115 protein-coding genes (2 of these 115 only partly in view) are annotated in these 108,692 nt (G+C 62.0%); 44 read left to right on the forward strand and 71 right to left on the reverse strand.

Annotated features, from left to right (window positions below):
* A protein-coding gene (locus AC1D2N_RS10685) for a hypothetical protein (RefSeq protein ID WP_018244396.1) crosses the window boundary here: on the reverse strand, positions 1-13 show its 5' end (the start). The gene continues 233 nt to the left of window position 1, outside the view; 13 of the gene's 246 nt are visible here — the first part of the coding sequence; its start codon is at positions 11-13; its stop codon lies off the left edge, out of view.
* A gap of 340 nt (positions 14-353) precedes the next feature.
* Between AC1D2N_RS10685 and xseA the strand changes: the two genes are divergently transcribed.
* Both xseA and AC1D2N_RS10695 read left to right on the forward strand, forming a co-directional pair.
* Entirely contained in the window at positions 354-1,934 is a 1,581-nt protein-coding gene (gene xseA / locus AC1D2N_RS10690) for an exodeoxyribonuclease VII large subunit (protein ID WP_130653444.1), read from the forward strand.
* Positions 1,935-1,936: 2 nt separating this feature from the next.
* Positions 1,937-2,530 (forward strand): NAD(P)H-dependent oxidoreductase, encoded by a 594-nt coding sequence (locus AC1D2N_RS10695; RefSeq protein WP_130653445.1) that lies wholly within the window; start codon positions 1,937-1,939, stop codon positions 2,528-2,530.
* A gap of 207 nt (positions 2,531-2,737) precedes the next feature.
* On the opposite strand, the gene AC1D2N_RS10700 is transcribed toward AC1D2N_RS10695, so the two are convergent.
* Both AC1D2N_RS10700 and AC1D2N_RS10705 read right to left on the reverse strand, forming a co-directional pair.
* The gene (locus AC1D2N_RS10700; RefSeq protein WP_130653446.1) at positions 2,738-3,991 is read right to left on the reverse strand and encodes an aminopeptidase; all 1,254 of its coding nucleotides are present in this window, start codon (positions 3,989-3,991) and stop codon (positions 2,738-2,740) included.
* A 126-nt stretch (positions 3,992-4,117) separates the two neighbouring features.
* Positions 4,118-4,801 (reverse strand): glutathione S-transferase family protein, encoded by a 684-nt coding sequence (locus AC1D2N_RS10705; protein WP_130653447.1) that lies wholly within the window; start codon positions 4,799-4,801, stop codon positions 4,118-4,120.
* A gap of 82 nt (positions 4,802-4,883) precedes the next feature.
* Here AC1D2N_RS10705 and AC1D2N_RS10710 point away from each other — a divergent pair, with 82 nt between their 5' ends.
* Positions 4,884-5,327, forward strand: a complete 444-nt coding sequence (locus AC1D2N_RS10710; protein WP_128408674.1) for a MarR family winged helix-turn-helix transcriptional regulator — start codon at positions 4,884-4,886, stop codon at positions 5,325-5,327.
* A 68-nt stretch (positions 5,328-5,395) separates the two neighbouring features.
* Here the strand turns inward: AC1D2N_RS10710 and ybaK are convergent, their stop codons facing one another.
* The 3 genes from ybaK to AC1D2N_RS10725 all read right to left on the reverse strand — a co-directional run bounded on the left by ybaK (position 5,396) and on the right by AC1D2N_RS10725 (position 7,432).
* A complete protein-coding gene (gene ybaK, locus AC1D2N_RS10715; protein ID WP_128408673.1) occupies positions 5,396-5,869 on the reverse strand; it encodes a Cys-tRNA(Pro) deacylase in 474 nt (157 codons plus the stop codon).
* 32 nt (positions 5,870-5,901) lie between these two features.
* A complete protein-coding gene (locus AC1D2N_RS10720; protein WP_018244403.1) occupies positions 5,902-6,252 on the reverse strand; it encodes an ArsC family reductase in 351 nt (116 codons plus the stop codon).
* 118 nt (positions 6,253-6,370) lie between these two features.
* Complete coding sequence (locus AC1D2N_RS10725; RefSeq protein ID WP_130653448.1) at positions 6,371-7,432, reverse strand: succinylglutamate desuccinylase/aspartoacylase family protein; 1,062 nt, start codon at positions 7,430-7,432, stop codon at positions 6,371-6,373.
* A gap of 246 nt (positions 7,433-7,678) precedes the next feature.
* Here AC1D2N_RS10725 and AC1D2N_RS10730 point away from each other — a divergent pair, with 246 nt between their 5' ends.
* Positions 7,679-8,242 (forward strand): methylated-DNA--[protein]-cysteine S-methyltransferase, encoded by a 564-nt coding sequence (locus tag AC1D2N_RS10730; RefSeq protein ID WP_026230907.1) that lies wholly within the window; start codon positions 7,679-7,681, stop codon positions 8,240-8,242.
* 61 nt (positions 8,243-8,303) lie between these two features.
* Here AC1D2N_RS10730 and AC1D2N_RS10735 read toward each other — a convergent pair whose 3' ends face one another.
* The 3 genes from AC1D2N_RS10735 to AC1D2N_RS10745 are packed head-to-tail and all read right to left on the reverse strand — an operon-like array spanning position 8,304 to position 10,378.
* Positions 8,304-9,038, reverse strand: a complete 735-nt coding sequence (locus AC1D2N_RS10735) for an SDR family oxidoreductase (protein WP_026230906.1) — start codon at positions 9,036-9,038, stop codon at positions 8,304-8,306.
* A gap of 58 nt (positions 9,039-9,096) precedes the next feature.
* On the reverse strand, positions 9,097-9,948 hold the full coding sequence (locus tag AC1D2N_RS10740; RefSeq protein ID WP_196251383.1) for an oxidoreductase: 852 nt from the start codon (positions 9,946-9,948) through the stop codon (positions 9,097-9,099).
* Between the two features lie 58 nt (positions 9,949-10,006).
* Complete coding sequence (locus AC1D2N_RS10745) at positions 10,007-10,378, reverse strand: Atu4866 domain-containing protein (RefSeq protein WP_018244408.1); 372 nt, start codon at positions 10,376-10,378, stop codon at positions 10,007-10,009.
* A gap of 128 nt (positions 10,379-10,506) precedes the next feature.
* On the opposite strand from AC1D2N_RS10745, the gene AC1D2N_RS10750 reads away from it, so the two are divergent.
* Positions 10,507-11,403, forward strand: coding sequence for a LysR family transcriptional regulator (locus AC1D2N_RS10750; protein ID WP_018447907.1), 897 nt, complete (start codon positions 10,507-10,509; stop codon positions 11,401-11,403).
* A 76-nt stretch (positions 11,404-11,479) separates the two neighbouring features.
* Here the strand turns inward: AC1D2N_RS10750 and AC1D2N_RS10755 are convergent, their stop codons facing one another.
* A complete protein-coding gene (locus tag AC1D2N_RS10755) occupies positions 11,480-11,974 on the reverse strand; it encodes a hypothetical protein (RefSeq protein WP_130653449.1) in 495 nt (164 codons plus the stop codon).
* Between the two features lie 78 nt (positions 11,975-12,052).
* On the opposite strand from AC1D2N_RS10755, the gene AC1D2N_RS10760 reads away from it, so the two are divergent.
* From AC1D2N_RS10760 to AC1D2N_RS10770, 3 genes are all read left to right on the forward strand, one after another.
* Complete coding sequence (locus AC1D2N_RS10760) at positions 12,053-13,024, forward strand: LysR family transcriptional regulator (RefSeq protein ID WP_130653450.1); 972 nt, start codon at positions 12,053-12,055, stop codon at positions 13,022-13,024.
* A gap of 205 nt (positions 13,025-13,229) precedes the next feature.
* Entirely contained in the window at positions 13,230-14,084 is an 855-nt protein-coding gene (locus AC1D2N_RS10765; protein WP_130653586.1) for a helix-turn-helix domain-containing protein, read from the forward strand.
* A gap of 38 nt (positions 14,085-14,122) precedes the next feature.
* Positions 14,123-14,668, forward strand: coding sequence for a YbhB/YbcL family Raf kinase inhibitor-like protein (locus AC1D2N_RS10770; protein WP_130653451.1), 546 nt, complete (start codon positions 14,123-14,125; stop codon positions 14,666-14,668).
* A gap of 104 nt (positions 14,669-14,772) precedes the next feature.
* On the opposite strand, the gene AC1D2N_RS10775 is transcribed toward AC1D2N_RS10770, so the two are convergent.
* Positions 14,773-15,243 carry a GNAT family N-acetyltransferase gene (locus tag AC1D2N_RS10775; protein WP_130653452.1) on the reverse strand — a complete coding sequence of 157 codons (471 nt, stop codon included), beginning with the start codon at positions 15,241-15,243 and terminating at the stop codon, positions 14,773-14,775.
* A gap of 306 nt (positions 15,244-15,549) precedes the next feature.
* Between AC1D2N_RS10775 and AC1D2N_RS10780 the strand changes: the two genes are divergently transcribed.
* Both AC1D2N_RS10780 and AC1D2N_RS10785 read left to right on the forward strand, forming a co-directional pair.
* Positions 15,550-16,431 carry an AraC family transcriptional regulator gene (locus AC1D2N_RS10780; protein WP_130653453.1) on the forward strand — a complete coding sequence of 294 codons (882 nt, stop codon included), beginning with the start codon at positions 15,550-15,552 and terminating at the stop codon, positions 16,429-16,431.
* A gap of 228 nt (positions 16,432-16,659) precedes the next feature.
* Positions 16,660-17,190, forward strand: a complete 531-nt coding sequence (locus tag AC1D2N_RS10785) for a dihydrofolate reductase family protein (RefSeq protein WP_018244416.1) — start codon at positions 16,660-16,662, stop codon at positions 17,188-17,190.
* 79 nt (positions 17,191-17,269) lie between these two features.
* Here AC1D2N_RS10785 and AC1D2N_RS10790 read toward each other — a convergent pair whose 3' ends face one another.
* Entirely contained in the window at positions 17,270-18,166 is an 897-nt protein-coding gene (locus AC1D2N_RS10790) for a LysR family transcriptional regulator (RefSeq protein ID WP_130653454.1), read from the reverse strand.
* Positions 18,167-18,440: 274 nt separating this feature from the next.
* Here AC1D2N_RS10790 and AC1D2N_RS10795 point away from each other — a divergent pair, with 274 nt between their 5' ends.
* Together AC1D2N_RS10795 and AC1D2N_RS10800 are read left to right on the forward strand one after the other, a co-directional pair.
* Positions 18,441-19,175 carry an SDR family NAD(P)-dependent oxidoreductase gene (locus tag AC1D2N_RS10795; protein ID WP_130653455.1) on the forward strand — a complete coding sequence of 245 codons (735 nt, stop codon included), beginning with the start codon at positions 18,441-18,443 and terminating at the stop codon, positions 19,173-19,175.
* Between the two features lie 155 nt (positions 19,176-19,330).
* Positions 19,331-19,930, forward strand: coding sequence for an NADPH-dependent F420 reductase (locus AC1D2N_RS10800; RefSeq protein ID WP_130653456.1), 600 nt, complete (start codon positions 19,331-19,333; stop codon positions 19,928-19,930).
* 97 nt (positions 19,931-20,027) lie between these two features.
* Here the strand turns inward: AC1D2N_RS10800 and guaA are convergent, their stop codons facing one another.
* From guaA to AC1D2N_RS10815, 3 genes are all read right to left on the reverse strand, one after another.
* Positions 20,028-21,590 carry a glutamine-hydrolyzing GMP synthase gene (gene guaA / locus AC1D2N_RS10805; protein ID WP_047617382.1) on the reverse strand — a complete coding sequence of 521 codons (1,563 nt, stop codon included), beginning with the start codon at positions 21,588-21,590 and terminating at the stop codon, positions 20,028-20,030.
* A 92-nt stretch (positions 21,591-21,682) separates the two neighbouring features.
* The gene (locus AC1D2N_RS10810; protein ID WP_018244421.1) at positions 21,683-22,321 is read right to left on the reverse strand and encodes a 5'-methylthioadenosine/S-adenosylhomocysteine nucleosidase; all 639 of its coding nucleotides are present in this window, start codon (positions 22,319-22,321) and stop codon (positions 21,683-21,685) included.
* Complete coding sequence (locus AC1D2N_RS10815; protein ID WP_003544704.1) at positions 22,318-22,767, reverse strand: PaaI family thioesterase; 450 nt, start codon at positions 22,765-22,767, stop codon at positions 22,318-22,320. The genes AC1D2N_RS10810 and AC1D2N_RS10815 overlap by 4 nt, the downstream gene beginning before the upstream one ends.
* Positions 22,768-23,021: 254 nt before the next feature.
* Here AC1D2N_RS10815 and AC1D2N_RS10820 point away from each other — a divergent pair, with 254 nt between their 5' ends.
* The gene (locus tag AC1D2N_RS10820; protein ID WP_130653457.1) at positions 23,022-24,098 is read left to right on the forward strand and encodes a DUF2252 family protein; all 1,077 of its coding nucleotides are present in this window, start codon (positions 23,022-23,024) and stop codon (positions 24,096-24,098) included.
* Positions 24,099-24,219: 121 nt separating this feature from the next.
* Here the strand turns inward: AC1D2N_RS10820 and AC1D2N_RS10825 are convergent, their stop codons facing one another.
* The 9 genes from AC1D2N_RS10825 to AC1D2N_RS10865 form a co-directional block, all read right to left on the reverse strand.
* The gene (locus tag AC1D2N_RS10825) at positions 24,220-25,299 is read right to left on the reverse strand and encodes a DUF1513 domain-containing protein (RefSeq protein WP_018447894.1); all 1,080 of its coding nucleotides are present in this window, start codon (positions 25,297-25,299) and stop codon (positions 24,220-24,222) included.
* 4 nt (positions 25,300-25,303) lie between these two features.
* Entirely contained in the window at positions 25,304-26,404 is a 1,101-nt protein-coding gene (locus tag AC1D2N_RS10830) for an imelysin family protein (protein WP_130653458.1), read from the reverse strand.
* Positions 26,404-27,942, reverse strand: coding sequence for a di-heme oxidoreductase family protein (locus tag AC1D2N_RS10835; RefSeq protein ID WP_130653459.1), 1,539 nt, complete (start codon positions 27,940-27,942; stop codon positions 26,404-26,406). Before AC1D2N_RS10835 ends, AC1D2N_RS10830 begins: the two co-directional genes overlap by 1 nt.
* Positions 27,943-27,989: 47 nt before the next feature.
* Entirely contained in the window at positions 27,990-29,267 is a 1,278-nt protein-coding gene (locus AC1D2N_RS10840) for an imelysin family protein (protein ID WP_130653460.1), read from the reverse strand.
* Between the two features lie 214 nt (positions 29,268-29,481).
* Positions 29,482-30,771 (reverse strand): RsmB/NOP family class I SAM-dependent RNA methyltransferase, encoded by a 1,290-nt coding sequence (locus AC1D2N_RS10845; protein WP_130653461.1) that lies wholly within the window; start codon positions 30,769-30,771, stop codon positions 29,482-29,484.
* 131 nt (positions 30,772-30,902) lie between these two features.
* A complete protein-coding gene (locus tag AC1D2N_RS10850) occupies positions 30,903-31,265 on the reverse strand; it encodes a septal ring lytic transglycosylase RlpA family protein (protein WP_130653462.1) in 363 nt (120 codons plus the stop codon).
* A gap of 407 nt (positions 31,266-31,672) precedes the next feature.
* The gene (locus tag AC1D2N_RS10855) at positions 31,673-32,542 is read right to left on the reverse strand and encodes an SDR family oxidoreductase (protein WP_130718674.1); all 870 of its coding nucleotides are present in this window, start codon (positions 32,540-32,542) and stop codon (positions 31,673-31,675) included.
* Entirely contained in the window at positions 32,542-33,699 is a 1,158-nt protein-coding gene (gene queG, locus AC1D2N_RS10860; RefSeq protein WP_130653464.1) for a tRNA epoxyqueuosine(34) reductase QueG, read from the reverse strand. Before queG ends, AC1D2N_RS10855 begins: the two co-directional genes overlap by 1 nt.
* Positions 33,700-33,711: 12 nt before the next feature.
* Positions 33,712-34,404 (reverse strand): glutathione S-transferase family protein, encoded by a 693-nt coding sequence (locus AC1D2N_RS10865; RefSeq protein WP_003544722.1) that lies wholly within the window; start codon positions 34,402-34,404, stop codon positions 33,712-33,714.
* A gap of 232 nt (positions 34,405-34,636) precedes the next feature.
* Here AC1D2N_RS10865 and AC1D2N_RS10870 point away from each other — a divergent pair, with 232 nt between their 5' ends.
* Entirely contained in the window at positions 34,637-35,434 is a 798-nt protein-coding gene (locus AC1D2N_RS10870; protein WP_130653465.1) for an undecaprenyl-diphosphate phosphatase, read from the forward strand.
* 251 nt (positions 35,435-35,685) lie between these two features.
* Here AC1D2N_RS10870 and AC1D2N_RS10875 read toward each other — a convergent pair whose 3' ends face one another.
* Both AC1D2N_RS10875 and AC1D2N_RS10880 read right to left on the reverse strand, forming a co-directional pair.
* The gene (locus AC1D2N_RS10875; RefSeq protein WP_003544729.1) at positions 35,686-35,838 is read right to left on the reverse strand and encodes a hypothetical protein; all 153 of its coding nucleotides are present in this window, start codon (positions 35,836-35,838) and stop codon (positions 35,686-35,688) included.
* 263 nt (positions 35,839-36,101) lie between these two features.
* Positions 36,102-37,481: a phytanoyl-CoA dioxygenase family protein gene (locus tag AC1D2N_RS10880; RefSeq protein ID WP_047617365.1), complete on the reverse strand. Its 1,380-nt coding sequence runs from the start codon at positions 37,479-37,481 to the stop codon at positions 36,102-36,104.
* Between the two features lie 192 nt (positions 37,482-37,673).
* Here AC1D2N_RS10880 and AC1D2N_RS10885 point away from each other — a divergent pair, with 192 nt between their 5' ends.
* On the forward strand, positions 37,674-37,865 hold the full coding sequence (locus tag AC1D2N_RS10885) for a transposase (RefSeq protein WP_376774783.1): 192 nt from the start codon (positions 37,674-37,676) through the stop codon (positions 37,863-37,865).
* Between the two features lie 298 nt (positions 37,866-38,163).
* Here the strand turns inward: AC1D2N_RS10885 and AC1D2N_RS10890 are convergent, their stop codons facing one another.
* The 7 genes from AC1D2N_RS10890 to dnaN all read right to left on the reverse strand — a co-directional run bounded on the left by AC1D2N_RS10890 (position 38,164) and on the right by dnaN (position 43,649).
* Positions 38,164-39,144, reverse strand: a complete 981-nt coding sequence (locus tag AC1D2N_RS10890; protein ID WP_130653466.1) for a complex I NDUFA9 subunit family protein — start codon at positions 39,142-39,144, stop codon at positions 38,164-38,166.
* Between the two features lie 112 nt (positions 39,145-39,256).
* On the reverse strand, positions 39,257-39,544 hold the full coding sequence (locus AC1D2N_RS10895) for a DUF1330 domain-containing protein (RefSeq protein ID WP_003544731.1): 288 nt from the start codon (positions 39,542-39,544) through the stop codon (positions 39,257-39,259).
* A 29-nt stretch (positions 39,545-39,573) separates the two neighbouring features.
* Positions 39,574-40,281 carry an orotidine-5'-phosphate decarboxylase gene (gene pyrF, locus AC1D2N_RS10900; RefSeq protein WP_113541801.1) on the reverse strand — a complete coding sequence of 236 codons (708 nt, stop codon included), beginning with the start codon at positions 40,279-40,281 and terminating at the stop codon, positions 39,574-39,576.
* 6 nt (positions 40,282-40,287) lie between these two features.
* A complete protein-coding gene (locus tag AC1D2N_RS10905) occupies positions 40,288-40,869 on the reverse strand; it encodes a histidine phosphatase family protein (RefSeq protein ID WP_130653467.1) in 582 nt (193 codons plus the stop codon).
* 1 nt (position 40,870) lies between these two features.
* Positions 40,871-41,470 (reverse strand): phospholipid N-methyltransferase PmtA, encoded by a 600-nt coding sequence (gene pmtA, locus AC1D2N_RS10910; protein WP_028731727.1) that lies wholly within the window; start codon positions 41,468-41,470, stop codon positions 40,871-40,873.
* 95 nt (positions 41,471-41,565) lie between these two features.
* The gene (locus AC1D2N_RS10915; protein ID WP_130653468.1) at positions 41,566-42,477 is read right to left on the reverse strand and encodes a DUF72 domain-containing protein; all 912 of its coding nucleotides are present in this window, start codon (positions 42,475-42,477) and stop codon (positions 41,566-41,568) included.
* Between the two features lie 53 nt (positions 42,478-42,530).
* Positions 42,531-43,649 carry a DNA polymerase III subunit beta gene (gene dnaN, locus AC1D2N_RS10920; protein ID WP_018244437.1) on the reverse strand — a complete coding sequence of 373 codons (1,119 nt, stop codon included), beginning with the start codon at positions 43,647-43,649 and terminating at the stop codon, positions 42,531-42,533.
* Positions 43,650-43,742: 93 nt separating this feature from the next.
* On the opposite strand from dnaN, the gene AC1D2N_RS10925 reads away from it, so the two are divergent.
* The 4 genes from AC1D2N_RS10925 (at position 43,743) to AC1D2N_RS10940 (ending at position 45,807) form a co-directional block, all read left to right on the forward strand.
* A complete protein-coding gene (locus AC1D2N_RS10925) occupies positions 43,743-43,913 on the forward strand; it encodes a hypothetical protein (RefSeq protein WP_165403106.1) in 171 nt (56 codons plus the stop codon).
* Entirely contained in the window at positions 43,910-44,827 is a 918-nt protein-coding gene (rsmI, locus tag AC1D2N_RS10930; RefSeq protein ID WP_130653469.1) for a 16S rRNA (cytidine(1402)-2'-O)-methyltransferase, read from the forward strand. The genes AC1D2N_RS10925 and rsmI overlap by 4 nt, the downstream gene beginning before the upstream one ends.
* Positions 44,817-45,185 carry a YraN family protein gene (locus tag AC1D2N_RS10935; RefSeq protein ID WP_018447878.1) on the forward strand — a complete coding sequence of 123 codons (369 nt, stop codon included), beginning with the start codon at positions 44,817-44,819 and terminating at the stop codon, positions 45,183-45,185. The genes rsmI and AC1D2N_RS10935 overlap by 11 nt, the downstream gene beginning before the upstream one ends.
* A gap of 118 nt (positions 45,186-45,303) precedes the next feature.
* Positions 45,304-45,807, forward strand: coding sequence for a cupin domain-containing protein (locus AC1D2N_RS10940; RefSeq protein ID WP_130653470.1), 504 nt, complete (start codon positions 45,304-45,306; stop codon positions 45,805-45,807).
* 29 nt (positions 45,808-45,836) lie between these two features.
* Here the strand turns inward: AC1D2N_RS10940 and AC1D2N_RS10945 are convergent, their stop codons facing one another.
* Positions 45,837-46,856: a LacI family DNA-binding transcriptional regulator gene (locus AC1D2N_RS10945; protein WP_130653471.1), complete on the reverse strand. Its 1,020-nt coding sequence runs from the start codon at positions 46,854-46,856 to the stop codon at positions 45,837-45,839.
* A 334-nt stretch (positions 46,857-47,190) separates the two neighbouring features.
* On the opposite strand from AC1D2N_RS10945, the gene AC1D2N_RS10950 reads away from it, so the two are divergent.
* From AC1D2N_RS10950 to AC1D2N_RS10975, 6 genes are all read left to right on the forward strand, one after another.
* Positions 47,191-48,177 (forward strand): sugar ABC transporter substrate-binding protein, encoded by a 987-nt coding sequence (locus AC1D2N_RS10950; RefSeq protein ID WP_130653472.1) that lies wholly within the window; start codon positions 47,191-47,193, stop codon positions 48,175-48,177.
* A gap of 91 nt (positions 48,178-48,268) precedes the next feature.
* Positions 48,269-49,789: a sugar ABC transporter ATP-binding protein gene (locus AC1D2N_RS10955; protein WP_130653473.1), complete on the forward strand. Its 1,521-nt coding sequence runs from the start codon at positions 48,269-48,271 to the stop codon at positions 49,787-49,789.
* Positions 49,773-50,795 carry an ABC transporter permease gene (locus AC1D2N_RS10960; RefSeq protein ID WP_130653474.1) on the forward strand — a complete coding sequence of 341 codons (1,023 nt, stop codon included), beginning with the start codon at positions 49,773-49,775 and terminating at the stop codon, positions 50,793-50,795. Before AC1D2N_RS10955 ends, AC1D2N_RS10960 begins: the two co-directional genes overlap by 17 nt.
* Positions 50,796-50,941: 146 nt before the next feature.
* Positions 50,942-51,889 carry a glutathione synthase gene (gene gshB / locus AC1D2N_RS10965; protein ID WP_018447873.1) on the forward strand — a complete coding sequence of 316 codons (948 nt, stop codon included), beginning with the start codon at positions 50,942-50,944 and terminating at the stop codon, positions 51,887-51,889.
* Between the two features lie 230 nt (positions 51,890-52,119).
* Positions 52,120-53,652, forward strand: coding sequence for a YifB family Mg chelatase-like AAA ATPase (locus AC1D2N_RS10970; protein WP_130653475.1), 1,533 nt, complete (start codon positions 52,120-52,122; stop codon positions 53,650-53,652).
* 421 nt (positions 53,653-54,073) lie between these two features.
* Positions 54,074-54,661 carry a hypothetical protein gene (locus AC1D2N_RS10975; protein ID WP_130653476.1) on the forward strand — a complete coding sequence of 196 codons (588 nt, stop codon included), beginning with the start codon at positions 54,074-54,076 and terminating at the stop codon, positions 54,659-54,661.
* On the opposite strand, the gene cysK is transcribed toward AC1D2N_RS10975, so the two are convergent.
* Complete coding sequence (gene cysK, locus AC1D2N_RS10980) at positions 54,658-55,620, reverse strand: cysteine synthase A (RefSeq protein WP_018244449.1); 963 nt, start codon at positions 55,618-55,620, stop codon at positions 54,658-54,660. The two genes, AC1D2N_RS10975 and cysK, sit on opposite strands and share 4 nt — an antisense overlap.
* 145 nt (positions 55,621-55,765) lie before the next feature.
* Positions 55,766-56,383, reverse strand: coding sequence for a LysE family translocator (locus AC1D2N_RS10985; protein ID WP_128408388.1), 618 nt, complete (start codon positions 56,381-56,383; stop codon positions 55,766-55,768).
* A gap of 233 nt (positions 56,384-56,616) precedes the next feature.
* On the opposite strand from AC1D2N_RS10985, the gene AC1D2N_RS10990 reads away from it, so the two are divergent.
* A complete protein-coding gene (locus AC1D2N_RS10990) occupies positions 56,617-57,135 on the forward strand; it encodes a Dps family protein (protein ID WP_018447826.1) in 519 nt (172 codons plus the stop codon).
* Between the two features lie 44 nt (positions 57,136-57,179).
* On the opposite strand, the gene AC1D2N_RS10995 is transcribed toward AC1D2N_RS10990, so the two are convergent.
* The gene (locus tag AC1D2N_RS10995) at positions 57,180-58,094 is read right to left on the reverse strand and encodes a DMT family transporter (RefSeq protein WP_197728282.1); all 915 of its coding nucleotides are present in this window, start codon (positions 58,092-58,094) and stop codon (positions 57,180-57,182) included.
* 99 nt (positions 58,095-58,193) lie between these two features.
* Here AC1D2N_RS10995 and AC1D2N_RS11000 point away from each other — a divergent pair, with 99 nt between their 5' ends.
* Positions 58,194-58,658: an Lrp/AsnC family transcriptional regulator gene (locus AC1D2N_RS11000; protein ID WP_018244453.1), complete on the forward strand. Its 465-nt coding sequence runs from the start codon at positions 58,194-58,196 to the stop codon at positions 58,656-58,658.
* Between the two features lie 73 nt (positions 58,659-58,731).
* On the opposite strand, the gene AC1D2N_RS11005 is transcribed toward AC1D2N_RS11000, so the two are convergent.
* Both AC1D2N_RS11005 and dut read right to left on the reverse strand, forming a co-directional pair.
* Positions 58,732-59,211 carry a hypothetical protein gene (locus tag AC1D2N_RS11005; protein ID WP_130653478.1) on the reverse strand — a complete coding sequence of 160 codons (480 nt, stop codon included), beginning with the start codon at positions 59,209-59,211 and terminating at the stop codon, positions 58,732-58,734.
* The gene (gene dut / locus AC1D2N_RS11010) at positions 59,211-59,681 is read right to left on the reverse strand and encodes a dUTP diphosphatase (RefSeq protein WP_018244455.1); all 471 of its coding nucleotides are present in this window, start codon (positions 59,679-59,681) and stop codon (positions 59,211-59,213) included. The genes AC1D2N_RS11005 and dut overlap by 1 nt, the downstream gene beginning before the upstream one ends.
* Before the next feature lie 91 nt (positions 59,682-59,772).
* Here dut and AC1D2N_RS11015 point away from each other — a divergent pair, with 91 nt between their 5' ends.
* Complete coding sequence (locus tag AC1D2N_RS11015) at positions 59,773-61,356, forward strand: peptide chain release factor 3 (RefSeq protein WP_028731713.1); 1,584 nt, start codon at positions 59,773-59,775, stop codon at positions 61,354-61,356.
* 76 nt (positions 61,357-61,432) lie between these two features.
* Here AC1D2N_RS11015 and AC1D2N_RS11020 read toward each other — a convergent pair whose 3' ends face one another.
* Positions 61,433-62,350, reverse strand: coding sequence for a LysR substrate-binding domain-containing protein (locus tag AC1D2N_RS11020; RefSeq protein WP_065276925.1), 918 nt, complete (start codon positions 62,348-62,350; stop codon positions 61,433-61,435).
* Between the two features lie 114 nt (positions 62,351-62,464).
* Between AC1D2N_RS11020 and AC1D2N_RS11025 the strand changes: the two genes are divergently transcribed.
* Positions 62,465-63,172, forward strand: coding sequence for a glutathione S-transferase family protein (locus AC1D2N_RS11025; protein ID WP_130653479.1), 708 nt, complete (start codon positions 62,465-62,467; stop codon positions 63,170-63,172).
* Between the two features lie 44 nt (positions 63,173-63,216).
* Here the strand turns inward: AC1D2N_RS11025 and AC1D2N_RS11030 are convergent, their stop codons facing one another.
* Positions 63,217-63,603, reverse strand: a complete 387-nt coding sequence (locus AC1D2N_RS11030) for a RidA family protein (RefSeq protein ID WP_130653480.1) — start codon at positions 63,601-63,603, stop codon at positions 63,217-63,219.
* Between the two features lie 24 nt (positions 63,604-63,627).
* Between AC1D2N_RS11030 and AC1D2N_RS11035 the strand changes: the two genes are divergently transcribed.
* Positions 63,628-64,209 carry an Lrp/AsnC family transcriptional regulator gene (locus AC1D2N_RS11035; RefSeq protein ID WP_130653481.1) on the forward strand — a complete coding sequence of 194 codons (582 nt, stop codon included), beginning with the start codon at positions 63,628-63,630 and terminating at the stop codon, positions 64,207-64,209.
* A gap of 40 nt (positions 64,210-64,249) precedes the next feature.
* On the opposite strand, the gene AC1D2N_RS11040 is transcribed toward AC1D2N_RS11035, so the two are convergent.
* The 4 genes from AC1D2N_RS11040 to AC1D2N_RS11055 all read right to left on the reverse strand — a co-directional run bounded on the left by AC1D2N_RS11040 (position 64,250) and on the right by AC1D2N_RS11055 (position 68,361).
* On the reverse strand, positions 64,250-64,651 hold the full coding sequence (locus AC1D2N_RS11040; RefSeq protein WP_028731706.1) for a GFA family protein: 402 nt from the start codon (positions 64,649-64,651) through the stop codon (positions 64,250-64,252).
* Between the two features lie 114 nt (positions 64,652-64,765).
* Positions 64,766-66,295 (reverse strand): S10 family peptidase, encoded by a 1,530-nt coding sequence (locus tag AC1D2N_RS11045; RefSeq protein ID WP_130653482.1) that lies wholly within the window; start codon positions 66,293-66,295, stop codon positions 64,766-64,768.
* 99 nt (positions 66,296-66,394) lie between these two features.
* The gene (locus tag AC1D2N_RS11050; RefSeq protein ID WP_130653483.1) at positions 66,395-67,687 is read right to left on the reverse strand and encodes a CynX/NimT family MFS transporter; all 1,293 of its coding nucleotides are present in this window, start codon (positions 67,685-67,687) and stop codon (positions 66,395-66,397) included.
* The gene (locus AC1D2N_RS11055) at positions 67,684-68,361 is read right to left on the reverse strand and encodes a FadR/GntR family transcriptional regulator (protein WP_130653484.1); all 678 of its coding nucleotides are present in this window, start codon (positions 68,359-68,361) and stop codon (positions 67,684-67,686) included. Before AC1D2N_RS11055 ends, AC1D2N_RS11050 begins: the two co-directional genes overlap by 4 nt.
* Before the next feature lie 527 nt (positions 68,362-68,888).
* Between AC1D2N_RS11055 and AC1D2N_RS11060 the strand changes: the two genes are divergently transcribed.
* Entirely contained in the window at positions 68,889-69,701 is an 813-nt protein-coding gene (locus AC1D2N_RS11060; protein ID WP_028731702.1) for a class II glutamine amidotransferase, read from the forward strand.
* A gap of 11 nt (positions 69,702-69,712) precedes the next feature.
* On the opposite strand, the gene coaBC is transcribed toward AC1D2N_RS11060, so the two are convergent.
* From coaBC to AC1D2N_RS11075, 3 genes are all read right to left on the reverse strand, one after another.
* Positions 69,713-70,918, reverse strand: coding sequence for a bifunctional phosphopantothenoylcysteine decarboxylase/phosphopantothenate--cysteine ligase CoaBC (gene coaBC, locus AC1D2N_RS11065; protein WP_130653485.1), 1,206 nt, complete (start codon positions 70,916-70,918; stop codon positions 69,713-69,715).
* 177 nt (positions 70,919-71,095) lie between these two features.
* Positions 71,096-71,845, reverse strand: a complete 750-nt coding sequence (locus tag AC1D2N_RS11070) for an SDR family oxidoreductase (RefSeq protein WP_130653486.1) — start codon at positions 71,843-71,845, stop codon at positions 71,096-71,098.
* 135 nt (positions 71,846-71,980) lie between these two features.
* Positions 71,981-72,745 carry an SDR family oxidoreductase gene (locus tag AC1D2N_RS11075; RefSeq protein ID WP_130653487.1) on the reverse strand — a complete coding sequence of 255 codons (765 nt, stop codon included), beginning with the start codon at positions 72,743-72,745 and terminating at the stop codon, positions 71,981-71,983.
* A gap of 125 nt (positions 72,746-72,870) precedes the next feature.
* Between AC1D2N_RS11075 and AC1D2N_RS11080 the strand changes: the two genes are divergently transcribed.
* Entirely contained in the window at positions 72,871-73,776 is a 906-nt protein-coding gene (locus AC1D2N_RS11080) for a LysR family transcriptional regulator (RefSeq protein ID WP_130653488.1), read from the forward strand.
* A gap of 100 nt (positions 73,777-73,876) precedes the next feature.
* On the opposite strand, the gene AC1D2N_RS11085 is transcribed toward AC1D2N_RS11080, so the two are convergent.
* Entirely contained in the window at positions 73,877-74,752 is an 876-nt protein-coding gene (locus AC1D2N_RS11085; protein ID WP_130653489.1) for a LysR family transcriptional regulator, read from the reverse strand.
* A 91-nt stretch (positions 74,753-74,843) separates the two neighbouring features.
* On the opposite strand from AC1D2N_RS11085, the gene AC1D2N_RS11090 reads away from it, so the two are divergent.
* Positions 74,844-76,094 carry an MFS transporter gene (locus AC1D2N_RS11090; protein WP_130653490.1) on the forward strand — a complete coding sequence of 417 codons (1,251 nt, stop codon included), beginning with the start codon at positions 74,844-74,846 and terminating at the stop codon, positions 76,092-76,094.
* Positions 76,091-76,477 carry a VOC family protein gene (locus AC1D2N_RS11095; RefSeq protein ID WP_130653491.1) on the forward strand — a complete coding sequence of 129 codons (387 nt, stop codon included), beginning with the start codon at positions 76,091-76,093 and terminating at the stop codon, positions 76,475-76,477. Before AC1D2N_RS11090 ends, AC1D2N_RS11095 begins: the two co-directional genes overlap by 4 nt.
* Before the next feature lie 17 nt (positions 76,478-76,494).
* Here the strand turns inward: AC1D2N_RS11095 and AC1D2N_RS11100 are convergent, their stop codons facing one another.
* From AC1D2N_RS11100 to ubiE, 8 genes are all read right to left on the reverse strand, one after another.
* Entirely contained in the window at positions 76,495-78,156 is a 1,662-nt protein-coding gene (locus tag AC1D2N_RS11100) for a urocanate hydratase (RefSeq protein ID WP_130653492.1), read from the reverse strand.
* A 33-nt stretch (positions 78,157-78,189) separates the two neighbouring features.
* Positions 78,190-78,519: a TfoX/Sxy family protein gene (locus AC1D2N_RS11105; protein ID WP_097624631.1), complete on the reverse strand. Its 330-nt coding sequence runs from the start codon at positions 78,517-78,519 to the stop codon at positions 78,190-78,192.
* Positions 78,520-78,522: 3 nt separating this feature from the next.
* Positions 78,523-79,620: a DUF917 domain-containing protein gene (locus AC1D2N_RS11110; RefSeq protein ID WP_112905796.1), complete on the reverse strand. Its 1,098-nt coding sequence runs from the start codon at positions 79,618-79,620 to the stop codon at positions 78,523-78,525.
* Positions 79,601-80,881: a Zn-dependent hydrolase gene (locus AC1D2N_RS11115; RefSeq protein WP_130653493.1), complete on the reverse strand. Its 1,281-nt coding sequence runs from the start codon at positions 80,879-80,881 to the stop codon at positions 79,601-79,603. The genes AC1D2N_RS11110 and AC1D2N_RS11115 overlap by 20 nt, the downstream gene beginning before the upstream one ends.
* Complete coding sequence (locus tag AC1D2N_RS11120) at positions 80,878-82,257, reverse strand: dihydroorotase (protein WP_047617311.1); 1,380 nt, start codon at positions 82,255-82,257, stop codon at positions 80,878-80,880. Before AC1D2N_RS11120 ends, AC1D2N_RS11115 begins: the two co-directional genes overlap by 4 nt.
* A 123-nt stretch (positions 82,258-82,380) precedes the next feature.
* Positions 82,381-83,967: an aromatic amino acid lyase gene (locus AC1D2N_RS11125; RefSeq protein WP_018244478.1), complete on the reverse strand. Its 1,587-nt coding sequence runs from the start codon at positions 83,965-83,967 to the stop codon at positions 82,381-82,383.
* A 202-nt stretch (positions 83,968-84,169) separates the two neighbouring features.
* The gene (gene ubiB, locus AC1D2N_RS11130) at positions 84,170-85,744 is read right to left on the reverse strand and encodes a 2-polyprenylphenol 6-hydroxylase (protein ID WP_130653494.1); all 1,575 of its coding nucleotides are present in this window, start codon (positions 85,742-85,744) and stop codon (positions 84,170-84,172) included.
* 62 nt (positions 85,745-85,806) lie between these two features.
* A complete protein-coding gene (gene ubiE / locus AC1D2N_RS11135; RefSeq protein WP_130653495.1) occupies positions 85,807-86,583 on the reverse strand; it encodes a bifunctional demethylmenaquinone methyltransferase/2-methoxy-6-polyprenyl-1,4-benzoquinol methylase UbiE in 777 nt (258 codons plus the stop codon).
* A 149-nt stretch (positions 86,584-86,732) separates the two neighbouring features.
* On the opposite strand from ubiE, the gene mutM reads away from it, so the two are divergent.
* The 5 genes from mutM to AC1D2N_RS11160 all read left to right on the forward strand — a co-directional run bounded on the left by mutM (position 86,733) and on the right by AC1D2N_RS11160 (position 92,532).
* Positions 86,733-87,638: a bifunctional DNA-formamidopyrimidine glycosylase/DNA-(apurinic or apyrimidinic site) lyase gene (gene mutM, locus AC1D2N_RS11140; RefSeq protein ID WP_018447800.1), complete on the forward strand. Its 906-nt coding sequence runs from the start codon at positions 86,733-86,735 to the stop codon at positions 87,636-87,638.
* Between the two features lie 23 nt (positions 87,639-87,661).
* Positions 87,662-88,435 carry an enoyl-CoA hydratase gene (locus AC1D2N_RS11145; protein WP_017966711.1) on the forward strand — a complete coding sequence of 258 codons (774 nt, stop codon included), beginning with the start codon at positions 87,662-87,664 and terminating at the stop codon, positions 88,433-88,435.
* 192 nt (positions 88,436-88,627) lie between these two features.
* Positions 88,628-88,906 carry a 30S ribosomal protein S20 gene (rpsT, locus tag AC1D2N_RS11150; protein WP_003556028.1) on the forward strand — a complete coding sequence of 93 codons (279 nt, stop codon included), beginning with the start codon at positions 88,628-88,630 and terminating at the stop codon, positions 88,904-88,906.
* 855 nt (positions 88,907-89,761) lie between these two features.
* Positions 89,762-91,312, forward strand: a complete 1,551-nt coding sequence (dnaA, locus tag AC1D2N_RS11155) for a chromosomal replication initiator protein DnaA (RefSeq protein ID WP_028731687.1) — start codon at positions 89,762-89,764, stop codon at positions 91,310-91,312.
* A gap of 137 nt (positions 91,313-91,449) precedes the next feature.
* Positions 91,450-92,532 carry a saccharopine dehydrogenase family protein gene (locus AC1D2N_RS11160; protein ID WP_065276911.1) on the forward strand — a complete coding sequence of 361 codons (1,083 nt, stop codon included), beginning with the start codon at positions 91,450-91,452 and terminating at the stop codon, positions 92,530-92,532.
* A 67-nt stretch (positions 92,533-92,599) separates the two neighbouring features.
* Here the strand turns inward: AC1D2N_RS11160 and hemW are convergent, their stop codons facing one another.
* The 4 genes from hemW to rph are packed head-to-tail and all read right to left on the reverse strand — an operon-like array spanning position 92,600 to position 95,598.
* Positions 92,600-93,802 (reverse strand): radical SAM family heme chaperone HemW, encoded by a 1,203-nt coding sequence (hemW, locus tag AC1D2N_RS11165; RefSeq protein WP_018244484.1) that lies wholly within the window; start codon positions 93,800-93,802, stop codon positions 92,600-92,602.
* 9 nt (positions 93,803-93,811) lie between these two features.
* Positions 93,812-94,456, reverse strand: a complete 645-nt coding sequence (gene rdgB / locus AC1D2N_RS11170) for an RdgB/HAM1 family non-canonical purine NTP pyrophosphatase (RefSeq protein ID WP_018447798.1) — start codon at positions 94,454-94,456, stop codon at positions 93,812-93,814.
* Complete coding sequence (locus tag AC1D2N_RS11175; protein ID WP_130651588.1) at positions 94,457-94,882, reverse strand: VOC family protein; 426 nt, start codon at positions 94,880-94,882, stop codon at positions 94,457-94,459.
* Positions 94,879-95,598: a ribonuclease PH gene (rph, locus tag AC1D2N_RS11180; protein ID WP_011650181.1), complete on the reverse strand. Its 720-nt coding sequence runs from the start codon at positions 95,596-95,598 to the stop codon at positions 94,879-94,881. The genes AC1D2N_RS11175 and rph overlap by 4 nt, the downstream gene beginning before the upstream one ends.
* 128 nt (positions 95,599-95,726) lie before the next feature.
* On the opposite strand from rph, the gene hrcA reads away from it, so the two are divergent.
* Together hrcA and grpE are read left to right on the forward strand one after the other, a co-directional pair.
* Positions 95,727-96,815, forward strand: coding sequence for a heat-inducible transcriptional repressor HrcA (hrcA, locus tag AC1D2N_RS11185; protein WP_018244487.1), 1,089 nt, complete (start codon positions 95,727-95,729; stop codon positions 96,813-96,815).
* Between the two features lie 111 nt (positions 96,816-96,926).
* A complete protein-coding gene (grpE, locus tag AC1D2N_RS11190) occupies positions 96,927-97,559 on the forward strand; it encodes a nucleotide exchange factor GrpE (RefSeq protein ID WP_018244488.1) in 633 nt (210 codons plus the stop codon).
* Between the two features lie 41 nt (positions 97,560-97,600).
* Here grpE and AC1D2N_RS11195 read toward each other — a convergent pair whose 3' ends face one another.
* Entirely contained in the window at positions 97,601-98,545 is a 945-nt protein-coding gene (locus AC1D2N_RS11195) for a nucleoside hydrolase (RefSeq protein ID WP_130651589.1), read from the reverse strand.
* Positions 98,546-98,823: 278 nt separating this feature from the next.
* On the opposite strand from AC1D2N_RS11195, the gene AC1D2N_RS11200 reads away from it, so the two are divergent.
* Positions 98,824-99,249, forward strand: a complete 426-nt coding sequence (locus AC1D2N_RS11200; RefSeq protein WP_003583826.1) for an Hsp20 family protein — start codon at positions 98,824-98,826, stop codon at positions 99,247-99,249.
* Positions 99,250-99,296: 47 nt separating this feature from the next.
* The gene (locus tag AC1D2N_RS11205) at positions 99,297-99,554 is read left to right on the forward strand and encodes a BQ00720 family protein (RefSeq protein WP_003556039.1); all 258 of its coding nucleotides are present in this window, start codon (positions 99,297-99,299) and stop codon (positions 99,552-99,554) included.
* A gap of 275 nt (positions 99,555-99,829) precedes the next feature.
* Here AC1D2N_RS11205 and AC1D2N_RS11210 read toward each other — a convergent pair whose 3' ends face one another.
* The gene (locus AC1D2N_RS11210; RefSeq protein WP_028731685.1) at positions 99,830-100,228 is read right to left on the reverse strand and encodes a VOC family protein; all 399 of its coding nucleotides are present in this window, start codon (positions 100,226-100,228) and stop codon (positions 99,830-99,832) included.
* An 89-nt stretch (positions 100,229-100,317) separates the two neighbouring features.
* Between AC1D2N_RS11210 and AC1D2N_RS11215 the strand changes: the two genes are divergently transcribed.
* Positions 100,318-101,025: a helix-turn-helix transcriptional regulator gene (locus tag AC1D2N_RS11215; RefSeq protein WP_130651590.1), complete on the forward strand. Its 708-nt coding sequence runs from the start codon at positions 100,318-100,320 to the stop codon at positions 101,023-101,025.
* Positions 101,026-101,154: 129 nt separating this feature from the next.
* On the opposite strand, the gene trmB is transcribed toward AC1D2N_RS11215, so the two are convergent.
* The 8 genes from trmB to miaB form a co-directional block, all read right to left on the reverse strand.
* Complete coding sequence (gene trmB / locus AC1D2N_RS11220) at positions 101,155-101,856, reverse strand: tRNA (guanine(46)-N(7))-methyltransferase TrmB (RefSeq protein ID WP_028731683.1); 702 nt, start codon at positions 101,854-101,856, stop codon at positions 101,155-101,157.
* An 8-nt stretch (positions 101,857-101,864) separates the two neighbouring features.
* Positions 101,865-103,103 carry a methionine adenosyltransferase gene (gene metK, locus AC1D2N_RS11225; protein WP_018244493.1) on the reverse strand — a complete coding sequence of 413 codons (1,239 nt, stop codon included), beginning with the start codon at positions 103,101-103,103 and terminating at the stop codon, positions 101,865-101,867.
* Between the two features lie 178 nt (positions 103,104-103,281).
* Complete coding sequence (locus tag AC1D2N_RS11230; RefSeq protein WP_018244494.1) at positions 103,282-103,698, reverse strand: helix-turn-helix domain-containing protein; 417 nt, start codon at positions 103,696-103,698, stop codon at positions 103,282-103,284.
* A gap of 152 nt (positions 103,699-103,850) precedes the next feature.
* Positions 103,851-105,455 (reverse strand): apolipoprotein N-acyltransferase, encoded by a 1,605-nt coding sequence (gene lnt, locus AC1D2N_RS11235; RefSeq protein WP_065276905.1) that lies wholly within the window; start codon positions 105,453-105,455, stop codon positions 103,851-103,853.
* Between the two features lie 80 nt (positions 105,456-105,535).
* Positions 105,536-106,681, reverse strand: a complete 1,146-nt coding sequence (locus AC1D2N_RS11240; RefSeq protein ID WP_018244496.1) for a hemolysin family protein — start codon at positions 106,679-106,681, stop codon at positions 105,536-105,538.
* Complete coding sequence (ybeY, locus tag AC1D2N_RS11245) at positions 106,678-107,193, reverse strand: rRNA maturation RNase YbeY (protein WP_018244497.1); 516 nt, start codon at positions 107,191-107,193, stop codon at positions 106,678-106,680. Before ybeY ends, AC1D2N_RS11240 begins: the two co-directional genes overlap by 4 nt.
* Positions 107,193-108,245 carry a PhoH family protein gene (locus tag AC1D2N_RS11250; RefSeq protein WP_018244498.1) on the reverse strand — a complete coding sequence of 351 codons (1,053 nt, stop codon included), beginning with the start codon at positions 108,243-108,245 and terminating at the stop codon, positions 107,193-107,195. The genes ybeY and AC1D2N_RS11250 overlap by 1 nt, the downstream gene beginning before the upstream one ends.
* Before the next feature lie 18 nt (positions 108,246-108,263).
* A protein-coding gene (gene miaB, locus AC1D2N_RS11255; RefSeq protein WP_018244499.1) for a tRNA (N6-isopentenyl adenosine(37)-C2)-methylthiotransferase MiaB crosses the window boundary here: on the reverse strand, positions 108,264-108,692 show its 3' end. 1,005 nt of this gene lie beyond the right edge of the window; only the last 429 of its 1,434 coding nucleotides appear in the window; its start codon lies beyond the right edge, outside the window; its stop codon occupies positions 108,264-108,266.

Genomic DNA, 108,692 nt, shown 5'->3' on the forward strand with positions numbered 1-108,692 from the left:
TGAGAATAATCATTTCAGCACCTTCCCAGAGATAACGAGGGGAAGCATAGGAAGCGCCAACTAACAAAGATTTACCGGCAGGCTTTGCCGAAAAGCCTTTGTATTGCGGTGGTTAGCAATCCCTTTCATGTGAAACGCATTGTCTAACTATACGTTCCGCAACAAAACAGCTTTACTCGATTTTGTTGTTTGTCCACCTGGTTGCAACGAGTGCATGTGCAGGATGCGTTGAGACGAGCGCGCTCGACGCAACGGCGACGAACCTCCCGCCAACGATTTCAACGGCCGGGAAAACCAAGCCCGCCCCCAATGCCGACCTTCCCGTTTACCGCTGATCGACATAGAAAGGAGGGATGAGCAACGTCTTCGACAGCGATTCGCCGACCAACCTTGCCGAATATTCGGTTTCGGAGCTTTCCGGCTCGATCAAGCGCACCGTCGAAACCGCCTTTGACCAGGTTCGCGTGCGCGGCGAGATCTCCGGCTATCGTGGGCCGCACTCCTCGGGCCATGCCTATTTCGCGCTGAAGGACGACCGCGCCCGCATCGACGCCGTCATCTGGAAGGGCACCTTCTCGCGGCTGAAGTTCCGCCCGGAAGAAGGCATGGAAGTCATCGCCACCGGCAAGGTCACCACCTTTCCGGGCTCCTCGAAATATCAGATCGTCATCGAGACGCTGGAACCGGCCGGCGCCGGCGCGCTGATGGCGCTGATCGAGGAGCGCAAACGCAAGCTTGGTGCCGAGGGCCTGTTCGATGCCGCCCGCAAGAAGCGGCTGCCCTTCATGCCCAGCGTAATCGGCGTCGTTACCTCGCCGACCGGCGCGGTGATCCGCGATATCCTTCACCGCATCTCCGATCGTTTTCCCGTGCACGTCCTTGTCTGGCCGGTGAAGGTTCAGGGCGAGGGATCCGGCGAAGAGGTGGCGAACGCCATCCGCGGCTTCAACGCGCTGGAGCCGGCCGGCGCCATTCCGCGCCCGGATGTGCTGATCGTCGCGCGCGGTGGCGGCAGTCTGGAAGATCTCTGGAGCTTCAACGACGAAATCGTTGTGCGCGCGGCGGCCGAAAGCGAAATACCGCTGATCTCGGCCGTCGGCCATGAGACCGACTGGACGCTGATCGACTATGCCGCCGATGTCCGTGCTCCGACGCCGACAGGGGCTGCCGAAATGGCGGTGCCCGTCAAGGCCGAGCTCGAGGCGCAGGCCGCCGCTCTTGCCGCCCGCCTGCAGGGCTGCATGAACCGCCAGATGGATCAGCGCCGCCAGTCGGTGCGCGCCCTGATGCGGGCATTGCCGTCGCTCGATCAGCTTCTCGCCTTGCCGCGCCGGCGTTTCGACGAGGTGGCGACCGGCCTCGGCCGCGGGCTGGAGCTCAACACCATCAACAAGCGCCGCGGCTTCGAGCGCGTCGGCTCGCATCTGCGCCCCGATCTGCTGTCCGGTCGCATCGCCGAGCGCCGCCAGACGCTGAACGAGCGCATGGCCCGGGCCGAGCGCATGGTCGAGCGGCTGATCGACCGCTCGAAATCACGCGTTGACCGCGCCGAAGCCATCCTCGCCTCGCTGCCTGCCCGGCTGAAGACACAGACCGACCGCGGCCGCGAACGCCTTGGCAATCTTTCGCGCCATGCCGATACGGCGATCCGCCACCAGCTGACCCGTGCGCGCGCCGAGCTTTCTTCGCAGGACCGCGTGCTGCAGTCGCTCTCCTATAAGAACGTGCTGAAGCGCGGTTACGCCGTCATTCGCGATGAGGACAACAGGCCGGTCTCGCAGGCTGCGCAACTCTCGGCCGGCATGGGCATCGCCATCGAATTCGCCGACGGTCGTGTCGGCGCCATGACCACGGAAGGCGGCGCACCGCCGGCCGGTGCCAAGAAGCGCAGCGTAAGACCCGCAGAGCCACCGAAGCAGGGAAGCCTGTTCTGACAATGCGGATCCTGCTGGTGCTTGCCCATCCGCTGGAGGACAGTTTCGCCGCTGCCGTGGCAAGGACCGCACGCGAAGCGCTGGAAGCGGCAGGCCACGTGGTCGACCTGCTTGATCTCTACCGCGAAGATTTCGATCCGCGCCTTTCGAAGGCCGAGCGCAGCGGCTATTTCGACGTGCCCTATGACACCTCAGCCGTTGCCGATACCGTTGCCCGCCTGAAGGCTGCCGACGGCCTGATCTTTGTCTTTCCGCAATGGTGGTTCAATTTCCCCGCCATCCTCAAGGGTTTCTTCGACCGTGTTTTCGCCCCCGGTGTTGCCTTCAGCCATGACGCCGCCGGCGGCCGTATCGTGCCGCAGCTGACCAATATCCGGCTGCTCTATGCGCTGACGACGACAGGCTCGCCCTGGTGGCTGGTGCGTCTCTATATGGGCGATCCGGTGCGCCGGCTGTTGAAGCGCGGCATCGCCGCCTTCTGCTCGAAGCGGCTGAATTTCGAGATGCTCAGCCTGCACGACATGGACCGCGCCACCGATGCAAAGCGGACGATGCATCTCGATCGCGTGCGCAAGCTGCTATCGGCGATCCGCTAAAGCAATTCCAGCAAAAATGTGCAGTGGGTTTGCGTTCTAGCGCATGCTGCTGGGGCTGCGCGGTCTCGTCCTGAAGCATGATCCACGTCGCTTCGAAGGATCACCTGAGGCACGCGCTCGCGCCAGCCTCATCCTCAGGTGCCCCGGAGGGGTCTCGAAGGACGGGGCTGGCCGCGCCAGCATTCTGTCAGCCCACGATGATGCCGCTCAGGCCCATTCGCCCTGCCGCATCACCGGAACCCTCGAGCCATCAGGCTTGAGGCCGTCGATATCGACCTTATCCGAGCCGATCATCCAGTCGATATGGATCAGGCTGGAATTGCCGCCCTGCGCCTTGATCTGCTCCTGGCTCAGTGTCGCGCCATCGAGGAAGCATTTGGAATAGCACTGGCCGAGCGCTATGTGGCACGAGGCGTTTTCGTCGAACAGCGTATTGTAGAACAGGATGCCGCTGGCCGAGATCGGGGAGGAATGTGGCACGAGCGCCACTTCGCCGAGCCGGCGCGCGCCCTCGTCGGTATCGAGCACCTTGTTCAAGACCTCTTCGCCGCGCGAGGCCTTGGCTTCGACGATGCGTCCGCCCTCGAAACGCACCTGGATATTGTCGATCAGCGTGCCCTGGTGCGAAAGCGGCTTGGTGCTCGACACATGGCCTTCGACGCGCAGCGCATGCGGCGTGGTGAAGACTTCCTCGGTCGGGATGTTCGGATTGCAGGTAATGCCGTTCTTGGCGGTGGACGCGCCGCCATGCCATTCATGCCCGTCGGCAAGGCCGACCGTCAGGTCGGTGCCCGGTCCCTGGAAATGCAGCGAGGCTAAACGCTCGCCGTTCAGCCAGGCGGAGCGCTTGGCGAGATTGGCATTGTGTTCGGTCCAGGCGGCGACGGGGTCGCTGACATCGACGCGCGAGGCGGCAAAGATCGCCTTGGCGAGCTTGGCGATCGCGATCGGCTCCGGATCGTCGGGGAAGACCACCTTGGCCCAGGATGGGTTCGGATAGGAGACGATGTTCCAGTTGATGTCGAAATTCGAGATTTTTTCCAGCGCCGGCTTATAGGCGGTGGAGTTGGCGCGATTGGCGCGGCCGACCTTGCCGGCATCCTGCTCGGACAGCAGCATCGGATTGTCGCCGGCGACCGCGAGACGGGCCGCCCCGTTGGCATAGGCCTTGGCCATGCCCTCGTAGAGCCAGCCGGAGGCGCGGTCGAAGCTCTCGTCGCTGCCATATTGATAGCGCGCCAGCGTCGTCTCCTCGTCGGAATAGAAGGCGGAGACCAGCCCGGCGCCGGCCTGATAGGCGTGCTTGGTGATCAGGCGAACCAGCGGCAGCGCCACGACAGGTGCGGTGATCACCAGATCCTGACCTTTCTGCAGTTGCAGCCCGACCTTGATGGCGACTTCCGCAAGCTTTTCCAGCTTGACGGGATCAACGGTGTTCTGGCTCTGGGGCATGAAAGTCATGGTTCAACCTGCCTTCTGTCATCGACGGTGGGAGGCTGGAAGACTTAGACCCGTTTGCGGCGAAAATGAAGCGTATTGCCGCCGAATTGCAAGCGGCCGGATATATGTCCGGCCGCCGGACGCGCTTCACGCGGCGGCAGCTTGCCTGAGCAGGATTGAGTTATGCTTTTCGAGGAATTCCATCAGCCGCTGCGGGTAGTCCGCGCCGACGGCGGCCCTGACGCTCGCCCGCTCGGAGAGCGCCTTGCGCCAGCGCGCCACCCGCTCAAGCCCTTCGAAGATGCCGCTGTCGCCGAGCGTGTCGAAGAGATCGAAATACCGGAAGACCGGCGCGAAGACGGCGTCGACGAGGCTGAAGTCGTTGCCGGCGAAATAAGGCCCATCCGTCAGCACACCCTCGAGCGTCGCGAATTTGGCGATGAGCGCCTTGCGCTTGGCCTCGAGTTGCGCGGCATCCTCAGCCGTCTCGTAACCCCAGAGATCGGAAAGCACGGATGAGCCGAATTCCATCCAGCCGCGATGGCGGGCGCGCGTCAGCGGGTGTTTGGGGTGCAGCGCGACGCCCGGCTGCGTTTCCTCCAGATATTCGCAGATGACGCTGCTTTCGAACAGCACCGCCTCGCTGCCGTCCTCTTCCTCGATCCGCAGCAGCGGCACCTTGCCGAGCGGCGAGATCTGCAGGAACCAGTCCGGCTTGTTGGCAAGATCGATGTTGATGCGCTCGAAGGGCACGCCCTTTTCGAGAAGCGCGATCGCGGCGCGCTGCACATAGGGGCAGAGATGATGGCTGACGAGGGTAAGTTTGCTCATGACGGTCTCCATGCGGCGATGATAGATGTAACTGCATCTAATATCGCTTGCGGCGGAATTCAAGATAGATGTAATTGCATTTATGTCCGAAAAAACGTCGAATCCGAGCGAAGCGGTCACCTCTGCCTGGACGAGCATCATGCGCGCCCGCGAACGCTTGCTCGCTGCCATCGAAGCCGATCTGAAGGCGGCCGGCATGCCGCCGCTTGCCTGGTATGACGTGCTTTGGGAATTGACGCGCTCGGAAGATGGCAAGCTGCGCCCCTACGAGATCGAAGAGCGGACATTGCTGGCGCAGTATAATCTTTCCCGGCTGATCGATCGGTTGGAAAAAGAGGGGCTGGTCCGGCGCGAGGCCTTCGCTGAAGATGGGCGCGGACGCTGGGTGGTGATGTCAGATGCCGGCCGAAAGCTTCGCGAGCGCATGTGGACCGTCTATGCCAGATCGATCGAGACCCATATCGGCTGCAAGCTTGCCGACAACGAGGCGAAGACGATCGCTGACCTGCTCGACCGCTTCCTCTAGAACAGGATGATTTTAGGCCGGTTCATGTTGTCCGAAAACCGCTTACACTTTTCGGCATCATGCTCCGATCAGGCAATCAGCGGCGCGGCGACAGCCTTCAGCACCTTCAACGCAGCCTTCGGATCGAGCCGCACCTGCAGCCCGCGCTGCCCACCATTGATATAGACCAGCGGTTCGGCAAGGGCGGCTTCCTCGATCGCCGTCGGCACGGTCTTCTTCTGGCCGAACGGGCTGATGCCGCCGACATGATAGCCCGTCAGCCGCTCGGCATCGGCAGGCTTCATCATGTTGGCCGATTTGCCGTGAAAGGCGCTCGCAACCTTCTTCATGCTGACCTCGCGATCCGACGGTACGACGACGCAGACCGGTTTGCCGTCCACTTCCGCCATCAGCGTCTTCAGCACCCGATGCGGCGCCTCGCCGAGCGCTTCGGCCGCCTGCAGCCCGACACGCTCAGCATTGGGGTCGTAGTCATAGGCATGAACTGTGAAGGCGACGCCCGCCTGCGAAAGAAGCTGTGTCGCGCGCGTGGTCTTGGACATCTCTTTTCCTCGTGAGCTCAGCGGGCCGCCTGTCAGCCTCCGAGCATACCGGCGTAAATCTCCGGCTTGAAGCCGATCAGCAGCTTGCCCTTCGCCTCCAGCACCGGCCGCTTGATCATCGACGGCTGGTCGAGCATCAGCTGGATTGCTTTCTCCCGGGTGAGGTTCTCGCGGTCGGCATCGGGCAGTTTGCGGAAGGTGGTGCCGGCGCGGTTGAGCACGGTGTCGAGGCCGGCTTCGTCGATCCAGGCTTCGAGATGGGCGCGGTCGATACCCAGCGCCTTGTAATCGTGAAACTCATAGGCGACGCTGTGTTCTTCCAGCCAGCTGCGGGCCTTCTTCATCGTGTCGCAATTCTTGATGCCATAGATGGTGACGGCCATGCCCGATCGATCTCCTTGTGATGGCAGCGAGATAACATGCACAAAGGCCGGCGCAAACGCCGTGCGACGTTTATCCCCGAACGCGTCGACAATCGCAGCAGGACAAAACCGGCCTCGTTCAATTCTCCAGCGTGCCGGCCTTGCGGGAGGCCTTGCTGGGTTCGTCGCAGGCGATCTTCATCAGGTCGCCGCGCCGCCGCACCAGCCGGTCGGAGGTTCGGGTCAGGATCAGCCCGTCCTGCGGCGCGGTGAGCTCGATGCTGCCGCCCGGCTGTCCCGGCCGGGTGACGATCGTCACTAGGCGGTCGCCTTCCGCAATCTTCTCGCCGATATCGCGATGGAAAAGCACGGCGCCGCCTTCTGGAGTGCGAATGATCTCGATATTATCGAGCGGCACGGCCGGACCGGAAAATGCCATTGCTGCCGGCTTTTCGTCGCCAACGATCCCCCGTGCCGCGAGGAAGTGCCAGAGCCCGTCGGCATCCTTTTTCGCCAGCACTGGATCGACATCGCGCTTGCCGCGCAGCTCGACAGTGACGGAGAGTTTGCCGGGCAGCCGGGATTGGCGCTCGCCGGGAACTTCATATTTCCATGCAAAGCCGACGGCTTCCTCGAAGGCCGAGCTTTCGCCGTCCGAAAGCAACACGGCCTCCATGTTGAGTGAAGCGGCGAGATCGGCCGCCTCCGGCCAGAAGGCCTCGTCGATATAGGCATATTGCAGGGATTCGTCGTCGCAATGCAGGTCGAGCACGAGATCGGCCCCGAGCGCCATGTGCAGCAACTGCCGCTTCAATCTGTCGGTAGCCGGATAATCATCGAGGTCTTCGATCAGCGTGGCGCGATCCGCAACGGAGATCAGCGGGAAATCCCGGTTGAAATTGGTGCGCGAGCCCAAGTCGAAACGGCCCTGCAATTCGCCGAAATGCGACTGCGCCGCACCGATCGGATTGGCCTGCGGCACGAGGGTGATATCGCCGGCGATCCCGCCCTGGCTTTCCGCCTGCCGCAGCCTCTCGCAGAGGAAATGCAAGAGCACGGTTCCCGGCAGCTCGCCGGCATGCAGAGCCGCCTGGATATAGGTCTTCGGCGCCTTCGGATCGCTGCCCGTAAAGCGCAGCACCGGCAGCCGCCACTCCGTTCCCGGCGTATCTCCAGGGATGATGATCTCTGAAACGTCCATGCTGATTTCGCTCCCCGCGCAACACCTGAACGAGCTTTATGCGCAGAAGCTAGGCAAGCGCAAGCCGTGGCCAAGCGCATCAGCGGCACGGCCTTGCGGTCGGAGAGAAGCGGCTGAATTGGACGTTTGACCGACATTGCAGCATCGCGATCTTTCCGGGAAGGCCGGCGCGCGCGCAAGAAACGGGTTGAAACAGCGGCCGTCTCATACGATTTTGTGGGTCATCGCAAACGCGGAGCCTTTGTCATGGCTGAGACAATGCACCACTATCTCATCTTCGAAACCGCGGGCGGTTTCTGCGGCATCGCCTGGAGCGATGCCGGCATCACCCGCTTCCAGCTGCCGACCAAATCAGCGGAAGCGACCGAACGGCTGCTGTTGCGCCGCCTGCCGGATGCCGAATCCGGCGCACCGACGCCTGCTGTGCTCGAGACGGTCGCTGCGGTGAAGCGCTATTTCCAGGGCGAGGAGACGGATTTTTCCGGCGTCGAACTCGATCTTGCCGGCCAGGATGCCTTCTTCCGGGATATTTATGCGGCGGCACGGCGTGTCGGCTGGGGTCGCACGACCACTTACGGCGCGCTGGCGAAGGAGCTCGGCGTCGGGCCGGAAGCCGCCCGCGACGTCGGTCAGGCGATGGCGAAGAACCCGGTCGCTTTGATCATCCCCTGCCACCGGGTGCTGGCAGCCGGCGGCAAGATCGGCGGCTTCTCCGCTCCCGGCGGTTCGTCATCGAAAGCCCGCATGCTGGAACTCGAAGGCGTCAACCTTGCGCCGCCACCGCCTGCCCAGCAGTCGCTGGGTTTCTAGAGCAGTTCAGCAAAACCGCTCTAGACTTTTGCTGGAATTGCTTTGGCAAAATCTCAGCGGATCAATGCGGGCTGGCTGTCGGCCGGATGATGATCTCGCTGACATCGACATCATCAGGCTGGCTGACGGCGTAGAGGATCGAATTGGCGATGGCCTCGGGGCTGATCGTGATCGCCCTGAACGCCTTCATGGCATCCCGCGCCGTCGGATCGGTGATCGTCTCGGCCAGTTCCGATGTCGTCGTGCCGGGGGAGATGACGGTCACCCGGATGCGATCGGTTTCCTGCCGCAGCCCGTCCGAGATCGCCCGCACTGCGAATTTCGTCGCGCAATAGACCGCGGCGGTCGGAGAGACGCTGTGGCCGCCGATCGAAGACAGGTTGATGATCTGCCCCGATCCCTGCGCCTTCATGATCGGAAGGGCCGCCGCGATGCCGTAGAGAACGCCTTTGATATTGACGTCGACCATCCGGTCCCACTCGTCGACCTTGAGGGCGTCTAGCGGCGAGAGCGGCATGACCCCGGCATTGTTGACGATAACGTCCAGCCGGCCGAATTCGGACTTGGCAAAGCCTGCGAAGGCTTCCACATCCGCCCGGTCGGTGACGTCAAGCTTTTGCAGGCGCACCGACCCACCCTTTGCCGCGATGTCGGCGGCGAGTTCCTCCAGGCGCTCGGTGCGGCGCGCGCCAATCAGGACATGGGCGCCTGCGGCAGCCAGCACCTTTGCCGCAGCCTCTCCGATACCGCTGCTGGCTCCGGTGATGGCAATGACTTTTCCTTTGATATCAGACATTTCAAGCTCCATTTGCACGCCGCTCGCCTGGCGATACGGCTGAGGGTTTTCTTGGGGTTTAGCTTGGGAAATCGGCGCTGAGCGTCGTCTCCGCCCAGGCTTCGAAATTTGCGCGCAGCGCATCGAGCCGTTCGCGGGCGATCTTCAGGGCAGGTGCGCCGAGCAACAAGCGCAGCGGCGGCTCGTCCGCCTCGAACGCCGATATGATTGCTGTCGCGGCTCGCACCGGATCGCCCGGCTGGTTGCCGGAGACCGACCGGGTGGCCTGGCGCCGCTTGCCGGATGTCTCGGCATAGTCGTCGATGATCGTACTGGATTCGACCATCGACCGGCCGGCCCAATCCGTGCGGAAGGCGCCCGGTTCGAGGATCGTCACATCGATGCCAAGCGATTTGACCTCATGCGAAAGCGATTCCGACAAGCCTTCGACCGCAAATTTGGTGGCGTGGTAGTAGCCGGTTGCAGCAAAAGCGACGAGCCCGCCGAGCGAAGAGACGTTGAAGATATGTCCTTGCCGGCGTGAGCGCATGCCCGGCAGAACCTGCTTGGTGACAGCGATCAAACCGAACACATTGGTTTCGAACTGAGCGCGTATCTCGGCATCGTCGCCCTCTTCGATCGCCGAGAGGTAGCCGTAGCCGGCATTGTTGACGAGGACGTCGATCGCGCCGAAATGCGTTTCGGCGTCATGAACCGCGCCGGCGATGGAGTTGCTGTCCGTCACATCGAGTGCAAGGGCAAGCGCGCGGTCGCCGTGCTCTGCCGTGAGATCTGCCAGGGTCTCGGGTCTGCGCGCCGTCATGACGGCGCGCCAGCCGCGCGCCAGGACCGCTTCGGCGAGTGCCCGGCCGAGGCCGGACGATGCGCCGGTGATGAACCAGGTGGGTGCTGGGGAAGACATGATCGTCATCCTTTCCGGCCGGCAAATGCGGCCTTATCCTTGGTGATGTTGCCTTTCAGGCCGCACGTCATTGGCGGCGAAGCACCATGCCGCCATGATGGAGGGTATTGCCGTCGACGAAATCGCCGTCGGCCGTAAAGCCCGTGTCATCCCAGTATTCGATGTGGCTTCCGGTGACTTCGTAACGGCCGCGATAGGCGCTTTCGCGGTTTCCGCGGGCTTCGTCGTAACGGCCATTGGGCAGAAGTTCGTGGCGGATGCGGCCATCATCCGTAACCCACATGCCGACATAGGGGTGTTGCTGCATTCTGTTCTCGCTTGTTTGTTGCTGCTGATCTCGGTCGTTCACGGCATCGGTGGCGGACGAACTGGTCGCCGTACCAGCAAGGGTGACCGCCGTGAAAAACTGCAGAACCGGGCTTTTGAAAATCCTTCGCATTGCCTTGCCTTTCGAAGAGGATCTGCCGATGCGTGGGTCTTGGCGTTGATCTCGACTTGAAAGATAGCGTGCCCATCCGCGGCGATTAAGTTGCCAATCGAGGATGCCTTGGTTAGGAATGCTAACCAATGGTCGATGATCTCGAAGGCATTTCAGTTTTTCTTGCGGTGGCCGAGGCGCGGAACTTCCGGCTTGCCGGCGAGCGGCTTGGCGTCACCCGCTCCGCCGTCAGCCAGGCCCTGCAGCGCCTGGAGGATCGGGTTGGCGTCGCCCTGGTCCAGCGCACGACGCGTAGCGTCAGCCTGACCGAAGCCGGCGAAGTGTTCTTCGACGCGGTTCGTCCATCGGTCCGGCAGGTCAAGGATGCGATGCAGACGGTGCGAGAAATGCAGGCGCGCCCGAGCGGCCTGCTGCGGATCACCGTTTCCTCGATCGCCGAGAACTTCCTGTCCGGCACGTTACTGGCCGGTTTCATGGAAGCTTGCCCCGACATCAAACTCGATATCACCATCACCGATGACGAATTCGATATCGTCGAGGCCGGTTTCGACGCCGGTGTCCGGCTGGGCGAAGTGATCGAGCAGGACATGATCGCGATTTCAGTCTCCGAAGAGCAGCGACAATGCGCGGCCGCATCCCGCAGCTATCTCGAGCGCCGCGGCCATCCCCGCCATCCCCGCGACCTGCAGGATCATGCCTGCATCGGATGGCGGCCACGCCCGGATACGGCGCCTTATCGCTGGGAGTTCACCGAGAACAATCGCGACTTCGACGTCTCCGTCGATCCCGTCGTCACGACCAACGACATGGGAATGATGATCCGCATGGCCTGCGCGGGAGCAGGCATCACCTTCGGCATGGCGGAAACCTTCCAATCCTATATCGAACGCGGGGAGCTCGTGCCGCTGCTCGAGGATTTCTGCCCGCCATTCCCGGGCTTCTATCTCTACTACCCCAGGCGCCAGAGACAGCCGCTGAAGCTGCGCGCATTGGTCGATTATGTCCGCAGATTTGACGGGCTCTAGACTTGCGATCTTCGATCGCAAGGTGCAACGCCTGAGATGGCGGAGGTTAAGATACTGCCGCCTCGCCGGCGAGCGCCTAGGTTGCCTTAGGCTGAGGACGCAGAAGCAAATAGAATGCGAAGACGTGGGTGATCATCAGCAAGGGCACGTAAATGATCGGGATCGCGTATGCGGCGCCCAATTCCTCCGCCCGCGCCGGCAGGCCGGCCTGGATCGCGTGATAGTAGTCGAGCACGAGGTCGCCCATTCCCACGAGATTGAAGGCGACGACGAACAGCCAGAAGACCGGACGCATGCGGATCGTGACGAGCGCCAACATGGCGAGCAGCCCGGCCGCGAGGTCGCCATAGGCAGCCAAGATGGCGAAGCTGGTGGGCAGGTTGGGACCGACGACGCCGGGCAGAATGAAGACGAGCCCGAAGAAGCGGAAGCTGTGCAGAGTGGCGATGGCGCGGTGCGCCTTGACCCTGTCCATCGATTTGAGCCAGGGCAGAATATACGCGCCGAAGCAAAGCAGCCACGCGACGTAGCCTAGCGCGAGATGGGTTTGAAAGATGGATTCCGTCGACATCGGGGCACTCCTGATTTGTGGGGTCCAGATGTACGGCCGCTTTCCGCGATCGACTATTGGCGATAATATCGATGCGGTATGAAGCAAAACTTCACAGTCAGGCAAGGCGCGCTCGACGGCGTTGAGGCGTTTCTGAGCGTTGCCCATCACCGTAGTTTTCGCAGAGCAGCCGCGGAACTCGGGGTGACCCCCTCGGCAATCAGCCAGGCCGTACGCGCTCTTGAGGAGCGTGTCGGCGCAGTACTCTTCATCCGCACGACGCGCAGTGTCGGTCTGACTGAAGCCGGCGAGCGGTTCCTCGCGGGCGCAAAGCCCGCTTTCGAGGAACTGGTCGCCGCAAGCGCGGTTGCGCGTGAGCTCGGCCAGAGACCGGCTGGACTATTGCGGCTCACGGTGCCGCCGTCAGTGGTGCCGATCCTGCTGGAGCCACTGATTGCATCCTTCTGCCAGGCCTTTCCCGAGATCGAGGTGGAGGTCGCCGCGAATGAGGAACTGGTCGATATCGCCACCGAAGGATTTGACGCCGGTATCCGGCTCGGCCAGTTCATCGCAGCCGACATGGTCGCGGTCCGGCTGACGCCGTCCTTCCCGCTGGTGGTCGTCGGCAGCCCCGAATATCTGCACCGGAGAGGGCGGCCCGAGCGTATCGACGATCTGCGTCAACATGCCTGCATCCGCATGCGCCGCTCGAACGGCTCAATCGCGCCGTGGTCGTTTGTCAGCAGCAAAAAGCCGATCGAGGCTGTTGTCTCCGGGCCGCTGATCGCCCACGACTTTCCCACCATGCTGGGAGCCGCCGTCGAAGATATGGGGCTTGCGCAAGTGCCGGAGCCAATCGCCGCCGGACCAGTGAGGGCGGGAAAACTCGTCCGCGTCCTGGAGGCGTTCGCACCGATGGCGCCGGGTGTGTTCCTCTACTATCCCAGCCGTCATCAGGTGATGCCGAAGCTGCGGGCCTTCATCGATCACGTGAAAAGCCGGGCCGAYGCTGCCGACAAAACCCGAATTCACATCGATGACAAGCAAACACCAGCCACGAAAATGCGCTGAGGTGGGACGCGCGGAATTCCATTGAGTTCGAACACCTGAATGACGCTCAAGATTGCCCATCACACGCGGTTTTGCTATTCCCGATCCTCAAGGGATCGGTGGTGGCGAGGCGGGCGCCTTCATGCCGGTTCTACCGATCATGGCTCCAGTCTCACGGCCTGGCAGCCCGAGCCCCACGATCATCCATCCTGTTGTCGGAGAACATATGCTCGACGAGGTCTTTCCCATTCCGACCAGGGCCTTGATCCGCCAGGGCGGGCGGGCCTGTTTTTTTCGTCTCGTCAATACGAGCCCCCTGTTGATACAGGTGCAATCGGGAACGAAGATCGTCATGGCAGATGACAAGGCTTTGCGCCTCGAGGCGGGCGCCTACGGCTTGCTGCCCGACTATCGACCGTTGACGATGGAGAATATTCCCAAGGCGCCGCAGAAGTATCAGACCCTGGCGCTTCCTGTTCCGCGACAGCTCTTCGAGGAAGCCTATACCAGGATGGGATCGCTCGCCGTTCCATCGAGGCCTGTCCCGACAGGCACCTCGAAGCTGCCGGAGGAAGCCGCGGCATTGTTTGACTATTGCTGTCAGCCCGGCAATCTGACGAGGCTTCCCGGCGCCATTGCCAAGGCTCGTTTGATGGAGCTGATCACCTGGTTTGCGCTCTGCGGAGCGGTGTTGGGCCAATGCCAAAGCCCTCGGCTCGAGGACCGGCTGCGGCAGATGATCGAAAGTGATACGACCTTTGATTGGACGCTTGCACACGCGGCGGGCTCGTTCAACATGAGCGAAGCGACGCTGAGGCGTAAGCTGGCCGCCGAGAATACCGGCTTCAGTGAGATCTTGAGCGATACAAGGATGAATCGCGCCTTAGGCCTCATTCAAACCACAACCCTGCCGATGGCGCAGGTCGCGCTTGAGGTCGGTTACGATTCCCCGTCGCAATTCGCGGCCCGGTTCAAGGAGCGGTTTGGCGTCAATCCACGCCATGTGCGGGGCGGCTCTGAGCGATTTGAGCGGATCGGGGCAGAAGTTGAGCATAGCGGGGCAGATGCACTTGCTCGGTGACGATAGTTTTCCTGCATTATCAACCGTAGGAAAACAGAATGCGTTTTATCACAGCAGTACTTCTCGCCACATCCGTCTTTGGCGCGACGGCCGCACAGGCCGAAATGAAGCTCACCTCGAAGGATTTGACCGCCGGCAAGGCCATGGCCGATGCACAGGTCTTCAACAGCTTCGGCTGCGCCGGCAAGAATATCTCGCCGGAACTGACCTGGTCGGGTGCTCCCGAGGCGACCAAGAGCTTCGCCATCATGGCTTACGATCCGGATGCTCCGACCGGCTCGGGCTGGTGGCATTGGTCGGTGTTCAACATTCCCGCAAATGCCTCGGAGATCGCCACCGGCGCCAGCGGTTACAAAAAGCTTCCCGCAGGCACTGTCGAAGGTCACACCGATTTTGGTACGTCAGGCTATGGCGGCGCATGCCCGCCGGCCGGCGATCAGCCGCACCACTACCAGTTCACCGTCTATGCGCTTTCGGTCGACAAGCTTCCGCTTCCTGATACTGCGCCGGCCGCCATGGTTGGCTTCTATGTCAGGGCAAATACGCTCGACAAGGCCTCCGTCGAGGTCACCTACGGCCGCTGAAGCAGGCCGTGATCGGAGTCGTCATCTGTCCATGACAAAAGGCCGGCCGAGGTAATTGAACCTCGGCCGGCCGTTTCCCGTGCGGGCTTATTCGGCCCGCAACCTTAGACCGTCATTGCTTCCCAGCAAATCAATGGACCGTCTTCGGCATCGATACGCTCGCCGGCGCGAATGAATCCATTGCGCTCGAGGACACGCTGTGACGCAATGTTCGCAACCCCGGTCTCTGCGGAGATCAGAGCCACGCGAGGGTCGCTCCGCCCCCACTCCAGCAACTGGCCTATGGCCCGCGCGGTGCATCCACGGCCCTGGCGCGAAGGCGCAATCCCATAGCCGATATGGATGTTTCCATCTTGTGGAACTCGAACGATGGAGCAGAGGCCGACGATCTCGCCATCCTCCACGATCATCCAGGCCGACGGCGAGAATTCAGCGCCTATGTCAGTCGCGAGGCGGTTCAACATCTCCAATATCTCAGGAGGCGCAATTGCGCTGTCTTGGACAAGGCGCAGATTACGAGGCGCGATGCCCTTCAGCAGCGCTTCGAAGTCACGAGTGGTTAGTTCGATGATCATAGTCTTCTCGACATTGGATAGGCGCCGGCATTGGGCGCGCTAAGGCCGAGCGATAGAGCGAGGGTCAGCTCTCGGTCATGGTGCCGAGCGCCTTCATCCCTACCGCCGCAGCCGGTGAGTTCTGGATCGTTGCGACGGCAAACAAAGGCATTCTCCTCTAAGATGGAAAAGCGAATAACAGTGCCGGGCGAGGATCGCAAGACGCTCCGATCGGGCGGCACCGGCTGATCCATGCCAAACCGCAAGATCGGTCGGGCGCTGGTTGCCGGAGGAATCTAGTTTGAGCTGCCACGGAGACCAAGGCGAATGACCGCAGCGCTTCGGAACTATCATGAGCGGATGCAGCGAGTGCTGGATTATGTCGACCGGCACCTCGATGACGATCTCGATCTTGACCTTCTGAGCGGTGTCGCGGCTTTCTCGAAGTTTCATTTCCACCGGCAGTTTACGGCGACCTTCGGATTATCAGTGCATCGCTATATCAGGCTTGCCCGCATGAAGCGCGCTTCATACCGGCTGGCTTACAGGAACGAAGAACGCGTCACTGATATAGCGATGGATGCCGGTTATGACGCACCGGATGCCTTCGCCCGCGCCTTTCGGCAACGGTTCGGGCAATCGCCTTCGTCGTTTCGGAAGTCTCCCGACTGGGAGCCGTGGCTTGCCGCCTTCGGGCCTCTCGACAATGCAAGGAGCAAGCTCATGCAGAAGACTTTTACCACTGACGACGTGAAGATTCGCAATGTGCCGCCCACGCCGGTGGCGATCATGGAGCATCGGGGCGACCCGGCGACGCTCGGCGCCACCATCCAGCGGTTTATCGCCTGGCGCAAGGCCGCTGGCCTGCACCCCAAGACAAGTCCGACCTTCAACGTCTGGCGTACCGAGCGGCGTCCTCAGTCGCCTGCCGATTATAGCGTGGACCTTTGTGTCGGGACCGACCAACCGATCGAGGCGAACGGCAAAGAGATCAAAGCCGGTGAGATCCCCGGCGGACGCTGCGCGGTGCTGCGTGTCGTCGGCAACACCGACAATCTGGAGCCCGCCGCGCTCTACCTTTATCGCGACTGGCTTCCGGCCAGCGGCGAGGAAGCACGCGATTTCCCGATCTATTGCCAGCGGCTGAGCTTCTTCCCGGAGGTGCCGGAGCATGAGGCGGTGGCGGAACTGTTCCTGCCGCTGAAATAGCGCCCTCTGGCGGCGGCCTGTCCCTTCTGATTGCTGGAAGCGGACAGGCTGTTGTCCACCAGGCCCGCTCCGCTGGTCGGTCAGCAACTCGCACGGCGGGTGGCGAACATCAGGTCGCGGATTTATGCGGAAACCAATTGCAAAATAAAATCAGTTGAGCTTACTTAAAACTGATTGCATAATGCAATCAGACTGTGTGGATATGCCGTTTCAGGGAAGGAAGTGAGCATGGCTAAGCTTGTATTCGGAATGAACCAGTCCTTGGACGGCTACGTCGATCATATGGCGTTTGGGCCAAGCCCCACGCTCTTCCGCCACTTCATCGAAGAGGCTCAGCGGCAGGCGGGCAGTGTGTACGGTCGCCGGATGTATGAGGTCATGCGTTACTGGGACGACGAACATCCTGAATGGGACCCAGAGCGACAGGCCTTCGCGGCGGCGTGGCGGAACCAGCCGAAATGGGTCGTCTCGCGCTCGTTGACGTCGGTCGGTCCCAACGCCAGGCTTGTTGGGGAAGATCTTGAGGCCGCGATCCGCGCGCTGAAGGCAGAGCGCGACGGGGAGATCGAAGTTGCCGGCCCCAATTTGGCGCAAAGCCTCACCGAACTTGGCCTGATCGATGAGTATCGAATCTACCTGCACCCCGTCGTGCTCGGTCACGGCAAGCCATATTTCGCCGGACCCCGGCCGCCGCTCCGCCTGATGGCTCATGACCGGATTGGCGAGGATGTGATCAGGTTGACCTACGTTCCGGCCTGATCTGGCGACTCGCCAGATGAAAATCGCAGCTCGGCTTCCGACCGGATTACGGCAAGCGTCGCCGGCGACCTGCCGGGCGTCAGTCGCGCGACATGGACAGCCCCGCGAGAAGCGGAGTGTATGCGGCGAGCCTGCGGGATACGAACTCCGTGAAGAGCCGCACGCGCTTCGTCTTGCGTGTCTCCCCCTGCGTGAGAAGCCAGAGGGTTCCATGCAGGTGCAGGTCGGTGCCCGGCACCCTCGCCAGGAGGGGGTCGGCATCTCCGACGAAGCACGGCAGTGTCGTCATCCCGAGCCCTTGCCGTACTGCAACGATCTGCGCCTCGCCGTCCGTGGTCCTGAACGGAACCCCCGTGGTGCGAACCTCACCCTCGCGGACCCAATCCGGAATTCCATGAATGCTTATGACGATCCACCGGATGGGATCCGGCGCGCCCGCACGCCATGCGGCCAGTCGATCGCGAGACATGTAGACGCCGCTGAAGAGCTCCGGTCCCTTCAGGCCGTGAAGATTGAGCGGCAGGGTTTTGCGGTCGTAAACGACGCGGATCGCCACGTCGGCCTCTCGGTTGGTCAGATTTGCCAGCTCGCCGGACGAGATGATTTCCATCTCGATATCGGGATGCAGAAGCGCGAAATCGGCGAGATCCGGCATGAGCAGATGTGTCGCAAGGGTTGGAGCCAACGTCACCCGCAGAAGCCCGCGCACGCTCTGGTCGCGACCGAAGACGCGCGTCTCCAGCTGGTGCGACGACGCTTCCATCTGGTTCGCGAGCTCGAGGACCTCCTCGCCCGCAGCCGTCAGGCGGTAGCCCGAAGGCAGCTTTTCGAACATCTGCGCCCCGAGGCGTTCCTCGAGCTGAGCGATGCGTCGCAGCACGGTCGAATGATACACCCCGAGGCCCTCGGCGGCAGCCCGCACTGAGCCTCCGCGCGCCACGGCAAGAAAGTAGCGAATGTCATCCCAGTCGATCATGGTGCAATCCAGCACCGCGCGGTGCGCCTTCCGAAGCCCGTATCTAACGCGTCGTACAGCAGTACGGGCTGTCATCATAGCTTATGTCGACGAGCGCGGCCCAATTCCGAACGACAGACACCGATCGTCGCGGCTGGCGTCAGTCGTCCAGCCGGATCGATTTTGCACCACCGATGTGCACGCTTCCGCACTCAACGCCTGACTCCGGCGGACCTATTTGAGGGTCTCGGGGGCGTCCCCGAACGATCAAAGGCGGAGCCTGGAAGGAGAAGTCATGGGAAAGCTTGAGGGTAAGGTTGCAGTCATCACGGGTGGATCGAGCGGCATGGCGCTGGCGAGCGCCAAGCGGTTCGTTGAAGAAGGCGCCTATGTTTTCATCACGGGCCGGAGGCAGGAGGCGCTGGACGAGGCCGTCAAGTTGATTGGCCGGAACGTGACCGGCGTGCGCGGCGACGCGGCCAATCTCGACGACCTCGACCGTCTGTTCGACACGGTCAAGCGGGAAAAGGGCAGGATCGACGTCCTGTACGCGAGCGCCGGCATGGGCGAAGCCGTCCCACTGGGCGAGATTACCGAGCAGCATTTTGATGCGGCCTTCAACCTGAATACGCGCGGCACGCTGTTTACGGTTCAGAAGGCGCTGCCGCTGTTCAACGATGGCGGATCGATCTTCATGACCGGGTCAGTTGCTTCGGTGAAAGGTTTTCCTGGTTACGGCGTGTATTCGGCGAGCAAGGCGGCGTTGCGCTCATTCGCACGCACTTGGCTCAACGAACTGAAGGGCAGGAATATCCGGGTGAACGTGCTGAGCCCGGGGCCGATCGCCACACCGATGCAGGACCAAGTTCTCACCGAGGAGGCGAAGCGGATGTTCGAATCTCTGATCCCGCGGGGAAAGATGGGTCGTCCTGAGGAAATTGCGGCGGTGGCGCTGTTTCTTGCTTCAGACGATTCGAGCTTCGTGAATGGGGTGGAGCTGTCTGTCGACGGCGGCTTCTCGGCCACCTGAATTCGCGCCGGATCGCTGGACGTGGCTGACCCGTCCACCCACGCCGAAGTCGTTCACGGCGGGACGTCTACGCGAAGGTCGCCATGCAGCGAAACGGATAATCCATCGCCGTTGGCGGCCGGGGAATTAATAGCAACACGGATCGGAAAAGCACTATGAGCTATGCGATTGTAGGATTTGGTAAGATAGGCCAGGCCCTCGCCCACGCCTTCGCCCGTAAGAACATCAAGGTGGCCGTCGCCAGCCGCCGGCCGCCCGAGGCGTTGGCGCCTCAGGCGCGGGCGATTGGACCCACGGTCGTCGCCAAGTCGCTGCAGGATGCACTCGAGGCCGACACGATCATCCTGGCGGTCCCGTTCGGGGAGCATCGCGAGGTTGCGAAGGCTCTGCCGAACTGGGAAGGCAAGACAGTCATCGACGCGATGAACGCGTTGGTTCCCCTTGAAGAGCTGGACGGTCTCCCGTCCTCCGCCTTCGCAGCGAAGTCGTTCACCGGCGCCAAGTTCGTGAAAGGGCTCAATCACTTGATTGCCGCCACCCTGGCTACCGATCCGGTCGTCGAGGGCGGCCACCGGGTCGTCTTTCTGTCGAGCGACGACGAGGACGCGATCGCTCCCGTGGCGGATTTGGCCAAACAACTCGGGTTCGCACCCGTCAAGCTGGGAAAGCTCAACGAGGGTGGCGCGCTGGTGCACGCACGCGGCCGCACGTGGGGCCGGCTCATCTTCCAGGATTTGTTCAAGAAGGAGCAGTAATCGATCTAAGGCCGTGTGATTTGGCCCGAGAAGTACGATGGCCTAGGATTCTCTCGAGTGTCCTCTGCCATCCGATACTACCCCACGGTACTCCGCGTCACTCCCACTCGATCGTGCCAGGCGGCTTCGACGTAACATCATAGACCACGCGGTTGATGCCGCGCACCTCGTTGATGATGCGGGTCGCGGCGCGGCCGAGGAATTCCATGTCGTAGTGGTAGAAGTCCGCCGTCATGCCGTCGACGGAGGTGACAGCGCGCAGCGCGCAGACGAATTCATAGGTGCGCCCGTCGCCCATGACGCCGACCGTCTGGACTGGCAGCAGCACCGCAAAAGCCTGCCAGATAGCGTCGTAGAGGCCGGCCTTGCGGATTTCGTCGAGATAGATCGCATCGGCCTCGCGCAGGATCTCCAGCTTTTCGCGGGTGATGCCGCCGGGGCAGCGGATGGCAAGGCCGGGGCCCGGGAAGGGGTGGCGGCCGATGAAGCTGTCGGGCAGGCCGAGCTCGCGGCCAAGCGCGCGCACCTCGTCCTTGAAGAGCTCGCGCAGCGGCTCGACGAGCTGCATCTTCATGCGCTCCGGCAGGCCGCCGACATTGTGGTGCGATTTAATCGTCACCGACGGGCCGCCGGTGAAGGAAACGCTTTCGATGACGTCGGGATAGAGCGTGCCTTGGCCGAGGAAATCGGCGCCGCCGAGCTTCTTGGCCTCTTCCTCGAAGGTCTCGATGAACAGCCGGCCGATGATCTTGCGCTTGGTTTCCGGGTCGCTGACGCCTTCGAGTTCGCCGATGAAGCGGTCGGAAGCATCGACATGCAGCAGATGCAGATTGTAATGCTCGCGGAACATGGCGACGACGCCGGCTGCCTCGTCCTTGCGCATCAGCCCGTGGTCGACGAGGATGCAGGTCAGCTGGTCGCCGACGGCCTCGTGGATCAAGAGCGCTGCGACGGAACTGTCGACGCCGCCCGAAAGCGCGCAGATGACGCGCTTGTCGCCCACCTGCGCGCGGATCTGCTCGACCGCCTTCTGGCGATAAGCCGACATCGACCAGTCACCCTTGATGCCGGCGATGTTGTGAATGAAGTTGCCGATCAGCTTGGCGCCATCAGGCGTATGCACGACTTCCGGGTGGAACTGCACGCCGTAATATTTGCGCTTCTCGTCGGCAATGAAGGCGTAGGGGGCGTTGGAGGAGGTGGCGACCACCTCGAAACCATCTGGCAGCGCGGTGACGCGGTCGCCATGGCTCATCCAGACCTGGTGGCGCGAGCCGGAGGACCACAGGCCCTCGAACAGCTGGCAGTCCCTGTCGACCTCGAGGAAGGCGCGGCCGAATTCGCGGTGATGTCCGCTCTCGACCTTGCCGCCGAGCTGCATGCACATCGTCTGCTGGCCGTAGCAGATGCCGAAGACTGGCAGGCCGCTGTCGAAGATGATCTGAGGCGCTCGCGGCGATCCCTCGTCCACCGTGGAAGCCGGGCTGCCGGACAGGATCACGGCCTTCGGCTGCAGGCGGTTGAAGCCCTCTTCGGCCGATTGGAAGGGAACGATCTCGCAATAGACGCCAGCCTCGCGCACGCGACGTGCGATGAGCTGGGTCACCTGGCTGCCGAAATCGACGATGAGAACGGAGTCGGGATGTGCTGTCTGGGTCATGGCGAGGCTTTAATGAAAAGCGCTTCGCCTGGCAATGCGGGAAATCGGCGGTATCGGGTTTTTATTGTTCCAATTGTCCCGCATTCAAGGGCTCAGAACCAGAATACCCCGTCCTCCAGTGCGGTGAACAGGCTGTCGACGCCGTAAGAGAGCTTGCGGTCGACGATGTGCAGATATTCGGTCCAGCCCGAAATATGCTGCAGCTCGACGGCGCCGTCGGAAATGCCGCGAAGGCCGATCAGCGGCAGCTTGTAGCCCTGGCAGGCGCGCAGCACCGCATAGGTCTCCATGTCGACCATGTCGGCGTCGATACCTGTGTAGGCGGCGCCCGAAATGATGTTGCCGCCGGTGGAAAGACTTGCTTCGGCAATGCCGGGAATGCGCAGCGGCAGTTCGAGCGTTGCGGGCAGGTCGAGAAAGGGTGTCTTGCCCTTTTCGAAGCCGAGCGGCGAGGCGTCCATGTCGCGGTAGGAAACCGAGGTCACCTGATAGACTTCGGTCTGCTCCAGTTTCGCGGAGCCGGCCGAACCGAGGGACACGACGAGATCGGGCAGTTCGTCGACTGCATCCAGCCGCGCCAATGTCTTGCTCAGCGCGATGGCTGCCTCGACCGGGCCGACGCCAGTCATCAAAGGTTCGATGCGCGAACGCAGGAAGGGACCGTATTCGGCCTCCGCTGCCATGACGAAAAGGATGGATTTCCCCGCGACCGATTTCAGTTCGAACTTCATCCCGTAATGCCCTCTCTACCGCGGATCACCATCATCGTTCCGGTCATGGAGGCGATGAGTTTGGCCGGCCCGTCGCTGATCGCGTAGCCTCGTCCGTCGGCGACGATGATGGTGGAGCCGGGTTTGGTGATTTCCCCGCGAAACAGGAAGCGATCGCCACGCCCCGGCGACATGAGATTGACCTTGAACTCGATCGTCAGGATCGAGGCTTCCGGGTCAATGACGCTGTAGGCAGCAAAGCCGCAGGCCGAATCGAGCGCTGCGGAAATGATGCCCGCATGCAGGATGCCGTGCTGCTGTGTCAGCTTGACGTCGAAGGGAAGCTCGATCTCGACGACGCCGTGCTCGACGCGCGTCAGCTCCGCGCCGATCGTTTCCATCGCCGCCTGGCGCGCAAAATTGCGGCGGATTCGCGCGCGGAAATCGCCCCTGTCAGTCTCGCTCATGTCTGCCCCTCTTGCAGCCGCGAAAGTGGCATGGCGCGCCGCATTCGACAAGCTGGACATTGCTGAAATCGGTCCGGGCGGCGATGGAAACCCGGGACCGTGTCGCCGGGGCAACCTTTCACCTTTGCGTCGCCGCGCAAGCCGGTACAGCTGGCCAGTACCGCTGGATTGTGGCGATCCGATGCGAAGACGATTGCAGCTTCGCGCAGTGCGCGTATTCTCCGCACCGGGTCGCGAAATGATGGAGCGCCAGCATGACGACGATATCGCAATCGGTCCGGAATTTCGAGACCTGGCTGGCCGGCGAACTCGGCGATGATCTCGTCAAGGACGATCTCCGGGAGAAGCGCGAGAAGATGCGAAGCGGCGATTTCGTCTTCCTGCGCGCCACCTATTGGCGCTGGTGCGAGATCATCCTCGATATCTGCCCGGAACTTGGCTCCGTGCCCGAGGTGTTGGCGATCGGCGATACGCATCTGGAGAATTTCGGCACCTGGCGCGACATCGAGGGCCGGCTCGTCTGGGGCGTCAATGATTTCGACGACGCGGCGGTGATGCCCTATGCGCTGGATCTCGTTCGCCTTGCGGCAAGCGCCATCCTGGCGCGCGGCGACAACGGTCCCTCGGTTCGCATGATCGGCGAATTGATCTTGAGCGGCTATCGCAGGGGCCTTGAAAATCCGTTGCCCGTCATCCTCGAGCGCGACCACAAATGGCTGCGCAAGGCGCTGATGCTGCCGAATTCCGAACGCCGGGAATTCTGGGAGAAATACGAAATGTTGCTTCCCGGCAGCAAGCCGCCGCCATCAGCCTATATCAAGGCGCTCGCCGCCGCGCTGCCGTCCGGGGCAGGGCCTTTCGTGCCGAAGCCGCGCAGCGGCGGCACCGGCAGCCTCGGCCGGCCGCGTTTCGTCGCCTATGCCGAATGGCAGGGTGGGCCGGTGCTGCGCGAGGCAAAGGCGCTGCTGTCGTCCGTCTGGACGCTTCGCCACAGGCCGCAGGACGTGGCGATCCATGCGGACGAGATCGCCAATGGACGGGCGCGCTCAGCCGATCCTCACTACCGGGTCTCCGGTCGTATCCTCGTGCGCCGGCTCTCGCCGAACAGCTGCAAGATTGAAATCGACCGGCATCCCGAGATCTTGCTTGCGCCGACGATGCTGGAACTGATGGGCTTCGAGATCGCCAATTGCCATTCCGACGATGCGGCGGCGGTTGCAGCGATCCTGAAGGACTTGGCGGTGCGGGGAAACGATTGGCTGCACGAGGCGGCAGGGGCGGCGGCATCGAGCGTCAGCGCCGAGCAGAAAGCCTATTCCCGCGCCACCTAGAGCAATTCCAGGCAAAGCGCGAAGCGGTTTTCCCAGGCAAAGCGCGAAGCGGTTTTGCCGGGAATTGCGTAAAAACAAAAGGATAGAGCGGTTCTGCGCTTCCGTTAAAAGCTGAACAGCTCTAAATCCGCACGATGTGCTGATCCCAGGCGACGTCGCTGCGGGTCGACAGGAAATCGCCATCATAGGAGGAGACGGCAAAGCCGCCTCTTGCCGGCGCAATGCCCGCCGCATCGGGAACGACGGTCTCGGCCAGCACCTTGCCCGACTTTGCATCAAGGGTCACCGAGGCGCCGCCCTTCGGCGAGGTGATGCCGACAAGACCTTCGCTGCGATTGACGGCGATCGCCCCGACGTAATTGGCAAGCCTGCGCGTCGTCTCCTCCGGCAGGTCGATGAAGGAGAGATCTTCACCCTTGGCGAAATGGCCGACGAGCGGCGGCAAATCCTTGCGGTGGCCTTCATACTGGCAGGCGAACCAGATGCGGCCCTCGCCGTCGAGATCGACGTGGCGGGTGGAGAGTTCTGCCCATTCCGCCGGCAGCAGATGTTTTTCGACCAGCGCCCCGGTTGCCGCATCGATCAGCGCCAGCGATGGCTGCATCTCGCCGAGATTGAGCTTGGTGCGGCCGAAATCCGGATGCGTCTCGATGCCGCCATTGGCGACGATCAAAAGGCGTCCGTCCTCGGAAACGGTCATGTCGTGCGGACCGATGCCGTAGGTCTCGAATTCGCCGATGCGGGCGAAGCGGTCGCTGGCGTCGTAGAGGCCGATCATGCCGCGATTACCGTCGAAGTCGTTCTCGCTGGCGTAGAGCAAACGACCATCGGGAGAGAAGGCGCCGTGGCCGTAAAAATGCCGGTCCTCCCTGGAGTTGATCACAACGGGCTCGCTTTTGTTCCAGGGATCGAAGATCATCGCATAGGTGCCGGGCCGGCGCGCGAAGGCGACAGTCTTGCCGGTGCTGGCGCTGAAGGCCATGCCGTGAGCGCGGGCGGGAAGCGCCACTTGATCGACGATCTCGCCACGCTCGGTCACGGTCGCAATGGCAAAGGAGCCGTCGGCTGCACGAATGCCCGATGCATAGACCGCATCGGCCCGCTCCAGCGCCATCAGCGACCTCGGCGCCAAGGCCGCAAGGAAGCCAAGGCCGGCCGCCTTGACGAAGTTGCGTCGGTCGATCGCGGCACTTGGCATCATCGTCTCAGTCTCCGTCCGAAAAGGAAAAGCCGGCTGAAAGGCCGATGGCCGCGCCATATTCGTCGCTGATCCGGGTGATCAGGTCGCGGCTGTCGGCAAGCAGCGTATCGAGCTTGGCCTTCTCCGCATCGCTTGTGGCGACATCGATGTCGGGATTGAGCTTCGGCACGCTGTCGAGCAGCGATTTGAAGTCCTGGTCGATCGAGGCGGCAATCGGCTGCTTGTCCGGCGGCAGCAGCTCGGCCATGCCGGCCTTCTGCCAGAGCGTGCGCAGGCCCTCCAGATTGGCGGCCATCGATTTCCAGGTATTTTTGGAGCGCCAGTAGATCGCCATGCGCGGCCGTGGCGCGGAGTCCTTGCCCTTGTAGAACTGTTCCAGCCGCTGGTCGCGGACATTCTCCGCACCATGGACGAGAATGCCGAGCAGCGCCGTCACCGCTTCCTTGTTGTCCATGAAATCGTTGCTCTGCGGGCCTGGATGTTTCCAGCTCGCCTGCACGCCATCGGGCTTTTCCCAGGCGGCGACGACTTCGCCGGCCTCACGCTGGATATTGCCGGCGACCGCCTGGCCGTAAAGGCAGCGGAAGCTGCCCTTCTGCCCGACGAGATCGTCGGAGCCATTGCCGTAAAGCACGTATTCCAGCGCCGTCAGGCCTTGCAACGCAACACTCTTGCCGGCGATCGCATCAACGGTCGCATCCTTCGGATCGGCCTTGGCGATCAGCGCCTGCACCTGCTTGAGGCCGACGCCCTTGCGGTCGGGATAAAACAGGATGTGCTCGAAGAGATTGTCCTGGATAACAGGCCCGGTCTGGACGATCTCGATGATCGACCAATAGCGGATCGTGTCGTCGAAGGTGGACTTCGCTTTGTCGAGCGTCTGCTGCGTGCCGTCGGCGCAAAGATCCTTCATCGCCGTCGTCAGCCGGGCGGCCGATTGCTGCATGTTGCGATAGCCGGGACGGATCACCTCGTCGACGGCGCGCTGCATGACGGCGGGAACGGCATCCTCGTTCAGCCCTGCCTGGGGAGTGGCCGTCTGGGCGGCCGCTGATGTCGCGAGGCCGATCAGAGGAAGGCAGAGCAGGGGGTGCCAAAGGCGCATCAAAGTGACTCCAGGAATGTAATCAGGGCCGCCCTGTCGTCGGTCGACAGGGAGGAGAAAGCGTTGCGGGCCTTTTCAGCTTCGCCGCCATGCCAGAGAATCGCCTCGGTGAGGCTCCGCGCACGGCCGTCATGCAGGAAAAAGCTGTGTCCGCTGACAGTCCGGGTCAGTCCTATACCCCATAGCGGCGGCGTGCGCCATTCACGTCCGCTTGCAAGGCCAACCTGTTGCCCGTCGGCAAGACCGTCGCCCATATCGTGCAGGAGAAAGTCGGAATAGGGCCAGATCAGCTGGAAGGATTGTGCCTTGTCCGGCGTATCCCGGCGGGTGACGAATTTCGGCACATGGCAGGAAATGCAGCCGGTTTCGTAGAAGATCCGCTTGCCCCTCAGCGTCTCGGGGAAGCTTGCCTTGCGGCGCGAGGGAACCGCGAGATTTTCAGAATAGAAGGTCACGAGGTCGAGAATGGGACCCGGCGCTTCTTGCGCGCCGAGGCGTTTCTGCACCCCGCTCGGCATATCAAGGCATTTTTCTTCTGCCCTGGTGCAGTCGCCCTGCGCCTTCGGCTGATCGGGCGTCGAGATGCCGATATCATTGGCGAAGGCATCCGCACTCTGGTCGCGCACCGTGGCGTTCTGTGCCTTCCAGCCGAATTGTCCGAGCGCGATCTTGCCGCTGCGATGGTCGCGCACAATCGCCGCCTTCCCCGAAATACCGTCGCCATCGGTATCGTCCGGATCGGCATGGGCGAGGATATCGGCTTCGGGAATGGCCTCGATCAGTCCGAGGCCGATCATCGCCGAGGCGACACGCGGCGAAATCGTCGTCGCGGGATCGAGCGGTCCATAAGCGGGATTGACAACCGCATAGCTCGGCCGGCGCAGCGACACGGTCTCGCCGTCGCCGAGCGTTACCCTCTCTTCCTGGTAGCTGATCGCCATCTTTCCTTCGGCAGCAAGGCCGGGAACGGCGAGGTCCTGCAGCTGATGGCCGTAGACCGGATCGGGAAAGTTGACGACATCAGCACTCGCGATTGCCTTTTCTTCCGCCGGCGTCGTGGCCGCGCGGGAAAGCCGCAGCAACATCGAGGTGGCGCTCGGGCCCCCCTCCGGCGGTTTGCCGCGGCCGTCATTGACATGGCAGCTCATGCAGGAGCGGGCGTTGAAGAGCGGCCCGAGACCATCGGAGGCCTGCGTCGAGGAGGGAGCGGAAACCCAGAGCTTGCGGAAGAGCGCGTTGCCGAGCTTGAAATTCTGCTCTTCGTCGAAGGGGATGTTGGCCGAAATATGCGAGAAGCTGTCCTCGGTGACGGGGTCGATCGAGGTCGTCGCCCCTGCCTGCATCGCTTCGTATTGTTCTGCCTTGGAAAAATCCGCCGTCGGCCGGGTGACGTCGGCGACACGTTTCAGATCGGCCTCGGAAAGGTCGGTGCGTTTCGTCGGCAGATCGAAACCGGCGGCGATGCTGACGGAAAAACCGGCAAGCGTAGCGCAGAGCACTGCGCTGGCGATCAATCGGCGGGCCGGGGCATGCGACATTTCAGGGTCCGGGCCGCTCCGGTTTTCGAAGCGGCCCGCCTTTTTGCTTATTTGAAGACGGCGTTAGGATTATCCAAGCTGTCGGAACCTTCAAGCTGAACCGTGCCGAGATCGAGTGCGGCAATAACGCGCTGCACCGATTTCGTCTGGTCGATCAGCCCGTCGATGGCGGCCTGGACGACGGCATTGCCTTCCTTGTTGCCCTCGGCGATCATCTGGTCGTACTTCTCGACCGTCTCGCCGCGCTTAGCCATGGCGTTCATCGCATCGAGCGTCTTGTTGAGCTTGCCTTCCACTTCGGCATCGAGCGCCTTGTCCTTGGCGGCCACCAGATCGTGCAGCGACGGGCCGCTGAGCTTGGTGCCGTCGACGCGGGTATAGTTGCCGGTATAGGCGGCGGCGATGCCGATCGCGTCGTTGAGATGCGAGTTGTAGGTATTGTCCGAGAAGCAATCATGCTCTTCCTCGGGATCGTGCAGCAACAGGCCGAGCTTCATGCGCTCCCCGGCAAGCTCGCCGTAGGAAAGCGAACCCATGCCCGTCAGGCTCGCGACGAGACCGGCCTTCGGATCGGCTTCGACGTTCTTCGTCGCAGCACCGTCCGGCGTCCAGTTGTCGGTCATTTCCTGCAGGTCGGAAACGAGCAGGGTGGAGGCGGATTTCAGATATTCGGCGCGACGATCGCAATTGCCGTGCGTGCAATTCTTGAGATCGTAATCCGTTGCCGGACGGTCGCCGGCGCCAGGCCCCGTGCCGTTCAGATCCTGACCCCAGAGCAGGAATTCGATGGCATGATAGCCGGTCGCGACGTTGGCTTCGATGCCGCCGGCCTCGGCCAGCGTGCCGGAGAGGAATTCCGGCGTCAGCTTGGAGGCGTCGACATCCTTGCCGTCGATCTTGATCGTCTTGTTGGCGATGACATTTGCCACATAGAGAGAGTTTTCGTCGCTCTCGGTGCCGTAGGAGGCATCGACATAGTCGATCAGGCCTTCATCGAGAGGCCATGCGTTGACCTTACCTTCCCAGTCGTCAACGATCGGATTGCCGAAGCGATAGACTTCCGTCTGCTGGTAGGGAACACGTGCCTTGATCCAGGCGTCCCTGGCGGCCTTGAGCGTCGCGTCGGTCGGCGCCTTCAGGACGGCGTCGATGGCGGAGTCGAGCGCCTTGGCTGTCGTCAGCGAGTCTTCGTATTTCGCATGCGCCAGATCGGCATAGTGTTTCACTACGGCGGCGGCATCGGTCTCGGCATGCGCGGGAAGGGCGAGCAGGGCGGCGGGGGCGATCGCCAGCACGGCTGCGCGGAATTTGCGGTTGAGCTTCATGATCCTCTCCTGTGACGGGATTTTCCGTCTAATCGGGCTCCGTCTCTTCGCGCAAAAGCAAACTGGTGTCAAACACTCTAGTTTGGAATGATTTTAAGAATGGACAGGCGCGGCCAACCGGTCATTTTTGAACGGCATCTGCTTGAAAAATCGGCAGCAACCGTGCCATTTCGCCGCGGCATCGCCATCCGTTGCAGGCCTCCGCTAAGCCGCGTCAGCCCTTCCGCTGCATACGGCAAAAGAAGAAGCCGTCCGTGTCGGTGGAGGCGGGCGTCAGAGTCACCGTCAGGCCGTCGGAAGAATGCGGACGCGGGGCGTCCTTTCCAAAGAGCTGGTCCCAGGCAGGCAGGGCGCTGACGATCTGAAAATCAGGATTGGCGGCCGTGAAGCGGCGCGCCTGTTGCTCGTTCTCCTGAGGCAGGACCGAGCAGGTGACGTAGATCAGTTCGCCGCCTGATTTGACGAAGCTGCTCGCCTGCGCCAGCGCGTCCTGCTGCTGGGTCGTGCGTTCGTCGAGGTTCTTGGCCGTCAGCCGCCACTTCGTATCGGGGCGGCGGCGCCACGTGCCGGTGCCGGTGCAGGGCGCGTCGACCAGCACCTTGTCGCAGCGTTCGGCAAGGGCGGAGAGCGCCCTGGCGTCGTCATGCACCTGGACATTGCGCGTGCCTGCCCGCTTCAGCCGCTCGATGATCGGCGCCAGCCGTTTGCGGTCGGCGTCATAGGCGTGAATCTGTCCCTTGTTCTGCATGGCCGCCGCCATGGCGAGCGTCTTGCCGCCCCCGCCGGCGCAATAGTCGAGAACCTGTTCGCCATCATGGGCGAGCACCAGGTCGGCGACGATCTGCGATCCCTCGTCCTGAACTTCGAACCAGCCCTTTTGGAACGAAAGCTCGGCTGTCACGTTGGGAAGACGCGAGGCGCCTTCGCCGGCGGCAATCCGGATGCCGTGGCGGGCGATCTTCGCTGCATGCGCGTTGGCTCTTTCGAGCGCCTTGACGACCTTGTCGCGGGAGGCCTTGAGCAGGTTGGCGCGCAAATCGAGCGTCGGGCGGGCGGCGAGTGCCTGTGCCTCGGCGAGCCAGCCGGAACCGAAGGCCTGTTCGAAGGAGGGTTGGACCCATTCGGGAATATCGCCGCGGATATGCGGCGGCGCATCGTCGAGGGAGCGGCTTTGAAAGGCCGAGGCGGCGTCGGCTGAAAGCGGCGTCGGCGCAAACTTGTCATCCGCCAGCTCAGTGGCAAGACTGTCCGGGGTGAAACCCCATTGGCGGAACATGACGGCATGGGCAATCGCCGCGGCACTATCGTCATCCATCAGCCAGGCATGGGAAAGCCGCATGCGCAGTGCGTCATAGACGATGTTGCCGATCGCAGCACGATCGCCGGAACCAGCGAAGCGGTGCGCGAGGCCCCAGTCTTTCAGCGCGTCGGCGACGGGCCGCTTGCGGGCATCGATGTCCGCGAGCACAGAAATCGCCCCTTCGAGGCGGCCGCCCAGACGCATTCACATGTCTCCTGTTGCCGTGGCGTGTGAACGACCAGCGCAAACGCGATAGTCACGCAGTGGATTGTTCACAAGTCTCAACCGGGTGGTAACCGCGATTGACGGCAAGAGCAAGCGCCGCTTCCGGCGCCTCAGCTGATGACCTGGTAGCAAACCTTCGCGGTGCCGGAGCTCACCATGCCGATATTCTGCGCGGCGGCGCGCGACAGGTCGATCACACGACCACGGATGAACGGACCACGATCGTTGATACGAACGACGACAGTGCGGCCATTATTGCGGTTGGTGACCTTCACCTTGGTGCCGAAAGCAAGTGAACGATGTGCGGCAGTCAAGATGGCAGGGTTCATACGTTCCCCGGAAGCAGTTTTGGAGCGAAGTGCGTACCATGAAGCACCGCCACAGCCATTTGCAGCAAAACCTTCCGCCGGAAGCAAGGAAGAACAGGCGGCAATAGTTGCGGCGACGATAATAGAACGACGTATTTTCTTCAAAACAGAGTATCCCTCAACTATTGAACTCACGCCCTTGCAGGCGGCGGGGCTTAAATCTGCGAAAAAGTGGCGAAAAAGTGCCGGATGTGTTCACGGAATATTACAATCTGTAACATTCGTGAGTGCGGTGATGGAATCTCAGGAATCCATGCCGCCCTCAAATGTGGAAAAAACCTAATAAAATCAGCTAAAATCCGAACGAATTTTCCGAAGGGATAGTTAACGGCCTGGCGTTCACGAAAATCGCGAAAATATTTTTCCGATTTCGCCATATTTGCTGCCACATTTGGGCAAATTTAAAGGCCGTTAACCATAAGATGCGGCGAAAATTGTCCGGCCAAAGCGGCAAAGTAGGAATTTCCTACTCATTTTGGGTGAGTACATCCCGTCGTAAACAGGACTGCATTCTAACCAAGCCAGCGCCCGTCCTGCCACAATTGCGCAAGCGACATCGGATAGTTCGGGAAGGAGAATTCGAAGCCGGTGGCCTTCAGTTTCGCATTCGAGATGCGTTTGTTCTCGCCGTAGAAGGAGCGTGCCATCGGCGTCAGTTCGGCGGTCTCGAACGCTTGCTCGGGCGGCGGTTCGACGCCCATCAGGCGGGCTGCCTCGACGATCACATCCTGCGGCGGGCCGGGCCGGTCGTCGGTGACATTATAGATGCCGCCGAGGCCGCGCTCCGACAGGAAGTGGGTCGCGGCACCGATATCTTCGACGCGAATGCGGTTGAACACCTGGTCCTTCTTGATCAGCCGTCGCGCCGTGCCCTTCGCCAGATTGCAGAAGGCGTTGCGGCCCGGCCCATAGATCCCGGAAAGGCGGAGCACCGCCGCCGGCACACCGCGCTCCTGGCCCATCGCCAGCCAGCCCTCTTCTGCCTCGAGCCGCTCCTTCGACCGCCCGGAAATGGGCAGGCACGGCGTTTCCTCACTCACCCAGGCTCCCTTGTGATCGCCATAGACGCCGACGGTGGAGAGATAAGCGATCCATTCAAGCTTCGGCAGCAGGCTTGCGCCGTCCTTGTCAAGCAGCCGCAGCAGCGGGTCGGCCTTTCCAGGCGCGATCGACTGCGCGAGATGCGTTACACCAGTCAACGCCCGGCGCAGCCCCTCGTCCATGCTCTCGCCGTCGAAAAGGAATGCTTCGATGCCATTCTGGCGGAGCACGTCCATCTTGTCTGGCGAACGCGTGGTGCCGGAAACACGCACGCCGTTGCCGGCAAAGGCCTTGGCGATCGCTGTGCCGGAATAACCGCAGCCAAAGATCATCACATGCATCAGCCCACTCCCGCCAATCGCCATTCGTTCAGGACGTCGTCATCTGTCTCATCCGCCCTTTGTGCGGCAAAGACCGAGAATTCGCCAGCCTCCATCAGCCGTGAAAGCGCCCAGACCGCCATGCCGCGCACTACGGGCGAGGGATCGTCCGAAAGCTCGCAACATGGCCCGATGAGCACCTTGTCGCCGGAATTGCCGGCGGCGATCAGGACGTTGCGGACGAAGCGGTCGCGGCCGATCCGCTTCACCGGCGAGCCGCTGAAAAAGGTACGGAAGGCGGCATCGTCAAGCGTCAGCAGAAAGGCGATCGACGGCTCCTTCAGATCTTCCCGCGCCTGCAGCTTCATCTCGGAGGCGGAGCTTGCGAACTTGTTCCAGGGACAGGCGGCAAGACAGTCGTCGCAGCCATAGATTCGATTGCCGATCAGCACTCGCAAATCGGCGTCGATCGGTCCCTTGTGCTCGATGGTGAGGTAGGAGATGCAGCGCCGCGCGTCGATCTGGTAAGGCGCCGGAAAGGCAGCCGTCGGACAGATGTCGAGACAGGCGCGGCAGGAGCCGCAATGATCGCTCTCCGGCGCGTCGATGGCAAGATCGGCGGTGGTGAACATCGTGCCGAGAAACAGCCAGGAACCGTGCGTGCGGCTGACGAGATTGGTATGTTTGCCCTGCCAGCCGAGCCCCGCCGCCGCCGCTAAGGGCTTTTCCATGACAGGCGCCGTATCGACGAAGACCTTCACGTCGGCGCCGGCCCGTGCCGCAAAGCGCGTGGCGATTTCCTTCAGCCGGCCCTTGATGACGTCGTGGTAATCGCGGTTGCGGGCGTAAACGGAAATTGCCGCTTTATCAGGCTTGTCGAGGATACCGCGGGGATCTTCCCCCGGTGCGTAATTCAAGCCGAAGACGACGACGGAGCGCACGTCGCTCCAGAGTGTGCGCGGATCGCCGCGCCGGTCGCGAGTCTCCGCCATCCAGTCCATCGTCCCGTGGCGCCCGGCATCGATGAACTGGCCGAGACGCTCCTTGGCTTGCGGGATCGCGTCCGGGCGCGTGATGCGGCAGAGATCGAAGCCCTTGGCAGCAGATTCCGCCCGAACGAACTCGGTCAAATTGTCGCGGCGGCGGCGCCCTTTGTCGTCATTGTCAGGTTCGGGCATGAAGAGCCCTCGTCAGAAATCCAGATCGGCATAGTGTGAAACCGGTGTCAGTCCGCGCACGCGCTCGGTCAGCATCGGCCGGAAGGAGGGACGTGACTTCAGCCGCTGGTACCAGTCCTTGACGACGGGCGAATCCGCCCACTCGATCTCGCCGAGATAATCGAGGATGGAGATCGAGGCCGCGGCGGCCAGGTCGGCATAACTCATCCGCTCGCCCGCCAGCCACTGACGCGAACCGGCGAGCCAGGTGAGATAGCGCATATGCTGGCGGATATTCGCGCGCGCCGTGCGTAAAACCTTGGAATCTGGCGCTCCACCGCCCTGATCCGCTGTCATCTGCAACTTGTAGACACGCTCGCGGGCGAGCGGCTTGGTCACGTCGTTTTCCATTTTCTGCATGAACCATTCGGTCAGCCGGCGGATTTCCGCCCGCTGGAAAGGATCTTCGGCGAGCAGCCGCCGGTCGCGCTTCAAGACGCCATGCGTCTCGTCCAGATACTCGGAAATGACGCTCGCGCCGCAGAGCGCGCGCATGCTGTCGTCGACATAGACCGGCAGCGTGCCGGCCGGATTGAGCGCCAGGAAATCCCGGCGCTTCTCCCATGTCTGCTCTTCGATCAGATCCGCCTGATAGCCGTATTCCGCCAGGATCAGCCGGACGAAGCGAGATGCGGATGACATGGGATGATGATAAAGCGTGGGCATCGATACTCGGGCGTTGTGATTGCTGTTACAGGACTGTGTGGCAGCTCAATTATAGCGCCCTAGTCATGACTCATTGGTTGAAGCTATAGGAGCTTGGCCCCGCCAATACAAGCGAATCGGATTTTTCAGGCCACCTGATAATGGCGAAACACGGTCTAACAAACGAATGGAAGCGGCAGCCTGATCGGCCCAAGCGCTCAGGCCCGACCGAACTTTAAACCGGAGACAATGTATGGATTATATAAATGCTGCAATTCTCGGCGTCATAGAGGGGATCACCGAGTTCCTGCCGATCTCGAGCACCGGTCATCTGATCATTGCGGAGCAATGGCTCGGACATCGGTCCGATATGTTCAACATCGTTATTCAGGCGGGCGCCATCCTCGCCGTCACCATCATTTACTGGCGTCGGCTGCTGGATCTGGTGCTTGGCTGGCGCGATCCTGCCAACCGCGATTATGCCGCCAAGCTGATCGTCGCCTTTCTCATCACCGCCGTTCTTGGACTGGTCGTCAAGAAGCTCGGCTTTGAACTGCCGGAGACCGCGACGCCGATTGCCTGGGCGCTCATCATCGGCGGTATCTGGATGATTTTTGCCGAATGGGCCGCCGCCCGCAGGCCGCCCCATAAAGAGATCACCTGGCTTGTCGCCATCCTGGTCGGCATCGCCCAGATCGTCGCCGGCGTCTTCCCGGGAACGTCGCGCTCCGGCGCCACGATTTTCGTCGCCATGCTGGCTGGAACCGGCAACCGCGCCGCTGCGACCGAATTCGCCTTTCTCGTCGGCATACCCACAATGTATGCCGCCAGCGGCTATGAATTGCTGAAGACGTTCAGGGATGGCGGAGCGGCGGGCGAAGACTGGACGGCGCTCGGCATCGCCTTCGTCGTCTCCACGATCGTCGCCTTCATCGCCGTCAAATGGCTGCTTGCCTATATCAGAAGCAACCGGTTTACCCTGTTTGCTATCTACCGCATCATTCTCGGCGTCTTGCTGCTCGGCATGGCCGCGACCGGCTTCATTGCCTGAGGCATCCGTCCCGCATTGCATTCGCGCAACTCCCTGCGCGAATGCAAATGCAAATGCCCGCCGGACTTCTCGAATAGACACTGGATTGCCGGCAGGGCGCCGGTTTTCAGATAGGCGATGTTGAGGGGATAAGCGCCCGCCGCCGTTTTTGGTGCAGGCGAGACTGAACGTTCATTGCGGAGCGCGCTGTTTCAGGCGCTCCGGTCGACTGCTGGCTTGGAGCAGCATGCCGGCGCAGGGCCGGCCTTTCGTCAATGGATGATCGAGGCCGTCGAGCAAGGATCGACGCCGTAGGCCGGCGAACAATCGCCCTTTACCGCCGCGACCGAACCGGGCGCAACGAAAGAGCCTGCAAGGATAACCAGCGCCGCACACGCAAACAGGAGCGCGATTGACTTGCCCATCGAGAAATGCCTTTCACAGTGATTGCCGCACGCGACCGCAGGCGTTGAGTCCGTTGGAAGACGCGCGGGTTTGGTAGTCAGTGGAATGGCAAATAGCAATAAACGTTCCTGCTAAATTTGGCGTTAATTCCACAAAAATTCCGATGCGTCTTTTATGCAACGAACTCAGTGTGGTGCGCACCAAAACATGTGGAGCTTGCGCCGGCATTACAGCACCGTGCGCTTTTCAAGACGCGCGAAGGGCGCTGTAACATCCGATTCAACTAAATGCGGATACGCTCTAAAGCTCTTCGGAGCCATCCTCTCGCACTTCCGTATTTCTGCGCCGGCGCTGGGCCTTTTTGGCAATAGAGCAATTCAGACTCGATGCGATAGTCGACCTGCAGCGCAAAGCCGTCGGTTCCCAACTCGATAACCTCTTCATGCACAAGAATGCTTTCTGAAAAGGGGAGCCGAATGTTTATCAGCCGAAACAGGCAAGGCCCGCCAGTTCCCGAAATCTCTATTGAATTTGTACCGTTTCGAAGACGCGCGCGTGCGGTTATACCGTTAGTGCTCATGGAGGCGGGGCGTCTGCCGTTTATTTTAATCTTAGTTCCGTCATCGAGTTTCGTACCGCTCGGATCGAGAGAGGTTGAATTGGCGCGCTCGACTGAATTCGATAGCGATAGCCATATATCGCCTTTGCGACGTGCTCGGGCAATTTCGGTTCCTTCGCGCTTGTTGATCGTAGTGAAATGCGTTGCGTGAAGTGCGACATCCGAGTGAGTATCGCTGGCAGTCCAGCGGGGCAGCTGATCGTGGCGAAGGGCCGAGCACTCTGTAGCTACGGATCGAATTGGCTCCCAGTCTTCCCAGATCTGTTTGGGCTGTTCAGTGCACAATGTTTTGTAGTCCTCGGAGAGGTAATCGCAAAGAAAGGCGAACCGGATGGCGTCAGATCGATTCAGGCTGGGAGCGTGAAAGAGTCTGTGGTGAATCAAAATAACGTCACCCGAAGATCCGCAAAGTTCTATAGGCTTGCGTTTGGCCCAATAAGTAAGCTCACGATCGTATTTGGCAGTCTTGTCGAACTCCAATTTGGATGAGAACGCATTGTAGAGCGAGTGGTGACTCCCCGGCCAGACAAGCAGGCCGCCTCCTGATGGGCCGACGCTGCTTAGATAACAAAGTGCAACAAGATGAGCCGGGTGTGCCTCAACGTGTGGGGTCGTGAATTGTCGCAGCCGCATACGTTCAGGGGCGGGGATATTGGGATAAAGTCCTCGAACTCTTATCTGCCTCAAAGGGCGACCGATGAGTCCCAAGGCAATTTGCTCTAAAGGCGATCCGGCCCCGAAACTCTTGTGAATGACCTGATCTTCGACAAGTTCGCCCTTCTGGAACTTAACGAGGCCGCGCCGATAGTTGAGATCAGCAAGGTGACAGCTGTCTTGGACGTCACCACACCAAGATTGTGGGTCATTTTTGACCCAGTGGTCAGGTAATTTGGACCAAGTCCGCTCGATCAGGTAGTCGCAACTAGATTGCGGTATGATCCCTCGTAAATGCAGATACCCATCGCGGGCGAACGCCATCAACTCGTCGCGTCCGACACTTTGCATCAATATTTTGGGATCCAGGTCCCCGGCCGTTCTCGTCATTCGTCCCCCTCCTTTGTCTCGTTCGTTAATTCTCCTCCGCAAGAGTTGAAGCCATTAATTGGCCTCGGGCGGTGAGAGACACTATTGCGATTGGGCGCCAATGTCAGCGGTTTCGTCTCTTCGTTCACACCCGCCAGATCGATTTGTATCTACCATGGCGAGCAGTTTGCCGTGATTCGAACGGTTCGAACAGTGTTGACGGACGCCCGATGGGAAAGGACGGCGCCCATTGTCAGGGCAAGATCACCGATCCCGGCCGCGGGGCGGCCACAACCGGCTTTTCTGGAGGCGGTCCTGTGGAAGGCATGCACCAATAGTCCCCGGCGGGATTTGCCGAAAGAATTCGGCAACTGGAATACGGTCTTCAAGCGCGTCGACGATTAGTCGCCCAAGGAGGTGTCCGAGCGGATCTTCGACGCCGTCTCGGATGACCCGGACATGGAACACGCCATGATCGACACCGAAATGAATCTCAACAGGCCTAGAGTTTTTCCAGTAAAAGTACGGTTTTGCGTCCGGAATTGTGTGAAAACAAAGAGATAGAGCATTTCCATGATTCGCAGAAAAACGGAAAAGCTCTAATTCCTTAATCGATTCCGATTTAGGCGGTACGTGGTGCGCCAACGCCAAAACGCCCCCCGCGGTATCGGCGGACGGCGTTATCGTTCCTCGGAAAAGATGGTCAGGCGGCCTTGCCGGTACCGGTGTACTGGCCGTGCGGACGATAGTGCACCAGGTAGGAGCCAAGCACCGATGCCACCATGGTGGGCGCAATGCCGAGGCCCTTCAGCGTGCGGCCTTCCGCCTCGGCTTCCGGGGAGACGACATTGTCGCGCTTCAGCAGGCGCACCTGGTCCGGCGTGATCGGCGGCGTTATGAAGGGGATCAGCGAAGCGATGCTGCCGATCATCGAAGCGATGCCGAAGGGCAGGGATACCAGCGGGTTCTTGCGGCACGTTACCTTCAGCATCGTCTCGAGACATTCGCGGAAGCTCAGCACCTCAGGCCCGCCAAGCTCATAGACCTTGCCGCCGGCAACCTTGCCGTCGACGGCACGGGCGACGGCCTCAGCGACATCCTCGACATAGACAGGCTGGAATTTCGTCTTGCCGCCGCCGACGAGCGGCAGGATCGGCGACATGCGCGCCATCTCGGCGAATTTGTTGAAGAAGCTGTCCTCCGGTCCGAAGACGATCGACGGACGGAAGATCACCGCATCGGGCTTGACCGAGAGGATGGCCGTTTCGGCGCGACCCTTGGTGCGGCCATAGTCCGAATCGGATTTCGCGTCGGCGCCGATCGCCGAAATATGGGTCAGCGTCGCGCCTGCCCCGCGCGCCGCCTCAGCAATCGCACGACCGCCGAATTCCTGCACGGCGTCGAAAGTGTTGCGGCCGGTTTCGTGCAGAATGCCGACGCAGTTGACGACGTGGCTCGCACCGTCGACGGCCCGGTCGATCGAGCTGCGGTAGCGCAGGTTCGCCTGCACGAAGGAGATCTGGCCGACATTGCCGAGCGGCTGCAGAAAGCCGGCGAGATCGGGACGGCGCACGGCGACGCGGATGTTATAGCCGCGCTTGGCCAGCGCCCGAACCACGTGCCTGCCCACGAAGCCGGACCCTCCGAACACGGTGACGAGCGGCGGCAGGTTGGCAAGGGTCATGGCAGGCTCCTCGAAAGGCTGTGCGGAATGCTTGATTGGCTTCGTCTTAGCCGAATCCCGGCGCGACGGGAAGGCCTATCGTACCGTCAGTTTTGCGGGATGCGAGACCGCTCTAGACCCCTTCGACGACGACCATTTCAGCATCCGCGACTTCCTGGCGGATTTTCGCGGCGATCTGGTATTCCGGCGAATTGTAGCAGTCGACCGCATGCTGCATCGACGGGAATTCGATCACCACGTTGCGGACGCGCGCCTTGCCCTCGAGTTCGGTGAAGGCGCCGCCGCGCGCCAGGAAATTCGCGCCATACTTTTCGAAGGCCGGCTTGGCGGCCGCCACATAATCCTTGTAGCGCTCGGCATCGCGAACGTCGACGCGGGCGATCCAATATCCCTTGGCCATGGTCTTCTCCCTTTTGTCGTTGAAAACTATCAGCGGTTTGCCGGCCAGAGTGCCGTCACCATCTCGCTGAGGATGGCGCGGGCGGCATCTCGGGGATCCGGCGCCTTGACGACAGGCCGGCCGACGACGAGATGCGTCGCTCCCGCCTTCAGCGCGTCGAAAGGCGTCATCACCCGCTTCTGGTCGCCCTTGTCGCTACCATCAGGGCGAATGCCGGGGGTGACGATCGCCATCTCGGGTCCGACGATTTCGCGTACCTCAGCCGCTTCCGCCGCCGAGCAGACCACGCCGCCCATGCCGGCCGCGCGCGCCTGTTCGGCGCGGCGCAGCACCAGGCTGTGCGGATCCTGGCTGTAGCCGGCATCGGCAAGGTCATCGGCATCCATCGAGGTCAGCACGGTCACGCCGAGCAGGCAGAGGCCGGAGCCGGCCGCGGCCTCGACCGCCGCCTTCATCGCCTTCGGATAGGCATGCAGCGTCAGCATCGACATGCCCATCTTGGCGATGTTCTCGACGCCGGAGGCAACGGTGTTGTCGATGTCGAGCAGCTTCATGTCGAGAAAGATCTTCTTGCCGCTGGCGGCAAGATCGCGGGCGAATTCCAGGCCGCCGGCAAAGACCAGCTGATAGCCGATCTTGTAGAAGAGAATGTCGTCGCCGAGCGTGGAAACCAGTCTTTCCGCCTCGTCGATCGTTGGAACATCCAGGCCGACGATCAACCGCTCGCGTGCGTCCATCTGAAGTCACCCCTGCCAGTCTTCGATGGGTGTCCAGTCGCATGATAAGCGGCGATCCGCAAGACCGAAAGCATAGAGATTGCCGCCGCCGCCCGGCTGGTCACGGTCGCGGGAGATCGGCCTGCCCGCCAGATGGCATTTGAGCAGCGTGCCGACGCCGCCATGGCCGACAAAGGCGATTGGCGCCGTCGCATCATGGGTGGCGAGAACCGCATTGACAGCCTCGACGATGCGGGCCTGCGCGTCGACGGCCCGCTCCCAGCCCTTGAAGCTTTGTTCCGGATGGGCGAAGAACCAGTCGGCCGATTCTTCGAATTGCGGCGGCGGCAGGAAGCCGGTGGCTGAGCGGTCGTTCTCGTGCATGGCGGGGACGATCTCGATCGTCACGCCGGAAGCCTCCGCCAGAATTTCGGCCGTCTCGATCGCCTTCGTCTCGTCGCTGGAGACGATGCGCTGCAACTGCCTGGCCCAGCCGCTCTCTGCCGCTTTGCGGGCACGTGCCGCGCCGACATCGGAAAGCCCCCATTTTGGCACCGGCACGTTGGCGTCGATCCTGACCTGCGGATGAGTGATGTAGATCCCGAACATCTCAGCCGCGCCGATAGATCCAGAGCTGCGCCGGCGGAATGTTGCGCATGACGAAGTCGAAATGCTGGATATGGTAGCGGTCGGGATTGGCGGCGATCGGCGAGATCGCCCCATAGGAAATCTGCACCATCGGCCGGCCGGCCGGCAGTCGATCGAGCAGGCTTTCGAGCAGCGAGATGCGCTTCGCCATAGGGAAATTCAGAAGCGGAATGCCCGAGACGACGGAATCGAAGGTGAGACCGCCGAAATTGCCAAGAGTGGTCTGAAGATCGAAAGCGTCGCCGTTGATGAAGTGCACGCCGGGATAGGTCCGCAGCAGATGTTTGTGGAAATCCGTCGAATATTCGATCGCAACGAGATTTTCCGGACGAACGCCGCGGCCGAGGATGGCCTTGGTGATGGCGCCCGTGCCCGGCCCGAGTTCGAGCACCGGCAGCCCGGAATGGATATCGACGACGCTTGCCATGCGCTTCGCCGTGATCGAGGAGGTCGGCACGATCGAGCCCACCGTCTTCGGCCCCTGCATCATGCCTCGGAAGAAGCGGATCTCGTCGTCGAACCTCTTCCCGAACCGTTCCTTCACCTTGACCCGTAAGCTCATTCTCCACCCATCCGCATGTTGATCGAATGCCTTAATATGCCGCTTGTCGCTTAAGGGACAAGGATTTTCGCAACAAGGACATCGGCATCAACAGTTCATGCGGCTTTCGGCGCGGAACCGGGCATAAGATCGGCCAGCCTTTCGGCCAGGTGATCGGCGTCGACAGGCGCGCGCAGCTTCACGTCGGTATTGTCGAAGTAGAGATAAACGTCGCGGCCCTTGGTGCGCGCCGCTACGGGCGCCAGCACCCGCGTCGCATTCTCTGGTTCTCCGCCCGTGGCCCAGGCGCGGATACGTTGCGCCCAGATGTCGAGGGCTTCGTCCTCGTAGCCGCTGACATAGAGCTTTTCCGAGCCATGCAGGCGGCAATAGACGAAATCGGCGGTGATATCCATCAGCAGCGGCCATTTCACCGTATCGGCGCAGACGAGAGCGACCTTGTGACGCCTCAGCATGTCGATGAAGATGGGTGACCGGAAGCTCTCGTGGCGGATTTCGAGCGCATGGCGGATCGGTTGGTGTCCGTCGCTTTTAAGCCAGGCCGGTCCCTTGATATGCCAGTCGTGACGCTTCGCAAGCGCTATCGCCGCGTCGCGGTCATGCGGCAGCAGCGACAAAAAGCTTTCGAAAAGGGATGGATCGAAGGCCATGTTCGGCGGCAATTGCCAGAGGATCGGCCCGAGCTTGGGACCAAGCCGCAGAAGGCCGGAGGCGAGGAAATTGGCGAGCGCCGTCTCGATATTCTGCAGCCGCAGCATATGGGTGATGAAGCGCGGTCCCTTGACCGCGAAGATGAAATCATCCGGCGTCTCGTCGCGCCAGCGGCCGAAACTTTCGGGCCGCTGCAATCCGTAGAAGGTGCCGTTGATCTCGATCGACCGGAAGTGGCGGGCGGCGTAGGAAAGCTCCTGCTTCTGCGGCAGATCCTTCGGGTAGAATCGGCCGCGCCAGGGCGCATAGGTCCAGCCGGATATGCCGATGCGCACCGTTCCCGTCTTTTTGGTCATGGGATCCTCCGTTTTGACAGGAGGAAAACGGCAAGCGGTCGCCTTCGTTCCCCTCAGACGCGCATCGGCATCAGCACGTAGAGCGCGTCGTCGCCCGCCGTGTCGCGGATCAGCGTCGGCGAGCCGGCATCGGCAAGCAGGAAGATCGCTTCCTCGCCGGAAAGCTGGGCGGTGATGTCGAGTAGGTATTTGGCGTTGAAGCCGATTTCCATCGCGTCCGTGTCGTAGCCGACGGCGACTTCCTCAGTCGCGCTGCCGGAATCGGGATTGTTGACGGTCAGCATCAGCTGCCCCTCGGAAAGCGCCAGCTTCACGGCGCGTCCGCGCTCGGAGGAGATAGTCGAGACGCGGTCGACCGCCTGTGCGAAGGTCGTGCAGTCGACGCGCATTTCCTTGTCGTTGCCTGTGGGGATGACGCGCTGATAATCCGGGAACGTGCCGTCGATCAGTTTCGAGGTCATGACGATCGAGCCGATTGTCAGCCGGATCTTGGCGTCGGAGACCTCGACGGTCACCGTCGTTTCGGGATTGTCGACCAGCTTCTGCAATTCGCCGACCGTCTTACGCGGAATGATGATGCCGGGCATGCCCTCGGAGCCGGAGGGCGCATCGACATCGGCGCGCGCCAGCCGGTGGCCGTCGGTCGCAACCGCCCTGAGTTTCAGCTCGCCATTGCTCTCGATCGTGTGGAAGAAGATGCCGTTGAGATAATAACGCGTCTCTTCCGTCGAAATCGCGAACTGCGTGCGGTCGATCAGCATCTTCAGATCGGTCGCCTTCAGCTTGAAGGAATGTGTGAAGGTACCGGCTGTGAGATCAGGGAAGTCTGACTCCGGCAGGCACTGCAGCGAGAATTTCGAGCGGCCGGACTGCACGGTCATCGCGCCGCCGTCGGTGCTGGTGGCAAGCAGCACTTCCGAGCCGTCGGGAAGCTTGCGCACGATATCGTAGAGAAGATGTGCGGGAACGGTAGTGGCGCCGGGCTGCTCGACGCTAGCAGGTGTCGCCTCGGTGATTTCGAGGTCGAGGTCGGTCGCCTTCATGTCGAGCTTCTGGCCGTCGGCCTTGAGCAGTACGTTGGACAGGATCGGGATCGTGTTGCGACGTTCGACCACGCGGTGGACGTGGTTCAGCGATTTCAACAGGTTTGACCGCTCAATAGTAATACGCATGGGATGCTACCGCTTTCGACCGTGACTGTCCGGGCGCGTCGAGCACCCGAAGAATGCTGTCCCGGCTTGAGGCCGGGGGAGTGGACGGGCAAAATGGCAGACTTCAGCATTGCTTTGCAAGAGGCATGGACGTCGGCACCCCTGCATTTGCGGTTTTCCAGAGCAATGCTCACAGAAATCCGAACCCTTGCCGAAGCGGTGCGGCTCGCCCATAAAGGCTTCGATGTCGGCGACGAGCCGGCGGGACGAAAGCAAATGGCATGAATGAGGAAACGACAGCGGATGCCGCCACCCGGCGAAGCTTTCGCCTGCACAATGCAACGGTGCCGGCGCGGCCGCTGGAGCCGGCGCTCTATCTGGTCGCCACCCCCATCGGCAATCTCGGCGACATCACGCTGCGGGCGCTCGAAACGCTGGCCGGCGCCGACGTGCTTGCCTGCGAAGATACGCGCGTCACCCGCGTGCTGCTCGATCGGTATGGCATCCAGAACCGCCCCTTCGCCTATCATGAGCACAATGCCGACGAGGCCGGTCCCAGGCTGCTGCAGGCGCTCGAAGCCGGGCGTTCGGTGGCGCTGGTCTCCGATGCCGGCACGCCGCTGGTCTCCGATCCCGGCTATCGGCTGGCGCAGCAGGCGATTGCGGCAGGTTACCGCGTCATTCCCATTCCCGGCGCCTCTGCGCCGCTCGCAGCCCTTGTCGGCTCCGGCCTGCCGAACGATGCCTTCCTTTTCGCCGGTTTCCTGCCGGCCAAGGACAAGGCCCGCCGCGACCGTCTCGGTGAACTTGCCGCCGCACCCGCGACGCTGATCTTCTTTGAATCGCCGCACCGCATCGTTGCAACGCTTCTGGCCGCCGCCGATGTGCTCGGGGCCACGCGGCCCGCCTCCGTCTGCCGCGAGCTGACCAAGACCTATGAGGAGTTCCGTCGCGGCACGCTTGCCGAGCTGGCGGCCCATTATCAGCAGGTGGAAAACGTCAAGGGCGAGATCGTCCTCGTGATCGGTCCGCCGGAGCCGGTCGAGACTGATGAGGCCGATGTCGAAGCCATGCTGGCCGACCTGTCGAAATCAATGCCGACGGCAAGCGCCGCCACCGAGGCCGCCCGCCTCACCGGCTTGCCTCGCAAGGTGCTCTACCAGCGCCTGCTGGAGATCAAGAACGCCGATGGGCGATAATGATCTCACCGCCATCAGGAGGAAGGCGCTGCGCCGGGGCCGCATGTCGGAATATGTCGCGGCCGCCTTCCTGATGCTGAAGGGCTATCGCATCCTGGCTCTGCGACACCGCACCCGGCTCGGCGAGATCGATATTATTGCCCGCAAGGGCGATCTCGCCGTCTTCGTCGAGGTCAAGGCCCGCCATGGCGAGGCCGCGGCGGTCGATGCCGTCTCTATCGCCGCGCAGAAGCGGATACGGGCGGCAAGCGATCTCTGGCTCGCCCGCCAGGCGGATCAGGCTCGCCTTTCCCAGCGCTATGATATCGTGGCGATCATGCCCGGCCGCCTGCCGCGGCACTTTCTGGATGCGTTTTAGCGCCTTTATGGTCCAATCCGTTTTCGAATCGTTAAACTTTTAGTTCCCGCGTGAACGAGGTTCTTACGACTCTCTGCTACCACAAATCTCGGTAGGGATAACAATTGGGGATTGTTTCATGGCCTGGAAGCTGATGCTTGCAAGTGCGGTCGCCATGGCCGCGCGCTCCACGCCTTATGCCGTGGCGAAGCCGGCCGGGAAATCCTTCGTCGCGCATGCGAGCGATCTGCTGCCATTGAAGCCGACACCGATCAATCCGGACTGGATCGTCAGCGGCAATCCGCAGGCGCGCACCGCCGAACACTCGCGCGGCCATGACGAAGCGTCGTTGACGGCGATCTGGGATTGCACGGCGGGTGAATTCCGCTGGCGCTTCGGCTGGGACGAGACCGTGATGATCCTCGAAGGCGAGGTGCATATCACTGCCGAGGATGGCACCGAACGCACCTTGCGCGCCGGCGACGTCGCCTTTTTCGCCGGTGGAACCTGGGCGAGCTGGCGGGTCGACAATTACGTCCGCAAGGTCGCCTTCCTGCGCAAACCCTTCCCGAAGCCATTGGCGATCGCCTACCGCCTCCGCAACATGCTGCGCAACGGCGGCAACCAGGGCATCGCTGCCTGAAGATCGATTTCGATTTTGGGAGTTACGCGCTAATCAGGCTGAGGCGAAGCGGTTGTTTCGCCCTTCAAGATCTCGCAAGCGAATAGGATCGGATTGTCGAGCTCGGGCGCGGTTTGCTTGTTTAACAGAACGGCCACCGCCGCTGCGGCTATGTCTTGAATCGGCTGCTTCACTGTCGTCAGGCGTGGCGTTGTCATGCTTGCGAGCGGGATACCGTCGAAGCCGAGGATCGAAAGGGCTGCAGGTATCGGGATTCCCAGATCATGCGCTGCCCGCATGCAGCCGATTGCCTGCTGGTCCGAACTTGCAAAGATCGCCGTCGGCCGCTCGTTTCGCGCGCGGGCCAGAAGATAATTTCCCGCGGAACGGCCGCTCTCGTAGTCGAAGGCCGCCTCGGCAATCAGCGGTGGTCCTGCCATTCGTCTGCCGTCTGCCTGTTCCCTCGCCTGCTCGATTGCATCGAGATAGCCCCTGAGTCGATCGTTGGCGGGGACGGAGTGCCCGGGCCCCGAAATGAAGCCGATGCGGCGATGGCCGAGCTGCAAAAGATGCTCGACGCCAAGACGAACGCCATTGCGGTGATCGGCGGCAATGCCGGAATACCCTGGCATAAGCCGGTCGACGACGACGATCGGCAATCCCTTCGGCAGCTTGAGTGTGTGGAAATCATTGCTGGGAACCAGCATGATGCCGTCGACCTTACGGCTTGTCAGCTGTTTGATGCGGTCAGCCTCCTTGGCCGCATGATCAAACGACGTCATGACGATGATATTATAGCCGTGATTTGCCGCCGCTTGTTCCGCCGATTGGACAAGTTCCGCGAAGAAGGGATTGGTCAGATCCGGAATGACGATGCCGATGAGGCGGCTGACCTTGCCGCGCATGCTTCTCGCCGACGGGTCGGGCGTATAGCCGAGGTCTTTGATGATCGCTGTGACGCGCGCCCGCAACTCCTTCGTCACCGAGGGATGATCATTCAAAATTCGCGAAACGGTCCCGGTGGAAACTCCCGCAAGCTTGGCAACCTCTCGAATCCCGACCTTTGACATAACGGAAACAGTGGCCCTTTCTCTGCGCCTTCGGAAGACACCGAAGGGCGCCTGATCGAAGCTTCCAGCTAATGGTCTTTACCGCCCTCGTCAAAGGGCTGCATCTCAATATTGACCGCCAGTCTCCATAGCATGAGCGTGGGCCAACGCTCAATGGAAACGGTTCATCACATGCACACCGATACAGGCCAAGTGTACGAGTCTAAGCCGGCGTTTGGCTTGATTTCCACTGCTTGACAATTTCTAGGGGCGTGCTACCCAGATGTCGTTGGAAACGGTTCATTGCCGCAGGCAACTCAGGTGGAGCTGAGCCCAGGGCCGTTCGGAGGAAAAAATGTCCAATTCTATGAAGCGTGAATCCGTCTTGATCAATGCGCCGCGCCGTGCGGCATTGAAGCTCGGACTTGCCGGCACCTTGGTGCTTGCGCTGTCCTGTGGCGTGTCGCCTGCCTTTGCGGCCGGTAAGCCGAAGGTCGGCCTGATCATGAAATCCTTGTCCAATGAGTTCTTCAAGCAGATGAAGGCCGGCGCCGACAAATATGCGGCCGAGAACAAGGACAAGTTCGACTTCAAGGCCGTCGGCATGAAGGACGAGCGTGATTTCGCTTCTCAGGTCGATGCCGTCGAAAACTTCGTCACGCAGAAATACGATATCATCGTTGTCGCGCCGGCCGATTCAAAGGCCATGGCAACCCCGCTGGCAAAGGCGGTCAAGGCTGGCGTCAAGGTCATCAACATCGACGTTCCGCTCGATGCCGATGCGAAGAAGAAAGCCGGTATCGATCTCGCTTTCTTCGGGCCTGACAATAAGGGCGGGGCGACGCTTGCGGGCGATGCGCTTGCCAAGGATCTGGGACCCGGCGCCAAGGTCGTGATCCTCGAGGGTAACCCTGAGGCCGACAATGCCAAGGAGCGCAAGGAAGGCTTCATAGACTCCGTCAAGACGGGCAAGCTCGAGCTTCTCGACAGCAAGACGGCTCATTGGGAGACGGAAGAAGCCAATACCGTCATGACGAATTTCCTGACGAAATATAAGGATATTCAGGGCGTTATGGCAGCCAACGATTCGATGGCCCTCGGCGTCGTCAAGGCGCTCGATGCGACCGGCCAAAGTGGCAAGATCAAGGTTGTCGGCTTCGACAACATTCCGCCGGTCCAGCCGCTGATCAAGGATGGCAAGATGCTTGCCACCGTCGAACAGTATGGTGCGCAGATGGCGGTCCTCGGCATCCAGTATGGCATGCGTGAACTTGCCGGCGAGAAATTCACCGGCTGGGTCAAGACCGACATCAAGCTGGTCACCGCAGCGGATCTCAAATAGTCGAGATCGCCCGCATCGCGTGTCTGAAAAGACGCGCGGCAGTGTACCGGAAGCGCCGGCTGCGGCCGGCGCGAGCGTGCATGAGGTCGACGTGTCAGACGCAGCAGATGATGAGATTGTGAGGCTGGAAGGGATCGGCAAGCGCTTCCCGGGCGTCGTGGCGCTCAAGGATGTCTCCATGCGGATCGGCCGCGGCAAGGGCCACGTTCTTCTGGGCGAGAACGGTGCTGGAAAGTCGACCCTGATCAACTTGCTCGGCGGTGTCTTCAGGCCGGATGACGGTCACATCCAGTTTGACGGCAAACCATACCATCCGGCCTCGCCGCTGGAGGCGTTCAAGGCGGGCATCCGGGTCATTCACCAGGAACTGCATCCGCTTTCCAACCTCACGGTGGCAGAAAACCTGCTGTTTGAGCATCTGCCGCGCCGATACGGCCTGGTGAACTATAAGGCGATGAACAGCAGAGCGGCGGAACTCCTGGAAGAGGTCGGCCTCGACGTGACCCCGACGACACTGGCGAGCCGCCTCAGCGTCGCCCAGCTTCAACTGGTCGAGATCGCCAAGGCGCTTTGCTACGAAAGCAAGCTTCTCGTTCTCGACGAACCGACGGCAACCCTGACCTCCAAGGAGGTCGATCGCCTCTTTGAAATTCTCAAGCGCCTGAAGCGGCGTGGCGTGACCACGCTCTACATCTCTCACAGGCTGGAGGAGATCTTTGACGTCGGTGACGATGTGACGGTGCTGCGCGACGGCCAGCATGTGATCACGCGTCCGCTGGCGGGACTTGCGATTCCTGACATCGTCGAACTCATGGTCGGGCGGAAGCTTTCGGATCATGGCATTTTTCGCAGCGACAGCACCGTGTCCGGCGAGGCGCTCGGCGTGTCCGGCCTGAAGGTGACGCGAAACAGTCCGGAACTGTCATTTTCCGTGGCGAAGGGGGAAATCGTCGGCATTGCCGGGCTTGTCGGCAGTGGTCGGACGGAAGCGGTTCGCGCCATATTCGGCGCCGATGCCAAAGCGGCCGGCGAAATTCGCGTGAATGGCGAGCCGGTTGCGATCCATTCGCCGAAGGATGCCGTTGCTGCCGGGCTCTGCCTGGCAACCGAAGACCGCAAGATGCAGGGCTTGATGCTCGATATGAGCTGCGCCGAAAATGCCACCATAACCGATCTCGCGAAGATCTCCCGCAACGGCTTGATCATGCGAAGGGCGCAGGATGATCATTCGCAGCGCCTCGTGCGCGAACTGCGCATCAAGACCCCGTCCATCCATCAGGCCGTCAGGACGTTTTCCGGCGGCAACCAGCAAAAGGTCGTCATTGCAAAATGGCTGTTCCGCGGTCCCAAAGTGCTGATTTTCGATGAGCCGACCCGTGGAATCGACGTCGGTGCAAAGGCCGAGATTTATGAGCTTCTGTGGAAGTTTGCGGCTCAGGGAAAAGGCGTTCTGGTCGTCTCTTCGGATCTGCCGGAGCTCATGGGCATTTGCCATCGCATCATCGTATTCTCCGACGGCAAGATATCGGGCGAAATAGTTCGGGAACAATTTGACGAGAGCAGGATCCTTTCGCTCGCCTACAAGGAGTACAGTCGTGTCCGCCAACATTGAAAAACAGACCGAGGCGAAAGAGGTGAGCGTCTGGGACAAGCTTATCCGGATCTCGCTGAAGGAGGCGGGCGTCGCCATTGCCCTCATTCTGATCCTGGCGTTTTTCTCGGCGACGGCGCCCTATTTCGCAACGCCGGAGAACTTCCTGAAGATCTTCGTGCAGATTGCCATCAACACCGTGCTTGCTGCGGGCATGACCTTCGTCATCCTCGTTGGCGGCATCGATCTCTCGGTCGGGTCGCTGCTTGCCCTTTGCACGGTCATCGGTGCGACGATCATGATCAATCCGACGTTTTCGCCATGGCAGGCGATTGTTCTCGCATGTCTTGCGTCGATGGGCACGGGTGCTGCCCTTGGCGCTGTCAACGGGTGGATTTGCGAGAAGTGGAAGCTTCCTTCCTTTATCGTCACCCTTGGCATGCTGAACGTCGCGAGCGGCCTGGCGCGCGTGGTCAGCGACAATTCCACGATCACCGGCCTGCCTCAGCCTTTCGTCGATTTCGGCAACCTGATCTTCTGGGGCATATTTCCGTCGATCTTTCTGATTGCGATCGTTGTCGTCCTCATCGGCTGGTTCGTGCTGCGCTACACCGTCTTCGGGCGCTTCGTCTTCGCGATCGGCACCAATGAAGAGGCTGTCCGGCTGTCGGGGCATGAGCCCAAACGGTACAAGATTGCGGTCTTCACGATCTCAGGGCTGACGGCCGGCATTGCGGCCATGGTCTATCTGCTCCGTCTCAATGTCGGCAGCCCGGTTGCGGGCATCGGCTATGAGTTGAATGCCATCGCCGCCGTCATCATCGGCGGAACCAGCCTTTCGGGTGGCAAAGGCTCGATTGTCGGCACTCTGGTCGGTGCCTGCATTCTGCAGGTGCTGTCGACGGGATTGCAGCTCTTGGGCGCCGACGACAATATCAAGCCGATCGTCATCGGCGCCGTCATCGTGCTCGCCGTCATTCTCGATAGCTATCGCGGCCGTTTGATGCGGAAACTCGAAACGCGGTGAAAAGCAATTCCAGCAAAACTGCGCAGCGGTTTTGTGTCCGGAATTGCGCAAAAAACAAAAATGCTCCAGTGCCGAAGCCCTTGATTGGCCGTTGCGTTTGATATCTGGCCGACCTACATCTGTCCGGCATTCAGCGAGGGATGGAAATGGCCAAGATCACCAATGTAGCGGTCCAGATGGATCATGTCGCAAGCATCAATATCGCGGGTGATTCCACCTTCGCCATGAGCCTGGAAGCGCAGGCGCGCGGCTACAGGCTCTTCCATTACACCCCCGACCGCCTGAGCTTCCGCGACAACCGGCTCTATGCCAGCGTCGAGCCGATGGTGCTGCGCGACGTCAAGGGCGATCACTACGAGCTTGGCGCGCCGGAGCGCGTCGACCTCGCGACCATGGATGTCGTGCTGCTGCGCCAGGATCCGCCCTTCGATATGGCCTATATCACCGCGACGCATCTGCTCGAGCGCATCCACCCGAAGACGCTCGTCGTCAACGATCCGGCCTGGGTGCGCAATTCGCCGGAGAAGATCTTCGTCACCGAATTCTCCGATCTGATGCCGAAGACGCTGATCACCAAGGATGCCGCCGAGATCCGCCGCTTCCGCGACGAGATGGGCGATATTATCCTGAAGCCGCTTTACGGCAATGGCGGCGCCGGCGTCTTCCATTCGACCCGCGACGACCGCAACCTCTCTTCGCTGCTCGAAATGTTCGGCCAGCTTTTCCGCGAACCCTTCATCGCCCAGCAATATCTGCCCGACGTGCGCAAGGGCGACAAACGCATCATCCTGGTCGACGGCGAATTCGCCGGCGCCATCAACCGCGTGCCGGCCGAACACGACAGCCGCTCCAACATGCATGTCGGCGGCCGCGCCGAGGCGACCGAGCTGACGCCGCGCGAACAGGAAATCTGCGCCCGCATCGGCCCGGCGCTGAGGGAGCGCGGCTTCCTGCTCGTCGGCATCGATGTGATCGGCGATTACATGACCGAGATCAACGTCACGTCGCCCACAGGCATTCGCGAGGTGAAGAAGTTCGGCGGTGCCGATATAGCAGCCCTGCTTTGGGATGCGATCGAGCGCAAGCGCGGCTGAGCCAGCCGCCCATGACCGTTCTGGTCCCGCGACCGAGCGCAACCAAGGTCACAGCGGATGCTTGACTATGTTCTTTGATTGTTCTTGTTTTATTCCGGCTTCCATGCCAGATTGCAACCGCTGGCCCTAATGCATGTCGCCCAAAACTGTGCAGCGGTTTTGGGACCACGACATGCATCGAAAATGGCTGCAGGGCGGTATATAAAAGTTTGCGGCAAGGGGATGGGTTGATGGTCGCGCGTGTCAGTACGGTTGCATTTCAGGGTATCGAAGGTGTGCCGGTCGAGGTCCAGGTCATGGTCGCTCCCGGAAAGGTCGGGATGCAGATCGTCGGCCTGCCTGACAAGGCGGTTGCCGAAAGCCGCGAGCGCGTGCAGGCCGCCCTCCACGCCTCCGGCCTGGCGCTGCCGGCGAAGCGGGTGACCGTCAATCTGGCGCCTGCTGACCTGCCGAAGGAAGGCTCGCATTTCGATCTGCCGATCGCGCTTGCCCTGATGGCTGCCCTCGGCGCCATTCCCGCCGATGCGCTGTCCGATTTTGTCGTCGTCGGCGAGCTCAATCTCGACGGCACGATCGCCGCCATATCAGGCGCGCTGCCGGCCGCGATCGGCGCCAATGCGCTCGGCAAGGGGCTGATCTGCCCCGCCGAAAGCGGCGCCGAAGCCGCCTGGGCAGGCGCCGACGTCGATATCCTTGCACCCCGCAGCCTGATTGCGCTTGCCAATCATTTCCGCGGCACGCAAGTCCTATCCAGGCCGGAGGCGTCGATCCGCGCCAATGCCGCAAACCTGCCGGATCTCGCCGAGATCAAGGGTCAGGAAAGCGCCAAGCGGGCGCTCGAGGTGGCGGCCGCCGGTGGCCATAATCTGCTGATGGTCGGTCCTCCGGGCTCCGGCAAGTCGATGCTGGCAGCCAGGTTGCCGTCGATCCTGCCGCCGCTCTCGGCCGCCGAGCTGCTTGAAGTCTCGATGGTGCATTCGATCGCCGGCCAGCTCTCCGGCGGCAAGCTTTCCGATCGCCGGCCCTTCCGCACCCCGCATCATTCCGCCACCATGGCAGCCCTCGTCGGCGGTGGCCTGCGCGCCCGTCCAGGCGAAGCCTCGCTTGCCCATCACGGCGTGCTGTTTCTCGACGAGTTCCCCGAATTTACGCCGCAGGCGCTCGATGCGCTGCGCCAGCCGCTCGAAGGCGGCGAATGCGTCATTGCCCGTGCCAATCACCGCGTCTCCTATCCGGCGAAATTCCAGCTGATCGCGGCGATGAACCCCTGCCGCTGTGGCATGGCCGGCGAGCCGGGCCATAGCTGTGCCCGCGGGCCGCGCTGCATGAGCGATTACCAGGCCCGCATCTCCGGCCCGCTGATGGACCGCATCGATATCCGCATCGATGTGCCGGCCGTCTCCGCTGCCGATCTCATCCGGCCGATGGCGGCTGAAACCAGCGCCGATGTCGCCCGCCGCGTCGCCCGCGCCCGCGCAATCCAGCAGGAGCGCTTCGAAAGCACCGGCGCCAAGGGCATCGGCACCAATGCCCGCTGCTCGACCGCGATGATCGAGAAACTGGCCGAGCCCGATGCCAGCGGCCTGCAGTTGCTGCGCGACGCCGCCGAGAAGATGAAATTCTCCGCCCGCGGTTACCACCGCGTGCTCAAGGTCGCCCGCACGCTTGCCGATCTCGACGGCAAGCCGACGGTCGGCCGCATCCATCTCGCCGAAGCGATCTCCTACCGCATCGCCGGCGAAAGGCTGACGGCTGCGGCTTAAGAAGAAGGGCGGATGCGCGTAGATATTTTGAAGTACTAGTCGTCAGGCCGCTCACCGATCTGCCGATCGCGCTGGCGCTGATGCTGCCCTCAGCGAAATCCCCGCCGGTGCGCTGCCGGATTATGAGATTATGTCGCTGTCCGCGAACCCAACCCCGACGGAACGATTGATCGCTGCCGTTATGGCGCGCTGCCGGCCGCGAATGCTCTTGGCAGGGGCTGACCTGCCAAAAGCGGTGCCGAAGCTGCCTAGGACGCCGATTTAAACATCTGCGTTGCTTATCCGTTAGGGGTAAGGGCCTCTCCTCACTTCGTCGCTATTTACAATATTAGATTAGGCTGAAAAAATTTCGAGAAGGATGTCGGTCCGTTCGACATAGTCGATCGGAGGTGACGGATAAGAAAATCTGCCGGGGATGTAGATGAGTAACGAATATCCGGGCTCGAACGCTAACCCATCGGAGGTTCTAGACTTAGCGAATGCCTACTCTCTCGCTTCGAAATTCCCGTTCGGGAAGGGTCAGAAGCGAGTTGCAATATCCATTGCTCCAGCTCGAATGTGCGCCATTCACGCTATCGAACTCTACTTAAATGCCTTCCTGCGCCATGAAGGCGTTGCTCCAGAAGAAATACGAAAACGGATGCACAATCTCGCTGAGCCTTTGTTCGTTGCCAAACTTAAACTGAGAAAGAAGACTGCCTTGCATCTCGAGGCAATGACAGCAAAGCGTGAGTACATCATATCGCGCTATGCTCCGGAGCGGACGAGAGAGCACACTGAGCTGAATCGTTTGACCGCGACGCTGGCGGAAGTCATGGCGAAGGTTGGCAAACACCTGCATTCAACGAGCTCAGGTGGACATCGACAATCGTTATTACGGACTGCCACAGAACTTTCGTCCCACGTCGATTGGGATGCAGGTGACGGCACAAATGATGGGGCGCCGAAGCGCCCCGATATTCTGCAGGATAAATTGCCGGCGGAAAGGCCCCGCCATAGCCACCTTTAGCTCCCGAGCCCTTCAAACAGCGCCGTCGACAGATAACGCTCCGCAAAGGACGGGATGATGATGACGATGTTCTTGCCGGCGTTCTCGGGACGGATGCCGACCTTGATGGCGGCGGTCAGTGCTGCACCCGAGGAGATGCCGACCGGCACGCCTTCGAGCCGGGCGACGAGGCGTGCCTGTTCGAAGGCCTCGTCGTTGGAAACGGTGACGACTTCGTCATAGATGCCGGTATCGAGGATCTTTGGCGCGAAGCCGGCGCCGATGCCCTGGATCTTGTGCGGGCCGGGGTTGCCGCCGGATAGGATCGGCGAATCGGCCGGTTCGACGGCGATGATCTTGATCTCGGGCTTGCGGCTCTTCAGCACTTGTCCGACGCCGGTGATCGTGCCGCCGGTGCCGATGCCCGATACGACGATATCGACCGTGCCGTCGGTATCGTTCCAGATTTCCTCGGCCGTCGTCTTGCGGTGGATCTCGGGATTATCAGGGTTTTCGAACTGCTGCGGAATGACGGCATCGGGAAGGGAGGACGCCAGTTCCTCGGCCTTGGCGATGGCGCCCTTCATGCCCTTTGGCCCCTCGGTCAGCACCAGCTCGGCGCCGAGCAGCGCCAGCATCTTGCGGCGCTCGACCGACATCGTCTCCGGCATGGTGAGGATCAGCCGATAGCCCTTGGCGGCGGCGGCAAAGGCGAGCGCGATGCCGGTATTGCCGGAGGTCGGCTCGATCAGCACCGTCTTGCCGGGGGTGATCTTGCCTTGCGCTTCGAGGCCCTCGATCATCGCGACGCCGATACGGTCCTTCACGGATGCGATCGGGTTGAAGAATTCGAGCTTGCCGATCAGGTTCGCCACGACGCCTTTTTCCCGCGCCAGCTTGTCGAAGCGCACGAGCGGCGTGTCGCCGATGGTCTCGGTGATCGAGGAATAGATGCGGCCGCGGCCGGGCTTGTGCGACATGGATGCTCTCCCTTTGAAATCCTGCTCCTGAAATCGAGGGGGAGAATAGGGTCAAAGACCCGTCTAGGCCAGACCGCGTTCGACCTGGAGGAGCGGTCAGGAGAGAAAAAAACCTTTGATAACCGTTTCTTGCCGAATGTTTATTTCAGGCCGCCCGCGTGGCGATGAAGGCTGCCGTGCCGGCGAGGATGCCGGCGGCAACCCGGTTCAGCGCCTGCAAGGCCCGCGGCTCTCTCAGCATCGTGCGGGCCCGCGAGGCAAGCAGCATATAAGGCACAAGCACGACGATCAGCACCACGAAGGTGGCGGCGAGCAGGATCGCATAGTCGCGTAGCCCGATATTGCCGATATCGATCAGCGTCGGCACCAGGGCGACATAGAAGAGCATCGTCTTCGGATTGCCGAGCGTCACCAGCAGGCCGGAGAGGAAGGACAGGCCGATATTGGTCGATTTCCGTGCCGCAATATCCTGCGGCAGCAGCCCCGCCGTCCAGAGTTTCCAGGCGATGTAGCCGAGATAGAGGACGCCGGCGATCTTGATTGTTATGAACACCTCGGTGAAGGTCTGCGCCACGAAGGCAAGGCCGAGAATGACCGCTGTGAGATAGGTCATGTCGCCGATCACCAGGCCGAGACCCATGAAGAAGGTCTCGCGGAAATTCGAGCCGAGCGCACGCGCGACGATTGCGGTAATCCCGGGTCCCGGAATGGCCGCGGCGATGAACAGCGCTCCGGCATAGGTGATCAGGACGGTGAGGCTCATCTTCTTAACCCTCAGGGCTTCCACCGCCCATCTATAGGCAAGCGCCGCTTCTTCATCAATGCTTTGGCGCTGATCGGTCCATAACCATAAGGAATAGGTCTGCTAGACCATGATCTACTTGGAAAGCGACCCGGCCTTGCTATTTCTCTCTCTGCAAATGCGCGATCAGCGCGGCCCGCCGCGGTTGTCCCGGCCGGTGGCGCTAGAGATTTTCATCACCAAGGAGAGATTAAATGTCCCATACGCCAGCCGAAACCCGCAGGCTTTCGCCACTCAAGACGCCGTCCAGCCTGCCGACCAACGCCATTACCGATATTTCGGCGGCGCTGACCGCACTGCTCGCCGATGTCTTTACGCTTTATGTGAAGACCAAGAATTTCCATTGGCACATGTCCGGCCCGCATTTTCGCGACTATCATCTGCTGCTCGACGAACAGGCGGAACAGATCTTCGCGATGACCGACGACATTGCCGAGCGTGCCCGCAAGATCGGCGGCACGACGCTCCGCTCCATCGGCCAGATCGCTCGCCAGCAGCGCCTTTTGGACAATGACGCGGATTTCGTCACGCCCGAAGACATGTTGTCGGAACTGCGCGAGGACAACGCTCAACTCGTTTCGCTGCTGCGCGAAGTGCATGGCCTTTGCGACGAGCACAATGATGTCGCAACCGCCAGCCTGATCGAGAACTGGATCGACGAGGGCGAGCGCCGCACCTGGTTCCTGTTCGAAACGACGCGCCCGCAGAGGTAATGTCGGCAACCGGGCGTCTCGGCCATCCCGATCGAACGCCCGGTTCAGCTCTCCACCGCCCGCGGCCGCAGCCAGCGCGGCGTCCAGCCGAGATTCATGCCGGCGGCGGCAAGGAGAATGATCGCGGCGCCTGCGATCTGCATCGGCTGCAGCGCGTGGCCGAAGGCCAGCCGGTCGACCAGGATCGCCGCGATCGGATAGATGAAGGACAGAGCGCCCGTGAGATGCGTCGGCAGCCTCTGGATCGCACCGTAGAGCAGCACATACATCAGCCCGGTATGGACGACGCCGACGGTCACCAGGATCGCCCAGGATCCGACATCGCCGGGCGGATGAGAAAAATCGGTCATCGGCGCCAGCATCAGCATGCCGGTTGCGACCTGGATGAGCGCGATCAGATGCGGCGGCGTGCCTTTCAGCCATTTCGCGGCAAGGGCGGCGAGCGCGTAGAAGAAGGCGGCACCGAGCGCCATCAGGATGCCGAGGCCGTAACCGTCAGATGCCGCCCCGCCTGTCCCCGGTTTTGCCTCGACGATGGCAATCATGCCGGCGAAGGCGAGTGTCAGCCAGAACAGCTTGGTGGCCGTGATCTTCTCGCCGAGAAAAAGCGCGCCGAGCACGAGCAGCATGAAAGGCTGGGTGTTGTAAACCGTCGTCGCGATCGAGATCGTCGCATGCGAGTAGGAGGCAAACAGCAGCAGCCAGTTCAAGACGATGGCGATACCGCCTGATATGGCGATGCCGAAGGCGCGCAGCGTGATGATGCCTGGCCGCAGCAGCCCGAGAGCACGGCAGATGACAAGCAAAGTGAGCGCGCCGAACAGGCAGCGCCAGAAGACCACGCCGCTGACAGGCTGGCCCGACATGACGACGAACCAACCGATCGTCCCCGAGATCAGCATCGCTGCCGTCATTTCCACCGTGCCTCTTTTGATGTCACTGCCCATGATTGCCTCCATTTCGGTGGCATAAGAATATTGCGGCGATAGGCGATTTTATATAAGGATAAGAAGGAAGATGATCGATGTTGCCTAATCATAAGAGGAGAATATCTCGCCGTGGCTAATGATGTGCAATCGCTCGACGAAATTGATCAGGCCATTCTGGAGGCGCTGGCCGGGAATGCGCGGATCTCGCTGAAGGAACTGGCCCAGCAGGTCGGCCTCTCTTCGCCGAGTGCGGCCGAGCGCCTGCGGCGGTTGGAGGAGCGTGGCGTCATCAAGGCCTTCACCATTGATCTCGATCCCGCCGCCGTCGGTTATCCCCTGCAGGCGATCGTGCGCGTGCGTCCGCTGCCGGGGCAGTTGCACATCGTCGAGCGCATCATCGAGGAAATTCCCGAAATCATCGAATGCGACAAGGTGACGGGTGATGATTGTTTTATCGCCCGCCTGGTCATCCGCTCCATGGCCGATCTCGACGGCATCCTCGACCGGGTTGCCGAAAGGGCGGAGACCAACACCGCGATGATCAAGGCCTCGCCCGTCAAACGCCGCCTGCCGCCGCTTTCCCGGCGGAAATAGGGGGCGGCGAAACGCCTTTTTGTTTTTGCGCATTCCGGTCGCAAAACCGCTGCGCAGTTTTGCTGGAACTGCTCTAGAATTCCGCCATCGGCGACAACATCGCCGGAAAATCCGGGGTGGCATGGCCGAGCCCGCGCAGCATCAACCTCGTGCCGCTTTCCAACGGTTGCGGAACACCGTCCCAGCCGAGCTTGTCGGGACGGAAAAGCACTTCGACAGAGGCGGGGGCGATCTCCAGTCCGCCAAGGATCGCTGCAAGCGACGGTATGTCAGCCGCCACGACGTCGAGGAGGCTGAAGCGGCCTGCCTCATCCATCTTCCATGCGATCGCCGCCTGCCGGTCTTCCAGGAAGCTGATGCGGATATCGGGATCGAGCCGGGTGTTCCAGCCGAAGGGCATGCTGGTGGGGTCGGGGCCGCCGAGCTGTTGCAGCGGTCCGATATCGATGCCGAAAATATCCCTGAGCAGGCAGACCAGCGCCGCCCAGCCGGCGGGGTCGCCGAAATAATCCTGCCGGAAGGTCAGGCCCGCGCTGTCGAGGCGCTGTGCCATCAGACGCCGGTGGAGCCGAAACCGCCTGCGCCGCGCACCGTTTCGCTTGCCTCGGTGATCTCCACCACCCGTGCCTGGGTCACCGGCGCGATCACCATCTGGGCGATGCGCATGCCGCGCGAAATGACGAAGGCTTCCTCGCCGAGATTGACGAGCAGCACCTTCACTTCGCCGCGATAGTCGCTGTCGACGGTACCAGGCGAATTCAGGCAGGTGATGCCGTTTTTGAAGGCAAGGCCGGAACGCGGCCGCACCTGTCCCTCGAAATGCTCGGGGATCTCGAAGATGAAGCCGGTCGGCACCAGCGCCCGTTTGCCGGGCAGAAGCGTCAGCGGTGCTGCCTCGTCAACGGCAGCGCGCAGGTCCATGCCGGCCGCCCCCTTGCTTTCATAGGCGGGCAGATCGAGGCCTTCGCCATTCGGCAGGCGGATGAGTTTCAGCCTGGGGCTGACGTCGTGATGAATGTTCATGGGCCATTACTTTGCGCGCGCGACGCCGAGGTCAATTGCAAAGTCGGCCTTTAGTCGCTAGATACGCGGCAATTCCACAGGATTCACAAGTATGGCCGAAAGTCTCGCCGAGGCGGTCTCCCGCCGCCGCACATTCGCTATTATCGCCCACCCGGACGCGGGTAAGACGACGCTCACCGAAAAGCTGCTGCTGTTCGGCGGCGCCATTCAGCTTGCCGGCGAAGTCAAGGCAAAGAAGGATCGCATGCAGACGCGCTCCGACTGGATGAAGATCGAGCGCGAACGCGGCATCTCCGTCGTCACCTCGGTGATGACCTTCGAATATAACGATAATGTCTTCAATATCCTCGACACGCCGGGTCACGAGGATTTCGCCGACGACACCTATCGCACGCTGACGGCCGTCGATGCCGCGGTCATGGTCATCGATGCCGCCAAGGGCATCGAGCCGCGCACGCTGAAGCTCTTCGAAGTCTGCCGCATGCGCGATATTCCGATCATCACCTTTATCAACAAGATGGACCGCGAAAGCCGCGATCCCTTCGAGATCCTCGATGAAGTGGAAGAGAAGCTGGCGCTGGATACCGCGCCGATCACCTGGCCGATCGGCCGCTCCAAGACCTTTTGCGGCTCCTACAATATCGCCGCCAACACGGTGCGCGGTTCGGATACCGAAATCGAGGGAACGCCGGTCAACGGTCCGCAAAGCGTCGCCGGTAGGCTGCCCGAAAACGAGCGTAAGGCTTTTGTCGAGGAGACCGAACTGGCGATCGAGGCCTGCCGTCCCTTCGACCGCGAATCCTTCCTGGAAGGCCATATGACGCCTGTCTTTTTCGGCTCGGCGCTGCGCAATTACGGCGTTCGCGATCTCATCAACGCGCTCGGCGATTTCGCGCCGCCGCCGCGTGACCAGGTCGCCGATACCAGGACCGTGCATGCGACCGACGACAAGATGACGGCCTTCGTCTTCAAGATCCAGGCCAACATGGACCCCAACCACCGCGACCGCATCGCCTTTGCCCGCATCTGCTCCGGCAAGCTCGAGCGCGGTATGAAGGCAAGGCTCGCCCGCACCGGCAAGCAGCTGGGCCTGACCGCGCCGCAATTCTTCTTCGCCTCGCAGCGCCAGCTCGCCGACACCGCCTATGCCGGCGACGTCGTCGGCATTCCCAACCACGGGACCCTCCGGATCGGCGATACGCTGACCGAAGGTGAATCGCTGGTCTTCCAGGGCGTGCCGAACTTCTCGCCGGAGATCCTGCGCCGCGTGCGCCTGGAAGACGCGATGAAGGCGAAGAAGCTGAAGGAAGCCCTGCAGCAGATGGCCGAAGAAGGCGTCGTCCAGCTGTTCTCGCCGGAAGACGGCTCGCCGGCGATCGTCGGCGTCGTCGGCGCCCTGCAGCTCGACGTCTTGAAGGAGCGGCTGATGGCCGAATACGGCTTGCCGGTCTCCTTCGAAATGTCGCGTTTCTCCGTCTGCCGCTGGATCTCGGCCGAGCAGCCGGCCGATCTCGAGAAATTCCTCACCGTCAAGCGCGGCGATATCGCCCGCGACCTCGACGGCGACCCGGTCTTCCTCGCCCAGGACGGTTTCTCGCTGCGTTACGAGTCCGAGCGCCATCCGGCGATCAAGATGGTCGCCATCAAGGAATATCACGCCGCAAAGGCGGCGTGATCTCTACAGCGCCGCGCGTCTTTTCAGACGCGCAAAGGACGCTGTAGCACTTTGAACTACCGCATAATTCCTTAAATCAATTCCGACTTAAGGAGTTATGCGGGGCCGCCAGCCGTTCGGCCAGGAAATCGACGACGGCGCGCACTGCCGGCAGTTGGCCACGCCGATGCGGCATCAGGATCGTCGTCTCGATGCTGCCCGCCGTCCATTCCGGAAGCACCCGCACCAGCCGCCCGTCTGCCAGCGCCTTGCGGCAGACGGATGTCGGCAGGCAGGTAATGCCAAGCCCCGACACGGCCATTTCCATCAAGACATAGGGTTCATCCGCCGCCATGACGGAATGCAGCGTGACGAGAGCCTCATCGCCGCCATCGGAGTGGAGCCGCCATTGGTTTTCCGTCAGGCTGGTCATGATCGTCGCATGCTGCGCCAGTTCCTCCGGCAGGCGCGGCTGCCCATGGGTGCTGATATAATCCGGCGAGGCGAGGATGAAGAAAGGGTGGCTGGCGAGCTTCCGCTGTACCAGTGCGGAATCCGGCAGCGGCCCGCGATGGCTGCGCAGCGCGATGTCGAAACCTTCCTGCACGATATCGACGAAGCGGTCCGTCACGTGCACGGAGAGCCTGAGCTTCGGATATCGCGCTGCCAGCGCCGGCAGATGCTCCGTCAAGGTAAACTGTGCCGTCGGCACCGAGGCGGTGAGGCGAACGCTGCCTGCGGGTTCAGCCAGATGCCGCCGCACGATGCCTTCGGCCATCTCCGCCTCGATGATCGAGGCCTGGGCGTGCTGAAAGAATTCCCGGCCGAGCTCGGTCAGCGCGAAGCTTCGCGACGTGCGCTGGATCAGCCTGACGCCAAGCCGTGCCTCCAGCTCCGCAACGCGTTTGCTCACAGTCGATTTCGGAATGCCGAGATGCCTGGCGGCGGCGGTAAAACTGCCGCTGTCGACGGCCTGCACGAAAAGATGGAGGTCGTTGAGGTTGAAGAGCGTCATTGCTATCTTCCAGATATGTGGACATTGCGACGCATTTATAGCCTCTACCGCAGGATCGTCCACATCTTCACATTCATCGTGTCCAAACGGGGTCAATTCTGAAAGGAACGATTGATGTCACCCATATTGTTTTACGGCGTGCCGGAGGGCTGCTCCTTCGGCTCGATCGTCGCGCTGGAATGGTCCGGCCTGCCTTATCGGCTCTGCCGAGTCGAGATGCCGGAAATGGTTTCCAGCGAAGACTACATCAGGATCAACAAAGTCGGCGAAACGCCGTCGCTGCTGCTCGAGGATGGCAGGACGATCAGCGAAAGCTTGGCGATCCTCCATCATATCGGCGCTCGGGCGATCGGCGGCGGTCTGGGTTTTGCGCAGGGGTCGGAGGATTTCGATCGGCTGAACCAGATGCTCGCCTTTCTCAACACCAGTTTCTTCAAGGCCTTCGGCCCGCTCTGGTATGCGTTCGAACACCCGCTGGAGCCGCAGCAGAAGCAGGCCCTTACAGCCTATGGCAGCGCCGCGGTCGAAAAGGCGCATCAGACGCTGGAGCGTCTGCTCGATGGCCGCGAATGGCTTCTCGGCAATGGGCCGAGCCTGGCTGACGCTTATTTCGTCGGGATCGCCCGCTGGAACGATTTCCACAAGGTCGTCGACCGCCGGCAGTTTCCCGGCCTGCATCGCCTCTATGAGCGCATGCAGCAGGAGCCGGCCGTGCGTTTTGCCCACGCGATCGAGCATCGGCAGGAGGCGAAAAGCAGTGGCGGTTTCCGCGGCGAAGTCGATCTCGCCGAAACGCTCGGCCTGTTGAAACAGGCGGCCTGATCGCCGCCGCCGTCGCACCCCTGCGGTGCGACGGCCAATGTGCCTTAGCCGGCAGCGATGATCTCGATCTCGACCAGCCAGTCGTCGCGCAGCGTTTCGACGATGATCGCCGTGGTCGGCACGGCGCGGCCGCCAAGGGCCCGAAGGCGGGCATCCTGGTTCGCCTCCATAAAGGCGCCGTTGCTGAGATAGCTCGTCAGCCGCACGATATTGTCCACGGTCATATCAGCGGAGGCGAGGATGGCGCGCAGATTGGACCAGATGAGCTCCAGCTGTGCTTCCAGATCGGCCGCCGCCATTCCCTCTTGATCGAGACCCATCGTGCCGCTGACGAAGAGCAACCGGGATGGATGCCTGATCTCCAGCGCATGGATGTAATCAGGGCTGGCCGGATAGACCCCGCTTGCCGGATTGCGCATGATCATCTCCATGAAATCTCTCCTCCGAATATTCTATTGAATAATGGCAGTATCGACGATTATTCTTCGGCAGAAAGAGGGTTTTGCGGAATGGCGAAAAATACAGAGGATCTTCGGAAAAGACGCCCACAGCAACCGGTCATCGATGCCTTCGACCGAAAAATATTAGCCGCGCTCGCCGCCGACAGCAGCCAGAGCTATGCCAGGCTTGGCGAAACGGTCGGCCTGTCGGCGCCGGCCGTGCATGAGCGTGTGCGCCGCCTGAGACAATCCGGCACCATCAAGGGCGTGCATGCCGCGCTGGACGGCGCAGCGCTCGGCAAGCCGTTGCTTGCCTTCGTGCATGTGGAGGCGGCCGGCTGGGGCAAGAGCGAGCGGTTGATGCAGGTCCTGCGTTTTCCCGAGGTCGAGGAGATGCATTCGGTCGCCGGCGACGCCAGCGTTCTCTTCAAGGTCCGTACCGAAAGCCCGCAGGCCTTGGAGGCTTTTCTCTCGCAGATCCATGCCGTTCCCGGCGTCACCGGCACCCGCAGCTATATCGCGCTTTCCACCTATCTGGAGCGTCCGGTACAGGCCGGCGTCACCGACAGTTGGCCTGATATGCATCTGCCGGAATAGACGAGCGCTCCCGGTTCCCGGTCTAAGCGTCGCTGTCTCGCTAGTCCTCACCCTCGAAACGTGGCAGCGGCTCGATATTCTCCACCCCGGGCAAAGCCGAGCGGCACCATATCTGTTTCCTGGGCGTCAGTTCCCGCCGCTGGTCGATGCTGCCGACGCGGACGCCGATCGCGCCGCCTTCGCCGTCCGTGCGGTAGAGCGGCGATCCGCAATTCGGGCAGAAGAATTGCCGGCTGAGACCGCCGCTGTCGCCATATTTTGCGTAGCCTCTCGGCTCGCCTGATAGGAGCGTGAAACTTGCCGGCCGCGCCGGTGCGGTGATGCGATAGGCGGAGCCCGTCAATCGCTGGCAATCGGTGCAATGGCAGATCGAGATCCGCTCCGCATCGATCTCCGCCTGATAGCGGATCGCGCCGCAATGGCATCCTCCGGTGATATGCATCGGCAAGCCCCCAAAAGCATGTCGCGCAAAAGCTTAGAGCGGTTTTGCGATCACAACATGCGGAAAACAAAGAACCAAAGCGTGGCAGGCGAATCTGAAAGATCGCGCCACGCTTTACTCAGCGGGCTGAGCGGCCGGGTGGGCGGCGTAGAAGGCCTTCGCATCCGCCGTGAAGGCGGCCCGCTGATCGGCTTTCGTATAGAACATATGGCCGCCGCGATAAAGCTTTAGCCCGACGCGGCCGCCGGCGAGCGAGGGCGGCAGATGGTCGACGACGTAGCGGCTGACGCTGTAAGGCGTCACCAGATCGCTGTAGCCATGCGCGATCAGCAGGTGGAATGCCGAGTTCGAGGCGAGCAGCTGCCGGATGTCGTCGGTGGCGCTGGCCTGGAAGCGCGATCCGCCGCCGCGCCCGCCGCCCCATTCCCAGCGCCGGCTGATATCGCCGTCGAGCAGCGAATAGGTCATCTCCGTCTTGAAGCCGAGCTCGTTGCGGGCGTAATCGGCAAAGGCGCCGCCATAGGCGCGGGTGAAGCCGTCAAGGATGGCGTCGTCGCCGCGGTCGTAATCCGATTCCGGATAGGGATCGGGTGCTGCAAAGGAGGCGTCGTAGGCGCTCATCACCTCGCCGCCCCCATCTGAATGTTTGACGAAGGAACTGCCGAGGAAGCCGCGGTTGCGGGTGACGATATCCTCTGGAATGCCCGTCAGGCGCGCGATCCTGCCATAGAAGGCGGCGGCATCGGCACCCATCGGCGGTGGTCCGGCCAGCGTCGTCAGATAGTCGCCGAGCGCGAAGGTCTCGGCCTCCTTCTGCTTCTCTTCGTCAAAGGCCTTGTGCCGGTCGAGTTCGGCCGCCGCCAGTGACGGCAGCTCCAGCGCCGCGCCGAGCGCAAACTGATCGGCATTGAACATCAGCTGGCCCTCGAGCAGGGGGGAAAGCATCACCGCGCCGGCGACGATGATGCCCTGGCTTTCCTGCAGCACCGAGGCGACCTTGGCCACGCGGAAGCCGCCATAACTCTCGCCGAGAAGATATTTCGGCGAGTTGGAACGGTTGTTGTGCGCGACATAGAGCGCAATCGCCTTGGCGATGCTCTGGGCATCGGCACTGACGTTATAATAATTGGAGGCGTCGTCGGCCTTTGCCGTCCGGCTCCAGCCGGTGCCGATCGGGTCGATCAGCACGAGATCGGTGAAATCGAGCCAGCTTTGCGGATTGTCGACGAGTTTCGCATTGGCGCCGTCACGTCCGGCCGGCCCGAAATCGAGCACCTTCGGCCCGACCAGCCCGAGATGCAGGAAGGCGGAAGCAGCACCCGGCCCGCCGTTGAAGGCAAAGGTCAGAGGCCGGTTCGGCCCGCCATCCCTTGCGACATAGGCGGTGTAGAAGACCGCGCCGGTCTGTACGCCGTCCTGGCCGAAGAGATCCAGCGTGCCGGCGGTGGCAGTATAGGCAATCTTCCGGCCGCCGATCGTCAGCGCGTGCTCTGTGACGGAATCGGCCGGCAGCAGCTTCAATACGCCGTCGCGCGCGCCGCTCTGGACATTCGCCCTCGGTGGATCGCTTTCCTGCGCATGGGAAAGGGCGGGGGCCAGCATTGCTGCGAGCGCGGTGAACAGAAACAGGGTTCGTATGCGCAAGATGTCTCCTCCGGCGTGGGAATGAGAGGCTGAGATAGCGTAACATCCGCGGCCGACGACCGACATCAAGAGATGGTGATGGGCCAGTGAGCAAAGAGCTCAGCCGGCCTTCTCAACGGCATGGACATTGATCTCCACCGCACGGCCGGCCTTCCAGCCGTTGATCGCCGCGCCGAGCCCGAGCGCGACGAAGAGGGCAGCGCACCAGGAAAAGCTGCCGGTCCAGCCGCGGATGAGGCCGACGATGAGCGGGCCGATGGCGGCAAGCAGGTAACCGACGCATTGCGCCATGCCGGAAAGATGGGCGGCGACATCGGGATCGCGTGAGCGCAGCACGATCGTCGTCATGGCCGCCGCGATCAGCCCACCCTGGCCGATGCCCTGCAGCACCGCCCATAGCCAGACCGTAGAAAGTGGCGCGAAGAGCAGGCCGAGCAGGGCGATGACGGCGACGCCGCAGAGGCTCGCATTGATCAGCCGCTGGTCGCGGCCGCGCACGGCGATATGCGGAACGATCAGGCAGGATGCCGCCTGCACCATCACCGACAGGGAAACGATCGCCCCTGATGTGACGCCGTCGAGCCCGCGTTCGCGTAAGATCGGAACCAGCCAGCCAAAGACGCAATAGGCAAGTGCCGATTGCAGCCCCATGAACAGCGTGACTTGCCAGGCGAGCCGGTCGCGCCAGAGGCCTTTGACGTGGAAGCCATTTCGTCTTGCCTGTCTGCCACTGCGAAGAACCTCGGGCAGCCAGAGCAGGCTGACGATCAGGGCGGGCAGCGCCCAGATGGCGAGCGCGCCCGCAAGAGAGCCGCCCAATCCATGCTCGATCGGCAGTGTCAGCCCGGCGGCACTTGCCGCACCGGCGCAAAGCGCCATCGTGTAGAAGCCGGTCATCAGTGCGGCGCGCCCGGCGAAATCGCGCTTCACCAGCCCCGGCAGCAGCACGTTGCCGACAGCAATACAGGCGCCCGCAAGGGCGGTGCCGATGAAGAGCAGTGGCACGGAGGAAAGTCCGCGCAAACCCGTGCCGAGTGCGAGAAGCAGTAGAACGCCGAGCAGCGTGCGCTCCGTCCCGAGGCGCTGGGCAAGACGAGGCGCAAGCGGCGAGAAGGCACCAAGGCAGACGACCGGTAGCGTCGTCAGTAGGCTGGCGCCCAGCGCGCTGACACCGAGCTCCGAGCGGATCTCCGGCAGAAGCGCCGAGGCGCTCGAGAAGACCGGGCGCAGGTTGAAGGCGATCAGCACCAGGCTCGCGCCGAGCAGGAAACGCCCGGCAGCTCCCCGCACTGGCGTTGCCTGCGGCGGCGGAAGGCTGCCGGCCTCGGCGTCGATCAGCAATTCGTCGGCGGGGTCGAGCGCGCTGGCGGCATGGCTGGACGGCGTGTTCATGACAGGATCATCCGGTCGAGGGCGGCAAGAACGGGCGCCATGAAACGGCGCACCGCCGCATCCGCCTTGTCGGGATCGCCGGTTTCGATGGCGTCGACGATATCGGCATGCGCCTGCATGTCCGGTTCGGGAATATCCTTGCCGAGCGTCGCCGCGATGGTATCGGCAATCGAGGCCGAAAAGAAATCGTAGATCTCGATCATGGCCCGGTTGCCGGAAGCGGCGATAACAGCCTTGTGGAAGGCGAGGTCGCGTTCGATGAAGGCGGCCTGGTTGCCGCCGTCGTAATTGCCACGTTCGGCAAGTAGCCTGCGAAGCCCGGCAACCGTCTTCGGCGTCTTGCGGATCGCCGTCAGCCGGGCTGCCTCGACGTCGAGCGCCAAGCGCGCCTCGACCTGGTCACGCAGGCTGGCGCGCCGGGCCATCGTCAACGGCCGGCCGGCATCGGTCGTCGAGCGGACATAGGTTCCCGAACCCTGCCTTGTTTCGAGATAACCCTGGGAGACGAGAACGCGCACCGCCTCGCGCACGGTGCCGCGGCTGACGGAAAGCATGGCCGACAGCGAGGCTTCATTCGGCAATTTCTCGCCAACCGCCCAGCGTTTGCCGAGAATGTCGCCGCGGATCGCCTCGATCGCCTCATCCGCGAGATTGGTCTTGCTAAGCGCTCGCATCTCACTACTCATAAAGTCATCTGATGACTTTATGAGTAGTGAGATTTCGACCTTTCGTCAACGCCTGACATCAAGACGATAAAGACATCAAGACAATAAAAAAGGGCCGCCTCAGCGACCCTTTCCATGAGTTTGGCCTCAAACTGGCCTGGACTGTCTATGCAGCCCTAGGAAGGCGGGGATTAGAGCGAGGGCTGCCTCGCCTTCGTCACCTCTTCCATGCCCGTTACGAGGTCCGAAATCTCATTAGACATTGGATCACCTTCCTTTCGTTCTGTTGCTGATGGCTTAAAGTTAGGCTGATTCTTCTGAGATGCAAGCAGAAATGCACGCATGCGCTGCTTTGAGAGAAGCGCGGGTGTTCACAAAAGAACACGGCTTTTCGCCGAATGTGAAGGTTCCAGACGTCACGAAACCGTCATGTTGCCCTTGCAAACCGGCAACGCGTTAAGCTGTTATTAGCCGTGACATCAGACAATTTAGAGCATTCCCGCCGATGCGGCGGCGGGTTCCGGAGCAAGAAAGCCATGTGTCGCTGGGCAGCCTATCGCGGAGACCCTCTCTATCTTGAGGAACTGGTATCCTCGCCTGCGCACTCGCTGATCGAGCAGTCCCATTGCGCCACCCGCGCCAAGACGGCGACGAATGGTGATGGCTTCGGTATCGCCTGGTATGGCGACAGGCCCGAGCCCGGCCGCTACCGCGATATCCTGCCGGCCTGGTCGGATTGCAATCTGAAGAGCCTGGCACGGCAAATCCGTTCGCCGCTCTTCCTCGCCCATGTCCGCGCTGCCACAGGCGGCGGCACGCGCCGCGACAACTGCCACCCCTTCACCCATGGCACCTGGTCTTTCATGCACAATGGCCAGATCTCCGGTTTCGAGCGCCTGCGCCGGCCGATGGAGGCGATGCTCGACGACGAGCTGTTCAATGCCCGCGGCGGCACGACCGATTCCGAACTGATGTTCCTGCTGGCACTGCAATTCGGTCTGCGCGAGGCGCCGATCGCTGCGATGGCTCACATGATCGGTGTCGTCGAGGACCTGGCCGACAGCGTCATCGGCTCGATCCTGCTGCGCTTTACCGCTGCCTTCTCCGATGGCAACACGCTCTATGCTGTTCGCTATGCGACCGATCGCAAGGCGCCGACGCTCTATGCCTCGCCTGTGGGTGCGGGCTATTGCCTCGTGTCCGAGCCGCTGAACGACGATGGCGATGCCTGGGCGGAAATTCCGGATGGCAGCGCCGTCACCGTCGGTAAAGACGGCATCGACGTCGCCGACTTCCGGCCGGAGAAGCGGAGTGCCTCCAAGCCGCCGCGCGTGGCTATTCCTGCCTGAGCCGCTCGCGATTAGCTGAGCTGCTTGGCGATCAGTGCCGCGAGTCGTTCGGCGACCTCTTCCTTCGCCAAGTCAGGCCATTGCTCGACGCCGTCGCGGCGAACGAGTTTGACGCGGTTGCGTCCGCCGCCCATGATGCCGGTCGCTGGAGAGACATCATTGGCGACGATCATATCGGCGCCTTTCCTCTCGAGTTTCGCCTTCGCATTGCTTTCCACGTCCTGCGTCTCGGCGGCAAAGCCGATCACCAGCTTCGGCCGCATCGTATGATGGCCGACGGTTTTCAGGATGTCCGGGTTCTCGGTCAGCGCCAGCGTCGGGATGGATTCGCCGGGATGTTTCTTCAGCTTCTGGTCGGCCGCCGAGGCGACGCGCCAGTCCGCCACCGCTGCGACCATCACGGCGATGTCGGCCGGCAGCGCCGCAAGCACGGCATCACGCATTTCTTCAGCCCGCTCGACATGCACGACTGTCACGCCGACGGGGTCGGCGATTGTCACCGGCCCCGATACCAGCGTTACCTCCGCTCCGAGCTTTGCAAGGGCTGCGGCGATCGCATGCCCCTGCCGGCCGGAAGAGCGGTTGGCGATATAGCGCACCGGATCGATCGGCTCATGCGTCGGTCCTGACGTGACGATTGCCTTGCGTCCCTTGAGCGGCTTTTCTCCGTCGTCGAGCATGGTTTCGGCAGCAGCGACGATCTCCAGCGGTTCCGCCATCCGGCCGAGCCCTGCCTCCCGGCTTTCCGCCATCTCGCCGGCCATCGGCCCGACGAAGCGGATGCCGTCGGCTCTGAGCATCGCGGCATTCCGCCGCGTTGCCGGATGCGCCCACATGGCGGGGTTCATCGCCGGTGCGGCAAGCACCGGCCTATTGGTCGCCAGAAGCACTGTCGAGGCGAGATCGTCGGCAAGCCCATTCGCCATCTTCGCCATCAGATCGGCGGTCGCAGGGGCGATCAGCACGAGGTCGCAGTCGCGCGCCAGCCGGATATGACCGATATCCTGTTCGTCCTGTCGCGAAAACAGATCGAGGTAGACATGGTCCGCCGCCAATGCACCGACGGCAAGCGGCGTGACGAATTCCTGGGCGCCTTTGGTCATCACAGGGCGCACGCTCGCGCCGCGCTCGCGGAGCCGGCGGATCAGATCCAGGCTCTTATAGGCCGCGATGCCGCCGGAGATGATGAGGAGGATGCGTTTGCCGCTGAGACCCATGGCCTTCTACCCGTTGCCTTTTCTGACCGCCATCGACCCTAAGCCTTTGGCGGAGAACATGCAATCGCGAGGGCGACAGGCATCGGAGCTACTCCGGAAGCCGCCGCATGACGATCGCGATCGCCATGCCGAGGCGGGCAAGCCGCGGCGGCAGCCAGTCTCCGCCGCACTCGTGGGTCAGAGGTTGCTCATCCCGCCGTCGATGATGAGTTCGCTGCCGACGATATAGGCCGCCTCATCGGAGGCGAGGAAAACGATCGTCTTGGCGACTTCGCCGGGGGTTCCGAAACGGCCGACGGGAATCTGGGCCTGGATCTGCGCAGTCATCGCTTCGGATTGGGCTTGTGAAGCGCCGAGCTTGCTGTAGAGCGGCGTGGAGATCGGACCGGGGCTGACGGCGTTGACGCGGATGCCGCGGCCGATGAGCTCGCCCGACAATGTCTTGGCAAGCGTCAGCAGCGCGCCCTTCGTCAGCGAATAGACGCTGGAATTCGGCATGCCGATATGGGCGTTGATCGAAGTGTTGAGCACGATCGCGGCCTGCTTCGAAAAAATCGGCAGCAGCGCCTGAATCAGGAAGAACGGGCCCTTGACGTTGATATCAACCGACTTGTCGAAGGCGGCTTCGCTCCACTGTTCCAGCGGCCCGAATTCGGCGACCCCGGCGTTGACGAAGAGGATGTCGAGCGTGCCGAAAATCTCTCTCACGCTATCGGCGACGGCCTTCTGGCCGACCGCATTGCCGGCATCGGCCTGGATGACGGTGGCTTTGCCGCCGAATTCGGCGCGGGCCGCCTCAACGCTTGCCGCGCTGCTGCCGGTAACGACGACGCGGGCGCCCTCAGCGATGAACTGGCGGGCGGTCTCGAGGCCGATGCCGCTGGTGCCGCCGGTGATGAGGGCTGTCTTGTTCTGCAGGCGTGACATAATGAAGTTCCTTTGATCGAATGTTGGAGCGCGGCCCGTTCTTGTTCAATGCGAGAATGCTCTGAAAAAGGCGGCGCGATAAGCCGGCGCGTTGAAGGATCATCAACCCGCAGCGGATAACCGCGCCGCGCCGCCTCAGGTGCGGGTGATCGAAGCGCCGCCGTCGACCAGCGATGCCGTGCCGGTGACGAAGCTCGCATCGTCGGAGGCGAGGTAGAGGACCGAGCGAGCGAGCTCTTCGGGATTTGCGACACGCTTCAGCGCATGCAGATTGGTGACGAAGGCCTGCTTCTCAGGCGTATCGTTCATGTCCCGATACATGTCGGTATCGACCGCACCCGGCAGGATGGCATTGACGCGCACAGCCTGCTGACCGAATTCGGCGGCAAGCGCCTGTGTCAGGCCGATCAGGCCGGATTTGCTGGCGGCATAGGCGGCAACCCCCGGGAAGGCGAAGCTGTAGCCGACGAAGGTTGAGGTGAAGATCACCGAGCCGCCGCCATTTTCCACCATCGCCCCGATCTGGTGCTTGGCGGCGAGGAAGGAGGCCGTCAGATTGATCGCCAGCGCCTCGCTGAAACCCGCTTCGGAAACGGCGGTGCTCGCACCGGCTTCGCCGAGCGTGCCGGCATTGTTGAAGGCGATATCGAGCTTGCCGTAATTTCTCACGGCGGCGGCGACCAGCGCCTTGTGATAATCTTCCGAGCGCACGTCGCCGGCAATGGCGATGGCATCGCCGCCCTCCGCCTTGATCTCCGCCACGAGGCTGTCGAGTTCGCCTTGACGGCGGGCGCCGACGACGACCTTGGCGCCTTCGGCGGCGAAGAGCTTTGCCGTGGCCCGGCCGATGCCGGAGCTTGCGCCGGTGACGATCGCGACCTTGTTGTTCAAGCGGTTCATGGTTCCATCTCCTGTGCTGAGGCGAGGCGGCCCTTGCCGTCCCTTCCGTTGAATGGAAGATGGCATTTTCCTTTCGTTCGGATTAGTCTCCAGATCGGGGAATTCGAATTCGGAAAAGCCGAACGATGATCAGGATAGAAGGCATTGCGGCTTTTGTCGCCGTGGTCGAGGCAGGCTCGGTCAGCGAGGCGGCCCGGCGTCTTCGGCTGTCCAAATCCGTCGTTAGCGAAAGGTTGGCCGAGCTGGAGAAATCGCTCGGCGGCATCCTGCTGCACCGAACGACCCGCAAGCTCACTTTGACCGAGGATGGCACGGTCTTCCTGGAGCGCGCCGCGCGCATCGTGCGCGAGATCGAGGAGGCCGCGGCCGATATGGCGGAGCGGCGCGGAACGCTGTCAGGCCCGATCCGCATCGCCGCTCCCGTCACCTTCGGCCGCATGCATCTCGGCCCGGCGCTCTATCCCTTTCTCGCCAAACATCCCGAGATCGAACTGACCCTCGATATCGATGACCGGCGGGTAGATGCCGCTTCGGACGGCTATGATGCCATTATCCGCAATGGTCCGATCGCCGATAGCCGGCTGGTCGCCTGGAAGCTCACGCGAAGCCGCCGTCTTCTCTGTGCCTCACCGGATTATCTCGCCCGCCAGGGAATTCCGTCCTCGCTGGCTGATCTCAACGGCCATCGCGGCATCTTCTACACCAATCGCGGCGTTGCCGACTGGCGCTTCCAGACGCCGGAGGGTGCGATCGTCGTCCGTGCGAAACTGGCGCTCGGCATCAACAATGGCGACATGCTCCGCGACGCGGCGATTGCCGGCCTCGGCATTGCGCTGCTGCCCGCCTTCATCGCCGGCCCGGCCATCCGCGAAGGCCGGCTTGCCGAAATCGATGTCGGCCACAGGCCGGAGGCCGAATTCATCTATATGGCCCATCCCGAGGGCCGAAACCCCTCCGCCAAGCTCCGCGCCATCGCCGATCACCTGAAGAAGAGCTTCGGCGATCCGCCCTATTGGGATCCGGCGGGTTAGAGCATGTCGCGCAAAACTGTGCAGCGGTTTTGCGACAACAACATGCGCAAAAACAAGGACCTAAAGCGCGAAGAGCGAATCTGAAAGATCGCGACGCGCTTTAGCTCAGCAGGCTCATCAGGTTCTCGGTGACCGGCGAGCGATGTGTTTTCAACATTGCCAGTGCCAGGCACGCCACGGCCGGCGGCCCCTCGATCGGCCGGTAGGCCACACCTTCGAGCTTGATCTGCGAAATCGAGGCCGGCACGATCGAGACGCCGAGATCGGCCGCCACCAGATTGACGACCGAGGAAATCTGCGGCGCCTCCTGCGCCACGGTCAGCTCGAATCCCGCCTTGCGGCAGGCGAGCACGACATCGTCGTAGAGGCTCAAGCCCACGAGCCGGGGAAAGAGGATGAAGGGTTCGTCCGCCAGCATTGCAAGCGGCAGGCTACGATGTCTTGCCAGAGGATGGCTGGCGGGCAGGGCAATCACCATCGGCTCGTCCGGCAGCCGCCGCAGCCGGATGCCGGCGGGATCGTCCAGGCCGGGGCGCATGAAGGTGGCGTCGAGCTCGCCGCGTTCCAGCTTCTGCATCAGCGCCAGCGTATTCATTTCCGTCAGCGACAGCTGCACCTCCGGCCAGCGCGCGCGAAACCGGCGGATCGTCGTGCTGACCACCGGGTTGAAGGCGGAGGATGCGGTGAAGCCGAGCGACAGACGGCCGGTCTCGCCGCGATTGGCGCTTTGCGCCGCAAGCTTCGCCTTCTCAGCTGCCACCAGCGACGCCTTTGCCTCGCCAAGGAAGGCCGCGCCCGCTGCCGTCAATTCGGCGCCGTGCGGCACACGGTGAAACAGCGCCGCACCCACTTCCCTCTCCAGGTCGCGGATCTGCTGGCTGAGCGGCGGCTGCCCGATGCCGAGCTTGCCGGCGGCACGCGTGAAATTGCCTTCTTCGGCCACCGCCAGAAAATACCTGAGATGCCGCAGCTCCATCACTATCTCCAAAACCTATCGGAATCGACGGTCTCATATATTGGACAAATGGAGGCGCTTTGACTAGATCGGAGGCTGGAAGGATGAGGATATGCCGACGTCAGTGCATGCAGTGAAGACCTCCGAGACAGCTGCGACCCCAGGGCAGAAGCACTACCTGACCCGTGGCGCCGGCGCCTATCGCCGCGCCAGCCTGGCACTCTTCCTTTCCGGCTTCTCCACCTTCTCGCTGCTCTATTGCGTCCAGCCGCTGCTGCCGATCTTCTCGCAGGAATTCGCTGTCAGCCCGGCCGAAAGCTCGCTGTCCCTTTCGCTCTCCACCGGTTTCCTGGCGGTCGCCATCGTCTGCGCCGCCGCCGTCTCGGAAGGTCTCGGCCGCCGCAGCCTGATGTCGATATCGCTGGTCGGGGCGGCATTGCTGACCATTGCCACCGCCTTTGCCCCGAACTGGCATCTGCTGCTCGTCATCCGCGCGCTTCAGGGCCTTGTTCTCGGTGGTGTGCCGGCCGTTGCCATGGCCTATCTCGCCGAGGAAATCGATCCGCGCGGCCTTGGCGCCACCATGGGCCTCTATGTCGGCGGCACGGCCTTCGGCGGCATGTCCGGCCGCGTGCTCACCGGCATCTTCGCCGAATATCTCACCTGGCGTCCGGCGCTCTTCATCATCGGCACCATCGGCCTTGCCGCCGCGATCGGCTTCATCGCCCTCTTGCCACCGTCACGCAATTTCGTCCGCCGGCCGGGCTTCGACCCACGCTTTCATGCAAAGGCCTGGCTCGGCCACCTCAGCAATCCGGCGCTGCCCTTCATCTTCACCATCGCCTTCCTGGCGATGGGCTCCTTCGTGACGATCTACAATTATGCCGGCTTCCGCCTGGTGGCGCCGCCCTACGGCCTCAACCAGACCGAACTCGGCCTGATCTTCACCGTCTACCTCTTCGGAATCGGCGCCTCCTCGATCGGCGGTCTGCTGGGAGACCGGATCGGGCACTTTTCTGTGCTTCTCTTCGGTCTGGCACTCACCGCCGCCGGCAGCGCGCTGACGCTCTTTGCCTCGCTCCCGGCGATTATCCTCGGTATCATCGTGCTCACGACCGGCTTCTTCATGAGCCATTCGATCGCCAGCGGCCTTGTCGGCAAGCTGGCACATGGCACCAAAGGGCACGCCTCGTCGCTCTATATGCTCGCCTATTATGTCGGCTCCAGCCTCATGGGTTCGGCGGGCGGCTGGTTCTTCGCGGTTGAAGGCTGGGCCGCCGTCGTTATCTTCACGCTTGCCATGCTGGCGCTGGCCTTTGTCTCCGCCTGTCTTGCCCAGCACCTCGCGAGGAGAAAAGCATGATCCGCATAGACCGCCTCGACCATCTCGTGCTGACCGTCGACGATATCGCCATCAGCTGCGACTTCTATTCCCGCATCCTCGGCATGTCGGTCGAAACCTTTGCTGAAGGCCGAAAAGCACTGAAATTCGGCGGGCAGAAGATCAATCTGCATCATGCCGGCCACGAATTCGATCCCAAGGCAAGGCAACCCACACCCGGCTCCGGCGACCTCTGCTTCATCGCCGAGACTCAGCTTGCCGATGTCATCGCCCATCTAGAGGCCTTAGGCGTTGCGATCGAAGAGGGTCCGGTCGAGCGCACCGGCGCGACCGGGCGTTTGAGTTCGGTCTATTTCAGGGACCCCGACGGCAACCTCCTCGAGGTCTCCAATCTGATTGCCTGACGTCGACCTCCCGCACATCAACCGAGCCGGATATAGGGCACGTCCTTCTTCGCCACCTCATCGAGCGCCTCCTCGTAACCGGCATCGGCGTAACGCATGACGCCGAGCGCCGTATCATTGGTCAGCGCATGGTCGAGCCGTTCGTCGGCGGCATCCGTGCCGTCGGCGACGACGGTGACGCCGCAGCTCGTCATGTAGCCGGCATAGCCGCCGCCGCCGGAATGGATGACGACCAGATCGGCCATCGACGAGCAGAGCATCATCGCATCGATCAGCGGCCAGTCAGCGATCGCGTCGGAGCCGTCCTTCATCCCCTCGGTCATGATATTCGGATGCGCCATGGCGCCGGCGTCGAGATGGTCGCGGGAGAAGGCGACCGGGCCTTTGAGTTCGCCACTCGCAACCAGCGTGTTGACGCGCCTTGCGAGTGCGGTGCGTTCGCCGTGGCCGAGCCAGGCGATGCGCGCCGGCAGCCCCTCGAAGGGCACATGCTCGCGCGCCAGCCGGATCCAGTTGGTGATGATCTTGTTGTCGGGGAACATCTCGAGCAGCAGGTCGTCGATCCGGGCGATATCGCTCTCCTCGCCTGACAGAGCCATCCAGCGGAACGGGCCGATCGCCCGGGCAAAGAGCGGCCTGAGATAGGCTTCGGTGAAGATCGGAATGTCGAAGGCATTGGCAACGCCGCCCTCGCGGGCCTGCGTGCGGATCAGGTTGCCGTTGTCGAAGACTTCCGAGCCACGCTTCTGGAATTCCAGCATCGCCGTCACATGCTCGACGATCGAGGCCCGGCTTGCCGTCATCAACTGCCCCTGGCCATCGTCGCGCAGGCCCTTGACCTGATCGAGGCTCATGCCCTTCGGCACGTAACCGTAGACGAGGTCATGCGCCGAGGTCTGGTCGGTGACGATGTCGGGCACGATGCCGCGGCGGGCGATCTCGGGATAGACCTCCGCCGCATTACCGACGAGGCCTACGGACAGCGCCCGCTTGTCCTTCACCGCTGCATCGATCATCTGAAGGGCGGTATCGAGATCGGGAGCGATTTCCTGGAGATAGCCGATCTGCTGGCGCTTGCGGGCGCGCTCCGGATCGATGTCGATGCAGAGGATTGCAGCCCCTGCCATGCGGCCGGCGAGAGGTTGCGCCCCGCCCATGCCGCCGAGGCCGGCCGTCAGTACGAACCGGCCGAGGAGATCGCCGCCGAAGCGCCGCTCGGCAATGCGCATGAAGATCTCGTAGGTGCCCTGGATGACGCCCTGGCTGCCGATATATTGCCAGGCGCCGGCCGTCAGCCCGCCCCAGCAGATCAACCCCTTGCGCTGCAGCTCGTAGAATACCTCGGCCTTTGCCCATTGCCCGACGATATTGCAGTTCGCCATGATGACCAGCGGCGCCTTGGCATGCGTTCGAACGAGGCCGATCGGCTTGCCGGACTGGATGAGCAGCGTCTGGTCCTCGTCCATCTCGGTCAGCGCCTTGACGATGCCTCTATGCGCCGCCCAGTTGCGGGCCGCCTTGCCGAGCGCGGCATAGACGATCAGATTGTCGGGATCCTCGCCGACGGAGAGCACGTTTTCGAGCAGCCGCAGCAGCGCCTCCTGCCGCCAGCCTTTGGCCCGCAGTTCCGGCCCGCCGGGAATCGGAAATTTCGGATGACGTGGATTGGCCTTCGGCATCGTGGGTTCCTCGTTTTGCTCTGCCTTCGTTCGTTATTTCCTGGGCAGCGATTCCACATAGGCGAGTGCCGCATCGAGCAAACGCCGTCTCAGGGTATCGTCGCCGTAAACTTCGGCACCGCCTCGCACCCAGCCATGCATCACACGCTCGCCCGACAGCATCTGGATCACGCCTGGCAGTGCCAGCGCCCAGTCGTCATTGCCCTTGCCGAGACGGATCAGCATGCCGTCATGGCGTGCGCAGCAGAGAAGATTGCCGTTCAGCATGAAGGCCCAGCCGCCGAACATCGATTTTTCGGCAAGACCCGGCCGATCGCCGAGTTCCTCACGCATCAGTTCTTCGAGACCCCGATCGCGCGCCATGGCTCAGGCCTTTGTCGCCAGTGCATAGCGTGCGATCTCGATCCCCATCGCCTTTTCGACGACGGGATAGACGGTCGGATCGAGCACGCTTGCCGACAGCGGAATGATATCCATCGGCACATGCAGGATGAACACCCGCATGCCCTCCTTGAGCTGGCCGACGCTGAGCGGCTCGCCCTCTGGTGAAAGCGTGGTGATGACGGCGGGAAAGGTGGCAAGCCGCCCGCCATCCGCATCGTCCACCGCCATATATTCGTTCATCACATGCAGCGTCACCGACTTTTCGCCCGCGCCGACGGTGATCGTGCCGATGTCGAAGGCTTCCTTGGTGTAGACGACCTCCTTGCGGGTAATGATTCCTTCGGCAAGGATATGTCCGCCCGTCGTCTTGCAGATCGCGTCGATGACATCAGATCCGCCCTTCTTCTCCGCCGCGATGATCGCCTCACCGAGCGAAAGTGCCATCGAAATGCCGCCGAGCGCCGCATGGCTGCGGACATAGGAGGCTCTGAGCGGATTGCGGCAACTGGCGATGAAGCCGCCGGATTGATCGGCGGCAGCGCGCAGCACCGGCGAGATCTTCGCCGTCGCGCCCTTCACCACCAACTCGATATAACGGTTTTCGGCCCGATTGCCGCCGACAGCGGTCTGAATCATCTGCTCGGGCGAACCGGCCATGCCGATCGAGCCCATGTCGCCTGTGGGATGTGCGCGGATATCCCCGACCGCGTCGACCACCTTGGTGCCGAGGATTGCCGACGGCAGCCAGCCGTTCAGCGTCGAGGATTTGCCGTTCTGGCCGATGATCAGCCCGGAAAGCTTTTCGCCGAGTGCCTCCTGCAGCAATTGCACGGCCTTCACATAATCGATGCCCTGCATTTCCCAGGGGGTGGTGGAGGCCGGTGCGCCGATCGCAGCCGCGGTGGCGATCCACGCCTCGTCCTTCAGCTCGTCGATCGAGACCAGCTCGGGCTTGCCGACATTGACGGCGGCATAACCGAGCATCCGCCCGTGATCGGCCCAGCCGCCGCCGCCGGCGGCATAGACGGAGCCACCCTTGACGGCAGCTTCCACGTCCTTCTCAACGAGTATGCGTCCCATCGGTCCTCTCCTGATTCAAATCCTTGTCCATCTCGCGCACCGCCTCGAAAAGCACGGCGGCACCGAGCGCGATATCGTCATTTTCAGCCCACTCGTCGGCCGAATGGCTGCGGCCTTCGCGGCAGGGCACGAAGATCATCGCCGCCGGTGCCACCTTGGCGATCCAGGCCGTGTCGTGCCCCGCGCCGGAGGCCATGCGCCGATGTTTTGCGCCGACACGTTCGCAAGCGGCCTCCAAGGTCGACAGCAGCCCGGCATCAGCAGGCGTCGGCAGATTGTCGGAAACCCGGTTCGGGGTCTTGATCGTCACGCTGTAGGCCCCCGCCAGCTTTTCGACATGGCCGTCGAGCCAGCGGCAGAATGCCTCCATGTCGGCACGGATTTCGGCACGGCCATCGATCAGCAGCACTACTTTCGACGGCACGACATTGGCGGCATTCGGCTCGATCCGGAATTCGCCGACCGTCGCTGCAAAATGGCCCGGCGTTTTCGCAAGCTCGGTGGCGGCGTTGCGGATGTCGAGCACCAGCTGCGACGCCGCCACCAGTGCATCCGCCCGTCGGTCCATCGGCGTCGTGCCGGCATGGTCGGCCCGCCCTTCGACGGTGATCTCGATGCGGGTGATGCCTGATATCGCGGTGACGATGCCGATATCCTCCTTTTCGGCTTCGAGCACCGGGCCCTGTTCGATATGGAGTTCCAGAAAGCCGGCTATATCGGGCCTGTTCTGCTGCATCAGTACATCAGGTCTGCCGCCGACCTCGGCGATGCCCTCAGCCAGGTCGCGCCCGTCGCTGACGCGCGAAAGCCAGGCCGCCGGCAGTTGGCCGGTCATGCCGCGGCTGCCGATGCAGGACACGCCGAAGATGCTGACCTCCTCGGCAAGGAAATCGACGATTTCGAGATCGTGATCGAGCTCGATATTTTGGTCGCGCAGCGCGCGCGCCACCTCCAGCGCCGCAATTACCCCGGCAATGCCGTCAAAGCGGCCGCCGTCCGGTACCGTGTCGGAATGCGAACCGACCATGATCGTGCCGAGCCATGGTTTCCGGCCAGTCCGTCGGCCGATCAGATTGCCGGCGGCATCGACCCGCGTTTCCAGTCCCGCCGACTTCATCCGCGCGTCGATATAGGCCCGGCCTTCGAGGAAGAGCGGCGAGAACGCCCGCCGCGTCCAGGGATGCCCCGGCTCGGTCATCCCGGCCAGCGCCTCGATATCTCCAGCGATCCGGTCGGCATTGACGGGAAGATTGCGGCTCATGCTTCAGCTCCCGCAATGACCTGGCGCGGCAGCGGCCGCACGAAGCGCCCGGTGCCGGGCGCAGCAAGCACCTTGGCGCCCTCGGCAATCTTTTCGCCGCGCAGATAGGTGGCGGAAATGGTCCAGGGCAGGCGGATGCCGTTATAGGGGCTCCAGCCGACGACGTTGTTGCCGCTCGCGGCGGCATCATAGACGCTGTCGCGCGGCTCCAGCACGACGATATCGGCATCCTTGCCCGGCGTCAGCGCGCCCTTGATATGGTCGAGCCGGAAATGCTTCGCCGGGTTCTCCGCCATCAGCCTGGCTGCCCATGTCAGCGGAATGCCGCGTTCGATGGCACCTTTGACGAAAAGCGGCACCATCACCTCGAGGCCTGGAACGCCGGAGGCGTTGGCGAGCATGTCGGGATTGGTCTTGCGGTTTTCCGACCAGCTGACGTGATCGGTCGAGACCAGCCAGACATCACCCTCGGCCACCTTCCGCCAGAGGCTCTCCACCTCGGCGCGCGGCCGCACCGGCGGATTGATCTTCGCCTTGCCACCGAGGCGCTTCACGTCGTTTTCCTCGTCGAGCGTCAGATAATGGATGCAGCATTCGACCGTCGCCGCAAAGCCGTCGCGGCGATAGGCGCGCGCGATATCATAGCCGCGCCCGAGCGAGCAGTGCACCACATGCGCCGGGCAGCCCGTGTCGGCACCCGTCTCAAAGATCGTATGCATCGCCAGCAGCTCGGTGATCGGCGGTCGCGACAGGCCGTGCGCCCGCCAGTCGGTGATGCCGCTCGCCTTCACCTGCTCCATATAGGTGCGCACCGCCTCGTCGTCCTCATTGTGCACGCCGGCTGTCAGCCCCGTCGGAGCGATCGCCGCGAAGCAGGCGTCGAGCAGTGCCGGCGGAATGCGCGGAAAGCGCTTGGGGTCGGTGCCGAAGGTCGAGAATTTGAAGGCTGCAACGCCTGCCTCCACCATCTCGCGGATCCGCGCCGGGCCTTCTTCCGGATCGACGGTGCCGTAAAGCGCGAAATCGACGCGCGCCTGCGGTCCGGCATGGTCGACTTTCCGCTTCACCGCCGCTGCCGAACAGACGAGATTGCCTTCGTCATAGGGCATGTCGACGATTGTAGTCACGCCGCCTGCCGCCGCCGAGCGCGTCGACCAGATGAAATCCTCCTGGTCCTTCTGGGAAAGCGAATGTACCTGCGCATCGATCGCGCCGGGCAGGATCAGCGCTTTTCCGAGCAGATGCCGTTCGCGGCCCGCAGGCGGCACGCCGAGGCCGACCTCGGCGATCTTGCCGTCGCGCACGGCGACATAGCCCTCTTCGACAATGCGGTCCGGCAGCACCACCGTGCCCTGCAGAACGAGATCGAAGTCCATTTTGCTTCCTCCCTGCAGCGCTGCGCGTCTTTCTAGCCGCGCAAAGGACGCTGTAACACTTTGAATTGCTGCATAATTCCTTAAGTCGATCTCGATTTAAGGGATTATGTAGCAAGCTGGAAATCAGACTGCTGCCGGCTCGTCATGGGTTAGCCGTTCCTCGATGTGCTCCAGCGAGCCGAGGGCGAAGAAATCGTCGAAGGAGGCGATCGGAACCTGCTCAGTCAGCTTCGTGACGAAATCGTCCGAACCAAGTTCCTCCTCGATCGCCTCCACTTCGGCCGAAAGCGGCCGGTCGACCGTATAGAAATCCGCATGTTTGCGCACGACCTCGTAGAGCATGGCGGCGACGCCCTTCGGTTCATCGCCGAGTATGTCGATCGCCTGGGCCGAGAGCAGCGCCTCGAGGGCTGCGAGGCGCTTCAGCGCCCGCATCTGCCGGTCGAAGCGCTCGATGACGAGCGGCAGGAAGGCCGCCTCGTCCTCCAACCCGGCTGCGACGACCAGCGACTGCGCAGAAACAGGATTGGACATTGACAGCACGCGCGAGAAAATCTCGCCGGCAAGTTTGATGATCGGCCCGAAACCGGTGGCAATCCGCCCCGGCGGCACGAGATTGACCGGCAGGTCGCGCCGCTGGCCGTTGCCGAGAATGACGCAGCGGTTGAAGGCGTTGCGCGCTGCATGCGCCATGCAGAGCGCGGCCGATTCGAGCAGGATCGTCACATCGAGCGGAAGAGAGCCGCCCGACGTCATCACCCGGCCTTCGACGACGACGGGATTGTCGTCCGAGCGCCCGGTGGCGGCAAGGATCTTATGGCCGGTCGATAAAAGGTTTTCGATCACCGCGCCGAACACCTGGGCGATCATGCGCAGGCTCAGCGGATCCTGCACATGCGTTGCGACGGGCCAGTTCCATTCGTCGGAGGCATTGCAGAGCCAGGCGCCGATCAGCGCTTCGCGCGCAGTTCCGACATGCCGGACCGCCTTCCAGGGATCGCGGGAAGCACCGAGCGCACCGGCCGCCATCATCGCCGTTGCCAGCAGGACGCGGATCGAGGCCGCGGCGTTGCGCGTCGTTTCCGCCGCCGAGGCAAAGCTTACCGCATTGATGCTGAGCGAGGCGAGGCTGTCGCGCGGCGCCATCCGCATCGGTTCCAGCCCGGCCGCCTGGAAAGCCTCGGCCGCCTGCATCCGGTTGCCGCGATAGATCGCTTCGCCGACGCCGGTCAGCACCGCTCCGATCTGTCCCATCAGGCCGATATCCGCACAGCCGATCGAGCCGGTGCGGCGCACGACCGGGATGAGATCGGCCTCGAGCATCCTGATATAGGCCTGGATCAATTCCGGCGTGCAGCCGACCTGGCCGGTCAGCGCCGTATTGATACGGATCGCCATGGCATTGCGGACGATATTGCAGGAAAAGGGGGTGCCGGTGCCGAAATGATGGGCGCGCACCAGGCCGAGATTGAAGGTGTCGAGTTCGTCGGCCGACCACTCCACATCTTTCATGGCGCCGACGCCTGTCGTCGAGCCGTAGACGGGCATGCCGGAGGCAATCGCATCCTCGACGACCTCGCGGGCGATCGCGATGCGGGCCATGCCTGTCGCCGAAGCCGAAATCTTAGCCTTGCCCGCACCAATCGTCACCATCTCGGCAAAACCGAGCGGTTGTCCGGAAAGTTCGATGCCAAGGCGTTCGTGCTTCATGTGCCTATCTCCCCAGAACAGGATGATTTTAGGCCGGATCGGCCTAAAATCTGAATCCTGTTCTAAACTAAAGAGTCAGAGCATGATGTCGCCCGAAAACCGCTCACACTTTTCGGCATCATGCTCGGAACGTGAGACTAAGCGAGCCCTCCGTCACATGGGATATCCCAAATGCCGAACACAGCATGTTTTTGGCAGGCGGTCAGCTCAGCATCCAGGCAATATAGACAAGCGTCAATGCGATGATCCAAAGCGCGATCCTGGCCGAGCGGTTGTGCCGCGCTTCGGCCTTGCCGATCGCCTCCGCCGTCTCAGCATCGAAGCGCAACCCGTGCTCGCTCATATGCAGAAGCTGGTGGTGGAATTTTTCGGTCTTCGCTGCGATTTCGGGCACGGCTTCGGCGAGCTTTACCGCCGCCTTCAGCCCGTCCTTGAGATCGGTGGCGATCCGCTTCGGCCCGAGATTGGTGCGGATCCAGTCGCCGACGACAGGCTCGGAGGCCTTCCACATGTTGAAGCGCGGATTGAGCATGCGCGATACGCCTTCGACCACGACCATGGTCTTCTGCAGCATCACCAGCTCCGGCCGCGTCGCCATGTCGAAGAGTTCGGTGACTTCGAACAGCAGCGTCAGCAGCTTGCCCATCGAGATCGTCTCGGCCGGCTGTCCATGAATCGGCTCGCCGATCGCCCGGATCGCCTGGGCGAAGCTCTCGACATTGTGATGTCCGGGCACATAGCCGGCCTCGAAATGCACCTCGGCGACGCGGATATAGTCGCGGGTGATGAAGCCATAGAGGATTTCGGCGAGGAACCGCCGTTCCTTCTTGCCCAGCCGCCCGACGATGCCCATGTCGACGGCGACGATCATGCCGTCAGCATCGACGAAGAGATTGCCTGGATGCATGTCGGCATGGAAGAAGCCGTCGCGCAGCGTGTGGCGCAGGAACGACTGGATCAGCGTATCGGCAAGCAGGTTGAGATCGTGGCCCGCCGCGCGCAGGCCCTCGACGTCGGACATCCTTGTGCCGTCGATCCACTCCATGGTGATGACGTCGCGCCCGGTGCGCTCCCAGTCGACCTTCGGCACGCGGAAGCCGGGATCCTTTTCGGTGTTCTCGGCGATCTCGGAAAGGGCGGCCGCCTCCAGGCGAAGATCCATCTCCACCTTCGTCGTCTGCTCCAGCGTCTTCGTCACTTCGACCGGCCGCAGCCGCCGGCTGGACGCCAGGAAACGCTCCTGCATATGGGCAACGAGATACATCGCCTCGATGTCATGGGCAAAGCGCTGGCGCACGCCGGGCCGCACGATCTTGACGGCAACCTTCTTCCGGCCCTCGGCACTATCGACCTCGGCCGGATGCACCTGCGCGATCGAGGCGGCGGCGATCGGATCGCCAAAGCTCGCGTAGAGCTCGCCGATCGGCCGTCCGAGCGAGCCTTCGATATTGGCCTTGGCCGCTGCCGAGGGAAAGAAGGCCATCCGGTCCTGAAGCTGCGACAGGTCGTTGGCGAATTCGACGCCGACGACATCCGGCCGCGTCGCCAAGAACTGCCCGATCTTCACATAGGAGGGACCAAGCCGCTCGACGGCCTGGGCCAACCGGTCGCTGCGCTTCTGATGCCGCGCCTTGCTTCGCTCGAAAATCGTGACGACGGACTTGGCGAGCGCGACCGGCGGCGGCAGCCCTTCGGAAGGAAGGGCTGACACGACACCCTCACGCACGAGCACCCAGCCGACGCGCCAAAGGCGGAAATATGCGCCGAAAGTACTCATCTTCTGTTTGATTCTCGCGCGACGCTATTCGAAAACCGCTCTACATTTTTCGGCGTCATGCGTCAGAGCTTCCAGCCGGAATGGAGTGCGGCGATGCCGCCGGTATAATTGGTGTAGGTGACGCGCGAAAAGCCGGCCTGGCGGATCATTGCCGCGAAATTCTCCTGGTTCGGGAATTTTCGGATCGATTCCACCAGATATTGGTAGGGTTCGGCATCGCCGGTAATCGCCTTGCCGAATTGCGGAATGGCATTGAACGACCAGGCGTCGTAGATCTTGTCGAGAAGCGGCATATCGACTTCGGAAAATTCCAGCACCAGCAGCCGCCCGCCGCGCTTCAACACGCGATAGGCCTCCGACAGCGCTACGTCGATCCTCGGCACGTTGCGGATGCCGAAGGCGATCGTATAGGCATTGAAGCTGCCTGCCTCGAACGGCAGTTCCTCGGCATTCGCCTCGACGAAGGTGAGATTGCCGGAAAGCTTCTTCTTTTCCGCCCGCTCGGCCCCGACACCGAGCATCGAGCCGTTGATGTCGAGCACCGTGGCATGCGCCTGTCTGCCCGAGGCCTCGACGATGCGGAAGGCGATATCACCCGTGCCGCCGGCGACGTCGAGCACCTTGTAGCCCGGCTCCTTGCGCGGGTTCAGCGCCGAGATCATCGCATCCTTCCAGGCGCGGTGCATGCCCATCGACATGACGTCATTCATGATGTCGTAGCGCTTGGCAACCTTGTGGAACACCTGGTTGACCATGCTCTGCTTCTCGCCATTAGGCACCTCGCGGAAGCCGTAGGAGGTCTCCATGCCGCCATCGGCGGAAGTGCGGCTTTCTGACATCAGACTGCTCCGTTCCTGAAGATTCGGGCGCGGCGGCCATAGCGAAAGACCGCGCGCGACGTTATCTATGGGCCGCGTTCTCCACGGCACACTGGCGCTATAGCGCACATCGTCGTCGGTTGAAACACGTTAGATATAGATGGGTTAAGATGCCGGAATTGCCAGAAGTCGAAACGGTGAAACGCGGCCTGACGCCGGCGATGGAGGGCACCCGCATCACCAAGCTGGAGCTGCGGCGCGGCGATCTGCGCTTCCCCTTTCCCGACGCTTTCGCGGACAGGGTTTCGGGCCGCACCATCGTCGGCCTTGGCCGCCGCGCCAAATATCTGCTGGTCGATCTCGACGACGGCAACACGCTGATCTCCCATCTCGGCATGTCCGGTTCCTTCCGGATCGAGGAGGGCCGCATCGAGGAGGCTGCTGCCTCCGCCGCGCCGGGCGAATTCCACCATGCCCGCTCGAAGGACGAGAAACACGATCACGTCGTCTTCCATCTGGAGGGCGCAAGCGGCCCGCGCCGGGTCGTCTACAACGATCCGCGCCGTTTCGGCTTCATGGATATGGTGGGGCGTGCCGATCTCGCCGCCCATCCCTTCTTCCGCGATCTCGGCCCGGAGCCGACAGGAAACGAGCTTGGCGCCGCCTATCTGGCCGAACGCTTCCGCGACAAGGCGCAGCCGCTGAAAAGCGCGCTGCTTGACCAGAAGAACATTGCCGGTCTCGGCAATATATATGTCTGCGAGGCGCTGTGGCGCGCGCATCTTTCGCCGATCCGCGCCGCCGGCACGCTGGTGACGGCAGGGGGCCGGCCGAAGGCGCAGCTCGACCTGCTCGTCGCCTCGATCCGCGACGTCATCGCCGACGCGATCGCCGCCGGCGGATCGTCGCTGCGTGACCATATCCAGACCGACGGATCGCTCGGCTATTTCCAGCATTCCTTCTCAGTTTATGATCGCGAAAGTCAGGCTTGCCGCACGCCCGGCTGCGGCGGTACGGTCGCCCGCATCGTCCAGGCGGGTCGCTCCACCTTCTATTGCGCCACCTGCCAGAAGTAAGAGTGAGAAACCGGGAGAACAGCATGGCCTATGAGACCCTGATCGTCGAAACCCGAGGCAATGTCGGCCTCGTCACGCTGAACCGCCCGCAGGCGCTGAACGCGCTGAACTCCACCGTCCTGAAGGAACTGAAAGAGGCCTATGCCGCCTTCCACGCCGACGAGACGGTTGGAGCGATCGTGTTGACCGGTTCCGAGCGTGCCTTTGCCGCCGGCGCCGATATCAAGGAGATGCAGCCGCTTGAGTTCGCCGATATCTATAAGAGTGATTTCATCAGCGGCTGGGATGAGGTCGCCAAGGCACGCAAGCCGGTGATCGCTGCCGTCAGCGGTTTTGCGCTCGGCGGCGGCTGCGAGCTCGCCATGATGTGCGATTTCATCATCGCCTCGGAGACAGCGAAGTTCGGCCAGCCTGAAATCACACTGGGCGTCATTCCCGGCATGGGCGGCTCGCAGCGGCTGACGCGCGCCGTCGGCAAGGCGAAGGCGATGGATCTCATCCTGACCGGCCGCATGATGGATGCGGCCGAGGCGGAACGCTCGGGACTCGTTTCGCGTGTGGTGGCACCCGAACGTCTGCTCGACGAGGCTTTTGCCGCGGCCGAAAAGATTGCTTCGCTTTCGCGTCCCTCGGTGATGATGGCCAAGGAGGCGGTCAACCGCGCATTCGAGACGACGCTGGAGGAGGGCTTGCGTTTCGAGCGCCGCCTGTTTCACAGTCTCTTTGCCACGGACGACCAGAAAGAAGGCATGGCGGCCTTCGTCGAGAAGCGCAAACCGGCTTTTACGCACCGTTGAATGCTTTTAGGCGCTTGCCAGTGGTAAAGCTTGAAAATCCGCGTTGACGTGGGCCGGCTTTAGAGTTATATGCCCGCCCACGGTTCGGAAAGCCGGTTTGGTTTTCCGCGATTGCTCCCGCATTGCTGGATTTTGTGGCCGCAAGGCCCGCGGTAATGGCGGAGTTTGTTCGAATTCTTGAGAGAGGCATCCATGGCCAATACAACTTCGGCGAAAAAAGCGACCCGCAAGATCGCCCGCCGTACCGACGTCAATAAGGCTCGTCGCTCGCGCGTTCGTACTTTCGTTCGCCAGGTCGAAGAGGCCATCGCATCCGGTGACGCCGCCAAGGCGAAGGAAGCTTTCCTGGCTGCTCAGCCCGAGCTTGCCCGCGCCGCCAGCAAGGGCGTGCTGCATGCCAACACGGCATCGCGCAAGGTCTCGCGTCTGGCCGCTCGTGTGAAGGCTCTTTCGGTCACCACGACCGCGTAATCTTCCATTAAGGTCTTCTTCTTTATGATTAGCCCGGTAATTTTACCGGGCTTTTTCGATTCCACCGATCAGCCCCTGCATGGTTAATCTGACGACTGTTTCGTGTCAGCGCCATGACAGGAAAAATTGTTTAAAAACAATGGCTTGCGCAAGGATGCTTTGACGCCGCGCGACTCTGCCCCACGCTTTCGGGACCACAGGCGAGTCAAGAGGATTTTATTTTTTTTTCTTTCAATGCGTGTCAAAATAGCCCGAACGGGGAATCTCTTTGATTCAACTGCGATTCTTTTTTGACGCTGGTGTGACGCCCGAAAAGGGCAGGCGGAGTCAATGCCCGCTTCTTAATTTTGCGTAAAATTCATCGTTGATATTGCCTTTTGATCCTGCCTAAATGGCTTTCAACAAAGGGCGCGGACATCACCTGCAGAGGCTCGGTCTTAACTGCCACGTCGGCAGGGCGATAAGTTTGTGCCGTTTGTTACGGAGCATTGCGCTTCCGTTTTTTCAAGCACTCGACGGATTTGAGCCGTAACGTGGCTGTTACGGAGCGGGGATGTTTTGTGCCTTCAGTGGCCACACGTTTAAGGCGAGGCCATCGGAGAAGGTAAAGTAATATTGCGTTCGGGCTGGTCGGCCGAAAACGAGGTTCGACCGTCAGCCTGGCACGGAAAGCCGATGAAGGTTGCCGCATGAACGTGGCACCTGCAACGGAGTTCTGCGCCGGTTCCTTCGGGGGCAGTGTTTGAGTGAACCGGCAGGCGAGCGGCTCATGAGGATCCGTCAGCCCGCCAAAGCGGGGAATGATCGGGCGGCCGTTTTAGCGGATGCCGCCCGGTGGAATTGAAAGGCGGCATTATGCAGATGAATACGATGACGACGAGCGGGCTCGACAATGGGGATGCGGCACCGCAGGCGTTCGGCTCAATTCGCCTGGAAGCGGCGGAAGTAAAGGCGGATATGAAGCAGAACGTATTGTTTGAGCGCGTCAGTGCGCGCTTGAAGGCTCAGGTCGGTCAGGATGTCTACGCCAGCTGGTTCGCCCGGCTGAAGCTGCATTCGGTATCGAAGAGCGTCGTTCGCCTTTCGGTCCCCACGACCTTCCTGAAGTCGTGGATCAACAATCGTTATCTCGATCTCATCACCGGTCTGTTCCAGGCCGAAGATCCGGAAATTCTGAAAATCGAAGTCCTGGTGCGTACGGCGACGCGCCATGGCATGAAGCCACTCGACGAAGCGGCGGTACCGGAGCCAGCCGCCCCCACGCAGATGCGCCGCCCGACAAGCGCCCAGCCGGCCGGTCAGGCCGTCCAGCAGGCGGTGTCGGCTGTTGCCGCCGCAAGGCCTGCAAGCTTTGGCTCGCCGCTCTTCGGTTCGCCGCTCGATAGCCGCTTTACCTTCGACACCTTCGTCGAAGGCAGCTCGAACCGGGTCGCGCTTGCGGCTGCAAAGACGATCGCGGAAGCCGGTCAGGGCGCCGTGCGCTTCAACCCGCTCTTCATCCATTCGACCGTCGGCCTCGGCAAGACCCACCTGCTGCAGGCGGTCGCCAATGCCGCGGTGCAGAACCCGCGGGCGCTGCGCGTCGTCTATCTGACGGCCGAATATTTCATGTGGCGCTTCGCCACCGCGATCCGCGACAATGATGCGCTGACGCTGAAGGATTCGCTGCGCAACATCGATCTCCTGATTATCGACGACATGCAGTTCCTGCAGGGCAAGATGATCCAGCATGAATTCTGCCATCTCCTGAACATGCTGCTCGACAGCGCCAAGCAGGTCGTCGTTGCCGCCGACCGTGCGCCTTGGGAGCTGGAGTCGCTCGATCCCCGCGTTCGCTCGCGCCTGCAGGGCGGTGTCGCGATCGAACTCGACGCGCCGGATTATGAGATGCGTCTCGAAATCCTCAAGCGTCGCCTTGCTGTAGCCCGGCTCGAAGATCCGTCGCTCGAAATTCCCGCCGAGCTACTCCAGCACGTCGCTCGCAACGTCACGGCCAGCGGCCGTGAACTAGAAGGCGCCTTCAACCAGCTGGTCTTCCGCCGCTCCTTTGAGCCGAACCTGTCGATCGAACGCGTGGACGAACTGCTCGCCCATCTGGTCGGCTCCGGCGAGCCTCGCCGTGTGCGCATCGAGGATATCCAGCGCATCGTCGCAAGACACTACAACGTCTCGCGTCAGGAACTGGTCTCGAACCGCCGCACTCGCGTCATCGTCAAGCCGCGCCAGATCGCCATGTATCTGTCGAAGACGCTGACGCCGCGCTCCTTCCCGGAGATCGGCCGCCGTTTCGGCGGGCGCGATCACACGACCGTGCTGCATGCCGTGCGCAAGATCGAGGAACTAATTTCGGGAGACACCAAACTTTCGCACGAAGTCGAGCTTCTGAAGCGCTTGATCAACGAATAATCGACGGGTTTTCTTAAGGATTCAACGGCTGGAAGCGATTCCGGCCGTTTTCCTTTATAAGTTTTTTATTCTATACCTCCCGCGCATTACGTGCATGTCAAAGACTGAAGCGCCAAAACGGCGCGTGGGAGGAATGTATGAGTTTTGAAAAGATCGCCGTTCTCGGCCTGGGTAAGGTCGGACGGCTGGCGGCGACGCTTTTGCATGAAGGCGGCTTCGAGGTCATCGGCGTCGACGCGCAATTGCCGCTGAGCGACGTCCCTTTCAAGTGCCGCACCGGCGATATCTCCGATCCCCAAGTGATCGGCGAACTGCTCTCGAATGTCGAGGCTGTGCTCTCCTGCCTGCCCTATCATTTGAACATCGAGCTGGCGCGCGCCGCCCATCTTGCCGGCATCCATTATTTCGATCTGACCGAAGACGTTCCCACAACCAATTTCATCATCGAGCTGTCGAAGACCGCCCGCGGCCTGATGGCGCCGCAATGCGGCCTGGCGCCGGGTTTCGTCGGCATCGTCGGCGCAAGCCTGGCCGACGGCTTCGATCGCTGCCGTTCGATCCGCATGCGCGTCGGCGCCCTGCCGCAGCATCCGACCGGACTGCTCGGCTACGCCTTCAACTGGTCGCCCGAAGGCGTCGTCAACGAATATCTGAACGACTGCGAGGTCATCGAGGGCGGTGTGCGCAAGCTCGTCTCGCCTATGGAATGGCACGAGACCGTCTATGTCGGCGGCGTCAAGCTCGAAGCCTTCACGACGTCGGGTGGCCTTGGCACCATGTGCGATACGATGCTCGGCAAGATCGACAATCTCGATTACAAGACCATGCGTTATCCCGGCCATATGGAGCTGATGAACTTCTTCTTCCATGAGCTATTGATGCGCGACAAGCGCAAGCTCGCCGGCGAGATCCTGACCAATGCCAAGCCGCCTGTTGAAGACGATGTCGTCTATGTCCATGTCGCCGCCGAAGGCACCGAGAATGGCAGCCTGCGCCGCAAGGAGTTCGTGCGCGCCTATTACCCGATCGAGATTGCCGGCGCACGCCGCACGGCGATCGCCTGGACGACGTCAGCCTCCGTCGTCGCCGTCATCGAGATGGTCCGCGACGGCCTGCTGCCGGCAACCGGCTTCCTGCACCAGGAGCATATTCCGCTGGAGATGTTCCTGAAAACGCCAACTGGCAGCCTCTTCAAGGCGGGTGCGACCAGCCACCGCTGAGACACACTTTTCGGCGCGGCGACAACATCGATGCCGCCGCGCTGCAATTCCGCTCGTCGTATTGACGTCAGCAGGCGAGATCGGCGACGACGGAATCGAGGATCAGCATGCCAGACGGCGTGCAGCGCAGGCGTGAATTGCCGATCCGCTCGATGAATTTGTGTTCGAGCAGGAATTCCTCGCGTTTCGGGTCGAGGTCGCGGCCCGAAAGCTGCTGCCAGCGGGCAAGATCGACGCCTTCCCTGAGCCGCAGCCCCATCAGCAGCAGCTCGTCGGACTGTTCCTCAAAGCCGAGCCGCTCCTCGTCGAGAATGCCGTGCCCGTCACGCTCGACCATGTCGAGCCAGGTTTCCGGCTTGCGCTCGGTCGCCGTCGCGAGCTTCTCCGGGCCACGCGTCAACCGGCCATGGGCGCCTGGACCGATGCCGGCATAATCGCCGTAGCGCCAGTAGGTCAGGTTATGCCGGCTTTCAGCCCCCGGCCGGGCATGATTGGAAACCTCATAGGCCGGCATGCCCTCGCGCGCGGTGATCTCCTGCGTCGCCTCGTAGAGCAGCGCCGATTGCTCGCCGTCCGGTACGATCAGCTTGCCGGCCTTGTGCAGGCCGTAGAAGGGCGTGCCTTCCTCGATGGTCAGCTGATAGAGCGAAAGGTGGTCGACCGCGTAGGAGATCGCCTCCTTCAGCTCCTTTTCCCATTCCTCGACCGTCTGGTCGGGCCGGGCATAGATGAGGTCGAAGGACATGCGCGGAAAAATGTCGCGGGCCAGCCGTATCGCCTTCAGCGCGTCGGCGACATCATGCAGCCGGCCGAGGAATTTCAGATCCCGGTCATTCAGTGCCTGCACGCCCAGCGAGACGCGATTGACGCCGGCCGCCCGATAGCCGCGGAAGCGTTCGGCCTCGACGCTCGAAGGGTTGGCCTCCATGGTGATCTCGATACCGGCAGGCACATGCCAGTGCCGTGCAATGCCGTCGAGAATGGCCGAAACCGTTTCCGGCTTCATCAGCGAGGGGGTGCCGCCGCCGAGGAAGATGCTCGTCACCGTCTTCGGCCCGCTCATGGATCGGACCGTCGCCATCTCCGTCAGGAAGGCTGATGTAAAGCGCTCCTGATCCACCGGCTGGTGGCGCACATGGCTGTTGAAGTCGCAATAGGGACACTTCGCCGCGCAGAAGGGCCAATGCACATAGACGCCGAAGCCCGGCTCGCCGGTATCGGGCAGCAGGGCCGCGTCGCGCGAGATGCTTGGCGTGTCGAGATTGACCACGGACCGACCTTATGCCTCCAGGCAGGTTTCGACAAAGAGTTTGAAGGCGCGGGCCCGGTGCGACAGCGCTTGCGGCTTGCCGACATTCCAGCCGTGTTTTTCCTCGCCGCTCATTTCGCCGAAGGTGATGCCGTAGCCCTCAGGCTGGAACACCGGATCGTAGCCGAAGCCCTGGGTGCCGCGCGGCGGCCAGACGACGCTGCCTTCCACCTCGCCGCGGAACAGCTCCGTGTGCCCATCCGGCCAGGCGAGGCAGAGCACGCTGATGAAACGCGCCGTGCGCTGTTCGGACTTTGTCGCGCCCGCATCCTGCAGCGCCTTTTCCACCTTGGCCATCGCCATGTCGAAATCGCGCGTGCCGTCGGCCTTCTCCGCCCAATTGGCGGTGTAGACACCAGGATCGCCGCCGAGTGCGTCGACCACCAGCCCGGAATCGTCCGAAAGCGCCGGCATGCCGGCGGCATTGGCCGAGGCGACCGCCTTGATCGTCGCATTCTCCTCGAAGCTCGTGCCGGTCTCATCCGGTTCGACGAAGTTCAGCTCGGCGGCCGATTTGGCGGTGAAGCCGAGCGGCCCGATCAATTCCTGGATCTCGCGGATCTTGCCGGCATTGTGGCTGGCGACGACGATGGTCTTCGTTTCAAGCTTGCGCATTCAGATATCCTGTTCGATGCCCCAGATTTTAGCCTCCGCGCATTCCAGGCTGTTGCCGGCCGGATCGCGGAAATAGATCGAGCGGCCGCCGTTCGGCCAGCACACCTCGGATTCGATCGCGACACCCGCCGCCGTCAGCCGTTCGGCCATGGCATCGATATTGCGGCCGGACACCCGGAAACAGGCATGGCCCTGTCCGGTCGTGCCATGCGGCGGCACCTGCAGTGCTTCAGGCGCCGGCGGCTTCACCGTTTGCTCGGGATTGAAGATCAAGAGAACCCCTGGCCCGCAGCGGAAGAAGACATGCCGGTTGGCGGCGCGGGCGATCTTTTCAAGTCCGAGAACGTCTTCGTAGAACGTCTCGGCCTGGTCGAGATCCCGCGCATAGAGCGCCGTTTCCAACATGCCTTCCAGCATGGGGTTCATCCTTCGACGGCTTGCTTCTGCAACGCCACGAGTTCGCCGATACCATTTCTGGCAAGCTGCATCAGCGAGGTGAATTCGCCTTCGCTGAACGGCGTGCCTTCGGCCGTGCCCTGGATCTCGACGATCCCGCCGGTTCCCGTCATGACGAAGTTCGCATCGGTCTCGGCCGAGGAGTCCTCGAGGTAATCGAGATCGATCACCGGCTGGCTGGCGAAGATGCCGCAGGAGATGGCGGCGACATGATCCTTCAGGACCCGGTCGACCTTGATCATGTTACGGCTTTCCATCCATTTCAGGCAGTCGTAAAGCGCGATCCAGCCGCCGGTGATCGAAGCGGTCCGCGTGCCGCCATCGGCTTGGATGACGTCGCAATCGAGCGTGATCTGCCGTTCGCCGAGCGCCTGCAGGTCGACGACGGCACGCAACGACCGGCCGATCAGCCGTTGGATTTCCTGGGTGCGGCCGCCCTGCTTGCCAGCGGCGGCCTCGCGCTTCATGCGTTCGCCGGTCGCCCGCGGCAGCATGCCGTATTCGGCCGTGACCCAGCCCTTGCCGGTATTGCGCAGCCATGGCGGCGTCTTTTCTTCGAGGCTCGCCGTGCAGAGCACATGCGTATCGCCGAACTTCACCAGGCAGGAGCCTTCCGCGTGCTTGGAAAAATTGCGCTCGAACGAGACCTTGCGCATCTGGTCGATTTTTCTGCCTGAAGGCCGCATTCTTATCTCCTGGAGTTTATTTGACCGCTTCTACGATTGGCGGCGCTCATTTGCAAATTCCCTTTTGCCACGGGTGCGAGTTTGACTTACTTTTCGGGAAGTATCATCAGCGCGGGTTCGAAAGCTTCATGGGCATCAGGTCGACGTCGGTTTCGGATGCCGTAGCTGCGCTGGACGAGCGCTCCAGGGAAATTTTTCGTCGCATCGTCGAAGGTTATCTGGAAAGCGGCGAGCCGCTCGGTTCGCGCAACCTGTCCCGGCTGCTGCCGATGTCGCTGTCGCCGGCCTCGGTGCGCAACGTCATGAGCGATCTCGAAGAGCTCGGCCTGATCTATTCGCCGCATGTCAGCGCCGGCCGGCTGCCGACCCAGATCGGCCTGCGCTTCTTCGTCGATGCCTTCATGCAGGTCGGCGACCTCTCCGCCGAGGAGCGCGCCAACATCGACCGGCAGGTGCGGGCCGAAAGCGGCGGCAACCCCGTGGAATCGATGATGAACGAGGCAAGCCGCATGCTATCGGGGATTTCGCGCGGCGCCGGCCTTGTCATCACCTCGAAAAGCGATCCGGTGCTGAAACATGTCGAGTTCATCCGGCTCGAACCGACAAAGGCGCTGGCCGTGCTCGTCGGCGATCACGATCAGGTGGAAAACCGCATCATCGAGCTGCCGGCGGGTGTCACCTCCTCGCAGCTGACGGAGGCGGCGAATTTTCTCAATGCCCACATGTCCGGCCAGACCCTGCCGGAGCTTCGCAAACAACTAAGCCGGCTGAAGGACGACGTCCGTCATGAGCTCGATGCCCTGTCGCGCGATCTCGTCGAGCGCGGCATCGCTGTCTGGTCTGGTAGCCCGGACGAGGGAAAGCCCGCTCAGCTGATCATCCGCGGCCGCGCCAACCTGCTCGAGGGCCTGGCCGGCGCCGAGGATCTCGACCGGCTGCGCCTGCTGTTCGACGATCTCGAGAAGAAGGACAGCCTGATCGAGATTCTCAATCTCGCCGAAAGCGGTTCGGGGGTGCGCATCTTCATCGGTTCGGAAAACAAGCTCTTCTCGCTGTCCGGCTCGTCGCTGATCGTCGCGCCCTATCGTGATGATGATGATCGCATCGTCGGCGCCGTCGGCGTCATTGGCCCGACGCGGCTCAATTATTCCCGCATCGTGCCAATGGTGGACTATACAGCCCAACTCGTCTCCCGCCTTTCGCGCAATCAGCTTTGACGAAGCAGCTATCAAGTGTGCGGAATTTTCGCTTCTTTGTCACGCAGACTTGATTTTTTTCGGTCAAACCTCGATATCGGGCGCATCTGAAGACACCAACCGGAGACCGTCATGACCGATGACACGACGAAAAACGGACCTGACGCAACTGCGGCCGATGCCGCAGCCGACGCTGCCGCCTACGTCGAGAACGAAACTGCGCAGCAAGAGCCCGCCCAGCCGGACCCGATCGAGCTTCTGAAAGCCGAAAACGGCGAACTACGCGACCGCTATCTGCGCCTTGCTGCCGAGATGGACAATCTGCGCCGCCGCACCGAGCGCGAGGTGAAGGATGCCAAGTCCTATTCCGTCGCGGGTTTCGCGCGCGACATGCTCGCCGTCTCCGACAATCTGCGCCGCGCGCTTGATGCCATCTCTCCGGAGACCAAGGCTGCGGCCGATGCCGGCCTGAGCACGCTGATCGAGGGTGTCGAGATGACCGAGCGCGCCATGCTGTCGGCTCTCGAGCGCCATGGCGTTCGCAAGCTGGAGCCGGTTGGCCAGAAGTTCGATCCGAATTTCCATCAGGCGATGTTCGAGGTGCCGAACCCGGACGTGCCGAACAACACGGTCGTCCAGGTCGTGCAGGCAGGCTTCACCATCGGCGAGCGCGTGCTGCGCCCGGCCATGGTCGGCGTCGCCAAGGGCGGCCCGAAGCCGGCCGAAGCCGAAACCAACTCTGTCTTCGACGAGAAGGACGCCTGATATCCCTTCCTTCTGCCTCGTGCAGAAGGAAAACCAAAGGATCAGATGCGGGCGAAGCGTTCGATCAGCAGATCGAAGAAGCCGTCCGCATCGACATGGCGCATGACCCTGGCATTGCGCTTGCGCTCGGTCACATGCCACCAGTCGACGACCGTCATGCCGATGGTGAGTTCGGACTGGACCTCGATCTCGACATTGCAGTCCCGGCCCTGGAAAAGCTCCGGCTTCAGCAGGTAGGCGACAACGGTCGGGTCGTGTAGCGGCCCGCCGTCGGAACCGTATTTCTCGATGTCGAAGCGCTCAAAGAATTCCAGCATCTCGACCATGGCCTTTGCCGGCGCCGTGCCGATCTCGGCCATGCGTTTCACCCGGTCCTTGCGGGTCAGCAATTGATGCGTCACGTCAAGCGGCATCATCACGATCGGAACGCCTGAGCGGAAGACGATGTCGGCGGCCTCGGGGTCGACATAGATGTTGAATTCGGCCGCCGGCGTGATGTTGCCGCCCTCGAAGAAGCCGCCGCCCATCATCACCAACTCGCGGATGCGGGGGACGATGTCGGGCGCCTTCTGGAAGGCCATGCCGATATTGGTGAGCGGCCCGAGCGTGCACAGCGTTACCGTGCCCTCCGGCTCGCGGCGCAGCGTCTCGATGATGAAGTCGACGGCATGGCCGGGCTGCAACGCCATCGTCGGCTCGCTGAGTTCCGGACCGTCGAGGCCGGTCTTGCCGTGCACATGTTCGGCCGTTACCAGCTTGCGGGCGATCGGCGCATCGGCGCCGGCAAAAACCTTGGTCTCCGTCCGGCCGCAGAGCTCGCAGACGATGCGCGCATTGCGGCTGGTGAACGAAAGCGGCACGTTGCCGGCGACCGTGGTGATCCCCAAAACCTCCAGCTCATCGGGACTGCCGAAGGCAAGCATGATGGCGGCCGCGTCGTCCTGGCCGGGATCCGTGTCGATGATGATCTTTCTTGCGCTTGCCATTCCGATCGTTCCATCCTCGCACTGCGTGTTATCGGCATGCACCGATTTCTTCACTTCCCGTCACAAATCAGCACATTCCGCGCGGGCACGTTTTGATGCGAGGCAGCGGAGGCTTTGTCAAGGAAAGAGCCGGGCCGCCACCACCTCAAAATTGAGAGGGCGCGCCGACACGTCGCGCCCACGCCTTGCAGCGCCGGGCTCTTCTCCCCATATTAGCGGCATCCGGATGCTGCGTTTGAGGTCCGGGATGGTCGCTTGCGTCAAGGACTTGAAAAGAGATGAGCCGCATTACCCCTTTCGCCAGCCCCCTGCTTCTGGGCTTCGATGCCATGGAAAAGACGCTGGAGCGCATTTCCAAGGCGAGCGACGGATATCCGCCCTATAATATCGAACGCATCGGCGCCGACAGCGGCGCGCCGGAACGTTTGCGCATCACCCTTGCCGTGGCCGGCTTCAGCGAGGAGGAACTCGATGTCTCCATTGAGGAGAACCAGCTTCTGATCCGCGGCCGCCAGGTCGAACAGGGCGAGCGGGATTATCTCTATCGCGGCATCGCCGCCCGCCAGTTCCAGCGCACCTTCGTTCTTGCCGACGGCATGCAGGTGCTCGGCGCCGGCCTGAAGAACGGCCTGCTCTCCGTCGATCTAATTCGTCCGGAACCTGCGAGAATGGTCAAGAAAATTAACATTTCGGTCTCACAGTAGCACAACGGTTTGTCGAACCGTTGGTCCCTTCTCCCGGAGGAACAGGAATGTTGATGAAAGAAGCCACGTCTCACTTGACCAAATCCGAGCTTGCCCACATCGGCAACGGCGAGGTCGCCTATATCAGAAAAATGCGGACCGATGAGGTCGCCAAGTGCTTTCCCGAGGCGCCGGATATCGATCCGACCGTCGATCTCTGGGCACTCTTCGGCGCCGACGGCACGCCGATCCTTTTGACGGACAACCGCTCCAGCACCTTCTTTAAAGCTGCCGAGGACGAGTTGAAGACGGTCAGCCTGCACTGACCGTCAGTTAGCGTCTGTCGCGTTTCACCGCTCGTCCGGTGCGGGCCGCTTATTCGATTTTGCTGCGGTTGGGGCTGCTGTTGCGACCTATGCGCGTAGCCTCCTTTCGACGCCTTATGTGCGGAGACGTTGAAATTCCAGGATTCGGTAGCACCTGCCACCAGGCCTATCGAGGGCAACTATGAGCCAGAGGCGGCCGACGAGTCGCGCTGGTTGCGGTCGTCGGCGCGCGGAACGTTACTCCAACAAAAGCTCCGGCAAACAGCGTCGGTCAATCAACGGCCGGCGAAACGCCGTCTCGCGGCGTCGGTTACGGGGGTATAGAGGGCGACGCGTGTCCCCTCGGGATCGGAAATCTGCACTGTCCGATTGCCCCAAGGCAAATCCTTGGGGGCGTGCACGACCGTGACCTGGTCCTTGAGCCGTGCGAATTCCGCATCGACGTCCGATACCATGAACTCGAGAATGGCCGTCCTGTTGGCCCCGGGCTCCGCACTGCCTTCGCTGAACAAGGCCGCGGTTTCCGCGCTGCCTATTGCGAGGCTCGCGCCGGGGGTGACGATCTCGGCGAAGAGGGGCGCAAGCCAGTCGGCGCGACAGCCCGTCACAAGCTCATAAAAGGCCACCATGCCGGTCATATCCGAGGCAATGAGGCGGGTGGATGCGAACTTCATGATCTTCTCCTTGGGTGCGCGACCGTCTCTTTCCTTGCTTTTGTGACATAGCCGTGCTGACAGCGTTGTGGCAGCAGGAGTCATCAGGCATGCGAAAAGCAGATCGACTTTTTCAGATCATCCAGATTCTTCGACGGTCGAGCCGCCCGGTGACCTCGTCTGAGCTTGCGGATGAACTTGAGGTCGCGCGGCGAACCGTCTACCGCGATATCGCACACCTGATTGCCCAGCGTGTTCCAATCGAGGGTGAAGCGGGGTTCGGCTACGTCCTCGATCCGCGATATGACATGCCGCCGCTCATGCTGACGCCTGACGAGATCGAGGCCGTCGTGCTCGGCGTTCAAATGGTGGCAAGGTTGAATGACGCGGCCTTGCGGAATGCCGCCAGCGATGTGATGGCCAAGATCACATCGGTCATGCCGCAGGACCTTCTTCCCTATATTGCCCAACCCGCCGTCGGCATCAAACCGGATGATGTCGGCAGCGATGTGACACGCGATACGCGTCCGCTCAGGTTGGCGATCAGGGAAGGCCGCAAGCTTGAGCTCGACTATCGCGCGGCGGATGAGACGATCACCAGCCGCATCGTCTGGCCTGTGCTTCTCGGCTATGCCGACACGCACAGCCTCTTGATCGCGTGGTGCCAATCGAAACAAGCCTTCCGTCATTTCCGCACCGAACGGATCCTCAAAGTCGAGATTCTCGGTGAATCCATAGGCATGTCCCGGAGCAAGCTGAGGCAGCGATGGCAGCAGTGGCGCGATGCCGAAATGCGGAATTCCCGTGGGGCGCAGTGACCGTTTCGGGGCCGTTAGCGGTCATTGATGGCACTTGCCGCACAATAGCGGAAATCCGTCAGGCCTGCGCCTCATGCGATCTTTCGCGCCGAGGAACATCCCGGCGCGTTCGCCGACTTGTCGGCAGCCTCAGATCTTCCTGAATGTCAGATAGGCCGAAGACCGGCCCTCGCGCCTGGCCTTGGCCTCGTAACGTGTGCTCGGCCAGCCCTCATAGGGCGTCAGCCAATCCGCTGCATTGTTGGCTATCCAGTCGAAACCGCCATGGTCGCGGCATTTGATCAGCGTCCAGTTGACATAGGTGTCGATGTCGGAGGCGAAGCAGAACAGGCCGCCAGGCTTCAGCACGCGATGAAAGCGGTCGAGATTGGTTTTCGAGACGAAACGCCGTTTCCAGTGTTTCCGCTTCGGCCAGGGATCGGGATAGAGCAAGTCGATCTGATCGAGTGAGCCGTCCGGCAGCCAATCGAGCAGTTGCGTCGCGTCGTCATTATAGACGCGGATATTGGAGGCACCCGTCTCGCCGATGCGCGACAACAGCTTCTGCATGGAATTGACGAAGGGTTCGACACCGATGAAGCCGGTCGAAGGCGTCTCCAGCGCGCGGTGGATCAGGTGCTCGCCGCCGCCGAAACCGATTTCCAGCCGCAATCTCTCGACCGGAACCGGGAAGAGGGATGTCAGCGGCTCCGGGGGAGCCGCTGAGAGATCGATCAGGAATGCCGGCAGGAGACTGTTCAGCGTCTCGGCCTGCTGTTCGCGCAGAGCCTTGCCCTTGCGACGACCGAAGAAGGCTTCGGTCGCCCGGCCGCGGCGTTCCATATCCGTCATGCTTTATCTCAGGCCTTCACGCTTTCCTTGAGCGCCTTCACGAGGTCGGTGCGCTCCCAGGAGAACGAGCCGTCGCGGCCGGCCTTGCGGCCGAAATGGCCGTAAGCGGAGGTCTTGGCATAGATCGGCTTGTTGAGGTCGAGATGGCGGCGGATGCCGGTCGGCGAAAGGTCCATGTTCTTGCGGATCGCTGCCTCGATCTGATCCTCGGTGAACTTGCCGGTGCCGTGCAGGTCGACATAGATCGACAGCGGCTGGGCGACGCCGATCGCGTAGGAGATCTGGATCGTGCAACGGTCGGCAAGGCCGGCGGCGACGACGTTCTTGGCAAGATAGCGGGCGGCATAGGCGGCCGAACGGTCGACCTTCGTCGTATCCTTGCCGGAGAATGCACCGCCGCCATGCGGAGCGGCACCGCCGTAGGTGTCGACGATGATCTTGCGGCCGGTGAGGCCCGCATCGCCGTCTGGTCCGCCGATGACGAACTTGCCGGTCGGGTTGATGTACCACTTGCAATCGTCAGCGATCTTCAGCTCGCCGAGCGCTTCGCGGATATAGGGCTCGACGACGGCGCGGACCTTGTTCGAATCCCAGCTCTCGTCGAGATGCTGGGTCGAAAGCACGATCGAGGTTGCTTCCGACGGCTTGCCGTCGACGTAACGCACGGTCACCTGGCTCTTGGCATCGGGGCCGAGCTTGGCAACTTCGCCGTCGCCCTTCTTGCGGGCAACCGCGAGCAGTTGCAGGATCTTGTGGGAATAATAGATCGGAGCCGGCATCAGATCCGGCGTTTCGCGGCAGGCATAACCGAACATGATGCCCTGGTCGCCGGCGCCTTCGTCGCCCTGCTGGTCAGAAGCGCTGTCGACGCCCTGCGCGATGTCGGCCGACTGCGAGTGCAGCAGCACGTCGATCTTGGCCTTCTTCCAGTGGAAGCCATCCTGCTCGTAGCCGATATCCTTGATGGCGCGGCGAGCGGCGGCCTTGAACTTCGACGGGTTGATGACGTCCTTGCCGTCCTTGTCCTTCTTCATCAGGCTCGGCGGCAGGCGAACTTCGCCGGCGATGACGACGCGGTTGGTCGTCGCCAGCGTTTCGCAGGCAATGCGCACGCCCCATGGATTGACGCCGGTCTTGGCCGCTTCGCGGTAGACCAGATCGACGATCTCGTCGGAGATGCGGTCACAGACTTTGTCCGGATGACCTTCGGCAACAGATTCGCTGGTAAAGAGATAATTCGCGCGCATTTCGGGATTCCCCTCAAAGAATAAAAGCCAGCTAGTAGGTACTCAGTTCGAGGGCCGATGACAAGCGCAGAAGGACATAAATATATCTTTATATCTGCGGCAAAGTGACAAATTTTGCCCCAAAAACGCAAAAAAGGCGGCCTTTCGACCGCCTTTCGAATTCTGCGATGGTCGTCGTTCAGTCGGCGTCGGCTTCAGCTGCCAAGGCTTTCACCAGCTCCACGACCTTGCGGCGAACCTTGGGATCGGAAATTTTGACGAAGGCGCGGTTGAGCTGCAGGCCTTCCGAGGAAGACAGGAAATCGACGACGTAATTCGAACTGGAGGCTTCGGCCATGCCGCCGCCGGCAGAATGTTCGCCGGGCGCGTCCTCGAAGAAAAAGGACACCGGAACATTGAGGATGTTCGAGATGTTCTGCAGACGGCTTGCGCCGACGCGGTTGGTGCCCTTTTCGTATTTCTGGATCTGCTGGAATGTGATGCCAAGGCTTTCGCCAAGCTTTTCCTGGCTCATGCCCAGCATCGTACGACGGAGGCGAATACGGCTGCCAACATGGATGTCGATCGGATTCGGCTTCTTTTTGTTTTCAATCATGGTCGTGCCCTAGCTAAGAATTTCAACCTGTTTCTAACCGGCATGCCCCTGATCCATCCCAAAACGCCACGTTGCAAGCGGTGAGGAACCCACCTTCAAACATACGTTAAGAACGCCGATTGTCATCACTATGCAATTTTAGGGGTTTTTGGTCAATTCAACCCGGAAATAAAACCTCTGCGAGAAATTAGCGCAATCAGAATCAGCAGCGCCTCGGTCAACCAGAAGTAAGTTTGCCGGGGGTATGTTGTTCCGCGCCCGTCGCTGATACTATCGAGCGTTGCATCGATGAAGCCGGTTTCCGCAAGATCGAGACCCGCAATAATTTCCCCATGGGCATTCACCAGCGCTGAAATGCCGCTATTGGCATCACGAATCAGCGGCAGGCCGGTTTCCACGGCCCGTACCCGCGCCTGCTGGAAATGCTGGTAGGGGCCGGGCGTCGCGCCGAACCAGGCATCATTGGTGATATTGAGGATTGCGTTGGCGTCTTTTATGTCGCCGGTCATTTCATCGGGGAAAATGATCTCGTAGCAGATCAGCGGATAGAGATTGAGCCCGCCGGGCAGCGTCAGCAGGTGCCGGCTTGCCGCGGCCGAAAACCCTCCCGGCATTTCGACGACGTTCTGGATGCCGAATCCGGTGAGCACGTCCTCGAAGGGCAGATATTCGCCGAAAGGCACGAGATGCACCTTGTCGGAGGCGGCGATGATCTGGCCGCGGCCGTCGATCACGTAGATGGAATTATAGTAGCGCACCGGGGTGCCCGGTCCCATCTCCTCGGCGCGTACGGCGCCGGCGATCAGGATCTGATTGTCGTCAAGCGTATCGGCGATCCGCGTCAGCGCATCCTGGTTGTCGGTCAGGATGAAGGGGATCGAGGTCTCCGGCCAGACGATGATATCGGGCTTGCGCCCGCCATTCTTCGGCGCTTCGGCTGACAGCTTCAGATGCGTCTCGAAGATCGCGGCGCGGTCGGCGTCGTTATCCATCTTCGCCGCCTGGTCGATGGCCGGCTGCACCAGCCGCACCACCGGCCGTTTGTCCTCTGGCAAGGCGTCCGGCCGCGGCGCGAGATGGAGAGCATAAGCGCCATAACCGAGATGGGCGGCAAATAGCAGGACGGCGAGTGCGATGCCCGGCCGCGCCCCTTGCCGTGTCCCGGCAAGGGCAGGCGCGGAAAAGACGAAGACGGCAAGGGCCGTCACCCCCATCGCCCCGATCACATGTGCCGACTGCATCATCAGCGGAACCGGCATCATGCCGTAGCCGATGGCATTCCAGGGAAAGCCGGTGAGGATCACGCTTCGAAGCCATTCCATCAGCCCGAAGCCTGCCGCAAGGGCGGCGATCCGCCCCATACCATCTGACCAGACGATGCGGGCAAGGGCAGCCGCCAGCCCGTAGAAGATTGCAAGACAGGCCGGCAGCCCGAGGATTGCCAGCGGCAGCGCCCAGGCGAATTCTTCCTGATCGACCAGCAGCGCATGGCCGAGCCACCAGAGGCCGGCGACGAAATAGCCGAAGCCGAACAGCCAGCCGGTGGCAAACGCCGGCCATAGCCTGCCGATCAGGCCGCTTTCAGGCGAAGCCGCCGCCCCGTCGATCAGCCAGACGAGCAGTGTGAAGGAGACGAACATCGCCGCGAAAAAACCGATGGGCGGCAGCGCCAGAACCGCGAATGCCCCGGCGGCGATGGCCAGCAGCGACCGTTTGAAACCCCAGACGAGGATAACCCTGTCCGCAAGCCGCTCCATGCGCACTCCCATCAAACCGCGAATCAACCCGTTCGCAGTCTTTCAAAAAAGCGGCTCTTTGTCCCGTCAGTTGGGTGCTGTCAGTTCGCGGTCGATTCCGCCGGCCGGTCGTCGCCGGCCTCGGAGCCGGGGGAGATGTCGCCATCCAGCTTGGTCCGGCGGCGGATCGCATGGCGCTTGCGGGTGATGCGCAGCCGCTTGATGCGGCGCGGATCGGCGTCGAGGATGTGGAATTCGAAGCCCGGGAGCGCCTGGACGACTTCGCCGCGCACCGGGATGCGGCCGAGCGCCGAGAAGATCAGGCCGCCCAGCGTATCGACCTCGTCGACCTGCTCGCTGATGTCGAAATCCGGCCCGATCGCCGCGGCGATCTCTTCCAGTTCGACGCGCGCGTCGGCGATGAAGACGTCTTCGGCGACGCGCTTGAACATCACCTCTTCGTCGTCATGTTCGTCGTCGATGTCACCGACCACCATCTCGACGATGTCCTCATGCGAGGCAAGCCCGTCGGTGCCGCCATACTCGTCGATGACGAGCGCCATCTGCGTGCGGTTCACCTGCATGCGACGCAACAGGTCGGACGCCAGCATCGACGGCGGCACGAACAGGATCTTGCGGATGATACCGGCCTCGGCCAGCGTCTTTTGCAGGTCGACGCGGGCGAGATCGAAATTCGTCTTGGCCGAACGCGTGGTCTTCTGGATGTTTTCGGGCGCAACCTCGATCGCCGGCACGGCAACGGCCGGTTTCGTCGGGCCGCGGCGCTTGTTGCGCGCCTGCTTGGCGACGTAGGAGAGCAGGTCGCGGATATGCACCATGCCACGCGGATCGTCGAGCGTATCGGCATAGACGGGCATGCGCGAGCGGCCGGATTCCTCAAAGAGGATCATCAGCTCGCCGATGGTGATGTTCTGGTCGACCGCCTCGATATCGGCGCGCGGCACCATCACGTCGGCGACGCGCACCTCGCGAAAGCGTAGGATGTTGTTGAGCATCGCCCGTTCGTCGGGCGAAAAGGCGTCGTCGCCGGCCGCATCGGTCATCAGCGCGTCGGCGAGATCCTCGCGCAGTCGCGAGCCCTGCTGCGGGCGAAGGATGCGCGCGGCGCGCGACCAGAAGGATTGCGATCGGCCGGATGGCCGACTACTACTGCCTGCCTCGTCCGAAGAGGAGGATGACTCGGAGTCCTTGGCGTCTGCCGCCGGCTTCGTCGTAAAGTCGCTCATGGTTCCATTTTAAGGTCTTGACCCTCGTAGGGATCAGATAGGCCGAGCTGGGCCAAAATGCGAGTCTCCAGCCCCTCCATAATTTCGGCTTCGGCACTATTCATATGGTCGTAGCCGAGAAGATGCAAGAAACCGTGCACCAGAAGGTGGGTCAGGTGGTCGTCGAAACTCTTTTCTAGCTCGGCCGCTTCCCGCTCCAACGTCTCCCGGGCGATGATGATGTCGCCCAGCATCGGGCCGGGCATCTTGCCGGGCTGAACCGGAAAGGCCGGAAAGGAGAGCACATTGGTCGCCTTGTCCTTGCCGCGCCATTCGGCGTTGATGTCCTGGATCGAGGCATCGTCGGTGAAGACGAGCGAAACCTCGGGCGGCATCGTCGGGAAGGGCTGCTTCTCGCTGTCGCGGAGATAGACCACCGCGGCACCGAGCACGCGTTCGCAAAACGACAGCAGCGTCTCCTCGCCGGGCCAGCCGACGTCCTCGACGCTGATCTGGATGTCGAGTTCGGCCATTAGTCCTGCCGGCTGACTTCTTCGGTTTCGACGGCGTAAGTGGAATCATAGGCCCTGACGATGCGCCCGACCAGCGGATGGCGGACGACGTCGGTATCCTTGAAGCGCACGATCGAGATGCCCTCGACGCCGTTCAGAAGCTGCAAGGCCTCGACGAGGCCGGATTTGACGCCGCGCGGCAGGTCGATCTGGCTCGGGTCGCCGGTGACGATCATGCGGGCATTTTCGCCGAGACGCGTCAGGAACATCTTCATCTGCATCGACGTCGTATTCTGCGCTTCGTCGAGGATGATGGCGGCGTTGGCGAGCGTGCGGCCGCGCATGAAGGCGAGCGGCGCGATTTCGATGACGCCGGCGGTGATTGCCCGATCGACCTTGTCGGCAGGGATCATGTCGTAGAGCGCATCATAAAGCGGGCGAAGATAGGGGTCGACCTTTTCCTTCATGTCGCCGGGCAGGAAGCCGAGGCGCTCGCCGGCCTCGACAGCCGGGCGCGACAGGATGATCTTTTCGACCGCGCCACGCTCCAGGAGCTGAGCGGCATGGGCGACGGCGAGATAGGTCTTGCCGGTGCCGGCCGGGCCGACGCCGAAGACAAGCTCGGCGCGTTCCAGCGCCCTGATATAGGCATCCTGGGTCGGCGTACGGGCGATGATCGTCTTCTTGCGTGTGGAAACCTGTGCCATCGTCAGCTTGGCCTTGCGCTCCATGGTTGGCAGGCTGAGCTGATCGTCGGCGGCGACCGCCATACGGATTGCGCCCTCGACGTCGGATCGTTCCACGCTGCCGCCTTTCTGAAGCTTTTCATAGAGATAGTCGAGTGTGCGCCGCGCCTGGTTGGTGGTCACGATATCGCCTGTGATGACGACCGAATTGCCGCGCGCCCGCGCATCGATGTTCAGCCGTTGCTCGAGCAGTTTGAGGTTCTGGTCGAATTGACCGAAGAGCTCGCTGGCGAAGCGGTTGTTCTCGAACGTCAGGACGAAGTGATTGGTGTCGCTCGGCGTGCGGGGGTGGCGCGGTGAAGAAGAAACCAATTCTTGTCCGTTCAAGCGGTCGGGCTCCTTAGGTTAAACCGCAGCCTCTGCGCGTTCGGCAAACAGGCTGTTCGTTCCGGTTCCTGTGATTCGCACTTTGATAATGTCACCGATTTGCGATGCTTTTGCATCAACATTCACAGATTGAAGCCAGGGAGAACGTCCGATTAGTTGTTCCGGCATGCGACCGGGCTTTTCGAGCAACAGGTCAATCTCTTTGCCGATGCAGGATTCGGCAAATTCCTGCTGCTGCTTCAGGAGAAGCATTTGCAGGCGTTCCAGCCGTTCTGCCTTGATCTCTTCCGGCACCTGGTCCTTCAGTTCCGCGCCGGGTGTGCCCGGCCGTGTCGAGTATTTGAACGAGAAGGCCTGTGCATAACGGACCTCCTCCACAAGCCTCAGTGTATCCTCAAAATCCTTGTCTGTCTCCCCCGGAAAGCCGGTGATGAAATCGCCCGACAG

The organism is Rhizobium sp. P1_B8, assembly GCF_056406515.1.

Bases quoted from the DNA above. Each gene is read 5' to 3' on its own strand.
- AC1D2N_RS10720 (WP_018244403.1), bottom strand. From the start codon at position 6,252: ATGGCCGTCACCATCTATGGCATCAAGAATTGCGACACGATGAAGAAG.
- AC1D2N_RS10785 (WP_018244416.1), top strand. From the start codon at position 16,660: ATGGCTAAGCTTGTATTCGGAATGAACCAGTCCTTGGACGGCTACGTC.
- AC1D2N_RS10880 (WP_047617365.1), bottom strand. From the start codon at position 37,481: ATGACGAGAACGGCCGGGGACCTGGATCCCAAAATATTGATGCAAAGT.
- AC1D2N_RS10820 (WP_130653457.1), top strand. From the start codon at position 23,022: ATGACGACGATATCGCAATCGGTCCGGAATTTCGAGACCTGGCTGGCC.
- AC1D2N_RS10725 (WP_130653448.1), bottom strand. From the start codon at position 7,432: ATGGACGTTTCAGAGATCATCATCCCTGGAGATACGCCGGGAACGGAG.
- AC1D2N_RS10710 (WP_128408674.1), top strand. From the start codon at position 4,884: ATGTCCGAAAAAACGTCGAATCCGAGCGAAGCGGTCACCTCTGCCTGG.
- AC1D2N_RS11085 (WP_130653489.1), bottom strand. From the start codon at position 74,752: ATGGAGCTGCGGCATCTCAGGTATTTTCTGGCGGTGGCCGAAGAAGGC.
- AC1D2N_RS11090 (WP_130653490.1), top strand. From the start codon at position 74,844: ATGCCGACGTCAGTGCATGCAGTGAAGACCTCCGAGACAGCTGCGACC.
- pmtA (WP_028731727.1), bottom strand. From the start codon at position 41,470: ATGAGCTTACGGGTCAAGGTGAAGGAACGGTTCGGGAAGAGGTTCGAC.
- AC1D2N_RS11080 (WP_130653488.1), top strand. From the start codon at position 72,871: ATGATCAGGATAGAAGGCATTGCGGCTTTTGTCGCCGTGGTCGAGGCA.
- AC1D2N_RS11040 (WP_028731706.1), bottom strand. From the start codon at position 64,651: ATGCATATCACCGGAGGATGCCATTGCGGCGCGATCCGCTATCAGGCG.
- AC1D2N_RS11020 (WP_065276925.1), bottom strand. From the start codon at position 62,350: ATGACGCTCTTCAACCTCAACGACCTCCATCTTTTCGTGCAGGCCGTC.
- hrcA (WP_018244487.1), top strand. From the start codon at position 95,727: ATGGGCATCAGGTCGACGTCGGTTTCGGATGCCGTAGCTGCGCTGGAC.
- AC1D2N_RS11160 (WP_065276911.1), top strand. From the start codon at position 91,450: ATGAGTTTTGAAAAGATCGCCGTTCTCGGCCTGGGTAAGGTCGGACGG.
- AC1D2N_RS10845 (WP_130653461.1), bottom strand. From the start codon at position 30,771: ATGCGTCTGGGCGGCCGCCTCGAAGGGGCGATTTCTGTGCTCGCGGAC.
- AC1D2N_RS10865 (WP_003544722.1), bottom strand. From the start codon at position 34,404: ATGCCCACGCTTTATCATCATCCCATGTCATCCGCATCTCGCTTCGTC.
- pyrF (WP_113541801.1), bottom strand. From the start codon at position 40,281: ATGGACGCACGCGAGCGGTTGATCGTCGGCCTGGATGTTCCAACGATC.
- AC1D2N_RS10830 (WP_130653458.1), bottom strand. From the start codon at position 26,404: ATGCGCCTTTGGCACCCCCTGCTCTGCCTTCCTCTGATCGGCCTCGCG.
- AC1D2N_RS11210 (WP_028731685.1), bottom strand. From the start codon at position 100,228: ATGAAGTTCGCATCCACCCGCCTCATTGCCTCGGATATGACCGGCATG.
- AC1D2N_RS10770 (WP_130653451.1), top strand. From the start codon at position 14,123: ATGCGTTTTATCACAGCAGTACTTCTCGCCACATCCGTCTTTGGCGCG.
- AC1D2N_RS10735 (WP_026230906.1), bottom strand. From the start codon at position 9,038: ATGTCTGATATCAAAGGAAAAGTCATTGCCATCACCGGAGCCAGCAGC.
- gshB (WP_018447873.1), top strand. From the start codon at position 50,942: ATGGCCAAGATCACCAATGTAGCGGTCCAGATGGATCATGTCGCAAGC.
- AC1D2N_RS10750 (WP_018447907.1), top strand. From the start codon at position 10,507: ATGGTCGATGATCTCGAAGGCATTTCAGTTTTTCTTGCGGTGGCCGAG.
- AC1D2N_RS11105 (WP_097624631.1), bottom strand. From the start codon at position 78,519: ATGGCGCGCGATCGGGGTCTCGAAGAACTGATGCGTGAGGAACTCGGC.
- AC1D2N_RS10870 (WP_130653465.1), top strand. From the start codon at position 34,637: ATGGATTATATAAATGCTGCAATTCTCGGCGTCATAGAGGGGATCACC.
- AC1D2N_RS11060 (WP_028731702.1), top strand. From the start codon at position 68,889: ATGTGTCGCTGGGCAGCCTATCGCGGAGACCCTCTCTATCTTGAGGAA.
- AC1D2N_RS11120 (WP_047617311.1), bottom strand. From the start codon at position 82,257: ATGGACTTCGATCTCGTTCTGCAGGGCACGGTGGTGCTGCCGGACCGC.
- AC1D2N_RS11025 (WP_130653479.1), top strand. From the start codon at position 62,465: ATGTCACCCATATTGTTTTACGGCGTGCCGGAGGGCTGCTCCTTCGGC.
- AC1D2N_RS11005 (WP_130653478.1), bottom strand. From the start codon at position 59,211: ATGGCACAGCGCCTCGACAGCGCGGGCCTGACCTTCCGGCAGGATTAT.
- mutM (WP_018447800.1), top strand. From the start codon at position 86,733: ATGCCGGAATTGCCAGAAGTCGAAACGGTGAAACGCGGCCTGACGCCG.
- coaBC (WP_130653485.1), bottom strand. From the start codon at position 70,918: ATGGGTCTCAGCGGCAAACGCATCCTCCTCATCATCTCCGGCGGCATC.
- AC1D2N_RS10765 (WP_130653586.1), top strand. From the start codon at position 13,230: ATGCTCGACGAGGTCTTTCCCATTCCGACCAGGGCCTTGATCCGCCAG.
- AC1D2N_RS10895 (WP_003544731.1), bottom strand. From the start codon at position 39,544: ATGGCCAAGGGATATTGGATCGCCCGCGTCGACGTTCGCGATGCCGAG.
- dnaA (WP_028731687.1), top strand. From the start codon at position 89,762: ATGCAGATGAATACGATGACGACGAGCGGGCTCGACAATGGGGATGCG.
- AC1D2N_RS10795 (WP_130653455.1), top strand. From the start codon at position 18,441: ATGGGAAAGCTTGAGGGTAAGGTTGCAGTCATCACGGGTGGATCGAGC.
- AC1D2N_RS11070 (WP_130653486.1), bottom strand. From the start codon at position 71,845: ATGTCACGCCTGCAGAACAAGACAGCCCTCATCACCGGCGGCACCAGC.
- rsmI (WP_130653469.1), top strand. From the start codon at position 43,910: ATGAATGAGGAAACGACAGCGGATGCCGCCACCCGGCGAAGCTTTCGC.
- AC1D2N_RS10905 (WP_130653467.1), bottom strand. From the start codon at position 40,869: ATGTTCGGGATCTACATCACTCATCCGCAGGTCAGGATCGACGCCAAC.
- AC1D2N_RS10790 (WP_130653454.1), bottom strand. From the start codon at position 18,166: ATGATCGACTGGGATGACATTCGCTACTTTCTTGCCGTGGCGCGCGGA.
- queG (WP_130653464.1), bottom strand. From the start codon at position 33,699: ATGCCCGAACCTGACAATGACGACAAAGGGCGCCGCCGCCGCGACAAT.
- AC1D2N_RS11115 (WP_130653493.1), bottom strand. From the start codon at position 80,881: ATGAGCCGCAATCTTCCCGTCAATGCCGACCGGATCGCTGGAGATATC.
- AC1D2N_RS10755 (WP_130653449.1), bottom strand. From the start codon at position 11,974: ATGTCGACGGAATCCATCTTTCAAACCCATCTCGCGCTAGGCTACGTC.
- AC1D2N_RS10975 (WP_130653476.1), top strand. From the start codon at position 54,074: ATGAGTAACGAATATCCGGGCTCGAACGCTAACCCATCGGAGGTTCTA.
- AC1D2N_RS11050 (WP_130653483.1), bottom strand. From the start codon at position 67,687: ATGAACACGCCGTCCAGCCATGCCGCCAGCGCGCTCGACCCCGCCGAC.
- AC1D2N_RS10780 (WP_130653453.1), top strand. From the start codon at position 15,550: ATGACCGCAGCGCTTCGGAACTATCATGAGCGGATGCAGCGAGTGCTG.
- grpE (WP_018244488.1), top strand. From the start codon at position 96,927: ATGACCGATGACACGACGAAAAACGGACCTGACGCAACTGCGGCCGAT.
- AC1D2N_RS10985 (WP_128408388.1), bottom strand. From the start codon at position 56,383: ATGAGCCTCACCGTCCTGATCACCTATGCCGGAGCGCTGTTCATCGCC.
- AC1D2N_RS10740 (WP_196251383.1), bottom strand. From the start codon at position 9,948: ATGACGATCATGTCTTCCCCAGCACCCACCTGGTTCATCACCGGCGCA.
- AC1D2N_RS10855 (WP_130718674.1), bottom strand. From the start codon at position 32,542: ATGCATGTGATGATCTTTGGCTGCGGTTATTCCGGCACAGCGATCGCC.
- AC1D2N_RS11215 (WP_130651590.1), top strand. From the start codon at position 100,318: ATGCGAAAAGCAGATCGACTTTTTCAGATCATCCAGATTCTTCGACGG.
- AC1D2N_RS10705 (WP_130653447.1), bottom strand. From the start codon at position 4,801: ATGAGCAAACTTACCCTCGTCAGCCATCATCTCTGCCCCTATGTGCAG.
- AC1D2N_RS10745 (WP_018244408.1), bottom strand. From the start codon at position 10,378: ATGCGAAGGATTTTCAAAAGCCCGGTTCTGCAGTTTTTCACGGCGGTC.
- AC1D2N_RS10825 (WP_018447894.1), bottom strand. From the start codon at position 25,299: ATGATGCCAAGTGCCGCGATCGACCGACGCAACTTCGTCAAGGCGGCC.
- rpsT (WP_003556028.1), top strand. From the start codon at position 88,628: ATGGCCAATACAACTTCGGCGAAAAAAGCGACCCGCAAGATCGCCCGC.
- AC1D2N_RS11075 (WP_130653487.1), bottom strand. From the start codon at position 72,745: ATGAACCGCTTGAACAACAAGGTCGCGATCGTCACCGGCGCAAGCTCC.
- AC1D2N_RS11175 (WP_130651588.1), bottom strand. From the start codon at position 94,882: ATGAACCCCATGCTGGAAGGCATGTTGGAAACGGCGCTCTATGCGCGG.
- AC1D2N_RS10935 (WP_018447878.1), top strand. From the start codon at position 44,817: ATGGGCGATAATGATCTCACCGCCATCAGGAGGAAGGCGCTGCGCCGG.
- AC1D2N_RS11055 (WP_130653484.1), bottom strand. From the start codon at position 68,361: ATGCGAGCGCTTAGCAAGACCAATCTCGCGGATGAGGCGATCGAGGCG.
- AC1D2N_RS10835 (WP_130653459.1), bottom strand. From the start codon at position 27,942: ATGTCGCATGCCCCGGCCCGCCGATTGATCGCCAGCGCAGTGCTCTGC.
- AC1D2N_RS11240 (WP_018244496.1), bottom strand. From the start codon at position 106,681: ATGAGCGACTTTACGACGAAGCCGGCGGCAGACGCCAAGGACTCCGAG.
- ubiE (WP_130653495.1), bottom strand. From the start codon at position 86,583: ATGTCAGAAAGCCGCACTTCCGCCGATGGCGGCATGGAGACCTCCTAC.
- AC1D2N_RS11110 (WP_112905796.1), bottom strand. From the start codon at position 79,620: ATGGGACGCATACTCGTTGAGAAGGACGTGGAAGCTGCCGTCAAGGGT.
- AC1D2N_RS10925 (WP_165403106.1), top strand. From the start codon at position 43,743: ATGGCAGACTTCAGCATTGCTTTGCAAGAGGCATGGACGTCGGCACCC.
- AC1D2N_RS10890 (WP_130653466.1), bottom strand. From the start codon at position 39,144: ATGACCCTTGCCAACCTGCCGCCGCTCGTCACCGTGTTCGGAGGGTCC.
- AC1D2N_RS10810 (WP_018244421.1), bottom strand. From the start codon at position 22,321: ATGAAGTTCGAACTGAAATCGGTCGCGGGGAAATCCATCCTTTTCGTC.
- trmB (WP_028731683.1), bottom strand. From the start codon at position 101,856: ATGACGGATATGGAACGCCGCGGCCGGGCGACCGAAGCCTTCTTCGGT.
- AC1D2N_RS11095 (WP_130653491.1), top strand. From the start codon at position 76,091: ATGATCCGCATAGACCGCCTCGACCATCTCGTGCTGACCGTCGACGAT.
- AC1D2N_RS11230 (WP_018244494.1), bottom strand. From the start codon at position 103,698: ATGATTGAAAACAAAAAGAAGCCGAATCCGATCGACATCCATGTTGGC.
- AC1D2N_RS10875 (WP_003544729.1), bottom strand. From the start codon at position 35,838: ATGGGCAAGTCAATCGCGCTCCTGTTTGCGTGTGCGGCGCTGGTTATC.
- AC1D2N_RS11200 (WP_003583826.1), top strand. From the start codon at position 98,824: ATGAGCCGCATTACCCCTTTCGCCAGCCCCCTGCTTCTGGGCTTCGAT.
- AC1D2N_RS10815 (WP_003544704.1), bottom strand. From the start codon at position 22,767: ATGAGCGAGACTGACAGGGGCGATTTCCGCGCGCGAATCCGCCGCAAT.
- cysK (WP_018244449.1), bottom strand. From the start codon at position 55,620: ATGTCGCACAAGCCCGGCCGCGGCCGCATCTATTCCTCGATCACCGAG.
- AC1D2N_RS11100 (WP_130653492.1), bottom strand. From the start codon at position 78,156: ATGCCGAAGGCCAATCCACGTCATCCGAAATTTCCGATTCCCGGCGGG.
- rph (WP_011650181.1), bottom strand. From the start codon at position 95,598: ATGCGGCCTTCAGGCAGAAAAATCGACCAGATGCGCAAGGTCTCGTTC.
- xseA (WP_130653444.1), top strand. From the start codon at position 354: ATGAGCAACGTCTTCGACAGCGATTCGCCGACCAACCTTGCCGAATAT.
- rdgB (WP_018447798.1), bottom strand. From the start codon at position 94,456: ATGCGCAAGCTTGAAACGAAGACCATCGTCGTCGCCAGCCACAATGCC.
- AC1D2N_RS10800 (WP_130653456.1), top strand. From the start codon at position 19,331: ATGAGCTATGCGATTGTAGGATTTGGTAAGATAGGCCAGGCCCTCGCC.
- ybaK (WP_128408673.1), bottom strand. From the start codon at position 5,869: ATGTCCAAGACCACGCGCGCGACACAGCTTCTTTCGCAGGCGGGCGTC.
- AC1D2N_RS11015 (WP_028731713.1), top strand. From the start codon at position 59,773: ATGGCCGAAAGTCTCGCCGAGGCGGTCTCCCGCCGCCGCACATTCGCT.
- AC1D2N_RS11195 (WP_130651589.1), bottom strand. From the start codon at position 98,545: ATGGCAAGCGCAAGAAAGATCATCATCGACACGGATCCCGGCCAGGAC.
- AC1D2N_RS10730 (WP_026230907.1), top strand. From the start codon at position 7,679: ATGGCTGAGACAATGCACCACTATCTCATCTTCGAAACCGCGGGCGGT.
- AC1D2N_RS10840 (WP_130653460.1), bottom strand. From the start codon at position 29,267: ATGAAGCTCAACCGCAAATTCCGCGCAGCCGTGCTGGCGATCGCCCCC.
- metK (WP_018244493.1), bottom strand. From the start codon at position 103,103: ATGCGCGCGAATTATCTCTTTACCAGCGAATCTGTTGCCGAAGGTCAT.
- AC1D2N_RS10945 (WP_130653471.1), bottom strand. From the start codon at position 46,856: ATGTCAAAGGTCGGGATTCGAGAGGTTGCCAAGCTTGCGGGAGTTTCC.
- lnt (WP_065276905.1), bottom strand. From the start codon at position 105,455: ATGGAGCGGCTTGCGGACAGGGTTATCCTCGTCTGGGGTTTCAAACGG.
- AC1D2N_RS10700 (WP_130653446.1), bottom strand. From the start codon at position 3,991: ATGACTTTCATGCCCCAGAGCCAGAACACCGTTGATCCCGTCAAGCTG.
- AC1D2N_RS10695 (WP_130653445.1), top strand. From the start codon at position 1,937: ATGCGGATCCTGCTGGTGCTTGCCCATCCGCTGGAGGACAGTTTCGCC.
- AC1D2N_RS10775 (WP_130653452.1), bottom strand. From the start codon at position 15,243: ATGATCATCGAACTAACCACTCGTGACTTCGAAGCGCTGCTGAAGGGC.
- AC1D2N_RS10970 (WP_130653475.1), top strand. From the start codon at position 52,120: ATGGTCGCGCGTGTCAGTACGGTTGCATTTCAGGGTATCGAAGGTGTG.
- dut (WP_018244455.1), bottom strand. From the start codon at position 59,681: ATGAACATTCATCACGACGTCAGCCCCAGGCTGAAACTCATCCGCCTG.
- AC1D2N_RS10940 (WP_130653470.1), top strand. From the start codon at position 45,304: ATGGCCTGGAAGCTGATGCTTGCAAGTGCGGTCGCCATGGCCGCGCGC.
- AC1D2N_RS10990 (WP_018447826.1), top strand. From the start codon at position 56,617: ATGTCCCATACGCCAGCCGAAACCCGCAGGCTTTCGCCACTCAAGACG.
- AC1D2N_RS11145 (WP_017966711.1), top strand. From the start codon at position 87,662: ATGGCCTATGAGACCCTGATCGTCGAAACCCGAGGCAATGTCGGCCTC.
- AC1D2N_RS10915 (WP_130653468.1), bottom strand. From the start codon at position 42,477: ATGACCAAAAAGACGGGAACGGTGCGCATCGGCATATCCGGCTGGACC.
- AC1D2N_RS11030 (WP_130653480.1), bottom strand. From the start codon at position 63,603: ATGGAGATGATCATGCGCAATCCGGCAAGCGGGGTCTATCCGGCCAGC.
- AC1D2N_RS10950 (WP_130653472.1), top strand. From the start codon at position 47,191: ATGTCCAATTCTATGAAGCGTGAATCCGTCTTGATCAATGCGCCGCGC.
- guaA (WP_047617382.1), bottom strand. From the start codon at position 21,590: ATGACCCAGACAGCACATCCCGACTCCGTTCTCATCGTCGATTTCGGC.
- ubiB (WP_130653494.1), bottom strand. From the start codon at position 85,744: ATGAGTACTTTCGGCGCATATTTCCGCCTTTGGCGCGTCGGCTGGGTG.
- AC1D2N_RS10995 (WP_197728282.1), bottom strand. From the start codon at position 58,094: ATGGAGGCAATCATGGGCAGTGACATCAAAAGAGGCACGGTGGAAATG.
- AC1D2N_RS11125 (WP_018244478.1), bottom strand. From the start codon at position 83,967: ATGAAGCACGAACGCCTTGGCATCGAACTTTCCGGACAACCGCTCGGT.
- dnaN (WP_018244437.1), bottom strand. From the start codon at position 43,649: ATGCGTATTACTATTGAGCGGTCAAACCTGTTGAAATCGCTGAACCAC.
- ybeY (WP_018244497.1), bottom strand. From the start codon at position 107,193: ATGGCCGAACTCGACATCCAGATCAGCGTCGAGGACGTCGGCTGGCCC.
- AC1D2N_RS11205 (WP_003556039.1), top strand. From the start codon at position 99,297: ATGTTGATGAAAGAAGCCACGTCTCACTTGACCAAATCCGAGCTTGCC.